Below are 115,343 nucleotides of genomic sequence, written 5' to 3'. Positions count from 1 at the left end.
GCTGACAGATGGTGTATGTTTTGAAGAAGTGCTGCACACATTAAAATACGACTAAATTGATACAAAGGAGTTTTTACTATGACGATTCTTTATAAAGTTCACAATAATCTTTACGTCAATCTGACCAACAAATGTCCCTGTTCCTGCACCTTCTGTCTGAGGCAGACCATGGATCATGTGGGCGAATCCGATTCCCTGTGGCTGACACGTGAACCGGAATACGAAGAAATTATCGCCGATTTCGCTAATTTCAACGTTGATGCCTTTGATGAACTGGTCTTCTGCGGCTTCGGCGAACCGACAGAACGCATCGATATTCTGCTCCAAGTTGCCCGATACTTTAAGGAAACCTACCATAAACCAATCCGTATCAACACCAACGGACTCGGCAACCTTGTCAACTGCAGAGACATTGCACCGGATTTTAAAGGGCTGATCGACACCGTTTCCATCAGCTTAAATACTCCTAATGCAGACCGTTACCACGAACTGGTCCGCAGCCGTTTCGGTGATCAGTCTTTCCAGGCCATGCTGGATTTCGCCAAAGAATGCACCCGGTATGTTCCTCACGTTGTGATGACAACAGTCGACACAACCCTCAGCAAAGAAGAAGAGTCGCAGTGTCAGGCTATTTGTGATCAACTCGGCGTCACTTACCGTATCCGTCCATGGGAAAGCTAGGATTCTTCTTTCCACGCACTCCCGCAGGTTAAAAATCTACCTCTAAAATTTCAAAACAGGATTCAAATGAGAATATACCGATATGCCGGTCTTTGAAGATCTCATTTTGAATCCTGTTTTCATTTTTTAATACTCAAATGACTGTGCTACTTCTCTTTGCTGTTTTTGCTGCCTGCAAAAAGCCACCAGAGGACAACAACGATGATCACGATGACAATAATCCAGATGATCCAGGTCCATACCGACATTCCTGCGGCCGCATCCATTGCCTGATCCATCTCTGTATCTATTTCGGGTGCCTGACTGTTCAGCTCCTGTGCACCCTCTGTGTAACTGACAGTTGCAAAAGGCATCACATAATCATCCGGAAGATTGCCGGCCATCTTATAGCCATCCCCCAACTGTGCCTCAAAAGTATACACTGCCGAAGCATCCTCATGCTTTGGTATATAAGAATTGCCCCCAAGATTATCACTAACACATACCCATGTAACAGGGACTTCCACTTCCTCACCCGTTGTCATCGTTGCTGTCAGTGTCGATGGCAGTTTCTGCGTCACATCTGTAATGGCTGAACCATAGGCCACCTCATATTTGCCAATCGATGTGTACTTTCCATTTTCTCCGTAATTATTAAAAGAAGAAATCTCTCCTTTTCCGGCTGTTTCCGCCGCTGATACAACACCTGTCATCAAAACCGCCATTAAACATACCAGAATCCATTTTGCACATTGTTTTACATTTTTCATGTTCTAATCACCTTTCTGTCTCTCAAAACTCGCCTGCAGGTCTCAGTACAAAATTCGAGTCTGATTTATAGACATAGCCATCGAATTCCTATTTACCTGCTGCTGTATGTTTATGAGCATTATGTCCAAACACCTCGCAAAATATGTACTTTCATATGTCAATCGTGACATTGCACAAGAATTATGTCGTCACTTTGTGCAAAATTAAAGGAATATTTTTTCGATCTTTGGCAACACTTATACATATCACCTATGATAAAATACAAACATAGCAAAAGACAATTTCTTAATCCCTTTTTTAAATATATACCTTCCCCTTACAGGCAGCCGAAAGGCTGCCAATTTTTTTATTCTTTTCTAATGATTTTCACTTGGTACCTGTTTTTCATTCAAATACCGAAGAATACCGACAGAAATTGCCCATGCAGTTTTTTCCTGATACGCCTCCGTACAAAGTAGAACTTCCTCTTCCGGATTACTTAAAAATCCGCATTCACAGATCACCGTCGGCACCCTTTCTTTTCTCAGAATATAATAGTCTTCATTGGCTTTTTCCTGTCTTGTATTCTCCGAATTCTGAAATTCTATCAAAGATTGCTGGATCGCCGATGCAAGCCTGTGGCTTTCCTCTGAGGGTTTATAATAAAAGACCTGGGCCCCCTTATACTTTTCCTCTGTGAAACTGTTTTGATGAATACTGACAGCCAGCAGGCACCCCTGTTCATTCATCAGTGCCACTCTCTTTCTCATATCCTCTTTTTTGTCTTCAGGCGGTTCACCATCATATAAAACTTCATCATTCTCCCGTGTCATCCGTACATGAATCCCCTGAAGCTCCAGCATATCCCTCAGTTTTTGTGCAATCACCAGATTAATTTTCTTTTCCTGTGTACCACCGACACCAATTTTGCCGGCATCAAAAAACCCATGTCCACTGTCAATGACAACAAAGGAGGAGTTTTCCATTGTCGGCTTTATCCTATGATAAAAAACAGTACTTATCCCCTCCATCCGTTCTCCCTGACCACTTTGACGGATCAGAACACTGTAAACCATTCCGATCGCCAGACACCACAATATGCCTGTCAGCACTCGTTTCATAAAAAAAGAACCCTGCCTGCATCTATCATCTCTTTGAAGACAATATATGCAAACAGGATTCCTGTTATCCCATTAGCCGGACACCTGCACTCCTCATGCCGTGTCCAAAACATTTACTGAAGATAAGACTGTATTGTATCCCAGATTTCTGATCCGCTCTCGAAGCCGATCTTCCACTCTGCAACACCCGCCAGATCAAACTCCTTGATCATCTTCATCTCTTCTTCTACGGCTGTAGCATCCTGAAGCCAGATTTCGTAGAAGTTGCCATCCTTCTCAGAGGTATAACTGCCGTAATTCAGACCCATATCCTCCACAAACTGCGGTATCACATTATGATCCGTCAAATACCCCAAAGCCTCCGCCATTCCGCATGCAAAGGAACTGACATTTCCATCGGCAGTTGTACACCAGACTCTGGTATAGAACGGAATACCATTGATCACCTTCGACTTGTCCACAACATTCAACGTATCTGTGATACCCTTGCGAACAAAGTTCAGAGAAGCGACAGGCCCCGGTGTATCTGAACCTGCAGGTGTCTCATCATATCCCATGATCACTACATAATCTGCCACAATCCCCTGTTCCCTGCGGTTATAATAATAGGTGTACTCCGGCACATAATTATCTACCGACAAGATGATATTGTTCGCACGGCAGGCGATAGACAATTCTCTGATGAACTCAATATAATCATCCGCGCCTTCCTGTGATATCAACTCAAAATCAATATTAATGCCATCAATACCGTACTTTGTCACATAACTAATCACTTCGCTGATCACTTTCTCACGTTTGGATGTATAAGCCAAAACCTGATCGGTCTTCTCAGAATCAAAATATCGTGTCCCGTCATCTGAAGGAAACTCATTGGAGAACAATGCCCACACTTCAATGTCCTTCGCATGACAGGTATCCACATAATCTTTGGAAGCAATCGATGTCACAGAGCCCTCTGTATCTGCAAACGAGAACCATGTAGGTGACAATGTATTGATGCCTGATGCAGAACTCAGCACGCTTGACAAACTGCTGTTGGCCGCTGTACTCATCACTTGATGCCATCCAAGATTGATCTTGTAATCTTTGTGGATGCTGGTATATTCCGGTGCCTCAAAAGCCGGTGCCTCAGGCGTCTCTATCTGGGTCTCCTGCAGTGCCTTGTTGGACACCCATCCTACAAATCCATCTTCTGTCACCACATTGCTCCAGTCATCGTAAGCCTCGAGCAGTACCATCTTCTCCCCCTTATTGGCCTGCCTGAGCACTTCACTCTTCACACCGCCTTTATAGCGAACCGCTGTGTCCTTCTTCAGCGTCACCGTCTGCTGCTCTTCCCATTTTGTGTTCATCACAACGCGGTTTGGTTCTGTATATTCTGCATAATCCATCTGAGTGTGTGCTTTCACAAATTCAGCCGCAACATAATAACTGCCATTGTAAGTCCGCACAATCATGTAACCTTCATCAGCATCGCTGCTGCCATCCCAGGTCTTCACTGTATAACTCTGCTGATCCGGTGTCACCTTCATCACTTCTGTCGGTGTCGTAAATAAAAACAGCTTTTCGTTGTCATCCCAGTAAAAACGGGTATTAATGCTTTCTGTCACCAAAGCCATGCTTAAATAAACTCTGCCGTCAATTGCTGCTGCTTTGTCTTCCTTTAGTACTTCATGATTCAGCGTAACAGCATATTCGTTCTCAGCAAGGCCCATCTCAGAAGCATAGTCAAGCACCTCTTCTGTCGGTTTGTACCTGCCTGCAAGCAGACTCCACGCCACTCCGCCGCCTACACCTATAATAAGCAGCATCACAATTACAATCGGTAATACTTTCTTCATTGGTTCCTCCTTTGCAGCCGGAGCATCTGTCAACTGTTGTCTTTCGTTGACTGCATACTCAGCCTAGATTCTGACCATAAAATCGCACCGGCAGCGGCTAAGCCGACCGCCATTATCAGATACATCATCTGATAGATACGCATTCTTTCCTGATCACTGTCATAATCATGGATCTCAATATCCGCCATATGATAATAGGCTTTATATTCACTAAGATCCATGTTCTCTTCTTCTGCCAATCGTGCGGTAATTTCATCCTTCTTCACAAGCTGACCTGTCAGTGTATAGTTCTTCAAAACCTTCTCCTCCAGTGTACTGTCCTCAGCCAGTGCACCTTTATCCTTCGCAGGTATATCCGTGAGTACATAATGATTCCCGATTGATCCCATATAGCAATAAGAACATACCGTCCCATTCCCATTCACCTTATAGTAACCCGTAAAAGTAAGCTCAATGCCTTCAATCTTCACATAAGGTGATGTGCTCTCTGCAATCTCTTCCAACACCTCTGCTGTTGCCTGATCGGCATCCATTCTGTGCACGAGCCATGGATTTCTATAAAACAGTATACTTCCGACAGTGACGATGATCAGTACTCCTGAGATTATCCAGAATACAATCGCTCTCCTTCGGAGCCTGTACCCTGTCATATCATCTGTAATTACTTCCATCCAAACAGTCTCCTATTCACATTGTGTAGCTGTACAGAGCTGGCTTCCCAAAAACGACTCTATACAATTTCCATATACTTATCTTCTGATTATACTACATAGTACCCAATCCATCAACATTTCCACCCTTAAAAAACACTAAAAGCGGTATTTTCTTCCATTTTTGCATAAAAAACGGTTGCTTTCATCCATCATCCTCCACTTTTGCGGAAAGATTCCGTAAAAATGTCTTCTGTTCTCCATTTCATGCCGCGCGCTATGTGATATGTTATATTGGCACCTGCATCCTTGTAATGATACTCTCCATCAGACATATAATAATGATAACAGTACCAAATACATCCATCAATCATCATCAGTCCGCAGAAAACATCCCCCATTGACAACATGTCAATACCTTCGACACGGCTGCTTTCTCCGGGTTAAAATCCAACGTTATTTCCTCTTTACAGCCAATTAAATAATGGCTATAATGAAGATACTTGCAGAAAAAACTTCATATGGTTTATGGTTTTATTTTGCATGGAAAGGAGTGATAACATGAAATTAGAACGCATCAGTGAGAACCAGATACGATGTACACTGACACGCAGCGATCTGGCTGAACGCGAACTCAAGCTCAGTGAACTTGCCTATGGTTCCGAGAAAGCCAAAGCACTTTTTCGTGAAATGATGGTTCAGGCATCTGATGAACTCGGTTTTGAAGCAGAGAACATCCCTTTAATCATAGAAGCTGTCCCTATTTCCAATGAATGTATTATGTTGATCATCACAAAGGTGGATGATCCAGAAGAACTGGATACCCGTTTCTCCAGATTCACACCATCCTCAGATGATTCGGATGAGGTGTCTGATTCGGATGAGATCATTTACAGCGGTACAGACGAGATTCTTGACATCTTTAAGCGCCTCAGCAATGATATCCTGGCAAAGACAGCTGAAATGCACAGTACAGACAATACGGCCGACTCAGATATTCAGGATGATTCCAACACCCCTGATACGGAAGCGAATGCAGATTCCCAGCAGATTATTTTACGTATTTATGAATTCAATTCTCTGAATGACGTCTCCCGTCTGAGCGAACAGCTTCCTGAGAATTTCGACTGCGGCAATACACTGTATAAGAACCCGGTAAATAGTCATTACTATCTTGTTCTCTCCAGCGAAGGAATCCCACGCACCATCTTTGGGGGCATCTGCCAGCTTGCTTCAGAGTTCGGTTCTGTTCAGAAAGCAAATGCCAATACATTGTATTATTTTGATGAACATTATGAAACTATTATCCGCGAGAATGCTTTGCAGATTCTTCGCAGTTTATAACCCATGCGGCAAAAAACTTATTGCGTGAATCCTATATATTAGCAAAAGTTCATCGCACATGTATAAAACAAATAAAAAAGGTTACTATATTGCTATAGTAACCTTTTCCTCATGTTTCATAATAAACCGGATATACCGGCCAACAGGATTATTCCTGAGAAATAGCTTCTGTAGGGCAAGCGCCTGCGCAAGAACCACAGTCTAAGCATGCATTAGCGTCGATAACGTATTTGCCATCACCTTCGCTGATTGCGCCAACTGGACATTCACCAGCACATGTACCACAAGAAACACAAGCGTCTGAAATAACGTATGCCATAATAGTATACCTCCTAATAATGATAAATATTAATTTTCGTACGACTCTATTCTATAACAAATTGGCGTCGAATACAAGGGCAATCTTGTATAAATGAAGAAAATTCATTATTTATTGAGAAAAAATTCACATTTACAGACAGCGTCAAAAATTTCAAATGAAGTTTGGTTGCAAAATTAAATAAAGTATATTATAATACGAGAAGATGCGTTTTTCGCACAATACGAAAGGAGTGATATTATGGCAGCAGCTGTAGTAACTAAAGATACTTTAATCGGAGATCTTCTCCGCATTGATGCCAATGTAGCACCTATTCTTTTAGGTATTGGCATGCACTGTCTTGGCTGTCCTTCTTCTCAGGGTGAGACAATTGAAGAAGCAGCTTTCGTTCATGGCATTAATCCACAGGAATTAGTTGACAAGATTAACGAATTTCTTGCAGCTAACAACTAATCCTGCATAATCATTCAGGTATACATAGAGCTGCAGCGGCTATTTAGATAGCAACGCTGCAGCTCTATGTATTTAATATTTGAACTTTCTTTTAAATAGTCTTTTTCTGCGTCTTGGCAGTTTCGCCGCGCTATAAGACGGTACTTTGGCCGCCGCCACTTCCTGACTGTTTCTTTGTCGTCCGCGAATTGCTTCATCAAGGAGCTTATAATACCGTTCTGACTGTCTTTCTTGACGTTCTTCCATCTTACCGATTTCCTGCATCACAATATCTGTCACCTGGGATGCCATCACGTCTTCAAGACGCTCATTATTTTTCACCAGTGCTTCTGTTACAATCCCGTCCATAATGTATTTAAAATGTTTCATTTTATCTGCCGGAGAAACTCTTTTTATACCCTTTTCTCCTGCTGCTTCAGGCCTATCCTTATCCGATACCGCCGGCATCCGGTCTGTCTGCTGCGGCTTCTTTTCAGTTTTTCCTTCATCCTTCTTTTCCTCCGGTACCATCTGTTTTGGCGGCGCCATTGGTTCTTTTTCGCAATCTTCAGCAAGCTGCCCTGCATTTGCCGCTGCCAGCTCTTCTTCTGTCATATGCTCGTCCTCACTCCCTGTCTTACCAAAGGGAGCATCTTCATTCAATGTAGAAATAATCAGCCGAATAGCCTTCAGCTGAAAGCCTTTCTCTTTCAGATCGCGAATATTTTCAAAAAGCTGTATTTCCTTATCCGTATAATATCTGTGTCCAAGTTCATTTCTCGGAATTTGAATGGCCAGTTCTTCTTCCCAATACCTCAGGACATGGGGTTCTACATTGATCATTCTGGCCGCATCCGATATGATATATCTCGTCTCTGCCATTGGCTACCTCCATCAATTTCCTCTCATCTCGTCTCCTTATCTGGTGTAGAAATTGCAGTTGGATGCCTGTTGATTCCATTATAGCAAAGTTCACGCATTAAGCAAATTTTCCCCCTCCAAACATTTTTGCCAGTTCTGACAAAAAAGACCTTTTATCCATGGATTGAAAGGAATAAAAGGTCTCTATCTGTCTGATTCTCTTTTTTAATGCGAAAGAATGCATGTGTTTACTTTTCTTTATTGGCAAACTTCGTGTAATTCGGCAGCCATACAAGTTCTACGGTACCAATCGGACCATTACGCTGCTTGGCAATAATCACTTCGGAAATATTCTTCTTGTCCGTATCCTTATTATAATAATCATCACGGTAAAGGAACATTACCACGTCCGCATCCTGCTCGATGGCCCCGGATTCTCGAAGATCCGACAGCATCGGACGATGATCCGGCCTTGTCTCACAGGCACGGCTGAGCTGTGACAGGGCAATTACCGGTGCATTGATCTCACGGGCCAGTGCCTTTAAAGAACGGGAAATTTCAGAAATTTCCTGCTGTCTGGACTCCTGCTTCCTGCTGCCTCCGGTCATCAGCTGCAGATAGTCAATGATAACAAGGCCCAGATCATTCTCAAGCTTATATTTTCGGCATTTTGAACGCAGCTCTGTGATCGATATACCCGGCGTATCATCGATAATAAGAGGTGCTGTGCTGATAACACCGGCACTTTCAATTAACTTCTCCCAATCCGCCGGTTGAAGCGTGCCTGTTCTCATGGACTGGGAATCTACTTTGGATTCCATGGAAAGGATACGGTTGACCAACTGATCCTTTGACATTTCCAAACTGAAGATGGCCGTCGGTACATGATTGCGTACACACATGTACTGAGCCAGGTTCAATACAAAAGCCGTCTTACCCATAGACGGTCTGGCCGCGATCAGGATCAGATCCGAAGGCTGCAGACCGGATGTCTTGTAATCCAGATCATAAAATCCTGTCGCCAGCCCGGTAACCGTTCCTTTGTGACGGGCCGCCGCCTCGATTTTGTCTATAACCGACAATACCACATCCTTGATCGGCACATATTCATCCGTACTCTTCTTCTGGAGCACATCAAAGATACGCTTCTCTGTGGTATTCATAATCTCATCCAGAGATTCCCTGTGCTGATAACACGTGTTGGCAATCTCCTCATTGACACGAATCAGTCTTCGCAGTGTTGCATCATCACTGACGGTCTGGGCGTAATGCCGGACATTGGCCGATGTCGGCACACTGCTGACCAGTTCGCTGATAAACTCTATACTGGAAAATTCCTCAGGAACATCTTTCATCTTCAGACGTTCCTGGAGCGTCAGCACATCTACAGGTTTCCCCTCATTGTAAAGTTCAACCATGGCATCAAAAAGAATGCCGTACTGACGCTGGTAAAAATCATCTCCTGTGATCATCTCAGAAGCTGCCACAACGGCATCCGCATCCATGATCATAGAACCTATGACCGCTTTTTCCGCATCAATACTGTGGGGCAGAATTCGCTTTATAATCGCCTCATCCATATCCTGTGCCTCCTGTCCGCAAGTTTATTACAGGCCGCATCAAGAATTGACTCGGCCTGTAATAAATGGTTTATATCTTATCTGTTGGAATTGTTCTCTAAGCTTCTGTTACTTTGACAGTCAGCTCTGCTGTAACCTTTGGATGTACTTTATAAGGTACTTTGTAAACACCAAGTGAACGCACAGGCTCTGCCAGCTGCAGCTTCTTCTTGTCAATCTCAATATTCAGCTGGCTCTTGTAGGCAGCTGCAATTTCCTTGGAAGAAACGGACCCAAATGTCTTGCCGCCTTCACCTGTCTTGATTGTAACTGTCACGGATTTCTCCTTGATATCTTCTGCAAAGGCCTTGGCTGCTTCCAGAAGTTCTTTGGCAACCTTTTCCTCATTGGCTTTCTGAAGCTTCAGATCATTGATATTCTTGGCTGTTGCTTCAATTCCCAGTTTCTTAGGAAGAATAAAGTTGCGTGCATAACCATCATTCACATTAACTGTATCACCTTTTTTGCCAAGGGTTTTAACATCCTGAATTAAAATAATTTTCATTTTAGATTTCTCCTTCCATTTTCATTGATTTGACAACGGATTTCACCTTTGCCTCAGCTTCTTCCACTGTCATATCCTTCAGCTGTGTACCGGCCATGGTACTGTGGCCGCCGCCGCCAAGCCGCTCCATAACAAGCTGGACATTCATGCTGTCATAGGATCTTGCACTGACATAAATAACACCTTTCACAACGGTAAAGACAAATGATGCCTCCACACCTGTGATATTGAGCAGTTCATTGGCTACCTGGGCACCGACAACTGTCGGGCTCTCAAGGCCTTCTGACGGGCATTCAGCATAGGCATAAACACCCTCCACCGATGCATTCTTCACAGCTTCCGCCCGGGCCTTATACGTCTGCATATCATCTCTGAGTTTCAGACGGACACGGGTGATATCTGCACCGCTCTTCTTGAGAAAAGCAGCCGCTTCAAAGGTTCTGACACCTGTTTTACTGATAAAATTGTTCGTATCGATCATTAATCCGGCATACATAGCATCTGCCTCTTCCGGACGCAGCTTCACCGAATCTGTAATATACTGCAAAATCTCGGCAACCATCTCACATGCTGATGATGCATACGGCTCAATATAAGAAAGCACCGGATTCTCGATGGAATTTCCGCTCTGACGATGATGATCGATAACAACGATCGTTTTCGTCAGGTTCAAAAGTTCCGGTCCTTCCGTCCTCTCACTGGTGTTCACATCAACAACAACCATGGCCGTATTCATATTGACAATGCCTCTTGCTGTCTCCGATGTAACAAACATATCACTGTCATACTCCGGATTGTCCATAAAATGATCGATCACCGGACGTACCGATGTGGTAATATCATTGATGACGATAAATGCCTTCTTGTTCAGGCTTCGGGCCGCTCTGTAGACACCGATTGCCGCACCAAAACTATCCAGGTCACCGATCTTATGACCCATAATAGCCACCTGTTCCTTGCCCTCAATGACCTGTCTCAGGGCATGGGCCTTTACACGCGCACGGACACGCGTAGACTTCTCCACCTGCTTCGTCTTGCCGCCATAATAAGAAATCTTGTCTTTCTCCTTGACAACCGCCTGGTCACCGCCTCGTCCAAGAGCCAGATCAATGGCATGACGAGCCCAGTCCAGCGCCTGCGCATAACTGGCTGCATTAACACCCAGACCAATACACAGTGTTACACTCATCTCATTGCCGATATTAATCTCTCTGACTTCATCCAGCAATGCGAACTTGGAACTCTGAAGCACTGGCAGATATTTCTGACGGATGACAAACATATACTTGTCCTTCTCCATCTTATTCACAATGGCATCATAGTTCTGCATATACTTGGTGATCTTTCGCTCTACCAGTGCCGACAGAAGGGAACGTCTGACTTCCTCTGTACTGTTCAATGCCTCTTCATAGTTATCTACCAATATAATACCGCAGATGAGCTTCTGATTCTGGATCTCCTTCCTGGACATCTGTATCTCTGTCTCATCGAACAGATAAAATGCAAATAACTGATAGGCCTCCGGCTGCATCTCTACAACCTTATTCTCCATCGCAAAGTCATCAATGCACACCTTCATGATCTCAGCCTTGTAGTAGCGCTCTTTATAGCGAATATGGGCATACTTCTTCTCTTCCTCATCATCCGGAAGCATCTCCTGCTTGATATCCGGAATCAATGTACTGATATTCTTCATATCAATAAATTCACCCATTATCTCTTTCATACAGGAGTTCGCCCATAAAAGCTTCCCTGTCTCATCCAGAATGGCATAAGGAATCTCAAGATCATGAATCAGATTATGCTGGACCTGTGCAAATTCGATGGCAAAATTCACCAACTCATCCACAATAGACGGCTTTAAATAAAAATAAATCACGATGGCCGCTGCCACATATAAAACAAAACAGGCAGTCATCAGAAGACCTGCACGGTAATCCACCAGATACATCAGCACTGTTGCCACCAGCAGCAGTGCACTCAATAGTACCGGCCAGCGCATGTACATATTCAGCCGTCCTTTAAGTTTGACCTTCTTATTCATACGATAACCTCTTAAAAACACTATGAAATTTGCTTAGAGGTGGGAAAACACTCCCATCTGTTACTATGTGCTGAAGAATTCCGCTAAAAGGCAGAATCCCACTTATACGCTCTAGTATATCATTTTCCACCCTTTCAGTAAAGCATTATTCCACCCAGCCAACCTTTCTGCATGAGATAATCACTCAAAATCCCCACAAACCACCAAAACTGTGGTATACTTCAAATATGTACCACTGCACGGGCTGGCAGCGAAAGCGGCCTGTGTTAAATCATTTATTTTGCATATCCATCAAAGGCTGTGGATTGATGCAATTTTACCTTATACCAAGAAAGGAAGAATTTTATGAACACAGCAATTTTCTTTGCAGATGGCTTCGAAGAAATCGAAGGTTTGACAGTTGTAGACATGTTTAGAAGAGCCGGTATCCCGATTCAGACAGTCTCCATTTCAGACTCTCTGACCGTTACCGGCTCCCACGATATCAAAGTTCAGGCAGACTGCCTGCTTGCTGATTTTGATTTTAATACTGTAGAAATGCTGATTTTGCCTGGCGGCATGCCAGGTACCACAAACCTCAGCAAATGTGAACCGCTTTGCGATGCCCTTATGCAGTTCAGCCGTCAGGGCCGTTATCTCGCTGCTATCTGTGCAGCGCCAAGCATTCTCGGCAGCCTCGGCATCTTAAACGGACGTGTTGCCACATGCTACCCTGGCTTCGAAAAGAAACTCTTTGGTGCCTATATCACCACTGATCCCGTTGCCAAAGACGGTCATGTCATTACAAGCCGCGGCATGGGTACAGCCATCGAATTTGCCTCCACATTAATCGGCATTATTCAGGATCCTGAGTCAGCGGATAAGATCAAAGCATCTATTCTTTATTCCTCTGACGCTCCTCAAATTCTTTAATCTTTTTCTCAACCTTGTAGATATTCCGGCATTCCGGATATCTTGCAAGGAACATATTCTTGAAGGCGAAGAACGAAGACACTTCATATAATTCGCCTTCTGCGCGCAGCGCAGGCTCTTTTCGTTCAATGAGATCCTGCATGAAACTGTCTTTCTTCAATGCCGCATATTTCTTCATAAATTCAATGGTTACCGGCAGTCTGCGAAGTCTCGTCACATAATCCGGATGTGCCGCTTTCTCGGCATCATATTTCTTCTTTTCATTCGAATTTTCATCATTCAAGGCTTCCTCAAGTGCTTCATTAATATAGATCACTTTCAGTTCATCATGGATCATCATCTTCGGTTCCATAACTTCCAGTTCTGTCAAATCCATATCCTGTCCATTATTCTCCAAGCTTGTCATTGCCACATACCTCCATCTTCCTTACTCTGTCACATTCATCTGTCTCTATTATAATCTAAGCCTGCGCTTTTGCAAAGCAATAGACCGTATAAACCTGAAAATCCCCGCCAAAATATACCGATATCTGCGGTTTTGCACGCTGTCTGCACAATCCAAACAGGCGGCCCGCATATGCAGACCGCCCGATTTATTACTTTTAAATACCTTCTCTTATGAATTTCACTTTAATACCTTATGTACTTCAATCGACGCTTTGTAATAACCCCTTATTATGCGCCAACGAAACAGAATACACAAAGGATAACCAGATATAATACACACCATCCGATTGTCTTGCTCATGATCTTACCATCAGAACCAGGAAGGTTGATAGCTGCAACACCAAGAGCGATACTCTGTGGAGAAATCATCTTACCGGCTGTAGCACCTGCGCCATTTGCAGCCACTAACCAGATTTCGTTGATACCTAACTGCTGTGCAACAGACTGCTGTAATGTTGCGAACATAACGCTGGCAGATGTAGCGGAACCTGTAACGAAGCATCCGATACCACCGATCAGTGGAGCGATTGCGATATAAGCATTGCCCAATAATGATGAAAGAGCATTTGCCAGATCCATAACCATACCTGCATAACCCATAACCTTAGCAATGGAGATAATGAAGATAACAGTCAGCATTGCTTTCCAGTAACCCTTAAAAGTCTTGCCAAGCTCTGCGCCCATGTCGCTGATGCTTGCGCCCTGAACAGCTGTACCAATAATCGTTGCAATGATCATCAGGATACCAGGTGTGTTGATCCATGATAAACCAACCTTGGCACCGCCTTCGCCGCAATAAATAACAAATGATGACTTAAACTGTCCCAGGAACTGATTGATCGGAGGAACAAGTTTGGATGTACCTAACAGGAAAATAACAACTAAGATGTAAGGAAGCCATGCTTTAACCATGCTCATCTGAGGCTTATCAGAGGAAGCTGCTGCTTCTTCTTTGGACTCAAGCATATATTCTTCCGGAATATTCGTGTGTTTTCTACCCATAACGATTGTACAAACGAGGCAAACCAGAGAACCGATAACTACGCAAAGCTCAGGACCTACGAATGTGGCTACAAGATAGAAAGGAATAACAAATGATAATGCAGATACAAGTGTAATACCTACAACACCCTTTAATGCCTTTGTACCACCGCAAAGAAGGATGATAACAAATGGAGAAACAACACAAAGAGGAATCAGCAGACGGGCTGTCGGTTCTGAAAGCATCTGAGCAAACACACTTGCATCGGCTGCACCTGTAATGGTTGTAGGGAATGCAGTATTCGCTGCTGACAGAGTAGGTGTACCAATGGCACCAAACTCAGGAGATGCAGCATTACCAATCAGACAGATAACACAAGCTGTAACCGGATTAAATCCAAGTGCAACTAACATCGCTGCAGGAATAGCTACGGCTGTACCGAAACCTGCGATACCTTCCATGAAGTTGGAGAAGCCCCAGCCGATAACAAGAGCAGCTACACGTTTATCATTGGATACAGATGCCAGCATTGCTTTGATGACATCCATCGCACCTGTTCTTAAACTCATGTTATACAGGAACATGGCACCAACGATAATAACACAAATCGGCCATACCGCTGAAACAACACCTTCTAAAGTACCTGTGATCGCTTCCGGAACTGTCATGTGATAAACAGCAACACCTTCAACGATTGCAATAACCAAACCAATACCACATGATTTGTAACCGGCCATCTTCAGACCAGCCATAGAAATAATAAGCCAGGCAATAGGAATAATAGCAAGAATAATTTCTAGTAACATAAAATCTTCCTTTCTCTCATCAGACTCCAACTGGTCAACCAGTCAGGTGATAAAAATGGTCTTATTCCATCTTACGCATTTCTTGAGTTCTGCAGGCTACCATCCCTGCCAGACTCTGTGTCAATGAAATAAGACTTGTCGTCCTTAACCCTACCACAGATTAAAAACATTCGCCCCTTGCCAACCGCTAGCTTGAAGGCAGGGACTATTCGATTTGTCTAGATTATATAACTTTTATATTCAGATGTCTACACTTTTATTTAATGTATACAATATCTTTATAATTTTTTTGTCTATTTTTTCACATTTTCAACATAGAATATCCTTGATTTTTGACATAATCCGTATATGATTATGTAGCATTTCCACTGGTATTTGTGTATATATTGTTATTTTATGTTTATTTTTCTGCCACTTATTCCTTTTTTTGATAATTATATAACGCTCGAATATAAAAAAACAGAGAGTTTTCTAAAGAATCTATTAAAAATCCTACTGAAAAACTCTCTGTTTTTTATTTATTTGTAACTGTTCAGAGCCAAGCAAAATTTCAGAAAACAGGTATAAAATGCTTGCATTTTTAAAACTGTTTTTTAAATTTTATTTGGCGGATACGCCACACCGACAAAATGCGTAGCATTTTGGAGGTTAGCTCTGAACAATTACATTTATTTATAGAAAAATATCTGGCAAATTAGCCCATGCTCTTAGCTGCAAAATATGTTGTACCATATTTTTCGGAAGCTTCTGCTTTTGCTTTCTCAAGATCTTCAATTGTCAGTGCATCAAGTGCTTTAACAACAGCTTCATGATCCAGTGGTGCAAGACCAAGCATTTCACGTGCTTCTGCAGATGTAGCAACTTCGTTGCCGTAAGCTTCAACAGCTCTTGCAGCACGTTCAACGAGCATCAGGTTGTTGGCAAGGATCTTCTTGCCTTCTTTATCGTAACCATAGACAACGTTATCTTCCATACCTACACGTATGTGGCATCCGTTAGCCAGTGCAGAGAACATAACCGGCAGATGACCTTTACCGATACCGAAACCGGAAACTGTAACTTCCTTAGGAAGATTGCCTTCTGCCTGAAGACGCTGGATGTATGCAAGCATATCCTGAACATCAGCTGGTGTAGCTGCAAGACCGCCTACAACACCAAGACAAAGCTGGAAGTGCAGAGGTGCTTTTACGATACCTTTCTTCCAGTATACACCTACGGCACGGATCATACCCATATCGAATACTTCGAATTCAGGTTTGATATTTCTTTCCTGATACAGATTACCAAGAGTTGTCAGGAATGTTGGAGAGTTGCTGAAGATACCGCCCGGGATTCCCCAGTTGAATGTACCTGCATCGAATGTACCCATTTCGATACCAGGAACATTTGCATGATGCAGCATACGAACTGCGTTGCCGTAAGGTGAGTCATCAGATACACGGTTATCACCTGAAGATGTGCAGTTGATGATAACATCGCAGTCTGGGTAGTTCTTACGGATCAGTTTGATTGTTTCGTAGAATTTAACAGGATCCATAACACCTGCACCGTTGTCATCACGCATATGCAGATGAACGATAGCTGCACCTGCTTTCCAGCACTCATAGGCTGTTTTTGCGATTTCTTCCGGTGTTTCAGGAACATCGTAACCGTGAGGTGTGATAGCACCTGTTAAGGCTGCTGTAATAATTGTCTTTGCCATAATATAATACTTCCTTTCGTGAAAATAATAAAATACTTTGTCATAATTGTACAGCTCTGCTTCCAAAATGCGCTGCATTTCGTTCAATTACATTGTATTGATATTTCTTCGCATTTTCAAGTCCATTTCCGAAAGTCATTATGCCTGCTTTGGCGGGCATTATGTGAAAAAAGCATAACAGCAATCCATTATAAATTCCTCAAAAACAGCGCTTCATATGATATGATTGTATCATATGATGTTGGGGTCAAAAGGTATTTTGCCCCTTTGATAGCAGATTGCTACGTGCTTTGCACTCTCGCAATCCTCATCATATGATAACCATTAAACTTCAACTATTTTTAATCACAGCCTATCATCGGGCATGACTCGTTTTACTTTATCAAGAAACAGTCAGAGCTATTGAACAATTCATACACAGGTGCTTCAGTGCTGGCCAGTACTTAGGTCCTGTCCTTTAGGACCTTATGTACTGCTGCCAAACACTGGCAGTGCGAACGTGCCTGTGCTGAATTGTTCAATAGCTATGACGTCTGATTGTGTCATGCCCGTCAATACATCAGGAGGAAATTTCATGAACTTATATGATACCCATACAATGAAGCGCGGCGCAATCCTTGTGGATGTCTGCGGTTACACCGGCGAAGAAGATTTTTATGCCATGCACAAAATTATCGATGAAGTCATCAAACCGGAGGATTCCGGCTTCAGCGTGGATTCCATGTGTATCGGCGGCTATTTTAATAAAGACGGTATTCTTGTCCGTACCAGCAGTGAAAGCCCTTATGACGGCCTGAGTTTTTTCTACGAGCCGAACAAAATGTCCGAAGAAGATGTCAAAAAAATTGAAAACTGGGTGGATACTGTCGTTAAAGAACTTCATGCCCGTCTCCCTCGATAACCATTTTTGAGTTTACTCCCAAAGTCATCATGCCAAATCACGCATGATGGTTATGCACATTTTGCATAGACTTGGGTTTATCAATTATTTCACAGTCTTTTATTTATATGTTAAGATGAAGAGGACGAAAGCTGTCAAGGCTCGAAGCCTTACAGTCTATAAGTAATATTTGGTGAAAACAAATAAAAATATAATTTTAATTTTTGAAAAACAGGAAGGAGACTCATAAGATGGAAATCGAAAGAGGAAAAGTCAGAACAAGAGAAGAAATCATGGCTTGTTTCAAGGATGGTCAGACAATCGCCATTGGTGGTCAGGCCGGCGCTTACATGCCTTGGGATCTTCTTGATATGCTTGAAGAAAGCGGTGTTAAGCACCTTACAATCTGCTCTATTGATGCCTGCAACCCAGGTTTCGCAATCGGCCGTCTGATTGAAAATGGCCAGGTTGACAAAATGATCACAACTCATATCGGTACAAACCCTGTTGCTCAGAAGTTGCTTGCAGAAGGCAAACTGGAAATTGAATTCTTCCCAATGGGCAGTTTCATTGAAAAGATGCGTGACGGTGGTGCCGGTATCGGTGGATTTCTTACCAAAACAGGTCTTGGCACAGATATGGAAAAAGGCAAACAGATCGTTACAACATCTGATGGCGAACGTTATATTCTTGAAGAAGCCATCCATGCAGATGTAGCACTTACAAGATGCCGTCGTGCCGATCCTCTCGGCAACCTTGCTTACCACGGAACAGGTACAGCTTCACACCCTGTTATGGCAACATGTGCAGATATCTCCATCGTACAGTGCGACCTGTACTGCGACTTAAACGAAATTTCTCCTGATGATGTAAAGGTACCTGCTATGTACGTTGATATGCTTTACACAGACAGCCATGAACAGAACCATATTATTGGTCGAATCAAGAGAAATCAGTTGGAGGGTATGTAAGATGGATAACAGAAGATTTATTGCCAGAAGAGCTGCTCAGTATTTTAATGAAGGTGACACTGTTAATCTTGGTATCGGTATTCCAAGTGCCTGCAGTGATTATGTAGATCCGACAATCGCTTTCCAGACAGAAAATGGTATGATCGGTGTCGGTCCTGTTGCTAAGAAACTTGCTATCTGCGATACTTACCAGAACGCAGGCGGCATCAACTTCGTACCAGTTATGGGTGCTTCCGCATTCGATACAGCTTATTCTTTCGCTGTTATCAGAAGCGGTCGTATGGCTGCCACTGTTCTCGGCGCCCTTCAGGTTGCTGAAAACGGTGATATCGCCAACTGGGCAAGCCCTGGCCGTGCATTCGGCATGGGCGGTGCTATGGACCTTTGCAACGGTGCAAGAAAAGTTATTGTTGCCATGGAACTCACAACCAAAAAAGGCGAACCAAAGATCTTAAAGAGATGTACTTATCCTTTAACAGCTCAGGGTTGTGTGAACCACATCGTTACAGAGCAGTGTGTCATCGACGTGACACCAGAAGGTCTGAAGCTTGTTGAAATCCGTGCTGGCAAAACACCTGAAGACATTCAGGCACAGGTTGAGCCAACACTGATCATCGCTGACGATCTCAAAATTATGGACGAAGAATAAAAATCAAAAGGTTTGCTTGAAGTTTTCGAACACTGATCGATACCAAAACTTTTATAAAACGCGCGTCTTACGCCGCGAAATGTTTTATAAAAGTTTTGGCACGATTCAGTATAATCAGAAAATCTCAAGCAAACCTTTTTTATCCTTAGAAAACGTAAGCAGAATTCTTCTTGCACTATTATTTTTCAACGCTATTATAAATTAAATTCTTTCAGCAACTGTTCCTGATATTCTCTGTCCGCAGCCGCTTTAACAATATCTTCACTGCGGTTTTCTTTTGACAGCATAATAATTAATTGATTAATACGCATTAAAGTTTCTTCTCTTCCTTCTTGCCTGCCATCTTCTATCATCTCTTCAATCGCTTTACACATATCGAACTGTTCAGCTCCTTTCTCCAGCCGAATTGGCACATGATTGATTGCTTCTATGACTCTGGCTGCTTCTACTTCCATATTCATTCTTGGATTATGACTAATAAAAGCCGCCAATTTATCTTTATCATTCGAATATTTAATGCAGCCCATCACTTCTCTCAGACTAGAATGAAATTTTTTCAGTTCATCATCCGCTAAACTTCTTGGGTCAATCAAATAAATCGGATAATCTCCGACTAGCCGTCGTACAGTTGGATTTGTAATCTCCATCATATCCATCAATGATCTCGGTCCATCCCATTCATCTGCATTAAAAAAGAGTACCAATGTAATAACCGGAATCAATTTATCATTTTTATGAAAACCAGATATAAACTCCGCACCAGTTGCATTTTTATGTTCTGCCTTACCTTTTTGACTACGATGTACATCAGCAATTCTGCTTACTTGTCTCACATACTGTAAAGCATCATACAACATATTTCTAACTGGCATCGCATAATTCACATCTGTCTGATTCTCAATACCCAAAAGAACATATGCCGTCTCTCCATCTTCCATGATTGCTGCAGATTTCAAATGATCGCGGTATTTCTGAATAATTTCTTTTTTAGTACTTTGCCTATCTTGTGTATCATTCTCATTAAAAAGTATTGCAATCTCCGTCGGATCCAACTCCCTTAACTGATCTGGTTGAATCATTTGAGCACCATCATACATAAAGTAATTGAAAGCATCTGCAAATACTTCATTTTTTCTTATGTAAGCCTTCATAATTGCATCTATCGCGCCTATATAAATTCTCCTTCCCCCTCAGACAATTTAGAGCCATGCAAATCAACTCCCGCTTACGTTAAATTTATAGTATCATTATATAAAGAAGAAAACAATAGCCGCTTCGGTCAGTTTTTATCAAAATAAGCTGATATTGAACAATTGTCTTTGAAAACGTTTCGCATTATTTAAATGCGTGTTTTCAAAGACAATTGGATCAACTCAGCTTATTTGAAAACTTTGGCCGAAGCGGCTAATTGTTTTATTCGTCTTTTTCGGAAAATGCCCGGTCTGCAGCCGTACGTACCATTTCATCCCATGATGTGAAGCGTGTACTTTCTCTGACAAACCCATCAAACACTTCCTCATTATAAACCATTATATCGGATTTCCAGTTGGTAAATACCGCACTGGAAGACTGGAAATCTCTAAAAGCTTCAAAATTCGTCTCCGCCTGCATGAATTCATCAGTAAAAATCATTTCCAGCAACTTCTTATCATCTGGAGACATTGGAACATACGCAAATGCCATTTTACTGATTCTCCGGATTCTCGTAGAACTCTTTTGCTTTCTGTTCTACATATGCACGCCACTTCGGATGGTCAGCTTCCATGCTAGGACGAATAATATTTTCGATACAGCCTGGAATTTCACCATCAACAACCTGGCCTGTCTTAACTGTCAGGTAAAGACCTGTTTCTCCTGGAGGGCATCCTGGGATCCACATACCTTTATCTGCAAATCTCTTTGTACAGTTACCATGAAGGATGATCTTATCCTTTGGCTTATCCGGAATAGTATTTCTAGGACCTACAACGATTGTCTTATCAGAATTTTCTTCATAGATACCAAGTGCCTTAAGCGTTTCCATGTTCAGTGCAAGCAGAGCCTGGCAGCTTGAGCATGCGCCCTCGCAGCGGATATCGTATTCTGGCCAACGATCAGCCATGTTGCCAAGGTATGGAATCCACATCTTCCTGTAAACGTCTTTAACCTGTTCACCAACAACTTCAATCTTATCACGATTTGTTGTACCAAGACCAGCTTCATCAGCTGCTCTGAAGTAGTCAACCTGGTTTGTATCGATACCTACAACATCACATGCGATAAGGTCAAGAGCAACTGGATCGTAACTGCCCATGATGATACCTACTTCCAGAGGAGTTGGTGTATGTGGGCTGTAACCGGATGCTACATTGATAGCGTCTACGATGTTGATATCAGGACGTACTGCCCACCAAACATCCATCATAGCCATTGTCAGGTTCTGCTGATGCATCTGGGAATGTACCTGATCCTGTACAGTACCTTTGATGTTCTTTAATGCACAGCTGAATACCATGGAAGCATGTGCTTTCATGATAGGCAGGTTAATGATATGATCTGCTTCCAACAGTAAACGAGGGATTTTACATCTCTTGATGTTGGATTTGTAACCTCTTACAGCCACATTAACAAGGTCTTTTTCAGCCTTGATATCGTAAAGTTCAACACCTTCTTCTCTTGCTACATCAGCCTGACCGGATACTTCGAAACATTCCATTGTATCACAGCCGATAGCTGCTGATTCTGCAACAATGATTCTTGAAGGCTGAGCTTTCTTAACTTCGCGGATAACTGCACGAAGTGTTTCAGGGCTTGTACATACAGCTGTATCCGGACCTTCTGCATGACCTGCATTTGGTTTCAGGATAACTGTTTCGCCTCTTTTAATCATGTTTGTAACGCCGCCAAGAAGATCGAATACCTTAGTGACACTTTCCTGGACGGTAGGTTCTTTCGCAATGGCTACAACTGCTTTTTTATCTTTTGCCATTAGTTAATTCCTCCCATTCATTTTATATGTATAATTAATTTTTATTATACTCCAACTCATTTAAAATTGAATTTTAGTAAGTACCGTATTTGTAAACACGATCCGGTACATCATTCATATCATCTTTGTCGATGAATGCAACCATACGCACCTTGCTGCCATCACCCATATACCAGCGGGATGGGAATGCACAGATGACACATCTCTTACCTAAAACTTTATCTTCCTCCTGTATTGACTTGCCATTATTATTATAGTTTCTCACACCGCATTTGCAATGCATTTTATTATATTTCGACAAAATGTTGATATCTTTTTCGAATTATGATATGGTTTAGTTATGAATTTTACATCAACATTCTGACGTTCGCTTAATTATATCAGCATTTTTGCTGATAGATTTATGGTAAAGGCATCACTTTTTGAAAGGAGCACTTTTGTTTATGGATATTAATCGACTTAACGAATTCATCACACTGGCCACGCTGCTGAACTACAGCAAAGCTGCCAACCAGCTTTATCTGACACAGCCTGCTCTCAGCCGTCATATTCATGACCTGGAACAAACGCTAGGAACTCAGCTTTTTATCCGGGATACACACAACGTGCATCTCACATCCGTCGGCGAAATCTTTCTCAAAGAAGCTCAGGAAATCATCCAGCGTTACAATCATGCCCTTGATCTGATCAAAGAAGTTTCTTCAACCTCCACCGGAGAACTGAAAATCGGTTTCCTTGGAACAGCTTCCCAGTCTTTCCTGTCGGATTTTGTCATGGGGTTCACCGCCAGCCATCCACAGATCAAGCTCTCTATGACCAGTGATGCCCTGGATATTCTTGTTAAACAGCTCAATGACGGTCTCACTGATCTCGCTTTCGTCACCCATGTAGATAAGAATTACCTCATCGGTCTTGAAAGTAAAACGATCATGAAAAGTCCGTTGCTCGCAGTGATGCATCCAACGCACGCTCTGGCTAACCGTGACTCACTTTCTATCAAAGATCTGTCCGGGTTCCCAATGATCAATTTCTCACCTCAGGCGAATCCGATCACCAGTGACTTTAATAAGCAGATTTTCAAGAAAGCCGGTGCCCAACTCAATATTGTACGAGAAATCCCCAATATTGAAACCGCTGCTTTCTGCGCCAGCATCAACGAAGGGGTCTTTATCATGCCTGAGTATCTGCTCTCTTCTATTGGCTCTCTCAGAACAGTTCCTCTGACAGATTCTTTTGCTTATGTTACACTCAATCTTATCTGGAAAAAGAAAAATCCAAATATCTCCATTCCTGTATTTGTTGACAGTTTCTCAACTTATATACAAAACAGAAATCCTAATCTGGCTCCTGCGGATTAATCAGGGGGAGGGTTGGAGCAATTGCTTAGTGCAGTTGCTCCTTTTTTAATGTTTGTAACAATCAAGTAAACTAATATGTCGTATTCTGTATAGTATAACTTGCTTCAAGGTGAGTATAACAATTTTACCCTTCAAATGGAAATTCTATCTATAAAAAAGCGTTATGTAAAAAAAACATAACAATATTTCATGTTTTCACTGCTTTTTGGCATAGCATTTTTCACAATTTTCCCGTGCCAACTTTCATGCAGAAAGTGAAAGAACGATTATTCGTCTTTTGCATAAACCTGTTTGGAAACGACATTTCCCATCAAAGACGGACTATTGTATAATACACTTAAGCGAACAGCGAATAAAAAAACGCAAACATTAAATTAATTTTTAAAGAATGTATGTAAAACACAGGAGGTATTATTTATGTGCGACAATAAGCCAATGGCACCTTACGCCAAACTGCCGGAACTCGAAGAATACAAAGAATGGTTCAAAGACTTTGCTGACCTTTACCGTGAAGATGGTATCCTTCAGGTAACATGGAAGACAAACGATGGCCCTATGCACCACAGCGGTATGTCCCATCGTGCAATCGGTCAGTTAGTAAGAGTTCTTTCTCTTGACTTCAAGAACGAAATCATCATCTTCACTCATATCGGTGACAACTGGATGACAGAATCTGACCCTAACGGTTGGGAAACATATTCTGAACTTCCTACACAGCGTTTCCAGCATCAGTACTTTGATGATACAAACCTGATCAAGAACATGGTATTCGATCTTGATGTTCCTACAATCGGTGCTGTACCTGGTCCTGGTTTCCACTGGGATTCCGCTTTCTTAAGTGATGTGACTATCTGTACAGAAGATACTGTTATGGAAGTTCCACATGCCCAGGGCGGTCTGGTACCTGGTGATGCTATGGGTCTTATGTGCCAGCATTACTTTGGAACCAAACGTGGTAACTACTACATGATGACAACAAGACAGTTCACAGCTAAAGACATGCTTGATCATGGTATGGTAAGCGAAGTTGTTCCTAAGGGCAAAGCTGTTGAACGTGCATGGGAAATCGCCCGCATGTGGAAACTCATGTCCTACGAAAACCGTACAATCATGTCCAACCTGGCTAAACGTCCTCTGAAGAAACTCCTTGTTGAGGATCTGAAGCTTCACACAGTCAGCGAACAGTATGGTTCTCTTCTTCGTATAGCTGCCGGTGATCTTGGTGACGAACATTCCGCACAGCAGGATGAAAAATACATCAGCCGTGTTAACGATTATCGTTACGCAACAACCGATATGCAGGAACCAATGACAGCTGAACATTGGGCTGGCATGGCTAACAGAGCAGCAGACTGGTTCAAGAAGGTTGAAGCAGGCGAAATCGAAAACCCATTCGATACAAGCAAGCCAGTAAAACCTTATCGTCCAGCTCCAGCTAAGAAATTAAATAAATAATAACAGCAATCGGTATTGATGACCGATTTCACCTCAAAGGCGGTCTTCCTTGACAGAAGATCGCCTTTTTATACAATTATCAGGAGGTATGATTATGTGTAACAATAAACCAATGGCACCTTACGCCAAACTGCCGGAACTCGAAGAATACAAAGAATGGTTCAAAGATTTTGCAGATCTGTACCGTGAAGATGGTATTCTTCAGGTAACATGGAAGACAAACGATGGCCCTATGCACCACAGCGGTATGTCCCATCGTGCCATCAACCAGTTAGTAAGAGTTCTTTCTCTTGACTTCAAGAACGAAATCATCATCTTCACTCATATCGGCGACAGCTGGATGGTAGAATCTGATCCTAACGGTTGGGAAACATATTCTGAACTTCCTACACAGCGTTTCCAGCATCAGTACTTTGATGATACAAACCTGATCAAGAACATGGTATTCGACCTTGATGTTCCTACAATCGGCGCTGTACCTGGGCCTGGTTTCCACTGGGATTCCGCTTTCTTAAGCGATGTGACTATCTGTACAGAAGATACTGTTATGGAAGTTCCTCACGCTCAGGGTGGTCTGGTACCTGGTGATGCTATGGGTCTTATGTGCCAGCATTACTTCGGAACAAAACGTGGTAACTACTACATGATGACAACAAGACAGTTCACAGCTAAAGACATGCTTGATCATGGTATGGTCAGTGAAGTTGTTCCTAAGGGCAAAGCTGTTGAACGTGCATGGGAAATCGCCCGCATGTGGAAACTCATGTCCTACGAAAACCGTACAATCATGTCCAACCTGGCTAAACGTCCTCTGAAGAAACTCCTTGTTGAGGATCTGAAGCTTCACACAGTCAGCGAACAGTATGGTTCCCTTCTTCGTGTGGCTGCAGGTGACCTCGGTGACGAACATTCCGCTCAGCAGGATGAGAAATACATCAGCCGTGTGGCAGATTATCGTTATGCCACAACAGATATGCAGGAACCAATGACAGCTGAGCACTGGGCAGGCATGGCCGACAGAGCTGCTGAATGGTTCAAAAAAGTCGAAGCAGGCGAAATCGAAAATCCATATGTGATCAAACCGGTTAAGCCATATCGTCCGGCTCCGGCCCAAAAACTGAATAAATAAAAAATAGAGTGCACTAGGTAATCTATGGCGCGCGTCCGCACGTCTCATCTTATCGAGTGCACTCTTTCTACTTAACATAAGTGCTTTTCATCGCTGTTATTTTTGAATACTTTTCGCTTTTGAAAGTTCTTCGGGAAATTCTGCCGCCACGGTTCTGAGCATTGCTTTCGCATTCATATCAAAGGCTTCTCTCGGCCATGCGCCATCTGCCGCTTTCTTCCAGAAAACTTCTTCCATTTCAAGTATCTGTTCTTCTGTTGTCGGACAGGATGCCAGGATACGGATAATCTCATCTTTTGTTGCCGCAAGGCCTTTCTCCATATACTTCCAATAGCGTTCGTCCGGAATCACAAGTCCCCGGTGCGGCATATAAAGCTGCTTCGGATCTGCCTCTCTGGTACGGCGCAGACTGTCCACTGTCTTCTTATAGCTAATCAGGAATGCCGGTACATATCCCCCTTCAAAATCCCCTTCCAGACCGATCGTCTCAGATGAGATCATCACCTCATCATTGATCAGGAAGGATACCGAGCACTGTGTATGCCCAATCGTCTCGATCACCTCCACTACAAACTCACCCAACGCAATCCGGTCGCCATCTTCAAGCGGCTTATCCGCATATAACAGCTCCCCTTTGTAATCGTCACTCTTCCATTCATGATGTGATTCTTCCGCTGCTGTCTTCGACATATGAAACATCATCTGCTTTGCTTTTGTCTTTTCAAAAATATGACATGCGTATTCTGCTGCATATGCTTTAATCTCCGGCCATGCCTGTCTGACATAAGGCAGTGCAGCCACATGATCGTAATGGGAATGTGTCAGAAAAACGGCCCGCAGCGGCTGCGTACCTAATATTTCTTTCACACGCTGAACAACGGTTTCACCATAGTAGGCCATCCCAGGGTCAAATAGTATCGCTTCCTGCTCTCCCTGAACCAGAAAACAGGTTCCCTTAATATCTTCGTCAATATAGTAAACTTTCACCTTTTTCTCCTTTATCATTATTTTCTGATCTCTTTCAGGTTCGAATGTCTTTCGCCGATTATCCCGGCATTCACTGGTACTATTATAGCATCGCCGCACCACTCTCGCCAATTCATAATATCCTCATCATTATACCAAATCCTCATAATTACCGGATCTACATATTACTATGCCTAGAAGGATAAGGAAAGCCGCAGAATCAAATTTCTTCAATTCTGCGGCTTTCTGTACGTGCATTGACTACACGGCTATCGTCATTTTATTTTTTTATCTTACTGAATAGCTTTCTTTTCCTTTACAGCTACGATCAGGATACCACCGATAACAGCGATAACAGCAAATACCATGTAAGGTACTGTATAACCGCTTGTCATTGAGCGCAGTACAGCAAGTACAAAGAATGAGCAGGATCTTATGATACCATTGATCATGTTCATGCAGGCATAAGATACGTTAAAGTCTTTACGACCAAATGCCTGAGCTGCCAGGGATGGAAGGAAGTTACCGTTACCGCCGATAGCACCGCCGAGCATGAAAAGTCCAATGTACATGCAAGGTGTTGGAGGTGCGATCAAAAATGCGATACCAACAAAATACCAGATACCGAACAGCAGGCAAGCTTTCTGTGTACCGAGCTTCTGGTCAACAATACCCCATGCCCATGAACCGATCATACCGATAACAGCTGCGATCGTCAGCATGGACAGAGCGCCTGTTAATTCGTAACCTCTTGCAGCCATGAAATAACCAACTAACTGAGACATGATACCTACAGTTGCAAGACCAAAGCAGCCTGCGCCAAGACCAAAAATCCAGACATATTTGTTCTTTAAAGCGCCTGCATAGGAAACTTTCTCCATTTCCTTAACGCCTTCTTCTTCTGCCTTGATGATAGCAGCGATTTCAGGGTCATTATCAGGATAGCATCCAGCTTCTTCAGGTGTACCTTTAACCAAGAGACCAAGAAGAACAGCCAGAACAATAATCGCAATACCAAGAATAGATAAAGCACCAGAAATCTGGAAACGGCCTGAAAGACCTGTCAAAATCCAGTTGATCAGGGCACTTGCAAGGTTCATACCAATTGTCGTGATACCCATAACGATACCTTTTTTGGTAGGGAACCAGTTTGCGCAGATAGCGAAACCACAGTTGCATGCAAATGCATTAATAAATGTAACAATACAAACAAGTGCAACAGCATACATTGCAATGTTAACGGCATTACCGTAAGCGATCATACTGATACCAGCAAGTACCATTGTGATAATAGTTGTCTTTTTCAGACCGGCTTTTTCAATAAATGCAGCCCACAATACACATGCGAACAATGCGATAATGGAAGCCGGTGTAGAAATTGATAACAGGACATCCTGGTTCCAGCCATGGAATGCTGCCATCATAGGTACGATTGTGTTCAGACCGTCAACTGTAATACCTGTCATAAAGAACAGCATTACGATTTCAAAACCGATAACAGTCCAGCCTTTTGTACCAAAATTATAACTTACTTTGTTAAGATCGACGTTCTTTTTGTTTTCACTCATGATCTTAAATCCTCTCCTTCATGCATAATCGTGCAAAAAATAACTTTGTTGCAAAATAGCGGTTAAAAATAAATTCTCCCTTGCGCGCTTTTTCGGAATCATTTAATCTTGAGATTATTTTAACAAACTATAGCAAATAATGGAAATGCACTTTATGTTTTGCTTTTATAACAAAAGGTTATAACAAATTATACATTTTATTCTTTTTTTAGATAACCGTGCCAACTTTTCACAGAGTGCATAGGCCTATACCAAATCATTTTCATGATTTTGCCATAGAATATTGGCGTTACCCCTTTTTTTAGATTATACTTAATAGTAGCTCATTAGAGACAATATCATACTATTTAAGGAGGATTTACAATGAATTACGTCAATACAGTAACAGGTCCTGTGGCTGCTTCTGAACTTGGCCGTACACTGATGCATGAACATTTCTTATTCGGTTTCTGTGGTTTCCAGGGTGATGCCACACTCGGTGGTTTTAAAGAAGAAGAATACACAAGAGACTGTCTGAAAGCGGTTGATGATGCACGCGCATATGGTATCAATACAATTGTTGACGCAACCACCAACGAATGTGGTCGTAACGTACGTTTTCTGAAAAAGATTTCTGATATGACAGGCATGAACATCATCTGTTCTACCGGTTATTACTTCCAGGCTGAGAGTGCTTATGCTTACTGGAATTTCAGAAGAGGCTTCGCTAACATTGAAGAAGAAATCTACGAAATGATGGTTACTGAGCTTACAAAAGGAATCGAAGGCACAGATATCAAAGCCGGCGTCATCAAACTGGCCAGCAGCTTCAATGAAATCACACCTACAGAGGAAATCTTCTTCAAAGCCGCTGCACGTGCTCAGAAGGAAACAGGATGCGTTATCATTACCCACACACAGCTCGGTACAATGGGACCAGAACAGGCGCAGCTCTTAATTGCTAACGGTGCTGATCCGTCCAAGATCGCCATCGGTCATATGTGCGGCAGCACGGATGTTGACTACCACGAGGCCGTTCTGAAGCAGGGTGTTTACGTCAACCTGGATCGTTTCGGTCTTGAAGGCGAACTTTTCCATACACCGACAGATGAACAGCGTATGGATCTGATTAAAACGCTTTCTGACAAAGGCTACGGCAACAAGATCCTTCTCGGCCACGACTCTGTCAATGTCAACCTCGGCCGTGGTCTGATCATGACACCATTTATGCAGGAAGCTATGAAATGGGCCAATATCACAGATATCGGTGCCAGAGTTCTTCCTGGTCTTGCAAAACGCGGCATGACAGAAGAACAGATCGATGCGCTTCTTGCAGCTAACCCAATGACTATCTTCGGCTAGCCTATTAATAAGGAAGGCAAGAATGAATACACACGCTTACACACCGATGCATATACAGAATCTGATTAACCGTACGGCTATGGAAGCGAATATTCTGCCCCTGAATTGCTACACGATTATTATAACGATTATTTACAGGAGATTTTTCATGAGTCACAAAACTGTTATTTGTTTTGCTATCTGGACCAGCTTCTGGTCTGCGCTTTTTAATCACTTTTACACTGTTTACTTCGGTTCATTCGGCGTGCCCTGGATCATGTTTGTCTGCATGGCTATTTACTTCGGTATGGGCGGCGCACCAAAGCAGGTGCCGGGTATGATTCTTTCCGCATTTTGCGGTCTGGCATGGGGTCAGTTCGACTTTATCCTCATCAACTTCTTCGGCAGCACATGTCATATGTCAGCTGAAATGGCAAGCTTTGTGGCCATCCTCGTTGGTACAGCCATCACCATGTACATCCACATCAAACTGCTGGGTGCAACACCGCTTGGCTTTATGCCGTTTATCTTTGCCGGTGTCTGCCTGACCTTCTCTCAGGGCGGCAGCAACGTTGCAGGTCTCGCTTTCACATTGTTTGTCGGCATTATTCTGGCAATGATCTGTGGCCTGGGCTTAACCTACTGCACCAAGAAATTTGATACCCCTCAGATCACAAAATAATTTTTTGTACAAGCGCAAAGCGCCGCAAACGACTCTTTGCGCGCTTAAAGTAAAAATATCCCCGATGATTTGTATCGCTTCATCTCGAAGTCTTCACAAATAACCTGGGATATTTTTTTATTTATTCTTTTATTTTAATTTTTACCCATTAGTAAGCAGCGACTGTATCTTCATCCACATCCTCTTTTTTCTTTTCTTTCATGGCAAAGATCATGCAACCACCCACAACTGCGATAATGCCAAAAACAGTGTATGGTGCAGAATAACCATTTGACATAGAATGTAACACGGCCAGAACGGCATAAGAACAGGATCTGACAATACCACTAATCATATTCATGCATGAAAAGGAAACAGAAAAATCTTTACGTCCAAAAGCCTGTGCAGCCAGTACAGGGCCAAACTGTCCATTTCCACCAATAGACGCGCCCAGCATGATCAAACCAACATACATACCGATTTTTAACGGCGAAATCAGCAGAATAATACCTGCCAGATACCAGATACCAAAAATCAGACAAGTCTTCTGTGGTCCAAGTTTCTGGTCAACCGCGCCCCAGATCCATGCACCTGCAATACCGATCACGGCAGCAATTGTCAACATCGTCAATGCACTGCTGGCATCATAGCCTCTGACTTCCTGGAAGAAGGATAAAAGCTGTGACATAATACCCACTGTTGCAAGACCGAAGAAGCCATTGCCAATACCATACATCCATACATACTTATTCTTAATTGCATCTTTATAAGAGAACTGGCTGCCAATTTCTGCAGGCATTTCTTCGTTCTTTAACATCTCTGCAACGGCAGGATCATTATCAGGATAACAGCCATCTTCTTCTGGTGTTCCCTTCACAAACAGCGCTACAAGACCTGCCAGGACAAATAACACGATACCAAGCACCGTCAGGGCACCTGTAATTTCAAATACATTAGAAAGACCTGTCAGCACCCAGTTGATAATCGCGCTGGCCAGATTCATCCCAATCGTTGCGATACCATTCGCAATACCAGACTTTGTCGGAAACCAATTCGCAACAATCGCAAAACCACAGTTACATGCAAAAGCATTAATAAATGTGACTACACATACAAGGCTGATCGCATACATCACCACGTTGACCGAATTACCATAGGCAATCAAACTGATACCTGCAAGTACCATCGTAATCAGCGTGACACGCTTTAAGCCGCCTTTCTCAATAAATGCAGCCCACATAACACAGGCAAATAATGCTACAATTGATGCTGGTGTAGAAATGGAAAGCAATACATCCGAACTCCAGTTGTGGTAAGCTGCCATCTTCGGAACGATGGTATTGAGACCATCCACCGTAATACCTGTCATAAAGAATAACATCACAATTTCAAAGCCGATAATCCGCCAACCTTTTAAGCCGAAATTATACCCAGATGTTTTCTTAGCACTTGTCGTTTTCATTTCACTCATGATTTATTTTTCTCCTTTGTATCTTACTGAATACAATTTTATCAGAACAATATGCATAAGTGAAATGCATAAATAAGCACAGATTTATGTCAAATAGTTATAAGTTTTCACAGTTTAGACACAGAATTTTCATACTTTTTTGTCTTATTCCTTTTTTTCATTCATCACATCGACGAAATTCTCTATTTTTTGCATTTTTGGCACGCATTTATCACAAACATTCATAACATCCTTTTGTGGTCATCTGTTTTTGTTATAAAGCGTGATTTGCTTATACAAAAAAAGAAGCTGCTCTTTGAATATTTTTTCAAAGAACAGCCATTAATGGATGCTTTTTACAAAATTAAATTGGATTGGATTTAGCCACAGATGGCTCCCATATCAGCCACAATTGCTTCACCGTTAATCATACCGGACATATCCGATGCCAAAAACAGTACCAGGGCTGCCACTTCATCTACAGTTCCGAGCCTTCTCTGAGGAATCGTCTTCAACACATGATCTCTGAATTTTTCATTTTCAAATTCAGCTTTATTAATCTCCGTCACCACATAGCCCGGGCAAACAGCGTTTGTCTGGATACCGTAACGACTCCATTCAAGAGCCATGGTCTTCGTCAGATTGATCACACCGGCTTTGGAGGCACCGTAGAGTGAAAGCGCGCTTGTGCCTTTTAAGCCGCCAACAGAAGCAATATTGATGATCTTTCCGCCCTTTTCGGATGCCTTCATCACAGCTGCCGCTGCCTTGGAGGCAAACAAAACACTTCTGAGATTCGTCTCCATAACCATGTCGTAATCTTCCACGTCCAGATCAAGAATCTTTTTCGTAATCGCGACACCGGCACAATTAATCAGAATATCCACGCCACCAAAAGTCTCCGCTGCACCTGCAATCAGGGCATCGATCTCATCAATATTTCTTACATCGGTACGAATACCCTTACCATGACCGCCCGCAGAAGTAATCGCCTCTGCAACAGCAGTACATTCATCCTCATGTCTTCCGGCCACAACCACATTGGCGCCGCACTGACCAAAAGCCAGCGCAATTGCTTTACCGATACCCTTTGTACCGCCGGTAACAACCGCCGTCTTGCCAGCCATATCGTAGGATGCCATCTTCACAGGCCCATTCATATTCAACATACCAAAACCTCCTCAAATCCAATCAATATTCTTCATTAAAAGAGAGAACAAACGCAAAAAGGGAAGCAACTGTGAGACAGGCAAAATCTGTATCGCATTGTTCCCCTTTAGATAACGAACAGATGATTTTCGAAATTCACAGCCTCTATAACTGAACGAAAAAATGCCTCCGATTTCGAAATCATCTGTACTTTATTAGAATTTATGATGCAGTTTAAGGATATCGATCAGCATCTTATCTCTGTACTGAGCGATTTCTGCATTTGTATGGCCCACTTCATCTGGAAGGTTCTTCATGATCTCATCCATTTCCTTCTGAGCCTTTGTACCGTAATCGGCAGGAATTGTATCCCATGCAGCGATATCTGCACAGAGGTTAAAGCCACCTGCCAGCATATCCATCATACCTTTAAGACCATCTTTGTTGCCTAACTGCATGATCATGTTATGGCCAAAGATTGCCCATCTGATAGCAGGGCCAAATGTCAGAGCCTTATCAGCTTCTTCTACTGTACAAACACCTCTTTCAACAAGGTCAACCATTTCACGGAATACAGCAAGCTGCAGTCTGTTGCAGATGTAACCTGGGCAGTCTTTCTTCAGAACGATTGCCTCTTTACCAAGAGATTCATAGAATTCTTTTGCAAGTTCAACATTTGCTTCGTCTGTCTTTTCTGTCTTTGTGATTTCTACGAGTGGGATAAGGTGTGGTGGGTTGTAAGGATGACCGCCAACACATCTTTCAGGATGTACAGCATGTTCTGTAATCTGTCCAAGAGGAAGACCTGATGCAGATGTAGCTACAATTGCATCAACCGGCGCATACTTTTCGATTTCAGCAAGCATGCTGTGTTTGATCGGAAGTCTTTCAGGACCGGATTCCTGAATAAACTGAGCATCCTTTACAGCTTCTTCCATGCTTGTTGTAAACTGGATTCTTGCAAGAACCGCATCCTTGTCTTCAATTGCACCGTTTTCAGCAAGGAATTCAAGGTTGCTTACGATTGTCTTCTTATCGTTTGCAAGGCAATCATCATTAATATCATAAAGTTTTACGTTCAGACCCTTCATTGCGAAGAGAACAGCCCAGCTACCGCCGATTACACCGCCGCCGATACCGGCAACATTCTTAATATCTGCTACTTTCATTATTCACACCTCTGTAAAAAAGTTCATTTAAAAGTTTCTTTATTAAGCCGCCCAAAGCTGGCATCATAAAATGTCAGCTCTGAACGATTCTACATTTATTTTTATCTTACAGTAATTCAAATACTGCTGCTGCGCCCATACCGCCGCCGATACACATTGTAACAAGAGCTGTTGTTTTCTTGTTATCCTGAAGGTAATCAAGTGCTTTACATGTAAGGAATGCACCTGTAGCGCCCATTGGATGACCAAGAGCCATAGCGCCGCCGTAAGGATTAACCTTTTCAGGATCCATTTTCAGAACTTTGATACATGGAATAGCCTGAGCAGCGAAAGCTTCGTTCAGTTCGATGACATCCATATCATCAATTGTCTTGCCGGCACGTTTCAGAGCCTTTGGTACAGCATAGATTGGTCCAAGACCCATCATTGTAGCATCACAGCCTGCAACACCGAAGGATACCATCTTTGCAATTGGTTTGATACCAAGTTCTTTTGCTTTGTCAGCAGCCATTAATACAACGAATGCTGCAGCATCAGATGTCTGTGAAGAAGTAGCAGCTGTAACTGTACCGCCTTCTTCAGCTGGGATGAAGCAAGGTTTAAGACCTGCAAGTGTCTCCATTGTTGTTGTTGGACGGATACCTTCGTCTTCTGTAACAACTTTTTCGTTGCCATCCTTGTCAACAACAGTTACAGGGATGATAGATGGAGCAAGTTTGCCTTCCTTCTGAGCTTTTGCAGCTTTCATGTTGGATTCGTAAGCCATACGGTCCATTTCTTCTCTTGTTACGCCGTAGTTCTTAACGATGTTTTCAGCTGTCATACCCATGCCCATGTAAGCACCCGGCGCATGCTCATTTAACCATGCATCCTGGAATTCTACAGGATATGGTGCGTATGTATCTGTCATACTTTCAACACCACCGGCTACGATAACATCACCCTGACCGCAAGCGATTGCATTGGCACCTGTTGCGATAGCCTGAAGACCTGAAGAACAGAAACGGTTAATTGTATGACCTGCTACGCATTCCGGCAGTTCTGCTCTTGCGCAAACACTCTTAGCAATATTCATAGATGTTGTACCGTGCTGTACTGCACAACCCATGATAACATCTTCGATTTCAGAACGATCTAACTGAGGCACTTTGTCCAGTACACCCTTTAAAACCTGTGCGGAATATTCGATTGGGTGAGTACCTGCGAAAGAACCTTTTCTTGATTTACAAACTGCTGAACGACCATATGCAACAATAACAACTTCTCTGCTCATTTTGCAAAACCTCCTAATAATCTTTATGAAATCATTCGTGATATCTGTTGAAACGATATCTTGTTTTCCGTATTTCTTTTCATAGTTAGCATACCACATTTTTTTTTGACACTGAAATAACCCTTTTCGGCACGTTTATACAAAAACTGAATAACCATAAATATGGTAGAAACGGGCTTTTGGCACGAAGTGTCTTTTTTCGATTATACGGAGATTTCGACATAATTTCCACCTAATCGAAAAAAGGCACCCGATTCATTACTGAACCGGATGCCCGAATTTCAATTAGTCTGTAATGTATACCAATGTGAGCTAATTACCTTTATTTCCTGTACTTTCAGCCATCCCCATTCAAATATACACCATTTTTACACCACACCCAGAAATGAAATTTTATTCAATGTGCTTACATCTATTTCCTGTTTTTCATGGTTATAATAAGCAGTCATTTCTTTTTCACTATGTCCAACATAAGGTTGTATTGTTTCGTATGGCACACCATTCTTTTTACAACGAGTAACAAAAGTATGCCGGAAACAATGTGGCGAAAATGGTTTCAAAATAAATGGTTCTCGTCCTTCAATTTTTGCAAGTTCTTCTTCCTGCAAATTTGCTTTCACTATCACAGATTTTATTGTTCGATTTACATCACCATAACGAATAGGCATGCCTTTTTGTGTAGTAAAAACCATATCATCAAAAGGGGCTTCTTCTTTCCATTGAGATGCATATAACATCCGATTTCTCAACTGCTTTTTATGCACCCTTTTTAATATTGCCTCTGTCTCTGGTAATAACGGAATTTCTCTATCACTTGTTTCTGTTTTTGGTGATGTAAAAAAGAAATGGCATGGCTCATCATCATTTACTCTTGAATAATGCAACGTTCGTTGTATATGCATTTTCTTTCTCTGAAAGTCGATGTCTCCCCATTTCAACCCAAGTACTTCTCCAATCCTTCCTCCAAATGACAGTGCTGCACAAAAAATATCATAATGTGAGTATTCTTTTGCAACCTCCAAGAACATCTCCTGTTCTTGCTCTGTCAAAAATCTGGGTTCATATGTAACCTTCCGAGGCATCACAACCGCATCACATGGATTAATAACTATATAACCGTTTCCAATCGCCTTCTTGAACATTTCACTCAGCAGATATTTTAAAGTTCGAATTGTGCCATATGAGAATCCATTTTCATCCATCTCATTAACAAGTTGTTGGACGTGAATTGCTCTTATATCCTGCAATTTCATCATACTGATACGATTCTTTTTACATGGAGAAAAAGTCTGTCTAATCCTATACACCGTCGTATCTTTTACTTTATCAACCTTATATAATTGCAAAAATTCCTCAAACCATTCTAAAAGTATTATACTTCCTCCCAGTGAGTTTATGCCTTGCTGAGATTCATACTTTGCTTTTTCCAGTTTACGACGTAATTCCTTTAAATCTCTTCCATAAAATGTCTGTCGTTTTTTGTAGCAATCTACAAAACGAGCCATATAATTCCCATCTGCCCTTTGTGATATGCCATTGCCCAGTTCTCTTCCGTTCAAATCCTTTCCCATTTATAATCATCCTTTCTTACATTTACGTAAGAATGGAATCAGCATTTGATTATATTATATCACAGCTTTACTCCATTTTTATAGTTAAATGCCTGAAATTGAATCTAAATATTTTTCTAATAATCGTCTGTTAGCATATAGACGATTTCCTTTTCGCACCACATACGGACATTTCGGGTGATTCAATTCATCTCGTACCGCATTTTCTCCCCATCCAGTATATGCCATCATTTCCGAAACATTTAAAAGAGCTTTTTCACATAATTTTATATTTTGCATCCATTCACTCTTCCTTCCATTTATCAGCAAAATAGCATGTATTATACTTCTATCTTATATACATCGTTTTAGCCTTACTCGAATGGCACTTCCTCTTCATCGCTAATTTTCAAAAATTCATTTCCTGTCGCACGATATTTCAAATCATCAAAATCTATATATTCATTTCCTGCCAATTCAAAAGTTTTATATTCCCCATTTACTTTATAATGATAGATATATGTAGTAATTCTCCTAAGGAGCTGCTTAATAGTATCTTTGCTTTGATTTTCTATGCTAACCATACTTCCATATATGTCCTCTGGTGAAAATATACTAGTAATATGAACTTCATTCCATAACGAAAAACAATTACTGTACCTGCAATGGATTTGCGCTCTATAACCTTGCGTAATTGTAAGTAATAATTCAAAAGGTAATGAATTTTGTTTTAACTCATCCATGAATAAATAGGGCTCACCACAATACCCGTCAAATCCTCCAACACCCTTATTGGCATAATCACTAAAAAAATAAACCAAGTCATCTCCATATTTTTGACATAAACTTATATAAGAATATGATTTACCAGAACCCGCATCACCACAATGCCAAAATACTTTTACATTCCGTATAGGCGGTGTCTCTCTATATCTTTTGGCAAAATAGCATTTTTTTATAAGACTTTCTTCACGCCGAAGTTTTATATCTTCTGCCATTATTTGATTTGGCGTCTTTCCTTCTTCTATTAGCAACTCAATAGTAGCAAGCACTTCATTCGTATTAGAAAATGTAAATCGTTTTTTACCTTCTATATTTCCATAAGAAGTATACGCTAAAATTTGCTCCCCTTTTTCATCGAATGGCGGTTCCTTCCTTATATAACTCAACACTTGTGCCTTATTTCCTTTGGTGGGCTCCAAATGAGCAACCGGGTAAGCTTTCTTCACCTTTGTAAACCTGCATGCGCCAGAATCCTCTAAAATCATATGCACATGAGGTAATCCACTGGCCGATATACAATATGCCCACCATCCTTTACGGAGTGGATTATCACCAATCCATTCCTGCTTAAGCTTTTGCACGATATCCTCCGGTGAGCCATCATAACCATGCTGTTCTGGATTAGGAAAAACCGCAAACCATGACCTACTGACTGTATCTGCCATCTCCCACTCTCCTTTGTAACATTTCTTTAAATCGTTACGCTTTCAATCCCTTGCAAATTGATTATTGTAACAGTAACATAGGGTTGGGTAATACTAAGCCAACCCTATTGCGGAAGGCTTGTGGCTCCGCCACCGCCTTCCGCATCTGGTTGTTATCGTGTTAAAGCTTCAACACATATTGACTTCATTCTTTCTTCGTTTCTTATTACAGGAATTTTAATAAATCGCAATTCTGAGCCTTGCCACAGCATAACCCCTTCGCCAGTATGAAATTGTCTGTCTCCAACCTTTTCTATTAATTCCTTTGGCATAAGCATAGAATATATACTCTCTAAAGCTGCACCTACTATGATAATTATGCCAAAATTTAGCCTTGAACCGGTTGGGAAGCAGGAAGCATCTGGTCTCTGACAGGCTATTACCAGTCTCACAGCAAGAGAACGCCCGAGCATAAGAATTTCCGAAACCTTATGCATGACTGCCTCTGCTCGCTTTTTCTCTGAGCCCATCAATGCCAACATATTGGCCATATATTCATCCCACACAAGGGTTATAAAATGTCTTGAGAAATCTTCACCACATTGCCGCTTATGCATAATCTCGTAGACTTCCTCAATTGCTTCTAATGTTTTATCATACGGAAAATATCGAGGGCATTTTCTTAAATGAGAAAAATTATCATCTTGTTTAAAGTCAGCGAAATACAATACCGATTTTTCTCCGCCATGTAAACATATCCGTGCCAAATACTGATTTGTAAGATAGCTCTTACCGCTGCCACTAATTCCGCAGATAAGAGTATGCGAATTGTTCCTTGTCGTTGCATCTGCATAAATCGGCACCCTTTCCCCATATCCATACCAGGCATCATAATCATAGCCAATCAACAAATCATTAGAAGATATCATCATACAATATTCCTCGTTCCTTTGGTTTTCTATTTTGAGCAGACTCAAAGTATATACGATTACCTTTATCTTTCTTCCGACCGCCATATGTTATTTCACCTAGTATATGTATGTTCATGATATCGCATATAGCTTCCGTTGATTCTTTCCATAGCTCCATAGATATAGTTGTGTAAAATTCTCTTTTGGTTACACCAGAACTTTTTTCCTTTTTCTTATGCACTAAAATTGGCATCTGATTGTTTTTTACATTTCGCTTATCACCAAATACAATCTGCAAATCTGCCTCATCCTTTACAGCCGCAGCATATCCCAACAATTGAATTATCGCTATTACAAAGATAATTGGAATGATAATCATTATAAAAGTCATGCAATGATTAAACACAGATTGCAAGGCACTGTATACGTGAAAGCTTTCCATAAATCTTTTAAACATACGTTCAAAAACATACATTCCTATTGCCAGACATACCCAGATTACATTTAATAGTGGATAATTACATAGTTGTTCCACACCAAGCACAACTCGATACCATTGCCGTTTTCTGTTATATCGCTGCTCGTTATACCGTCTAACTTCTCTATCTTCCATCTTTCTTCCTTCTTTACAGTATCGGGATGCGATACATCCCGATACCTTTCAATCAGCTTATCTTAAATGTATTTCGAAATCTTCCGAAACAATTTTAAATTCAGAATCAGTGTATGCTGGTACAGTGCTGCAATCATTTTTTCCATTGCTTCTTCCGATTCAATGCAAAACCGTCCTTTTTCATCATACTCTCCATACTGCTCATCTTGTAAGAAATCGAAGTAATCCAAATCACTGATGATAGGATTAATTTCCTCATTAACAAACGCTTTCAGCTCTGCCGCAATTTCCTCAGGTAAGCCTTTCATAGAACTGTTAAGCAGCATAAGCTGTTTCTTTATATAAGCACTATCTTCTATATGCTCAAAACTTACACAGTCCTCTAAAATTTTAACAGATGCTACAACGTCAATTGAATTTGCCTTTTTATTTGTCTTTAATGAATTTTCCATTTTAAAATTTCCTTTCTTTGATTCTATAAGTTTTCCATTTTGCGTATTTTTCTCGATTCATAGGGAATTGTGTTTCCCTATGAATCTTTCTTTTTAGCACAGTAGACTACACTTTCTGTACTGACTCGACCTTGCCCCGCATATTGAATACCAGCTCGATTGTATCATTTGGCTTACAGTCCGCTTGAATGCCATTCTTCAAAAAAAATTTATCAGCACGTATTCCAACTGTGTTTTCATCCTTGTAGCCACAGTACAAGTTCGTCCCATTTATGGTCTCGCCATTGTTATTAGTAAAATTCACTTGACTAATGCCCAGTACCTTAACCTGCATATATAAACCTCCTTTCCGGCGGCTCTCGATATCAGAGCTGCCTATACTCGGTTGCGCTTCCGATGGTTATATTATATATTATGCCTCATATATTCTCAAATCGAATTATTATATATTGTTAGTATTTTTCATTCTTTTTTAGTACATTTTCTACTTTAATTTATTGTTTTATTCCTTTTTATACGTTATAATAACATTATCAATCGAATTTTTTAATAGAGGAGGTACTTCTTATGAACAAACAACCAAACCAACCATCTGGCCGATTAACAGATGACCAACTACTGCAAATCGGGAACAGAATTTACACACTTCGAAAAGATGCACATCAAACTCAAGAAGAGCTAGCCAATGAACTCGGCTTTTCTCAAGCAAACACTATTTCCAAATTAGAGAATGGTCAGGGCATCACCCTAGACAAAATAATCCAAATTGCAAACTATTACCATGTTTCATATGAACGTCTCATTGATGGAACCGGACATTCATATGTTTTAGATATCCTAACAAAATATATCAATTTTGAATCTTTCCACTATTCCAACCCAGACATTGATTCAAATACACATACACTTCCAATTATCGAAATCAATACAAAGCTATATGAGACTCTCAAAAAAATTGCACTTGCACAATCTATTAAAGATTTGCCGTCCAAATTAAAAGAAGAATGGATTAACCAAATAAAAGAAGAATTTATGAATCCATCAATAGAAACTGAGAAAACCGACTGTTCTTCATTCATTATTGTGGATAAATCCATTCTTGAAAAAGATGATTGCCAAAACAACAATATCATTCTTAAACTTATAGAAGCTTGCGAGTCTTCTTCTAATTAGACAAACTCGCCTTATGCTCTAATCCTTTTATCACACAGCTGTTTTCTTGATATCTAACCTATATAATAAGCCGATATATAAAAACGCTCTGCCTAATCCCAGACGCTTCAATATATCGGCTCATTTTATCTATCTTTCTGTATTATCTTTTCATATAAGCAAACATTCCTTGCTTGAATCCTCTCGGCAAGCTGTCCGAAGAAAACTAAAAATTCCTGATACCTCTTCGGTATGGCATCATACCGCTCCGCATTAATACCATTTATTGCCTTTCCAGTTTTCATGCAAATCGGAATCAGCGAATCTTGATTAACAAATGAATAGAGACAATTTTCTTCCAAAAATGTCTCCCAATCCTTAAATTCCTTCAACCAAGATACTGTCTCCTGTGCAATTGCTCTGTGCTGTTCCGTAAAAATTGATTCTAAATACGTTACATCTTTCCATTTATAAAAAGCATATATTTTAATCAGTAAAGTATCAACTGTATCCCATTTCCCTCTATTGCTTCTGGCCGTATTAAATGACAGCCATCTTTTGTTTCCCGTTAAATAAGAATTGCCTGGTATACGCATATAGTTTCCAAACATCATATAACTTCTCAAAAACTTTCTTACTGGCTCATCCATTGCTTTCCATATAATGTCGCTATGTTTCAGACAATACTCAATCCATTCACCTTCTGGTGCTACAGGAATTCCCGTTTTTGCTACATAATCAAACAACTGATAAAACTCTAAATAATTTTTATTTTCTTGCAGCCGCTTATTTTCATGAACTTTTTCCCAAAGGCATCCCAGATAAAGTTTAATTGGATATAATGCTGATGTCAGCGTATCTCCTTTAAAACGCATTCCACCTTTCCTAATTTCATACTTCACGCTGCTCCTATACTGAGGTAAAATATTATCCATTCTCCATATGTTACTCAGCAATACATACATGGTCACACATAACAGGCTGGCATCACAATCAACATATTGATATTCTATTGATGCTTCACTTCTATATTCCAGAAAACGTTTAAAATAATTATCTTCATCATTTAATTTCATACCATCAAATATACTCAAGGCATCATACTTCAAAATAAAATCGGTAGAGTTCAATAATTCTTTTGCTTTATTTACCTTTTCGCTTACTGTTTCGGCATACCGTATTGCATCTATTCTCTCTTTAAAATTATCCAAACTATTTCTCCATTCATTTTCATTGTAAAATATGGACATCTCATATGCTCTTTTCCGATTAATTTGCATATATAGATGTCCATATTCCAAGTTTTTGACTAATTTAACTGTTATACTGAGCAGTCTTCTATTCTACAACTCTGTAGCTTTCCAGCATCTTTATAACCGCCTCTTCTTCTGCTTCACTAAAGCTTTCTCCCGGTGCTGCTTCTGCTATAAGGGAAATAATTCCTGAATAATCATACCCAAACTCCACACAATACTGGCTTCTAACAGAATCATGGGTTCCTAACTCAGATTCTGGTATGACAGCATAACATACGGTGCCATCTACATCTGTAAAATCCGAATCAGATTTCATATTCAACTGACCTGTCACTTTTAATTTTGCCACTACAAAGTTCCCTAAATATGAGTAATCAGTTGCCTGCACATACGATGGCACAAAACTTGAATCTCCAACTTTTGTTGCCTCAACTCTAAGCATAATTGTCGAGCCATCACTCAACAAATTTTCTCTTTTAAAGCCAGACATATGTGTATATGTAACCGTCACGCCTCTGCTGCTGGTAACAACCGCAGTTTCGCCATTCTCATCAACATTCGTTGTCAAGTCCCATGCTGACGGAAAGTCAAAAGCAAACTTAGGATAGGTAACCAACATAACATCTTCAAATCGAGTTTCATAAGTGTTATTCAAGGTCAAATCATCCTCATCTATACTAGCCATTGAAGATGCCTCACTTTCTATTTCTTCACTTTCAATCGTTTCTGTTTCCGCACTACTTTCCGTATCTGTATCCACTGTCGGCAACACTTCACTTCCAACATCACTTATCGGCGTTTGCTCTGACTCTTCTTGATTTTCATTCATTCGCTCATCAAAAACAACTGAATATCCTGTTCCGTCATTTTTAACCCTTCGCATAATATTCTCAGAATAGCAATATATCCAATCCCCCACCGTATATACTCCAATAGTACTCTCATTCTTTGTAAGCTCTACTGTAAATAATTCCTGTTGTTCTGTTCCGTCCGTTTTTATCTTCCATAAAGTAGCTTTATCTTCACCGGAATGATAATAATATATCCATCCATCTTTAACATTGTATTTATAAACACCATTTGTCATCACATTTTGCCTATCAGTTCCATCTACCCTCATTTTCATGAGGCCTACACCCTCATCCCTATCACTCTCTTCATAATATATCCACCCATCATCCACTACTACATACTGAATACGTCTTTCATCAATTTCCTGTTCATCCGTACCATCTAACTTTCTTCTATAAACATGATATACTTTTTGTGCATCTTCCTCCTGCCAATACATATATCCATCAGAAATATTAAATACATACCCTTTTGTTTCAACAGCATTAATCCTTTTTTTATCTGAGCCATTTCCTTCACAACTTAAAACATAATCTCTATCATAATATATTTTATCTCCTATTACATAAACCTCATTTGCATATGTATCTGATACCAATCTTTGAATACCTGTTCCATCCTTTTTTATTTTATACAAACCAGCTGTTCCCGTTTCATTATTTTTTCCTGAAAAATATACCCAATCGCCTCTGACATTAATATACCAAAGATATTGATATAAATTTGGTTTCTCTTCGCCTATGGAATAGAGCATTGTTTTTTCTGAACCGTCCAATTTGCTCTTATACAAACCACCTTTAAATTCATAATAAATCCACTTTCCGTCAGATGCCACTAACCCTCTCTGTTGTAAATTGCCATCTGTATTTCCCAGACTTTCTCCATGATTCTTCATGATTCCCGAGCATCCATTCAACAGCAATACTAATAAAGACACTATAATCAAATACAATACTTTTTTTCTTTTCATTCCTATATACCTCATATAATAAAACCCCTTATTGCTTCCAAGTATGACAAATTCCCCCAAGCAAACCTTTATCTCACTCAAGGGAATTTTATACAATTTACTGTTTTGAAATATTAAATATACAACTCTCCTGTCCGCTTCCTTTCATGATAGCATCATCCGCATATAAAACAGCTGATATATCCTGTTTAGTAACTGACATATATTTTTCAGGCTCATTAACCCAATCACCTGCTTTTAAAGTAACAAGCAGACCATCTGGTACAAATTCACCTTCCACTTCATAGCTTCCCGGCTGGCTCCATTTATTTGTTTTGTACGGTGTGTAACTATATGTCCCCTTAAGATTATTTCCATCAACTTCCGTAATTTCAAGAACAGCCACACCATTACCACCACCCTTTATATATGTGCCTTTCCATTCTCCCTGTAACTCCGCAGAATCAAAGGTTAACACCGGGTCAATCTGATAGCAATTCCATGCACCATTTTCATAGACATACTCTGCATTGATAGCAACATTAAATGTCACATTTGATTTAATTAATTTTGCGCTGCACTGAATAGTTTGTTCTGTTCCCTTAGACTTAGATTGTTGACTATCAACAGAAAAATCTTCTACCTCATCTTTTGAAATCGTAACTTTCTGGATAGCGCCAGAAACGCCATACTTTATTTCTGGATTTTGAATGTCATCAAGAATACTGTCAGCACTGACGTCTAAAGCTTTTCCATCTTTTACCTCAGCACGAAGAGAATCCTTTGCATAAAGATTTTTCACCTTCCATGCTCTATCAAATTCGTAGTCAGCAATCAGCGTTCCTTCTACAGTTTCCACTTCACCATCCAATTGCACAGCTAGAGTCACCTGAGATGTTTTCTTCTCCAAATCTGTATCCTCACTCTGAATAGATACTTTGGAAACTTCACTAGCTATAATCTCCCACGCTTCACCATCCACCGTTACAGTCTGTCCTGCCAGATTGTTCGAAATTGTATTTTCATCCACGCCTTTTAACGGTCGTACGACCCATTTTTCTGAGTCATCTACTGTATAATTATCCAGCGTCCATCCCGCCTTATCATACAAATAATAATCCAACACTACTCCTTTTTCATATGAGATATCATCTTTCTCAGTTGTCACAGTACACCATACTCTGTCTGTCTTCTGTTTCTTATCTGTATCTCTCTTATCAATGACAAGACTACTTATGTTTTCTCCATCTGCTAAAAAAGCCTTATCAGAAAAAGTTTCCAAATCATTCTGCACTTGTTCTTCCTTCGCTACACTGGCACCGCAGCCAACAAATACAACTAATGACAATATCAGTGTTATTAAAATAACCCAATTTCTTTTCAAAACTTATCCCCCTCGTATAATTCCTATCTTAAAGCCTTTTTATTTACAAACGTTCTGCATGTTACTTTTCCGCAAAATCTACAAGTATAATAGACATTGTATGTTGTCTTCACACCCGGTATATATTGTTCTGCTGTACCTGTTACCTTTCCATCTCTATTTCTAATATTATTTTCAACCCGTACAGAAACATTTTCCCTAGAAAGGACTTCTCTATTTGTTTCTTTTAAAGCAAATGGTTTTTTACAGATTGGACAATTTTTATCCTTGAAAACCACAAAATAAAGCATTGCAAACGATGCAAGGCAACAAAGTATTTCTGCTCCAACCGCAGTTCCCCTTGAATATTCTCCGCTAATTATACCAAAGATATTAATAATCGGTGACAATACAATAACCCATTTTAAAAATTTCCTCGTATTCATTTTTTATCCTTTCCAAATGCCACTTCTGCCAAATTAAACAGAAGCTATGTTTTTTGTAACAGTCTTTGTCCCTTTATGACCACACTTGTTGCATCGGTACAATTCCAATACAACCTGTCCTTTTCCCGGAATATGTTGTTCACATGTACCCCACATATTTCCTGAAGCATCTCTGATCCTGTTCTCAACGACCATTGATATATCCTCTTCTCGCAATACCTTCTCGCCCACATAATTGAAACAGTCCCATTTTCCACATGACGGGCATCGTCTTGTCCATGCATGATATGCTCTCACGCCAACTAAAACCGCACCAATAATACATATCAATACAGCCAATATCTTATACTGAAATAGTTCAATCAACAGCTGCCCTATCACCATTACACCAAAAAACAGCCCCAGCCAATATGCAATAAACTTTCTATATGACTTTTCCAAGAAAAGCAGCAATATCGAAGTACCATACAATACAAGTGCAAAAAAAGGAAAATTATTCAAGGCAATATCAAAATATCCTAAACCTTTTATTAATGGACTTAAAATTATTTCCAAAAAGGCACCTAATGGATAAAACATCTGCGAAATGATTAAAAACGAAAATGGAATCACAATTAAAACGAGCTGCATAATTGCTTCTATCTTTGCAGCAATTGAACGTATTCCCGTATGTGCCTTACCATAATTTATACATATCAGAAACATTGAATATATCATTGTAAGTAAAAAACAATTTCCCAGTATTCCACCACTACTCTCCTGATACATGTCTACTAAACTTTCATCCAAAGTTCCTCTGTATCCACCTAATACTATAAAACGGATATAAGTCCCTAATATCATTATTACAGAACTCACATACCCAACAGCTATTACAATATAAGGCGCCTTTTCACTTCTGACGTTTTTTAATAAATTAAACTGTCCCTCCTTTTCCATTTTTGATTTACTCCCACATAACTTTCATAAACATTGGATAACACTCCCTAACAATAGTCACACATTGCGCAAAAATATTAAATGCTTCTGCCCCAACTGATGCATCATCTATTTTCATTGAAAAATCATATGCAATATCTACATTATTGCCATTACTCAAAACAAATTTTAAGTATCTATATGTATCATTACATTCATTAATTACTTTTAGTATCTTATCCTCCTTATCTTCCGCTACATGATTAATAAACCCAAACACTCGAACAATTACATCATTATCATTATCAGAAGAAATAAAATGAACATCAACATCTGGCCCATTTTCAATATCAAATCCGACTATAACATCCGATATGTCATCATCTTCGTTAATAGAACAATACAAGCCTTTTTCTTCCATCTCCTGCTTAATCAAATTAGTTGCCTTGAAAATCATATCTCACTCTCCTATCGTATTTGATAACCATAAATCAATTTACCATTAATAAAAATAGCATTTCAAATTCCAATAAATTTGAAATCAACCCCATCACCTACTTTTTGCCTTAATACATCGGTTACAAACTCATTTCACGATTACCCGAATTTAACACTATTCTATCATTTTGCATTACATTTTGCAATACGTATTGCATTGCATATTTGTTTATCAAATTGCAATATGATATTCTCATAGGAGGTATTGCATATGGCATTTCAATTGAAACCTAATCGTAAAGAAACGGAAAATAAGACAATCCGCTTCCCGGTTCATCTGATTGATAAAATAGAAGCTGCTATCCAAAATCAAGACGTGACTTTTTCCAGTTTCGTCATTCAAGCTTGTGAATATGCTTTAGATAACATGGAAACAGATACACTAATTCCACACACTAAATAAACAGTAAACAAAAATAGCGCAGCAATGGTTAACCACTGTCTGCGCTATTCTTCTCTTAATTTCAATTCAATAATTAAATGCTGTATTCCATTCTTCGTATACGATTTACACCATTTCAGTCCGCTTTTTTGCCAAAATTTACACCATCTCGGATTTTTACACCATTTTTTACACCATTTTCCTAAGAAAACTTAAGTAATGATAAGAACTTATAAAAAATCCATACATGCAAAAAAGCCTTTAAATACGGGCATTTCCAGTACTTAAAGGCTTTCTTGTTTATCTCACATATGTGCTTTAATAATTAGTCTGTGATATATGGCATTAAAGCGATATGTCTAGCTCTCTTGATAGCTGTTGTAAGCTTTCTCTGATGCTTAGCACAGTTGCCTGTGATTCTTCTAGGAAGAATTTTACCTCTTTCAGAGATATATCTCTTTAATTTGTTTGTATCTTTGTAATCGATAACTGCGTTCTTATCTACACAGTATACACATACTTTCTTTCTTCTGCGCATAGGTCTTCTCTTCATCTGAGTGCCTCTGCCTTCTTCTTTATTGTATGGCATATCAAAACCTCCTTCTCAAATTCAAATCTTTCTGTTATGCTCTGATAACAGATCATGTCCTATTCTAGCTGAATGGCAATTCTTCATCAATGCCATCCGGAATGTTCATAAAACCATCCGATGGTGCCTGACTTGGCACAGGTCTTCCGGACTGCTGATAACCACCGCCATAATTGTTATTGGCTGCAAAATCACTGCTGTTGCGATCACTTGCTGCTTTGCTCTCGGCAAATTCCTGTTCTTCAACAACAATATCTGTTGTATAAACACGCACACCGTCTTTGTTGGTGTAACTGCCTGTCTGAATTCTGCCTGTGATCACAATGCGGATGCCCTTGTGAAAATACTTTTCTGCGAACTCTGCCTGACGGCCAAAAGCTACACAGTTGATAAAATCGGCATCCGGATCACCGTCACGCTTAAATGTACGGTTCACTGCCAGTGAGTAGCGGGCAACTGCTGTAGAGCGTTCACCCTGTGAATATCTGATCTCCGGATCTCTGGTTAATCTTCCCATCAAAATAACTTTATTCATTTAGACTTACCCCTTTTCTAATTAAGCGTCCTGTCTAATGCATAAGTATCTGATTACATTCTCCATAATACGGACACGCTGTTCAACTTCGTTTGGACAGTTTGAATCGGATTCGAAAGTGATGAAGTAGTAGAAACCTTCTTTCATCTTCTGAATTTCGTAAGCAAGTCTCTTCTTGCCCCATTCGTCAACGTTAGTAACAACGCCACCAAAACGAGCGATAACTTCCTTGATCTTCTCGATGCTTGCTGCTCTTTCTTCATCTTCGATCTTTGTAGTAAGAACTACTGCTAATTCGTATTTGTTCATGCTAGTGCACCTCCTTCTGGACTTCACGGCCCTCCCATTGCGGAGAGCAAGGAATTAATATATAACATATCACAGTTACCCAGTTTACCATAAAAAAAAGTGCAAAGCAAGCACTTTTTTTCATATTATGGTATAAAATTTTCGTAACTATTCAGAGCTAACCTCCAAAATGCTACGCATTTCGTCACCTATCGGGTAATCTTAATTTCTTCCCCATTTCTCTCCAGTCTCCGAATGTTCTTCTCCACCAGCTTCCGCGCCATCATCACCTGATGCTCACAGCCGCAGCACTTTAATCTGAAATCCGCACCACTTCGAAGCACTTCCCAGTCAAAACTGCCGCAGGGATGCTTCTTCTTCAGCCGTACAATGTCGCCTGTTAAAATCTCCATTATGTGCCTCCTTGTATAGTTGTATCATCCACGCTATTTGCAAAGTATATGCCAAAATCTACTCACTTGTCGCCCTTTAAGTATAACGGGGATTTCCTCCGATGACAAGTTGATTTCTTTATAACCCATTATTCCCCTCTATACATTTCCAATAATATATGCTACATTGTAACTGTTTAGGTCAATTATTCCTAAATTTACAAATCGATACCCTTTTGATAGCAATATGTGAACATTTAGAAAAACATTAACTACTAAAGTACACTTGGATGAACATGAAAATTATCATATTCAAAGCAGGTGCATTCAGCATGGCTGGTTCTTAGGTGGTGTCCTTTACCACCTTATGTACCGCTGCCAATGCTGCGCAGCGCAAGTGTACCTGCTTGAATTGATAATTTTCATGTTCTCTAAAACTTTGGAGGAATTTACAATGCAGCATTCACTTAATCAGGTGCGCATGATTGCCACTGACATGGACGGCACTCTGCTGAACAGTCAGGACCAGATGCCCCGTGATTTTTTTGATATACTCGATCAAATTCACAAACTCGGAATTCTTTTTGTCATTGCCAGCGGGCGGCCATACCCAACCCTTGCCATGCAGTTTGAAAGCTGCATGGACAAGCTTGTTTTTATGGCTGAAAACGGCGGATGTCTCGTCAACGGCGATCATCTGGTTCATCAGGACATTCTTGATACAGACGCCCTTTCTTATCTTCTCGGGCGCTGCCGTCAGGTTCCCGGCGCCATTCCGATTCTCTCCGGTTTCAAAACGGCCTATCTCTTCGATCAGACATCGGATGATGCCCGCAAAGAAATAGGCCGTTACTATAAGAAAGTTCAGTATATCCATGATATCTCTGAAATTGATGCCCCAGTAAGCAAAGTGACTGTCTGTGACTTCAAAGGTGCCGAAAGCAATTCATTTCCGGCCCTGTCTGATGTCCGTGCACCTTTTAAAGCTACTCTGGCCGGATACATGTGGACAGACCTCAGTCTTGCCGCCACAAACAAAGGCCGCGGACTCACTGCACTTCAAAAAAAATATGATATTTCACCGGATGAAACCATGGTTTTCGGAGACTATCTCAATGATTATGAAATGATGAAACAGGGCTATTTCAGCTACGCTATGGCCAATGCTCACCCTGATTTAAAAGCCATCAGCAACTTTGAGACATTGTCAAATGATGAAGATGGTGTACTGTACATCATTCGTCAGCTCATTCACAGCAGACAATAAACGGCGAAGATTTCGATAATTAAAGAACCCACTTCTCAATGGCCGCAGCAACACCATCCTCATCATTCGACAGGGTAACATCATCTGCCATGGCCTTAATCTCTTCATCGGCATTTCCCATAGCCACTGCCAGGCCTGCTGCCTCAAACATGGTTCTGTCATTCATCGTGTCCCCACAAACCATGATCTGTTCCGGCATGATTCCAAGTTTCCCGGCCAATTTCAGCAGACTATGACCTTTATTGGCTGTCGCAGCAGTGATTTCCACATTAAAACTATTGCCGAATACCACACTGAGCTCCGGGTCATTATGCATTTCATCAAACAATTGCTGTCTCAAGATCATATCATCAAAAGAGGCCAGCATTTTCTCTATATTAAACTTACCCGAGTAAACCCGTTCTCTCAAATCATCCACCGGTATTCTGGAAACCTTAATATACTCCTTGAACCAATCCGGGAAGTTTTTATAGTCATGAAATGCTCTGTTATAGCTTTTTCTGTCAGCATAGGACTTTCCATCATGATAAAACTCAATCAGCGCATCTATCTGAATTAATTTATCAATGACTCTGCATGCCGTCTTATAAGGTATAAAATCCGCATAGATAATACTGTCCTCCCACAAATCAACAACCGCTCCGCCATTGGAAGTCAACGCATAACGCACCCCCGGAATCGAAGTAAAACTCTCCGGCAAACCGGTCTTTTGCCGTCCAGTGGCAGGCATGACAATCACGCCCTTTTTAATTGCTTCCGCAATCGCTTCCCTTGTTCTTTCTGTTATGACCTTCTCTGAATTAAATGTGGTACCATCCAAATCCAAAGCTATAAGCTTAATTTCTTTCTTCATCGCCTGCTCCATTTCATATTCTCAAACTAACTTCCACTAACTGCTCTTATATATGATTATTGTTTTTCTTACCTTCTACTGATCCTTAAAACGAGACGAAACACACTTTGGGTGTTTCACTCGTTATCCGCGTAAATTAAAAAAAGAATGTGCCAAAGCACATTCTAGCGCCGAGCGCGGTCGCTTGCGACAATCTACATCTTTGCGCGAGTGTGCATCACAGGCGCGTTAGTGCCTTTTTATGTAACAGGGGTGTGCCCCAGCTTTGCTGGGCACGCTCCTATTACATAAAAAAGACTTGATATTCATCAAGTCTTTGAGTTGCGGGGGCCGGATTTGAACCAACAACCTTCGGGTTATGAGCCCGACGAGCTACCGGATTGCTCTACCCCGCGATATTCTGTTACGACTTATCTGTCCCATAAGTCGTCCATAAGTCGTAAATTATTATATCGCGGTTATAGAGTATTGTCAACCGTTTTTTATAACTTTTTTAATATTTTTTTAAAAGTCATCCTTATAAAGCATTTATCTCCCATCCATTACAGCATCCTTAGAATATTCATCATACATTCTATATTCTCTTTGCCGATTTTGTCTTCGATTTCTTTCTGCGCTCTCTGCCAGGCTGACATTGCTTCCTCGATCAAATTAGATTCCTTATGATATGGCATCCTACTGAATCTTCGCTGTCACAAAACCGTACTGTGCATCCCCGTATTCCCAATTAATGGTAACTTCGTACACATAACCCGGTTCTACATCTTTGATAACAAATTTCCCCTCATCATTCTTTTCCACAGTCACACCTTCCGCTGATGCGTCATAATCATCATCAGCCCCGGCCGGGTACTGATCTGCACTCCAGCGACGGACGGTCACCTTCTCCGGCACCAGATTACAGCTGACGGTAAAATCTGTCTTGCCGTCATCCATGGCCATCTTCTCAAGATCCTCCCACTGCATCACAGCCAAACCGCATGCAGTCACTGTGTTATCTTCAGAACTGTCTGTTTCAGAATCGCCTAACGGCGCTGTCCATGTATAATTCGCCGGTCCGCTCATCAATGACATGGTCTGTCCAAGAGATGAACTGTACACCACACCGGCTGAAGGAACCTCACTTGTATCCGATTCCGCAAATACCATATCAATCACATCCTGATACTGCTTCAATTCATCTTCCGACCCCTCACCGGTAACCACCATCTTGCTGACTCCCGGATACTGTCCCGGATAACTCTGCAGCATAATGCCATCACCGTAGACATCCACATAGTCTGCCGCTTTCAGAATTTCTGGGGAAATCTTCTTGCCGGATTCATCTGTCAGATCTGATGGAATCTCTACTGTGAAAACATTTCCATTGTCCCGATCTGCCAGAAGCCATGTACCGTTCTTTCCAGCCAGAAGAATACAATGCTGTACTGCTGAATTCTCTTCACCACTTCCATCACCTGTTTCTGACGGATTGCCTGTAGTCTGGCTCTCTGTCTGAGCGTCCGACTGACCATTTGCTGTTTGCGCATTCTGTCCTCCTGCCTTCTGTCCGCATCCCACAATCAATGCTGAAGTCAAACATACCGCCATTAAAATACCTGTTAATTTCTTCATCAATATAAACCTCCTGCATATCTAGTTCCAGTGTCTTTCTGCATCAGCTCACTCTGCCTCAAATGAACTGCATCTGTTTCAAAGACATCTGTACATTTTTGTTGTGACAATAGATATACGTACACCTTCCTGCTTTTTATGGGGAATCGGATAAAATTTTTCACGAAAATCATGAATCTCTTCCGGATATCCTATTTTTTCTTCAGATTCTGTTTCTGATTGAGTTTACAGCAATCCGGAACCCCGCCGTCCTGCTTTCCTGCAAAGCGACAGTCTTCCTGATCCGATTAGTTATTCTGATTCTTCAATGTATGATACAGCTCTGCATGAGCCAATTCCATATACGGTGTTGTATAGAGAATATTGACAATATTAAATGTAATGGCACCCAGAATAAACCAGCCGATAAATGACAGATCCAGTACAAAGGCATCCATCTTGTTGCCATCCATCATACGCTTGCTCTCTGCAAAGGCATCCTGACGGCTCATATCCGGATTCTCTGCAAGAAGGTATGGAATCATCATGTACTCATATCCCTTGATGATGCCCGGAATAATAAAGAGCAGTGTCCACAAAAATGTAAACAAATCTTTCATGAACATCACGGCTCCAATATGTCCATATCCATTCTTGAATGCATATAAAATGTCACTCCATTCTGCATTGCCATATCTGCAGTCTACAAAGACTTTTCGGCATCCGACTTCCAACGGATTCCACAGAAAAATATTCAATATAACATTGAACAGCAACGCAATGGCAATCACACCTGCGATGCCAATAAGCATTGCAACAATAAATGCCAGATTCCTACTGAATAAATCTGTTACATCGATATCCACATCATTACTCTTTGCTGCTCCTCTTGCTGAATTGTAACCTGATCCGATCAAAAAGGATAAAATCAATCCGACTACAACAACCTTCAGATAATTGGCCTTCAGCAGTACTCTGGCATTACACTTCAATCTCTGTCTGTTCCACATAATTATGCCCCCTCATCTTCTTTTTCTCTCACTGCAACACATATTGCATACAAATTTATGATAACACATACCACCTGTAAAAGCCATAATTCTATCGACATGTTCTCTATGATTTTATCGACACCTTTACAATTTTGGCTGCATAAGTCAACGGATCCCGCTCTTTATAGTCAAAAAGCAAAGCCTCCGGACCGCCGATGCGGTATCCGGCCTTTGCAGTCTCTGCAATATCCATCACAAAACCTTCCATATGGGTCATTCGCTTCATCTGACGCAGCGTACAGCCGGAATAAGACGGCAGATACTGCCTTGTCAGTGTCTCATCCCTGTAAAAATCTTCGCAGAAAGGACGATATAGTATCTCCTGTGCCCACTCCGGACGGGATTTCAGATTCTCTCTGGCATAAAGGTCATAGAGCATGGTAAACTTGAGAATTTCAGAAACTTCGGATTCTCTTGCCGCAAGCTTATCAAGCTTGCTATTTTCCGCTCCGCTTTCTGCCTGCACATCTGCTGCAGTTTCGCATTCCTGACATGGATAGACACGACTTTCCGCTCCCAGATGCCGCTGCTGCACAAATCTAAGCAGAATATCGTAGCGCTGCATCCGCCCATGCTGCACTTTGCCAAATCCGGTCGCCTCATAAAATTCCGCCAGATCTTCAAAAAAGTCAAAGGGTTCTTGATAAAAATGCATCAGATAGGTTACGGACAGATCAAACTGATGGCTGTTGTAATAGACTTCCACCATCTCCTCAACACCCTTGAGCTTCAAAATGTCAGCATAACTCATCCAGTCAGTCTTAAGTACTTCATAGGGTGCTTTCCTCCGGTAAACGATGCCGTATTGTTCTGCCATCACATGCATCCTGGAACCCTTCAGCACTTTCAAAAAGCCCAGCTGTAACTGTTCCGGCCGCATTCTGTACACATCATTAAAGGACTGCTTAAAGCGGTGATAATCCTCATATGGAAGACCGGCGATGAGATCCAGATGCTGATGGATATTGTGACCTGCATTCACCCTGTCAACAGCTCTGGCCAATCGATCCAGACGCATGGTTCGTGACACTTCCTGAATCGTAGCATCATTGGTGGACTGGACACCGATCTCCAACTGAATCAGTCCCGGCCGCATATCCGACAAAATTTCCAGCTCCTCATCATCCAAAAGATCCGCACCAATCTCAAAATGAAAATTGGTGATTCCTTTATCATGGGCCTTAATATAGCGCCAGATAGCCATGGCATGCTTTTTGTTGCAGTTAAAGGTACGGTCCACGAACTTCACCTGGGGCACCTCATGATTAATAAAAAACTGCAGTTCTTTTTCCACAAGGGACATATCCCTCAGCCGCACTTTCTTATCTACCGAAGACAGGCAGTAGCTGCAGGAAAAGGGACATCCTCTGCTGGTCTCATAATAAATGATCTTATTCTTGAAATCCTCCATCTCCTCATAGACGAAAGGCACTTTGTTCAGATCCATTACTTCACGCCACCCATTATCCACCAACAGTCCGCCTTCCCGGTAAATAATCCCCCGGATATCCTGAAGCTTTCCACTGCCGCCGATATAATACTGCATCAGCTCATGGAAACTTTCTTCTCCCTCACCGCGAAGGATCCCGGTCACACCGTGATTTCGCTGCAGGCATTCTGCGGCATCATAAGACACTTCCGGACCGCCAAACCATATCGGCATCTCCGGCCTTAACTGATGTAGAAGCTCTGCCAGCTCCTCCACCATACCCATGTTCCATATATAACAGGAAAAAGCCACCATATCTGCCTGTTCCTTATAAAGATCCGCCAGTATATCTTCCGTATACTGGTTGATCGTATATTCTTTGATCTGAATCTGTTCTTTATATTCATTCGAAAAAGCCCGGAGACTGTAAATCGCCAGGTTGGCATGAATATACTTGGCATTGATCGCTGCCAGTACAATCTTCATTCTTTATTTCCCTCAATTTCTATTTGTTTCTTTTTCACGTATCTGTATATTTTCCACGGTAAATATCGTCTCTTGCAGACACAAAACTGTTTCTTACAGATACTTTATTATTATAGGCATCCCATATTGAATGTGCAACACTTTCTTTGCCATTGATTTTTCAGAAATAAGACAGGCCCTTGTCTGATATTAAAAAAATAGCCTGCAATCCGGAAATCTATCCACCCTGTTGTCAACTAGACAAAGACTGGTCATTTCCGACTGCATGCTATTTTTTACACACTGCTTTTTATAAGTTCGGACGAATCTGTTTTGGTTTGTATCCGGCATCTTCCAGTGCCTGGATGATTTCTTTCTTATGTTCTGTACCGAAGGCTTCCAGTGTAATCTTCAGCTCTACAGCTGCCGTTCTGTTGGTACTGAAGAACTGGTTATGGTCCAGTTTGATCACATTGCCGCGCTTGTCGGCGATTACCTGTGATACGCGCACCAGTTCACCCGGCTTATCCGGAAGAAGTACAGAGATCGTGAAGATTCTGTCTCTGGCGATCAGACCGTTCTGAACAACGGAGGACATGGTAATGACATCCATATTGCCGCCGCTTAAGATAGAGACAACCTTCTTTCCCTTCACATCCAGATGCTTCAGTGCTGCCACTGTCAGCAGTCCTGAATTTTCAACAACCATCTTGTGATTCTCTACCATATCAAGGAAGGCCACAACAAGCTCTTCATCATCCACCGTGATAATGCCGTCCAGATTCTGCTGGATATATGGAAAGATCTTGGTACCCGGTGTCTGAACCGCTGTACCATCTGCAATGGTATTCACCGGTGATACGGTTGTCACGCGTCCATTCTCAAGGGACGCCTTCATACATGCTGCGCCGGAAGGTTCAACACCGATGACCTTGATATTGTTCTTCAGCATCTTGGCCAGTGTGGACACACCTGTAGCAAGACCACCGCCGCCAATCGGTACAAGGATATAATCTACCAGAGGCAAATCCTGGATCACTTCCATAGCGATGGTTCCCTGACCGGTTGCCACACGCAGATCATCAAAAGGATGAATAAATGTGTAGCCATTCTTAGCAGCAAGCTCATAAGCCTTCTCGCATGCCTGGTCGTACACATCACCATACAGAACAACTTCTGCACCGTAAGCTTTAGTACGCTCTACTTTGATCAGCGGAGTCGTCGTCGGCATGACGATGACAGCCTTTACGCCATAACACTGTGCCGCATATGCAACACCCTGAGCATGATTACCTGCAGATGCTGTGATCAGACCTCTCTGTCTCTCCTCATCTGTCAGTGTACCGATTGTATAATATGCACCTCTTAACTTGTAAGCGCCTGTCAGCTGCATATTCTCCGGCTTAAAATAAACCTTGTTGCCTGTATGATCACTGAAATACTTGCTGTAGATCAGTCTTGTCTCCTGAGTTACCTTCTTCACCGCTTCGCAGGCTGCTTCAAATGCCGGCAAAGTAAGCATACCCTTCTCAGCCTCCGTGATTTCGCGGGATTTGATCTTATTAATCTTCTCTTCTAATGTCAATTCATCAGTCTCTGCTGTATTCTGTTTCTTCTTATTGTCGTCTGCCATAATGCTTCTCCTGATTTAATTCTTCAAGTCACAAACGCAATGGGTCTGCTCTCCCATTGGGATCTAAAATGTTGTACGGTTTATAATTATACAAAACATTCCAGGAGAAATCAACAAAAAATATCTTAATGCATCTTCGGACAATCAAAATGCTTTCGTCGTCATTCTCTGTTATCCAGATACCACTGAATCGTCCGCTTCAACCCATCCTCAAACTTTGTCTCCGGCAACCATCCCAACTCCCGATGGATTTTGGAAGGATCAATGGCGTAACGCAGATCATGCCCCTTACGGTCTTCCACAAAGATAATCAAGTTTTCCGGTTTCCCAAGCTCATGACAGATCAATCTCACGATATCGATGTTTCGCATCTCATTGTGACCGCCGATATTGTAGATCTCTCCGACACGCCCCTTATGCAAAATCAGATCAATCGCCCTGCAGTGATCGTCCACATAGAGCCAGTCACGGACATTTAATCCCTGACCAAAAACAGGCAGAGGCTCATCCGTCAGGGCTTTGAAGATCATCCGGGGAATCAGCTTCTCCTGATGCTGATAAGGGCCGTAATTATTGGAGCATCGACTGATAGTCACAGGCAGACCATAGGTCCGATGATAGGCCCTCACCAGAAGATCCGCCGCTGCTTTGGAACTGCTGTAGGGCGAGCTTGTCTTTAACGGTGTCTCCTCCGTAAAAAGAAGTTCCGGCCGATCCAAGGGCAGATCACCATATACTTCATCTGTAGAAATCTGGTGAAACCGGCGGATACCGTACCTTCTGCATGCATCCATCAACACAGAAGTCCCTACGATGTTCGTCGTCAAAAAAATCTCCGGACTCTCAATAGAACGATCCACATGTGATTCAGCTGCAAAATTCACCACTATATCAGGCCTTTCATCTTCAAAAAGCCTCTCAATGCCATCCCGATCACAGATATCAAGATGGCAAAATCTGAAATTCGGACGATCCATCATCGGCTGCAGGGCTGCTATATTCCCCGCATAGGTGAGCTTGTCCACACAGATCACCCTGTCTTCAGGATAATGCTTCATCCAATAAAAAATAAAATTACTGCCAATAAAACCGGCACCGCCGGTAACTAATAAAGTCATTGATTTTTCCTAACATCTTCTAATTTTTTATCAGTATAGCATATTCCCCTGTCCTTTTCCACCGTTCCTGCTTAATTCAAAATGAGCCGTTGAACACATGCATCTTCGTTGTGCGGATAAAGATGTATACTCATTCAGTCCCCTCCAAATCATAATCTGTGAAAGAAAAATTCTTTAGCAGATTAAAATAATCTGCTAAAAAGGCGTCTGTTTAAGCTTAAATTCAGGAAATTTTTGGAAGTGTCCCTATAGTTGACCTCTTAAAATCTGAGGTTCATCGGATTCAGAATGTTTAGAATAGATAGAATTCAGAATATTGCGCTTGGTATCCATGTCCGGGTGTACATACCGATTTAAAGTAATATTGACATTGGCATGCCCCAGAATCTCACTGACGCTTTTGGCATCGGCACCGCTGTTAATGCAGTTTGTAGCAAATGTATGCCGAAGTGCATGAAAATGTGTAGACTCAATACCGGCTTTTTTTAGAATGGATTGAAATTTGTATTGATAGGTTCGCGGATCCATGGGCGTATTTGGATTTAAAAAATAAATCCCTTTACAGGGACTATCATTATAAGAAAGAATTATGTTGTACAGAAATTCCGGAATAGGTATTTCACGAATAGAATGAACTGTTTTAGGCGGACCTTCGAATAGAATAGTTTTGCTTCTGCTCTCTGTATTCGTACAGTCAAGCCGTTGAACAGTTCTTTTAATATGTAAAATCCTGTTTTGAAAATCAATATCTTCCCATTTTAAAGCACATATTTCACCAAGACGCAGTCCCATAAAAAGACAGATAAGAATGCCGGCTTTATAAATATCAATGTCATTTGACAGATACTCAACCAGTTTCTGCTGTTCATATATATTGAGGGTGCCGATTGGTTTTGAAACAGTTTTGGTTATGACTGGCACCAAATGCATTTTGACCGTGCCATAGTACTGATTGCCATAATCCAAAATACGATTAAACACACAATAAATGCTCTGATAAAGACTGGACGACAGATCTTTCGGCAAAACAGACGCAATCATCTCTGAACGAAGTTCCTCTGTCCGTATATCTCCAAAGGATTTTTTGATGTACTTCTCATAAATGCCCGCATATTTACGGTAGGTGGAGTATTTACGATGATCCGCAACATAAGACAGCCATTGCTGCGATAAATCCTCAATAGTCATAGACAGGTGATTTACATCCGTTTCATTTGGATCCGCCTGCAAAATAACCGTAGCTACTTTAAATTTCATCAGCTTTTGTTTGACACCTTTGTAAGTACGGCTGTATACAGAACGGTATTTTTTGTGCCCGTCTGATGAACAAATCATATATCTGCCTTCCCATCTTCCGTCGCTTCGCTTTCTAATGTTTTCTCCACGTCTTGACAATTGTTAATCCTCCCTCCAAAGCTGACCATTTTTCTGACCACTAAAAGCATAAATATATTTTAAAATGCCAACTTTCTATCAATAACGGCATCAAAAAAGTGGCTTCCGATATCCATATGATATCGGTTAAGCCACTTTTTATCAGCCCCTGTACTAAATAACCATCTATGAGATGCCTTAGAGCATCGAACGTACACCATGCGTAGCATTTTGGAGGTTATCTCTGAACAGTTACTTCAATTTAATTAGTCCAGTTCGGCATAAAACTCAACCACTGCATTGTATTGTTCCGGATCCTCGATGACGTTCAGAATGACTTCGTCTTCTTCACAGGATTCATCAGCGATTGCCTTCATGAACAGCATGCGTTCCGGGTCGCTGCTGATGCTGTCACCTTCGATTTCACTGAGCAGCACGAATTTCTCAGTGTCCATATCGAATTCATCCAGAATGGCAAATTCTACTTCGCTGCCGTCTTCCATCTCAAGTGTCACTGTATCAAATTCGTCCATTTCTTCGTTTTCTTCGATTCCCATTTATTCTCCTTTATTCAGGACTTCCCCGCTGCCTCCGCCTTTTCAGAGACAGCGAATCCAATCCATTTGTTAAATTATAATGAAGCTTCCAGAGTTTTTCTGATCGCTTTGATAAATTCTTCGCTATTGGCAACTGTTACATCTTTCATGGTTGTAATCAACGCCAGGTCTTTGGTCATTGTACCATTCTCAATCGTATCGATGGTTGCTTTCTCCAACTTATCTGCAAATAACTGAAGTTCCGGGATGTTATCCAATTCACCACGTTTTCTCAGGGCACCTGTCCATGCAAAGATGGTTGCTACGGAGTTGGTGGATGTCTCTTCACCCTTCAGATATTTGTAGTAATGTCTCTGAACGGTACCATGGGCAGCTTCATATTCATATGTGCCGTCCGGTGCAACCAGTACAGATGTCATCATCGCCAGAGAACCGAAAGCTGTGGCTACCATATCACTCATAACGTCGCCATCATAGTTCTTGCAGGCCCAGATATAACCGCCTTCTGAACGAATCACGCGGGCTACAGCGTCATCAATCAATGTGTAGAAGTACTCAATACCTGCTGCATCGAATTTCTCTTTATACTCTGCATCAAAGATTTCCTGGAAAATATCCTTAAATGTGTGATCATATTTCTTGGAAATTGTATCCTTTGTGGCAAACCAGAGATCCTGATGTGTATCCAGTGCATAGTTGAAGCATGCTTTTGCAAAGCTTTCGATAGATGCACAGATGTTGTGCTGACCCTGAATGATGCCAGGTCCTTCAAACTGATGAATAAGTTCACGTGTCTCTTCACCGTTTTCGTTGGTGTAAACCAGTTCTGCCTTGCCTGCTGCAGGGATCTTCATCTCTGTTGCTTTGTAAACATCACCGTATGCATGTCTTGCAATCGTGATTGGTTTCTTCCATGTTCTGACTGTCGGTTCAATGCCTTTGACAACAATCGGTGCACGGAAAACTGTACCGTCAAGGATTGCACGGATCGTGCCGTTCGGGCTCTTCCACATTTCCTTCAGATTGTACTCTTTCACACGGGCTGCATTTGGAGTGATTGTTGCACATTTGACAGCCACACCGTATTTCTTCGTTGCCATAGCAGAATCAATGGTTACCTGGTCGTTGGTCTGATCTCTGTATTCCAGGCCCAGATCATAATATTCTGTCTTCAGATCAATAAATGGAAGAAGCAGTTCATCTTTGATCATCTTCCAGAGAATTCTTGTCATCTCATCGCCGTCCATCTCGACCAGCGGTGTTGTCATTTTAATCTTATCCATCGTCATATCCTCCCGTAAAAATCTTTAGGACTCTTTATAATAGTTAATCAGGCAGCCTGCAAGGATGATCTTGCGCTCATCGTCTGTCAGTTCGCCCATTTTCAGAGTGATTGGCTTCATTTCTTTACCCACAACATAAGCAGGGATATCTGTCAGCTTATCCTGGATCGCCTTTCTGATGCCTGGGATAAAGATATAATCATCGTTGGCAAACGGCAGTTCATCTTCCGGATAAAGGAATGGCAGCATGCCCCAGTTGATCAGGTTGGAACGATAACGTTTTGTTGCATAGCCTTTGGCAATATTGGCCCATCCGCCAAGGACTTTCTGACATGAAGCAGCCTGTTCACGGGCGGAACCGTCACCAGGTTTAACCGCGTAGATCGTACTTCCTACAGCTGTCTTCTTCGCATCCATATCAGGGAATGCTTTCTTGATGTCCTCAATCACTGCTTTGATTTCATCTGAAAGCTCTGTACCGCCGGAACATGGGCATCCGCCGGCCTCTCTTGCCTCTTCAAGGGCACGGACAGCTTTGGCACGTCCCACATAAGCAGGATCCTTTCTGGATAATGTAAACTCAGCCAGTCCAAGAGGATTGGATCTGAAGGAAGACGTCTCACCGGAAGGGATCAACTCATCTGTTGTTGTCACAGGGTCATGGATCTCTGATACGACTTTGATGATCAGGTCATCTGTCAGTGCTGTCATCTTCGGCCAGTCTTTGATGTTCGGACCGAACTGGATCTCTACTTCAGGATGTGCTGTACCCTTGCTGTCGTAAACTCTGTTGTCATAAATTGTCTTATCAAAATGATACTTCGGATTTTTGTATTCAATGTCTGCCAGATCTGTTGCAGGTGTCAGGAAGCCTTTGTTGGCTGCTGTTGCTGCAATAGAACGTGCATCCATCAATGCTACGGATGCTACCTGACCGTTCTGGAGCTTGGAGCCTTCACGGTTCGGGAAGTTACGTGTTGTATGACGGATACTGAAAGCATTGTTGGCAGGTGTATCTCCGGCACCAAAGCAAGGACCGCAGAAAGCTGTTTTGAGAACAGCACCTGTCTCAAGGAGTTCTGCTGCTACACCATTTCTGATGAGTTCCATGTAGATTGGTGTACTTGCAGGATAAACGCTCATTGTAAACTTGTCGGAACCGATGCTGCGGCCTTTCATAATGTCTGCCGCATCACAGATGTTCTCGAAACCGCCGCCGGCACAGCCTGCAATAATACCCTGATCACAGTATAACTTGCCATCAATGATCTTGTCCTTCAATGTGTAATCTACAGCGCCATCGAAGCTGACTGCTGCACGTTTTGCTACATCATCAAGGATATCTTCCAGATTGGCATTCAGTTCTTCAATCGTATATGTATTGCTTGGATGGAAAGGCATTGCGATCATTGGTTTAATGGTGCTGAGATCAACAACAACCATACCGTCGTAATAAGCAACCTTTCCAGGATTCAGTTCCTTGTAATCTTCCGGTCTGTTATGAAGGGCATAGAACTCTTCGATCTTGTCATCGGTACGCCAAATGGAGGACAGACAGGTTGTCTCTGTTGTCATAACGTCGATACCGATACGGAAATCAGCACTCAGGTTGGAGATACCAGGGCCTACGAATTCCATCACCTTGTTGTTCACATAACCGTTGGCAAATACTTCACCGATAATAGCCAGTGCCACGTCCTGAGGACCCACACCCTTCATCGGTTCACCTGTCAGATAAATACCTACAACGCCAGGCATATTGATATCATAGGTTCTGCACAGAAGCTGTTTTGCCAGCTCGCCGCCGCCTTCGCCGATGGCCATTGTACCAAGGGCACCGTAACGTGTATGGCTGTCAGATCCCAGGATCATGCCGCCGCATGTTGCCAGCATTTCACGGGCAAACTGATGGATAACAGCCTGATGAGGCGGTACATAAATGCCGCCGTATTTCTGGGCACAGGTAAGGCCAAACATATGATCATCTTCATTGATCGTACCGCCAACGGCACAAAGGCTGTTGTGGCAGTTTGTCAGTACATAAGGGATCGGGAACTTCTCAAGTCCGCTTGCTCTTGCTGTCTGAATGATACCGACAAAAGTGATGTCATGGGATGTCATCTTGTCAAACTTTATCTTCAGCTGCTCTTTTGAATCAGAAGTGTTATGAGCCTGCAAAATATTGTAAGCCATGGTCTGTGCCGCTGCATCTTTCTTCTCCGGCACATATCCGAGTTTTGAATTGAGGACTGCAACACTATCAGCAGTATCTTCAACAATTTCCTGACCATTTAAAAGCCAGGCACCGTTTTGAAGTAATGTAATCATAGAACCTCCTGTCTTTGCTTTGCAAGATTATTCAAAGCAATTTGCATCAATATCTGCTCAAATTTAGTTTATTATACACTTAAATCCGGTTATCTTGCAACTGTTCCAATGTATTTTTGCAAAATCTTTTAACTGTGATTATTACACATCGTGTATCACTATAAAACAACTGAATAGTTTTTCCTGCACCTGCACATATTATGAACATCATTATTGGTTTACATATGGTAAAGAAAATGATTTTCTACTCCCAGATGTAGATTCAATATTTTTGGAGGTGTACACATGGCTATTCTAAATGTGATTCTTCTGTCCCTTGGCTCTCTGATCGCTCTTTTTATCCTGACCAAGCTCATGGGCTACCGGCAGATGTCTGAAATGAGCATGTTTGATTATATCAACGGCATTACCATCGGCTCCATTGCCGCCGAAATGGCAACTTCTCTTGAAAAAGACTGGTGGCTGCCCCTGACCGCCATGATTGTCTATGCCCTGGCTGCTATTGTTCTTTCTTATATTTCTGTCAAATCCATGGCCGCCCGCCGTGTGATCTCCGGCAAGCCGCTGATTCTGATGGATCATGATACAATCTATGAAAAAAATCTGCTGAAGGGCAAGATTGATCTGTCGGAAATGCTGCTTCAATGCCGGGTCAACGGCTATTTTAATCTGTCGGATCTGCAGACCATCATTCTGGAACCCAACGGCCGTATGAGTTTTCTCCCGAAATCAGAAAAGCGCCCTGTAATCCCGGAGGATCTGACACTGGCACCTGAGCAGGAATTTCTGGTAGCCAATGTTATCATTGACGGCCATATTATGGAGAAAAATCTGCAGCATGCCGGCAAGGATACCCAGTGGCTGAATAAACAGATGCAGATCCGGAACATCTCCAATCTCGGAGATATCCTGCTGGCTACCTGTGATCTGAACAATCAGGTGACTTTTTATCGGAAAACCCATCAGGAAATGACAAGAGATATTCTCGATTAACGGCGGCGTGATTGCTTTTTTCTTCTATTTAAGCTATACTGAAAGGAGCAATTATTATCGGAAAGGATGACTTATGCAAAAGAAAAATATATTGATCAGTGTGATTGACGGTCAAGGCGGCGGTATCGGACGCCAGTACATTTCGTCCCTTACTTCTGTCCTGCCAAAGGATCTGCCTGTCACCATCCGCGCATTGGGAACCAATTCTCTGGCCACCTCCAATATGCTCAAAGGCGGCGCCAACGACGGAGCAACAGGTGAGAACGCCATTATCCTCAATGCAGAACGCTCAGATATCATCGTGGGTGTTGTAGCGATTGTTGTTGCCAATTCCATTCTCGGCGAACTGACACCTGCCATGGCTCAGGCCATCGGTGCCAGCAGTGCACGTCGAATCCTAATACCTTTCGACAGCTGCAATACACGCATTGCCATGCTGACCAACGGGCCGCTTCAGGCCTTTATTGATCAGGCCGTCCGCATGACGACGGACTATATCAGCGAGTTATTATAATCGCCGGAACGCATTTCTGCACAACAGATCAGATTTCCGGATTAAAACCCGCCGACTATTTCTATTTATACTAATACTAAGGAGATTTTTGAAATGGAGAATACGAACGAGAAATCCATCGGACAGCAGCTCCAGGAAGAACTGACATGGAAGTTTCCTGCTGTTGCCATGGATGCACCTGAACGCATCAAAGAAGCTTATGATTTTTGTGAGCCTTACAAGGCATTTTTGTCTGAAGCCAAGACAGAGCGCGAATGTGTCGCTAAAGCTGAAGGCATGTTGAAAGAAGCCGGATACAAAGAATTCGACCCGAAGGCTTCCTACCAACCGGGCGATAAGGTTTATTTCAACAACCGGGGCAAATCCATCATCGCCTCTACTTTCGGTACTGCACCTTTAGATGAAGGTATCCGTCTGAATGCTGCTCATATCGATGCACCGAGACTGGATCTGAAACCGACACCGATCTATGAGAAGAATGATATTGCTTATTTCAAGACACACTACTATGGCGGCATCCGCAAGTATCAGTGGGCAACTATTCCTCTTTCTCTTCACGGTGTGATTTACAAGAAGAACGGCGAGGCTGTTACAGTGAATATCGGTGAAGATCCTGCCGATCCTGTTTTCTATATCAGCGACCTGCTGCCGCATCTGTCCGCAAGACAGAATCAGCGTTCTCTGGCAGAAGGCCTCAAAGGTGAAGAACTGAATATCCTGATCGGTTCCATCCCATATCCTGAGAAAGGCTTGAAAGATCCTGTCAAGTTGAAGGTTCTTACCATTCTGAATGAGAAATACGGCATTGTTGAAGCAGATTTCTACCGTGCTGAACTGGAAGTCGTCGCTGCTGGTCCTGCCCGTGATGTCGGTTTCGACCGAAGCCTGATCGCATCCGCAGCCCACGATGACCGTGTATGTGCTTACCCGGCACTCCGTGCAGAATTAGACACACTGCATCCTACATATACAACCGTTACGATTCTTACAGATAAGGAAGAAATCGGTTCCGTGGGCAATACAGGTCTTCACTCCGATTATGTCCGCCATTATCTGGAATATCTGGCTGAAAACGCCGGCATTTCCTACAAAGATATGATCCAAAACGCACTGTGTCTGTCTTCTGACGTCAGCGCTGCTTTCGATCCGACATTCCCTGATGTCTATGAACCGGGCAACTCCTGCTACCTGGGCAAAGGCTGTGTTCTGACCAAATACACAGGTGCGAGAGGCAAAAGCGGCTCCAGTGACGCCAGCGCAGAAACCATGTCCAAAGTCATCGGCATCATGGAAGCCCACAACGTTTACTGGCAGGCCGGCGAACTTGGCAAAGTCGATGAAGGCGGCGGCGGTACTGTTGCACAGTTCATCGCAGGTATGAACATCGATGTTGTCGATCTGGGCGTACCGGTTATATCCATGCATGCACCAATGGAAATCGTATCCAAGATGGACGTCTACGAAGCCTACAACGCATTCGTGGCATTCTATAAGTAAAATTGTTTGTGAATACTCAATAGTCCTTGAAGGGAATAAAAATAATCGTCCACAGGCAGAAGCACCTGCCCGTGGACGATTATTTTTATTCCCTGGCTATTCTTTTATCCGGCATGTGAGAAAGATAACCGGATACTGCCCCTGCAGAGTTTTGTACATATCATTCTCCAAAATTGATGATATTGATTCGGTTTATCTGCTCTCGGATGCTTTAGGGCTGAAAAGGAAGTAACGGTCTTTGTTGGCATCCGGTTCTTCCTGCTCCAGCCATTTCTTGAAGTCGCCGTCTGCATAGTATTTGATTTCTCTGTAACGACAGTCTTCTGCCAGAACCTTCATGGTTGTATGAAGGACGTTGCCGTTGACAATGACCTTGTCACGACGGCCGTCTTCCTGATATTTATCCGGCATTAATGACGGGTCAAGGACTGTGATATGCTCGCCGTCTTCTTCGATACCCACAACAGCGATAAAGTGCCCGCCATGTGAGAATACACCGATATAATCTTCTTCCGGTCTGTCCCCTGCAGAGCATGCAACGGCCATATAGCCTTTCTTCAGATGCGCTCTCAGAAGCTCAGGATCATCTGTGATCACAAGATCCAGGTCAAAGCGTTCTGCAATATACGGTCCAAGGACGGTTAAGTCTGTGCCCGGACTGTGGTTGGCATTGACATTGATGGAAAGTTCCAGACAGTCGATCAATGGGAATTCCCTGCCTGTCATATTCTCAACAACCATACATGAAGCGCAGAGGCCACAGCCCGCATCTCTGACGGTTGTATCTGAACGTCCCAGTTCAGGAAGATCTGTCAGTGTCGGATATGGAACATGGGGGTAGTTTGTCTGATTATAGTATCTCATTTTATTATTCACCTCTTCCCCATTATATCATATCTTTTTTCTTTACAAAATATGATTTTAAAGTTATCATATTAGTCATAAGGATTTTGCCCACAGGCATTTCTTCCTGATGCTTGCAGATTGGATTCATATAGATCAGATGCATGCAGATGCTGATGTTTGTCCGGGCAGTACATATACAGGAAGGAGGATTTATATGCAGGAAGGTGAAGCAAGGCGCGAACAGCTTCTGCAGATGCTGAGGGACAGCACAGCTCCTATCTCGGGAAGTGCCCTGGCCCGTTCACTTGGTGTCAGCCGTCAGGTTATTGTTCAGGATATTGCGCTGCTGCGTGCAGTGAATAAGGATATTCTCGCCACAACGAAGGGATATGTTCTGTACAGTCAGCAGACGGAAGCCTGTCACCGGATTTACTGTGTCAACCACAGCGATGATGCCATTGCAGATGAATTGAATACCATTGTTGACAACGGCGGCAAGGTGCTTGATGTCATCATTGAACATGAGATTTACGGGCAAATCACAGCCAATCTCATTCTGGAGAACCGTCGGGATGTGGCAGAATTCTGTGACCGTTTGAAGCATTCCAATGCCAAACCGCTGAATATCATCGCAGGCGGCACCCATTATCACACAGTTGAAGCCCGATCCGAAGTCATGTTGGACAATATCGAACGTGCACTTCGTGAAAAAGGTTACCTTGTTCGCGCATAAGGTCAACCTTTTTATTTGGCAATTCCTGACAAGACATATGTGTATACAGGGAGTTTTTCTATGTCAACAATTAAGAAGTTTTTAAATTTGATTTTTATTGACGGGCTGAGCGGCATGGCCCTCGGCCTGTTTTCCACACTGATCATCGGTACGATTTTGAAACAGATTGCCGATCTGATCGGCGGAGATTTCGGCTATTATCTCGGTGTTTTCGCCGTTATAGCCCAGCGTCTCACCGGCGCCGGCATTGGTATCGGTGTTGCCTACAAGTATAAGTCCTCAACTTATGTTACACTATCAGCTGCCGCTGCAGGTATGATCGGTGCCTATGCAACTGCTATTATCTCCGGTTCCATTCTCTCCGATGGTGCCCTTGTCTACAGCGGTCCCGGTGATCCGCTCTCCGCTTTTATCGCAGCTCTTGCCGGCATTGCCATCGGTTCCCTGCCTGCAGGCAAAACGAAGCTGGATCTTCTGATCACACCGGCAGTAACGATCATCACCGGCGGTGCTGCAGGTATCATTGTAGGGCCTCCGGTTTCTGCCATCATGACAAAGCTTGGTGATGTCATTAACTGGGGCACCGTTCAGCAGCCGCTGATCATGGGAGTCGTCGTTTCCGTCATCATGGGTATGGTACTGACACTGCCGATCAGTTCTGCTGCTCTTGGCATCATTCTCGGCCTGACCGGCCCGGCAGCCGGTGCTGCAACCATCGGCTGCTGCTGCCAGATGGTGGGGTTTGCCGTTGCCAGCTTCAGGGAAAACGGCGTCGGCGGCCTTCTGGCCCAGGGTATCGGCACTTCCATGCTGCAGGTTCCGAATATTGTCAGACATCCACAGATCTGGATCCCTGAGATTCTCTCATCTGCCATCCTCGGGCCTATCGCCATCAGCAAATGGATTGGTATGACCAACAATGCCACCGGAAGCGGCATGGGCACCTCCGGTCTGGTTGGACAGATCATGACATGGCAGACAATGACCGTCTCAGAAAATCCTGTTTCCGTTCTGATCAAGATCCTTCTGTTCCATTTTATCCTGCCGGCCATTGTCACCCTTGTCTTCTCAGAAGCCATGCGCAAACACAATATGATCAAAAAAGGCGATATGGAATTGTCTATTTAAGAGGGCTGGCATAATAAAAAGTGTGCATCCCTGTCTATCTATAAAGAATCCAAAACTATGAGAAACCCGCTACGCGAGTTTCTCAAGTTTCTATTTGCTTTCATGCAGTATGTCAGCAATTTTTAGTAGAATTCGTTTTTGCTCGTCTGTGCACGCTTCATATTTTCTTGACATCTCTTCATCCATAGTCTGGCTTTCTGTAGATTCGCCTACCAGATAACTGAGGGAGACCTGCAAAACTGCTGCCAGTTCGCATGCAAGAGACAGACTGATATTGCGTACATGATTGTTCTCTATTTTGCTTATATAACTGATATCCACATCTACAGCTTCTGCCAGCTGTTCCTGTGTCATCTGATTTTTCTTTCTCAGATCTTTGATCCTTTTGCCAATGCATCCTTTCATACATTTTCCGCCTTTTGACTATAATACAATTATTATATGACTTTAGTCCACGTTTTATAATTGACTATAATCCAAGTTGTGTATGAATATATTACAATATCAAGATGCAATATCATACATATGGGTTCACATCGGATATACAGCACCCACTCTGAAGTATACAAAGAGGCCGGTTACGGATGAGATGTATCCAGAACACTGGGTAAATCTCATCCGTAACCGGCCTTTTGTCATCAAATCACTTACATAATCAAATAAATAGCTGCCGCTGAAATCATAATCTGAATAATCGCAAATCTGAAGACAGCCTGTGTATTAGACCATCCCATTACCTTACGGACATGGTCGTGCAGCGGTGTTCTGGTGTTCACGAGAATCTTGATTTTCAGGAATCTCAACAGAGAAACTTTCAGAAGGCCAAGACCACCGTCCAGGATCAGCACAATGGCTACCGGAATATAGATAAACGGACTGCCTGTCTTCAATGCTGCAATGCTGATAAAAAAGCCCATGGCTCTGGAACCGGCATCACCCATCATCAGTTTGCTCGGAGTGGCATTAAACCAGAGATAAGCCAGAATACAAATCACAAAAAGCAGGATCGTATGTGAGAATACAGGATCTGTGCCCTTGATCTGATCGACCATATATAAACTGATCAGCGTAATGATCGTCAGTGTACCTGACAGACCATCAACACCATCACTACAGTTTGTGACGTTGATGGACACCCATACAAGCACAACTGTCAGGATGCCGAAGATCACCGGCGGAATCGTGATACTGCCGCCGAAAATCGCAAAGTCTACAACGCTGCTGTTGAAATTCAGAAATGTAACCGCTACCATGACTGCAATTGCAAAATCCAGAAGCCCTTTCTTAAGTTCTCCCCATGGTGCTCTGGAACAGTCATCCAGAAATCCTGTCATCATGGCTGCAGCCAACAAAACAAGATAAATGATGATCTCTGTATTCAGTTCACAAAACAGTACAACAGCTGCAATAAATACAAGAATAAATATAAATCCGGCACCTCTTGGTTTACCTGCGGACAATGCGCCGTTGACAGCGAATTCTCTTCCCTGATCCTTCGGCAGTCTGTCATTGCACCTGGCAAGCAGCAGACAGGTCATAACAAAAGCAAATACCAGGCCGGCCAGTGCCATTATATTCGCCGGCACGCCGGTTAACAACATGTTTATCATTAGCTCTTTCCTCTCTCTCGTTTGAAATTTCTAACCAAATAATGCACCAATCGCTCCAAATAAACCTGCGCCCGCAGCGCCCATAATAATGCCTGCAAGGAGCACACCACACATAATAGCTGTCACGCTGGACTTAAAGTCCATATCCAGAAGACTGGCTGCCAAAGTCCCCGTCCAGGCACCGGTTCCCGGCAACGGAATGCCTACAAACAGAAGCAGTGCCACAAAAAGTCCCCGGCCTGCCTTGGCCTGAAGCTTCTTGCCGCCCTTCTCGCCTTTCTCAAGACAAAAACTGAAAAATCTGCCGATAACAGGCTTATCTGATCCCCAGATCAATATCCTTCTGGCAAACAAAAAGATAAATGGCACCGGCAGCATATTGCCGATGATGGCCGTTATATAAGCCGGAAGGAACGGAAGCCCTACTCCCGTGGCATAAAGAATGGAGCCGCGGAGTTCAATCAGCGGCACCATAGAAATAAAAAACACAATTATATAATTCATCATTCTCCTGCACCTCTGCATCTCAATATTCCAGGATATGGGACAATCCCCATCTCTTATACGAATATTGCTATTCTACCACAAATATGCAGGAAATCAAACCTTTTTAATGAAAGAACCTTTTTAAAAAGCCATTTTCTACTTAAATTCAGGAAATTTTCTCTGGCAACTAGCTGACGACATTCTGAGGTCTTCCTTCATCAAAGGCCTGAATATTGGCAGCCAGAATAGATACCAGTCTCTGACGGGTCTCCAGCCCCTTCCATCCCATATGCGGTGTCAGGATAATATTTGGCATATCGTAAAGCGGATTGTCCTGTACCGGAGGCTCTGTCTCCTGAACATCCAGGCCTGCACCGGCGATCCTGCCTTCCTGCAGTGCCTCAATCAGCGCCGGCTCATCAATCAGGGCGCCGCGGCTTGTATTGATAATATACGCCGTCGTTTTCATCATAGCAATGGTCTCTTTATTGATCATATGTCTTGTCTGCGGCGTCAATGGACAATGCAGACTGATATAATCACTCTGTTTCAGCAGTTCTTCAAAAGAAACAAACTTTAGATTATCTTCATCCGGTCTTGGTGTCCTTGCATAAGCCAGCACCTTCATGCCAAGTGCCTGAGCCACTTTGATCACCTCACGGCCAATGTTTCCTGCTCCGATAACCCCCAGGATCTTGCCGTTGACTTCCACATGACTGACCTGCATGCACTTTGTAAAATTGCTTCTATCGCCCCTTGCCAGCATTGCCTGCTGGATCTGCATAGAAGAACTGAGATTCAAAATCATCATGATGGCCGTATGCGCCACACGTTCTGTGCTGTACGCCGGAATATTGCATACGGCAATCCCTCTGGCTCTGGCCGCTTCAATGTCAATATTGTTATATCCCGTTCCCGCTTCACAGATCAACTGGACAGAATCCGGAAAACGTGCAATGATATCGCCGCAAACCGGCATCTCCTTCGTCACCACAACATCCATCCCCTGAACACGCTCAAGGATCTGATCCGGTTCCGTGGAGGCATACTCCTTCACCTGAGATGACAAAACCGACAGATCCAGCTTGCCGTCATAATTCATACGCTCAGAATTCAAAACAACCGTCTTTAACCCCATAAAAATACCCCTTTCTGTAAATTCAGATAGTGCAAAACGCTTCCATAGTCCCCGAAAACATCTAAAACGCTCCTGGAAGTCTTTTTACCTATATTTTAGCAGATTCCATCTGTGTTTGCCATAAAAAAAGCAGCTCTCTCACGCATACGGAGCCTTTTCTCATCCGAAGCCACGGCGGCTCAGAGAACAGAAAGCGGCCGCTCTATTGAACGCCATGGCTGAGGATGTATTCTTTCCATGGTTCAAGCTGGTCTGCCTGCAGATGAACACCGTCAAATGTAGAGTCAGCTTTTAATGCACCATTCTCATCATCCAGGACTTCATTGTAGTCCAGATAGAAGATGGTTTTGTTGTCTGCCAGTTTTTTGAGCCATTTGTTTCGGGCGTTGATTTCTTTGTTGTTGATGACAGTCCCTTCCGCATCTTTTAACGCTGAGACATGGATAATAGATTCTACGAAAATCAGGGCATCAGGCTGTAATTCCCGGATACGCTCTACGACCTTCTTAAACTGCTGGTAATAGGTTTCAGCAGTTCCCGTTCCCAGTTCATTGACCCCCAGCATAATATAGACTTTGCCAAACTGATGCTTCTGAAGCTCTTCATCGATGGTAATATTCTCATCGTCCGGCACGACATCCATGATATCCCAGATGTTGGTTCCGGTCTTGACATAATAGGTGGCATTGTCCCAGCCAGCGTACATTTTCAATGTGTCTGTTCTGGAATCACCGATAAACACCGCATCATCCAGATAACTCTGATCCACATCCACAAAAGGACCGCCTTTCTGAGCCACCTGCTGCTCTTTGGTTCCCTGAGCATCCACTTTCATCAGCGTCTGCTGTCTCATCGCTTTCTGTGTCCATTCTTCGAGGACGTCCGCCCCCTTGGCTTTTCCCATATAATTTTCATAGGCTTCTATCACACGCTGACCGCCAAAATAGGGACCGCCGATGAGGCAGCAGATGATCAAAAGCATTGTCATCGGATATTTTTTCACCCAACTGATAAAACTACTCATCTTCTGCACCTCCTAAAATCTGAAATATAAAAACGGATTGCTGGCTGCCGTCTGCATTTTATAAACACATAAAAGGAATAAAATGAGCAGGATCACAACCGTGATCAGTCTGTTCTTGTTCTCACGGTATTTTGTATAAGGCCATGATACTGAAAAGACAACTGCCAGAACCAGATACAGACCATACTGATGAACTGTCTGGAAAAACAGATCCAGGTTCATCGTCCACTGGCTCATATCCCCCAGATGGCCGAACATCTGCATGAGATAAGCTTTGAGGGCCGTCAGGTTATCCGATGCAAAAATCACCCATCCTGTCACAACTGCCGGAAATGTAAAACACCAGCCGATAACCGGACATTTTTCAAAGAATTTCAATAGGAACAGCTTTTCAATCGCCAGCAGGGCAAAATAATACAGCCCCCACAAGACAAAATTCCATCCTGCACCATGCCACAGTCCTGTCAGTGACCAGACAACAAACATATTAAACAGCATGCGGAGTTTTCCGTGTCGGCTGCCTCCCAGAGGAATATAAACATAGTTTTTAAACCAGCTGCTGAGCGTCATATGCCAACGACGCCAGAAATCTGTCACGGATGTGGCCATGTAAGGATGACGGAAGTTTCGCGGAATACGAAAGCCCAACATCTCTCCAAGGCCCATAGCCATCATGGAATACCCCTGAAAGTCAAAATAAATCTGAAATGTATAGGCCAGTGCCCCAAGCCATGCCATAGGAACGGACGCCGAACTGACACCGGCTGTCTGTACCTGATTCCACAGTGTACCAAATGTATTGGCCAGAAGCATCTTCAGACTCAGACCGATAATAAATGTCTTGATGCCATTTTCCATATGGTGCCAGCTCAGAACACGTTTTTTTAATTGTGCAGCCACATCGTGATACAGCACAATCGGACCTGCGATCAGCTGAGGAAACATGCACAAAAACGCTCCCAGATCAATAAAACGTTTCTCCGGCTTCACCTGTCCTCTGTAGACATCAATAACATATGCTGCAATCTGGAATGTATAAAAGCTGATACCAAGAGGCAGTGCTACTTTCGGCACCGTCACCTGAGGCAGCTGAATGCTGCTGCCTCTGTCCGTCAGCCAGACTGCCAGATGATTCCAGTTGGCTGCAAAAAAGTCCATATATTTGAAGACAAACAGCATCCCGAAACCGTACAGGAGAAGAAGGATCAGACATACTCTCTGACATTCTCGGCTTTTGTCTTCTGCATAACGGGTCAGTCCATAGTGCAGCACCAGTGACACAAGTATCAGCCAGAAAAACTTTCGTTCCCCGTAGGCATAAAAAAACAGGCTTCCCAGAAACAGTATCAGGTTGCCATATTTTTCAGGAACTGTATAATAAATCAGCAAAAAAATCGGCATAAACAGAAATATGAATTCTATACTGCAAAATAACATGGTCTTACAAATCCTTTCTGTAACTGTTATTTCAAGCCGGGCACATGCACGACTTTATCAGCATTGACTATCATACCACTGAATACGCCGAAAAAAAACCTTTTTTTACGCTATTTTTGATTTACTCTTCAAATTTGCCAAGAAATTCCTTCATTCGAGGGTTCTTGGAATTAAACACATCTTCCGGTTTGCCTTCCTCAACAATTATACCCTTATCCATAAAAACAACATAATCCGACACATTTTTTGCAAAATTCATCTCATGAGTAACAATGACCATTGTCATCTTTTCCGCTGCCAGATCTTTGATGATTTTCAGGATTTCTCCTGTCAGCTCCGGATCCAGCGCCGAAGTCGGTTCATCAAAGAAGAGGATCTTCGGTTTCATCGCCAACGCTCTTGCAATGGAGACTCGCTGCTGCTGTCCGCCGGACAACTGATACGGATAGGCCTTCTCCCTGTCTTCCAGCCCCATTTTCCTCAGAAGCTCTCTCGCTTCTGCATAAACCTCCGCCTTCCCGCGTTTCTGCACCCTCATCGGCGCATCAGTGATATTCTTCAATACAGAATAATGTGGGAACAGATTGAAATTCTGAAAAACAAGTCCATAATAATTATGGATTTTCTTCAGATCCGCCGCCTTGGCATAGACCGCATGACCATCCCTACTAACAGCTGCCGCATCACCAAGATAAATGATCTCTCCATCATCAATTGTTTCAAGCATTGTAGCACATCTGAGCATCGTGGACTTTCCGGAACCGGAGGGCCCGATGATACTCAGGACTTCTCCTTCATCCACATGAATGGATATATCCTTCAGGACTTCCTGCCCATCGAAGCTTTTCTTAATATGGTTCATTTCCAGTAAACGCATGGGCTCTCCTCCTATCTGTAATAACTCAGTCTCTTCTCAAGATATTCAAAAAATACGGCAACAACCAGATTAAATACGTAATAAAAAATACCTGCCACAATAAACGGTACCACCGAGGACTGTGAAGCCACCAGCTGTTTTGTCACAGTAAATACCTCTGCCACCGCCAGTGTAAAGGCTAAAGAGGTATCCTTGACCAGAGTAATGGTCTCATTGGCTACCGGCGGAATAATACGCTTAATCACCTGCGGCATCACAATATGTACAAAGGTCTGTGTTTTGCTGTATCCCAACAATCTGGCTGCCTCATACTGTCCAACCGGAATAGCCGCAATACCGGATCTGTAGATTTCAGCAAAATATGCTGCATAATTCAATGCAAAACCGATCAAAACGGCTTTCAGACGATAGGAGGGTGTGATCTGCATGCCAAAAATAAAAAATGGTCCGAAATAAACCACAAGTAACTGCAGCATCAGCGGCGTCCCTCGCATAACCGAAATATAAAATTTGGCAATCAGTGACAGCACACGGCTTTTTGACATTCGCACCAGAGCGAGACCAAGTCCAAGGATCAGCGATGTGACCAATGTCACAAAAAAGATTTCCATCGTAATACCCATACTGTTAAACAGCTGTTGGACAATCTGCATGACAGTCATTCTCATTTCCTCCTTATATAAGAGCAAAAGAGCTGCAACAAAATCCGTTGATTAATTTTGCAGCAGCTAAGGTGCTCTATTCAATTCTTATTCATTGTCACTGATGCAGATATTGGCTGTATTGATTGATGGATACTTCGCTGCAATCTTATCTACAGTGCCATCTTTCTCCATTTCAACTAATGTGGACCATACCTGATCTCTCAGTTCATCATTGCCTTTCTTGAAGGCGATACTATACTGTTCCTGTGAGATCACATCATCAAGGATCACGATATTGTCATTCTGTGCCTGTTTTGTCAGTGCAACACCTTCATCCATGGCAACTGCATCTGCGGAACCTGCTTCAAGCTCCATCAGTGCACTCTCATAATCCGGTACCTGTGTCAGGCTTCCGAAAGAATCTGCCAAAGCTTTGATATCTGTATTCTCTTCATCCTGAAGTGCTGCCAGTGCTGAAGAATCTGCCTGAACAAGTACGTTCTTGCCTGCAAGATCAGCTGCCTTTGTAATACCGCTGTTCTTGTTGACTGCAAATACCTGTGTATTGTTGATATAAGCAGGTGTCCATGTATAATCATCTTCACGGCCATTCAGCGTAAAGCCGTTCCAGATACAATCAATAGCACCTGAATTCAATTCCATATTCTTGGCATCCCAGTCGATCGGAGTCTTCACAAGTTCCCAACCATTTCTGTCACAGACTTCCTGTGCCAGATCCAGGTCAAAACCGACATACTCGCCATTCTCCTGATAACCATATGGCGGGAAGCTGGCATCAAAACCAACAGTAAATGTTTTCTTTTCACCGTCTGTTGTCTGTGTTCCGGCTGCCTCTGTACCTGCGGTTTCTGTTCCGGCTGCTTCCGTGCCTGCCGCTACACTTCCTGTTGTTGACTTTGCACCTGTATCACTGCTGCCGCAGCCTGTTAATAAACATCCCATGGCTAATACTGCAGCCATGCATAAAGCTAAACCCTTTTTCATAAATGCCTCCATCTTACGTTTTCACGATTCACTCTCTTTACTCTACTAACGTGCTATCATGATAACATACAGATATGTTTTTGTCAAGAAAAGCAAAACGCATTTCTACCCGTTCTGAAAAAAGCACCAATTGTCTTTTCAATCAATTTCAAAATACATTGCTGATGAAGATTTCCAGACCTATACCTATCAGAATCACACCTCCCAATATCTGGGCTTTGCCTGCCAGCTTTGTTCCGAATTTACGTCCAATGATAAGACCTGCAATACAGATAACAAATGTGACGGCTGCAATAATCAGCGAACAGACCAGGGCCATCAGCCAGTCATATTCAGCAATGGTAAATCCTACGGACAGTGCGTCAATGGATGTGGCTATCCCCTGAACCATCAATGCCCAGAATCCGACACCTGTTTCCTCTTCCTCACTGTCCCCGGGGCAGACACTCTCATAGATCATATGCCCACCGATATACCCCAGCAGAATGAGTGCGATCCAAGGAATGAATTTTTCAAAAGACAAAAAATATTCCACGATCGTATGGACACATATCCACCCAATCATCGGCATCACTGCCTGAAATCCACCGAAAGTCCCGGCAATCCCCAACATCTTCCCTTTTTTCATATGCGGTTCATTCAAACCATTCGCCATAGACACTGAAAATGCATCCATCGCAAGTCCTACACCAAGCAAAATACTATTGACCACAAAAACCAAACTCCAACTCATACTAACCTCCCAATTTTTCTCTCTCAATCAATCCTATGACAACATAAAAAAAGTATAGCCCATCGACTATACCTGTCATTCATTCTGTATTCACACAAGACGCACGTATAGCCTGTCAGTTATACATGAGTCTCGCTATTTAAAACAAGCCAGGCCAACGGCCAGTATGTTGACTTGTTACGCAGAAAAACCACTCCTGCTACTCCCTCATCTCTTATAAAACAAAAAAACACAATCCTGCCCTTGAACATTCGAATTCGGCAGGACTCTTGCATATATATCGATTCTAACTTCTTTCTGTTTGAGCGCGAGACGGTGCACGACATCCGGTGGATGTCGGTTCTGCACCGACCGGAGCAGAGCGGAGACCTCGAACCGTTCGATTCCGGCAGGACTCGTTTATATACAAAAGGTATCCTTTTAGGATACCTTTTGTATATAAAAAGAGCGCGAGACGGGACTCGAACCCGCGACCCCGACCTTGGCAAGGTCGTGCTCCACCAACTGAGCCACTCGCGCATAATAAATAAAATATTCATTTCAAAGCAGGTGATGGGAATCGAACCCACGTATTCAGCTTGGAAGGCTGATGTTCTACCATTGAACTACACCTGCGTGCCCAGAACCGGAATCGAACCAGTGACACGAGGATTTTCAGTCCTCTGCTCTACCGACTGAGCTATCTGGGCTTACCGTCGCTCGTTTGCACCAGCGACGCTATTAATCTTACCTCATAGTGAACGATTTGTCAACAGTTTTTTTGAATTTTTTTCAATCTTCCTCAATCTTTTTCACCAGAGTTTCCATCATCCTGTAATTTTCTAATGCTATTCAGTGTTCTGGTTCTCAAATGAAAGCAAGGCTTCCTGCATTTCAAAACCTCCAAAAGCTCTTCACGGGTCATGTCATCCAGCGTAATAGTCAAATCCATCAATCCGCTTTCTATGGAAACACCCACAGATACCTTCGGCATCCGTCGGATACTGAGTCGTTTAAAACGCTCTGTACTGTTGACTTCCCCCAAAACCATCAATGCTTCAATTCCCTGATCCAGAACCTTCCAGCTCTTATTATCTCTTACCTTAACCAACTGTCAGCTTCTACCAGGCTGCTACAGCGCCGCCGGCTCTTGGTTCTGTTGCTCCGGTCAGTATGCCATTCTCATCTCTGAAGATCAACTGTCCCCGGCCAAAATCCATGCTGTCTGTGGCCACCGTCACATGATGTCCTCTGGCTTTTAATCGACCTGCCATATCCATCGGAAAGCCCTGTTCAATCTCAATATTCATATCACCTGTCCACTGCCATCTCGGGGCATCCAGCGCCTCCTGGGGATTCATATGAAAATCTATGAGATTCATCATCACCTGTACATGCCCCTGAGGCTGCATAAAACCGCCCATGACACCAAAAGGGCCGATGGCTTTGCCATTTCTGGTCAGAAATCCCGGGATAATGGTATGATAGGTTTTCTTATGCGGACCGACACAATTGGCACTTTCCGGGTCCATATAAAAATTGAATCCTCTATTCTGAAGTGCAATGCCTGTTTTCGGCACTACAATCCCTGAACCGAAATTGCAGTAATTAGACTGAATAAAACTGACCATATTGCCTGCGCCGTCCGCTGTACACAGATAAATCGTACCGCCGCTGGCAGGATTCCCGTACTGCGGTTTGGCTGCACGCTGACCAATATTGGCCGCACGGTAAGCAGCATAGACCTTCGACAGCATTTGCTCCGTCGTTACTTTCATACTTCGGGGATCTGCAATATACTGCTGCCCATCCGAATAGGCCAGTTTCATGGCCTCCAACTGCCTGTGAACCACTTCTTCACTGTCATGGCCGGCCGCAAACTGCATACATTCCATGATATTCAAAGCCATCAGTGCAACAATGCCGTGACCGTTCGGCGGTATTTCCCACACATCATAACCTCTGTAGGAAGTGCTCACTGGCTGTACCCATTCGGCCTCATAGGCTGCCAGATCCCCTTTTCGCAAATAACCGCCGGTTGTCCTTGAATAGCTGTCTATTTCATCCGCCAGGCGGCCTCTGTACAGGCTCTCGCAATCCGTTGCCGCCAATTCCCTGAATGTCTCCGCATGGGCTTTGGATGACCAGATCTCTCCGGCCCGGGGTGTATGACCATCCGGGGCAAAGACTTTCCTCCATTCCTCAAACAATTTAGGTGAAAGGCTTTCTTCATAATTATCCCATGCCTGACGCCACATTTTGGAGATCACCGGCGTCACCACATAGCCTTCCTCCGCATAGCGAATCGCCGGTTCAAAGATTTGCTCCCAGGATAATGTCCCGAACCGGTCGTGCAGTTTCTTCCATCCGGAAACAGCTCCCGGGACTGTCACAGGTTCCCAGCCGAACTTCGGCATCTGTTCATAGCCTTTATCCATCAACGCCTCTCTCGTCAGCAAAGCCGGCGAAAAACCGCTGGCATTAAGTCCATAAAGCTTCCCGTCCATCCAGACCTGCGCAAAAGCATCACTGCCGAAGCCATTGGATGTTGGCTCCAGCACGATCATACAGGACGCCGTGGCCAACGCCGCATCCACCGCATTGCCTCCGGCCTTGATAATATCCAGTCCGGCCTGGGCTGCCAGCGACTGAGATGTACAGACCATGCCCTTTCGCCCGTAGATCACCTCCCGCCTTGATGGGTACTTATAGTTCAAAACATCATAACAGAAATTCACGAAAATCCATCCTTTCGTTTCACGGTAATTGTACCTTCTCAGTCTTTTAAAGCCATCAAAAATGCTTTATATTCTGCAATTACCTGTGAATCAAACTAACACAATTATCAAACTATGCCCAAAATTCCTCTGCATATAGTCCCATTATACCGTCCATATACTGTTCTGACAACAAATGAATTCGTAAAAAAAGAACACCGTACATGCAATCAATACACTATCATGTACCGATATCAATGTAAGCGATGTTCTTAAAGTTTTTGTAACTGTTCAGAGCCAACCTCCAAAATGCTACGCATTTTATACCTGTTTTTTGAAATTTTGCTTGGCTCTGAACAGTTACAAATTTTCTATATAATATCCAGCACTGACTTCATCAGTAATCTTGTATATGGATGTTCTGCTTTCTCATACATTTCCCTGCCTCCCGGCAATTCCTCCACTAACTGGCCATCATGCAGGACACAGACCCGATCACAGATACCGCCTACCAGTGCAAGATCATGGGAAATAAAAAGCATTGCCATCCCCATCTCTTTTTTCAGTGAAAATAAAAGCTGCATAATTTGTGCCTGAATCGACACATCCAATGCACTTGTCACTTCATCGCAAATAAGTAGCTTCGGTGATCGAATAATCGCACGCCCAATAGCTGCCCTCTGGCACTCTCCACCACTCAGCTCTCTGCATTTCTTTTGATAGTAAGATGCGGATAGTCCCACAAGATGCATGGTCTCCAACACCTTCTCTTTTAACTTTTTCTGATCTGAAGCTAATCCTCGACCGTAATATCGAATACCTTCTGCAATACCTTCTCCTACACACATATTAGGCGGGAAAGACTGCCAGGGATTCTGAAATACCACCTGTATATCCCTATACAAATCATGCCGTTCCTTTTTTGACATGTCTGCCAATTCTTTTTCATTAGACATCAAATGGATACTTCCTTCATACCCTGTCAGAAAATTTCCTATCAATGAGCCAATTGTACTTTTACCACTGCCGCTCTCTCCAATCAAGCCAAGGCACTCCCCTTCATCAATATCAAAAGAAACATTCAATACAGCCTTTTTCTGTCCACAATTTTCTCTATAACTATAACTGAGATTTCTAATTTCTGCTATTTTCATATCTCCTATGCCCTTTACGCCATCAATGCCCAATGTGTCTCAGAATACCAGACTTTGTTCTTCCAACCTTTCATCTGCGGTGTTTCCTGATATTGCGGAAGAAGGCCATTCATGGTCGGAATCGCACGAATCAATTCTCTGGTATATGGATGCTGTGGATTTTTCAACAATTCTGTCTTTTTGCCCCATTCTACCAGGTGGCCATGATGCATCACGCCGACTTTATCCGCCATATATGCGACAACTCCCATATTATGCGTCACCATCAGCATTGTCATATGCAATTTTTGACGCATATCCAATATCATATCCAATGTTTGCTTCTGTACAACCACATCTAAGGCACTCGTAGGCTCATCAGCCAGCAAAAACGCCGGTTCATTAACAACAGCCAACGCAATCGCCACCCGCTGCGCCATGCCGCCGCTTAATTCAAAAGGATATTTTGAAAGAATGGTTTCCGGCTCCCTGAATCCAAGCATTCCAAGCAGGCTTTTTGCTGTCTGCTCTGCCTCCCGCACATTGACTTTCCTATGTACATTCATAGCCTCGTAAAACTGACGATGAATGGTCTGAGTGGGATCAAAAGAACTCTCCGGCTGCTGAAAAACCATAGCAATACGAGAGCCTCTCAGCTCCCGGTATTGTTTTTTGTTCAGTTGACACAAATTGACCCCCTGAAAAACAATATTTCCTTTAGTAATATGTCCTTCTTCACCCAAAAGGCCCATGATACTGCGCACCAGAGTACTTTTCCCACTGCCGCTCTCTCCTACAATCATCACAATTTCTTCCTGAGCAACCTGAAGATCGACATCATGCAGTATTTCTTTTTCTCCGTAATTCACATAAAGCTGTTCAACTGAAAGCATATGTTTTACTCCGCAATATCCAATGTATTCGTAATCAGATAATACTCAGATGGATTCACATCCACACCCGTTACTTTATTGTTATAAACAATAAGCAGCTGCTGGCTGGCAATAAAAGCATCCGGACAATCATCTACAACCTTCTGAGTCAGATCTTTGACGATTGCATCTCTTTCAGATGTATCAAAGGTAGTTTCCAGTTTCTGTGCATCCGCATCTACATCTGAATTACTGTAATGGCCATAATTATCAGTGCCATCTGATACAAACAACATATTGATCAGATACTGGGCATTACCTGTTGGCGCAAGGGCATAACTCAAAGCTGCAATATCAAAGTTTCCAGCCTGAAGTACATCATCCAGTACATCATAAGTCTCAATACTTAACTTAATTCCAATTGCTTCCAGCTCCGGCTGCAGCATATCTGTCATTTGCAGTAAACCTGTGTTGTAGCTGTATGTAACCAGTTTTAATTCCAGAGGTTTTTCCGGTGTGTAACCTGCAGCTTCTACCAGTGCTTTGGCTGCTTCTGTATCGTACTTATCAACAGAAAGATTAATGCCATCCGTACCGCCATAGCTCAATGTATCCGGATAAATGCCATAGGATGGTTTTGCATATCCTGCAAATACAACATCTGCATAGCCCTCACGATCAATACACATACTGATGGCTTTACGAATATTCACATCCTTCAATGCTTCTGATTCAAGATTGAACTGAAGAAACTGGGATCTTGTTGATGTTGCCGCACCAATTGTATAGGTATCTGTATCAGTGAAAAGTGAAGCACTTGCTGCCGGCAGCTGTGCAATCATATCAATTTCTCCATTCTGAAGTGCCATATTTAACGCATCTACATCATCCATAATTTTCAGTTCAATATGATCAATTGCCGGTTCTCCGCCCCAGTAATTGCTGTTTTTGTCCATCTTTACTTCTGTCATAGCTGTGAAAGCAGTCGCCACGTAAGGTCCTGTACATGATGCCCCAAGTTCAGGATCAATCTCACTTTCCGCGTCATAAACACCAAACATCGGATCACAAAGATCATTCAAAATTGTAGGATTCGCTTCTGGTGTATGAATCGTCAATATCTGGCCGTCAGCCTCCATGGAATCAATTTTCAGTGTACTGGCCGCCCGGGTATTATTGCTATAGGTTCTTTCAAAACACTTCTTTACAACTTCTGCAGTAACGGCATTGCCATTGGAAAATGTGATGCCATCCTTCAAGGTGAATACCCATGTTGTATCATCCGTATTCTCATAGCTGTCAACCAGCCATGGCTGAGGTGCCAGATTATCATCTAATCTGAACAAGTTCTCACTGATACCATAAATGGACATAATCCATCCATCCCAGTTGTTCGCAGGATCCAGACTCTCTGCGCCGAAAAATCCTGTTGTTGCACCGGCTTTCAGTGTTTTCTCACCATCACCTTCAGAAACAGCACTCTCAGCTGCTGTTTCTGACGCACTTGTCTCCACCGCCTTTGTTTCATTGTTCCCACCATTACTGCCGCAGGCCACAAGGCTAAACACCATTGCTGCTGTCACAGCAATCGTTAATAATTTCTTTTTCATTTGATTACTCCTTGTTCTTTTTTATATAAATTTAAAATGTTACCCTTTTATTACCCTTCATCAATCACATCACGAAGTGCATCTCCCAATAAATTGAATATAACAACTGTAACCAACAGCGCCAGCCCCGGAAATACAATACACCATGGCGCCTGTTGGATAAATGTTTTCGCCTCGCTCATGGTGGCTCCCCACTCCGCTGTTGGTCTGGACGGCCCCAGCCCAAGAAACGATAAACCGGCCATACTCAGTATAAAACTGCTGACATCCAGAGCAGCCGTCACAATAAGCGGTGAAACCATATTCGGCAGTATATATTTAAAAATAATTGCCGTCGGTCCTGCACCGCATATTTTTGCTGCCCTTATATACTCAGAATCTCTGATTGACAACACCAGGCTTCGGGACAGTTTTGCATAAGTGATCCAATAAACAGCCCCCAGCGCCAGCACACTGTTTTTTAAGCCTGTTCCCAGCATTCCGGCTACTGCAACTGCCAGAATAAAATTCGGAAAAGCCTGAAAAACCAATGTAATCTTCATTAATATCCGATCCACAATACCACCGGCATATGCTGCTGTAACACCAACTGCCGTTCCGATAATAAATACAGCAAGAACGGCAAGAACAGCCGCATAAAGGGATGTCGCTGCGCCATAAAGAATTCTGCAGGCAACACACCTTCCCAGATTATCTGTCCCAAAGATATACTCTCTGCAGGGTGCCAAAAAAGCCTGACGCACATTGGTACGAAATGGTTCATGAATCAAATGCCCCCGCACGATCCATGCGCCCAGCAAAAGGCCTGCACAAAGTACCATCAGAATTATCAGTCTGAACTTAATCATTTTTTTCTTTTTCATTTCTGTCTCCTCCTGCCTGTCCTTGGATCCAGCAAAGGATACAGAAATTCAATCAGATAATTGATACTCAGATAAATAACTGCCATCCAGACAACATAACTCTGTATCACCGGATAGTCTCTGGCTGTAATCGCATCTACTGCCAATTTGCCGACTCCCGGCCATGAAAAAATACTCTCCACAATTGTTGTACCACCAAGCATACTGCCAAAAGATATCCCGATCAAAGTCACTAATGGGCCTCTGCAATTACGCAGTACGTGTCCAAATAAAATCTGCCGTTCAGACATACCTCTTGCCCTGAGGCCATCTATATAGGATCCCTGCATTTCTTTTCTGATAATGGCTCGCACCTGACGTATATACCAGGCTGACAAGGTCAATGCCAACGTCAAAACCGGCATAACAAGTCCTTTCAGACTAAGACTTCCGATCACCGGAAATAATTTTATCTTTAAAGACAAAAAATACATCAGTAAAAGTGCCAGAAAAAAAGACGGAAGCGAAGCAAATAGATAAGTCACCATCTGGATCAGGCGATCTGCTTTGCCGCCTGCATACCACGCACACCAAGTACCTAAAGGAATAGAAAGCAGCATTGTAACCCCAAGTGCTGTCACTGTCAGAATAAGTGTTCCTGGAATCTTTGCTGTCATTTCACTTAATACCGGCCGATTGGACTTATAAGAAGTGCCCATATCACCCTTGCATAAGTCCATCAGCCAATCACCATACTGAACAATCATCGGTCGGTCAAGTCCCAGCTCATGCCGGGTGGACTGCAGCGCTTCCTCACTGGCTTTTACCCCCTGATTATTCAATAGTATCTGTGCCGGATCTCCCGGAGACAGATAAGACAGGAGAAACGATAAAAATGTAATGCCTATGATCAACAGACAAAAGCCTCCCGCCTTTTTTATCAAAAATTTCATAAATTTGCCAAAACCTTTCTCCTCTATCTATACCATCGCAGCCTGAAGTCTCAGCCGCTCTGTCTGCTGTACCGGTGCTTTAGTACACGCAACCATAAACATCGGTGTAGAACCATTATTCACTTTTTCAGCCTCGCACCAGACACGCTGCCACACCTTTTCATCCAGCTGTATCTGTATACCATTTAATTGTTTAAGAATCTGACGATCCCATTCCGGACGCTGAATGTGACTAAGCGGCACCTGACGTGCAATTGCCTCCATTGCTTCAATGTCCGTACACGTATAGTCATCATGCATTCCAAGACTGCTGACCTTATTGCGATCCGCCTCATATGCAGCTCTTTTCTCTTCATCAAATAAATGATGATACCAATTGGCATCAAAATTCAAAAGAACGCCGCCAGGCTTCAAAACACGCATCCATTCATAGTATGCCCTATCCGGATGTTCCAGATTCCATGTTACATTTCGACTGACAATCATATCAAATGTATTATCAGCGAACCGAAGCGCCTGTGCATCCATCTGATACCATTCGATTTTATCTGCCAGGATGCCGGCATTATTCTTTGCTTTTTTCAGCATTTCTTCTGTATAATCAATAGCTGTCACCTGATAGCCGGCTCTTGATAAGATAATTGAAAAAAAACCTGGTCCTGTTCCTATATCCAGAATTCTTATCCCTTTTCTTTCCACTTTTGGCATATGTTCTTCAATGACCGACAACCAGACCGGCCATTTTTCACCTGCCAGTTCTTCAAGATTCACCTGTGAATAGCCTTCTGCACGATTTGTCCAATACTTTTCAATATTCTTTAATAATTCATCCTTCTTCATCGACTTCCCCTTCAATTACGCCTCTACATAAAATTAAAGTATCTGTTCAGAGCTAACCTCCAAAATGCTACGCATTTTATACCTGCTTTTTGAAATTTTGCTTGGCTCTGAACAGTTACATATTAAATAATGTTGTATTTACAAACGTAAAAAGCTCCTGTCCAAAAGGACAGGAGCTTCATACTCCACTATCATACACTGCCTGTGCATATATCTGTTAAAATAAATATACTGGTAACTGAATAATTATTCGTATGCGTACTTCATATACGCCAATTCATATAAATATATTACTTGAAATCATATGCTGTGTCAATACATTTATATCTTATGACTATACATCAAATGCATAAGCCTATGTTATTTCGCTGTTTCTTCTGTCTGCTGAGCTTCTGATCCGGATTCCAGAACCGTCTCCAATGCCTCCGCAGGCTCCTCGCCTTTAACCGGCACCTCAATCTCAATAGAATCCAACATTTCTGACAGTTTCCTGCTGGCACACTCTGTAAGTTCTTCTCTGCTGCTTTCAGAGCTTTCTGACTCGGTCTCCGTCTCTGCTGCTTTCGTCTCCTGGATACTCTCAGTCTCCTTAACGGTTTCGCTTTCCTCTATTGCTGCTGTCTCTTTAAGCTCCTTGCTTTCCTCAAACCACTGTACTTCAAAAAGCAATGCATCACCATTAGCCAGCTCCACCAGATACTGGTTATGATACTTAACACTCTTTCCTCCGTCAAGTTCTTCTGTTGTAGGCTGACAAATGGCTTTGTAAGCTTTCGTTCCGATTGTCGTCTCCTGTGCCGAATGATTAAAGATCTGATCCATCACTGTCGCGATGTCCTCATTCTTGATCTTCATGGCTGCAAAGAAAACAGGTTTCGAAGAAAATGTCTGTCCTTTCAAACCAATTTCATCATAATCTCCTGTACGGTTATACTCAAACGCTGTATCATCATAGATCACACTGTAACCAAGACTGCTCTCAAATACTTTCTTGTTCTGATTACTGCTCTCTGTAACTTTATCCGATTCCACGCTTTCACGTACAGTTTCCGGATTTGTCTCCTTCTCAGATTCTATCTCTGTCTGTATCTCTGTATCGGATGCCTTCTCTGTCTCCCCGCCGGTATACTTCTTCTCACACCCTGTCAATGCCAGGAGCATTACCAACAGTGCAAAGAACATGGTTATGGTATGTCTTCCCATGATATACTCCTCCTATATATCTTCACTTCAAACGCGTATGCGTCTATCTGTGTATCGAATATACAGCAGATTCTTAAAATCGTCAAGTATTTGACAGCAATACAGACTCATTTTTAGAGTAATTTAAGAATTGCATCTTCCTTTACACAGCAATACCTTCTAATAATCGCTGCTGCCCTCTGACTCAGTTGTGTCTGATGTTCCATCCATCATTGTAACCTTCACTCTGAAAATACGGTAAAGAGATTCATCGATACGGTCTTCGGAAATCTTACCGTTCTTAACCGCCTTCAAAACACCATCATAAGCCTCTTCAAAGTTCTCAGGCTCAAGCAGCAAATCTGCACCTGCCTGAATAGCCTTCACAGCAGCATCAGAAGCACTGTAATTCTTCACAATATTGGCATCATTCAGATAATCCGTCATGACAACACCTTTGAAACCAAGAGCTTTGCGAAGTACTTCACTGATCATCTTCTCTGATAAAGAAGACGGCGTGTCATCTCCGATGACATTCGGAACAGAAACATGTCCAACTATAACAAAATCCAATCCCTGCTCAATTGCATTGATGTACGGCAGGAACTCTTTCTTCTTCAGTTCATCCAGTGAACTATTGATTAGAGGGAATCCTGACATATTGGATGAAGCTGCACCATATCCCGGGAAATACTTCATTGCTGCATGCACATCCTGCTCTTCAATACCTCGAAGTACTTCAAGTGCCATATCTGAAACGGTCTGGGCTTCTGTACCAAAAGTACGTGTTCCCATACCATAGCTATTGCCTGATAAGACATCTGCCACCGGTGCCAGATCAAGGTTCAGGCCATATTCTGACATCATCGTTCCGATGGCTTTGCCTGCCTCATAAGCATTGGTACTGTCGTCCTTACGTCCGACTTCTGACATGGACGGTGCCCCGCTATGTACATAACTGCTGAAATCAGACGTATCGTCACTCTCATCACCGTCACTATAAGAATCTTCATAGTATTCATCCAGACTGTCATTGTTGCCCAGAACAGAATCATTGCCGCCTTCTTCTGCTGCTGCAATGAATAACGGTAACCCAGAAATCTCCTCACTGTAAGACTGCAGTTTCTCTGTCATGGTCTTCAACTGGCTGGATGAGTCAATATTGTCCTTTGTGATGACCAGGCCGCCTACCTGATAATCCTGTAATGCCTGATACGTTGTATCTCCCGCATACTGAACCGTATCAACACCTGTCAGCGATTCCGGTGATACAACAAACAGCTGGGCCACTTTCTGTTCCAGAGACATCTTGCCAATCAGCGCCTGAATCTGTTCACTGTCACCGCCGGAATTGCCCTTGAATGCCTGCCATGAATCACCGCCGTCAGCACTGTAACTGATGGTCGTCTCATTCGTACCAAGATTCTCATTGATAACAGAGCATACATAAACGATTTCATTCTCACTGATCATCTCCAGATGATTCTCTCCATTCAGATCAAACCATACGTCTGTTGCACATTTGTTCCATGTCTGACAGCCGTCCTCTGTCTTATAAGCCTCAAAAAATGCGCTGTCCGTTCCTTCTCCAAGGGATTTCAGCAGATAGCCATGATTCTCATCATAGAAAATCACACTGACATAATTGTCACTGCCTTCTTCATAAAACGGATTGGCAAACTTAACCCTAAAATCTCTGCCCTCATAAGTGATTGTCTCCATCTGCTTATTCAGCTTCAATAATTCACCATCATATTCCTGATCGGCAACCTCTTCCGACGTTTGTTCCTCTGAAGTATCAGAATTTCCTGACAAGCTTTCCTTCAGATCCGACAATGCTGTCTTCGGACTGCTGCTGTCTGTTCCAGTACTTCCTTTGACCACCATCAGGCCAAGTACAGCAATCAGAATAATCAGGATCGTTGTTGTCACCGCAACGAGCTTTTTCATTCCTCTCTTCCTCCTGTCATATTACTCAGATACGCCAGGCGTACCTGCAAAACTCAATATACAAAATAATACCATAATCCTTACAGGAAAAACAGCTGAATTTTACAAAAAACTAAAAAACGCCTGAAAATTTCATTACAAAATCAATAACATGACATAAACCACAACGCTTGCAGAGGCTGCTACGGTAAACAAACTTCCCCCTTTAAATGCAACAATAACCGCTGCAATAACGCCGGCCGCAGCCGCAGGAATGCAGTCTACTGCAAAAAATACTGCCGGGAATGTCATGGCTGCCAGTACGGCATAAGGAATATAGGCAAGAAAAGATCTCACAAAACGGTTTGTAATTTTCTTTCTGAATACAACCAGCGGCAATACCCGCACCAGATATGTCACCGCAAACATGATCAAAAGATATATCCAGTAATTATGCTGCATGTTCTGCCTCCTCCTCTTCTTCTGAAACCGGGTAAAGCAATGCACCTACAGCAGAGGCCGCCACCGCACAGATAATAATTGAAAAACCATCCGTAATAAATGAAAATGCAGGAACAAAATGAATGATGCAGCTCATCAGAATAGCAACACAGGCAACAACCAGGATCGGATGTTCTTTTCTCATTGCCGGAACAATAATCGCCAGGAACATCCCATAAATCATAATGCCCAGCGCATTGCTGATCATCATCGGAAGAATATTGCCGCAAATGGCACCGGCAAGTGTCCCGCCGCTCCATCCGATATAGGGTAAAACCGCCAGTCCTGTCATATACGCCGGTGTAACTGTTTTGTTTCTGCTCATGGCCACCGCAAATATCTCATCGGTATTGCAATGCCCCAGGATCAGCTGCTGCCAGCGCTTAAATGTCGGATCCAGTTTCTGTGAAAGCGAAATTCCCATCAGCGCATAACGCATATTGATCACCAGTTCCGTAATGGCCATCTCAATATAAGAACCTGAAGCTGCTATGATACCAATTCCCGCAAACTGACCTGATGAAGTCAGATTTGTCAGGGAGATCAGCACGGCCTGCCACCAACTGATTCCCGAGGCCACCGCCGTGATCCCAAAAGAAAAGGAGACCGAAAAATAGCCGATCGCAATGGCAATGCCATCTCTCAGTCCTCTATTAAAAGCCAATAAATTCATATGTATAATCCTCTTTCCCTAATTTAGTCATGCGCTTATTCCATTTTTTGACATTTTTCCGGCAACAGAAAGCCCGGTCTGACAGAGTTAATAAACATTAACTGTATTGAGGGGGTGTCAGGCCGGGCAGTGAATAATTCATCACGTGCTGATATTATCTTAACTGTTTTTACAAATTTGCATAATTCCCAAAAAATTCATGAATAGCCTTGGTCAGACTCGGCTGGGACAGGTAAAGTACCTTGGCAGCCTCATTGATACTGCCTTTTTCCACAATGGCAATGACATATTTTAACTGCTGTAAAGTCATGACTTCCTCTATTCCTCTTCGGCTTTGCCATCCACATAATATTCAGATGCTTTTCGTGATACATAAATCGTTGTCACAAGGTCTGTCACGCCGCTGAAAATAAATGCAATGCCTACAAGACGCATCAGCCACGCTGCCGTTGAAAAAGGGTTCAAAATAACAATCAGACCAATAAACACATTAATAGCTGCTGTTATGGCAATGCGTATCCATGTACCAAAGCCCATGCGTTTCAGATCAAACGCATGCTGTAATTTCAAAATGCCGCTGAGGACAACGCCGATACCAAGAACCACCGGCAAAATGGACACCACCAGTTCTGATTTTACACATATAAAAATACCTACAAAGACGATCACCAGACCTTTGATCAAATCATTATTTCCCGCTGCCAGTTCTTTTCTCATAAAATAACTGACTAAGAAAAAGGCGCCGATTACGATGACGAAAATACCGATCACATTGGCAATTGTCACAAGCGTCAGTTCAGGCATCAACAGCAGGACAAGTCCGCAGATCAATAACGTAACTGCACCGCCCACTTCCTGCAGCTTCCAGCTTTTCAACATTTCTATCACTCCCCGTATTATCTACTTCAGGCCCTTTGGACTACTAATCTTTATTCACCTCAGGCCATACTCCGTCTGCTAATCCTTTCTCGGATATTCCAGCTCATACTCATCAAACATCTTCGACTTATTTCTAAGCTCCAGACCTCTCACGATCAGCTGCCTGATCAGGTCATAAATCACTGCAAAGACAGGCACGCCGATCAACATACCTACAAATCCAAAGAGTCCGCCGAAAAACAGAATAGAAAAAAGCACCCAGATACCCGATAATCCGGTACTGCTTCCCAGAATCTTCGGTCCGATGATATTGCCGTCCACCTGCTGCAGAATCACAATAAAAATCACAAATATCAGACAGGACATCGGGCTGACTGTCAACAGGATAATGGCCGATGGTATCGCACCGATATAAGGTCCGAAAAACGGAATAATATTGGTCACACCGACGATCACGCTAATCAGAATCGCATACGGCAGCCCCAGGACCATCATTCCCGCATAGCATATAACGCCGATAATGGCTGAATCCAGCAATTTGCCGCCAATAAATCCGGAAAAAACTCTGTCCGCAAAACGGATCTCTTCTACAATCTTGTTCGCCCACCGTTCTTTGAACAAACTGTATAAAATCAGTTTTCCCTGTTTTTTGAACTTTTTGCGTCCGCTCAAAAGATAAACAGCAACAACCAGACCAATAAACAGATTCATAAAAATCCCGGCTGCATTGATCATGCTGTCCGACAATCCTGTCAGGATCATATTCATATAAGGAAGAATGCTGTCCTTCAGCCAGCCTGAAATGGACTCTGTTCCCGCATCAGACAGCTGCATAATATAATTCTGAATGATCTCATTGCCTTCAAACAAACGATCCACCATACTGCTGATACTGTCCACCATCTGCGGCAGCGACCGTGCCATTCTGGATATGCTCACAGCCAGCTGCGGCAGAAGCATCGCCAATACCGCATAAATAATCACCAGGCCTGTCACAACACTGCCAACCACACTGGCAGTCCCAATGAGCTGCTGCCTCTTCGGATGCCAGTGTTTCTCAAGAAATCGCTCATACGTATTGCAAATCGGCTTTAAAATATAGGCAATACCTGCACCATAGATAAAAGGCATCAGAATATCCAAAACTTTCTTTGTCCCGCTTCTCAGTGCTTCCAGCCGGAACAATATAAAAAAGAACAGAATACTCAATGCCGCTGTACAGAACACAGCTAATATCATCGCCAGATATTTCTTGAATTCTTCTTTCAAATTATCTCTTCTTTCTTCATAATCTGCAGACCTGAAAATACAGCCCCCGCAGACTTACAAATGCATCCACTGTATCTGACGTATCTCCACGCCGCTGGATCTTGCATACAGCAATGCGTCCTTCGTACCACTTGGTCCCTTGCTGTCATCATCATAGACGATGATCATCCGCTCACTGGCATCCACCATATAGCAGTCCCTCAGAATATAATCCGCCGCTTCATCTGCACCATCCGATACAACCGTTACATGATCCGCCGATGCCTCAATTGCACGCAGCCTGTCACCATAATCATTCTTCAGGCAGCTGTTATAATTCGCAAAGGGCTTTGCAAGCTCCAGAGTAATTTCAGGGTTCCTCTTCTTTCTATCCAGTACAATTTCTGCCGCCCATGTGTCAACGCCTTCGGCACCTCCGGTAATAAAATAACTAAAACCGTCTGCCACAGCCTTATCAATCTCCTCTTCCAGGGCTGCCTTCAAACGGACACATGCAGGGTCTGACTCATTCTCCTTCCAAGGAAAATATAAAGGCCTGTGACCCGAAAAAGCACATCTCTTTAACATATTCAAAACCTCTCTTCATTGGTTCAGTATATATTAACCGAAAGAATTGCGCAATACCCATCTCGAAAAAACAGTTCCAAATGGACATAAAAAAGAGCCATCCGACGTTTGATCAATCATCAGATGGCCCTTTACTGGTGTTCTTCTGTACAGTACATTGGACTATACCCCTTTCTTCAGTTTCGATTTAAATAATTAAAATAAACTTTCTGGTGGTCCATACCTCCTTCTCTCAGTTTAGACAGTTGAAACAAAACTACTTAGAATTTTGGAATCAGTCCCTTCTGCTCTTATAAGAGCTATTTGTTAACTTGTTCTGTATCTTTGTTTTTATGCCTTAATTATATCATTTATTTTCTATTTGTCAATATATTTTCATAATATTTTTCTGTTTTCTGACATTTTTTGAGTTGAATTCAACGACAATACATTATAAGGAGCTTATCCGGAAGAAAGGCATTTAATATGCCCTCCCAAACAAGCTCCTTTGTTATTTAGAATCTTCTCCAGCGTTCTTCTCTGTATTTTCCCTGCTGTTCTACCTGATCCAGATAATCCAGCATGGACGGAATATCTTCGTTCAGCGTTCCCTTAAGGATAACATAGTTGGAAGCATGATTGGATCTGAAAACTGTCCCATCGGAATCCACATTCTGAAGGAATAATTTCATCTCCTCTACCACATCTTCCGGATTCAAAAGCTCCAGCTCTCCTGAAACAATCCTGGAATAGATTGGTGCCTCCCGATCCATCATCAGCGTCAGAAAGCCCACATAATCCGGTTTAATTGCACTGATTAGAGTGGCGGAGGCAACTGCATGTTCACGCAGTCTCTGGCGACCGCCAAGACCTGAAATCAATGTTGCTGAACAGAGAATACCGCAGCTTTTCAGTTTTTGTCCCGCTTCGATCATCTGCTCTCTTGTCACGCCTTTTTTCACATCTTTTAATACCTGAGGATCTCCGGATTCAATTCCCATATAGACCATATCCAGTCCCGCTTCTTTTAAGCACTTCAGTTCATTTTCGGATTTATGAAGAATATCCTGTGTTGTTCCGTAAGCCGTTACACGCTCCAGATTTGGAAACTTCTTCCATATGTAATTCAGAATCTGAACAAGTATATCTGTTTTTACGATCAAGGCGTCGCCATCGGCCAGGAAAATCCTTCGGATATGCCCGCCGTACAGCATCGCCGCCTCATCAAAATCCGCCAGCACATCCTCTATAGGTCTGACCTTAAATTTCTTATCCTTGTACATGGTGCAAAACGTGCATGTATTATGTGCACATCCGACAGTTACCTGTACAATCAGACTGCGTGCTTCACTTGGTGGTCTGTAAACGGTTCCTTCATATTGCATGATATACCCTCCTGATAATTCTTTGTTTTAAAAATAGTTCGCATGCGTATTATTAACCAACAGTATATCCTTAATCGCAAAAATAATCAATAGTTTAATACAAAAAACGCCATGGATCTGATTGCTCAGATACATGGCGTTCATACTGTCATGGATGGAGGTGGATTCGAACCACCGAAGCGTGTCGCAGCAGATTTACAGTCTGTCCCCTTTGGCCACTCGGGAATCCATCCATAGATCATTTCTGACCGCTATCCATCATAACATACTTAATATTAAAATTCAACCCCAAAATAAAATTTATCCGATATCCTTAAGAATCACAGCAGATGTCTTCGGTATTGCGACCATCAAATAACCATCCGTTACCACATAAATATCTGGCACCTTTGTAAATGATGCTGACGAGCTCATCAGCTGCTGCTCCATACGGCTTCCATCAGTCACGCCAATCTGCCATACAGGTATCGCCACGTTCACTGTATCCTGTGTATTATTGACGATCACGGTATAGCGTTCCTTCTCATCGAAGCGGCCATAAGCCAGTATTCCCCATGCTGTATAAAGCATTTTATAGGAACCTGTACGAAGCGCAGTGCTGTTTCTATGTATCCGAATGGCTTCTTTGTGAAAAAGGAGCATCTGTTTATCTTCATGTCCCCATGGATAAGTTCTTCTGTTATCCGGATCTGTCCAACCACAGACACCGACCTCATCACCATAGTAAACCGTCGGTGCCCCCGGCCAGGTCATCTGCATAATAACAGCTTCTCTCATCACTGCCTCGTTGATGCCTTCTTCTGCGGCCTCTGTACCTTTGCTCTGAATCCTTCCCACCTGTCCGTTGGTTCTTGTAAGAAATCTCGAATGGTCATGATTGGACAATTCATTCATGGCCACATACAATGACTCATACTCAAACCGGGACATATGATGGCTCATAGCACCCTCAAAAGTCTCCGGATTACACAGCAAATCCTCTCTGCGCTCATCACTGTGTTTTTCAACTCCTGTCAGAAACCATGTGATCGGCTCCATAAAAGCTTCATAATTCATAACTGTATCCCATTCATCACCTTCCAACCAGGATGCCGGATCTGTATAATTTTCCGCAAGAATCAGTGCCTCCGGGTTTGCATCCTTTACTGCTTTTCGGAAACGTTTCCAGAAAGCATGATTATACTCCGGTGAATAACCGAGATCTGCCGCTACGTCCAACCGCCATCCATCTGTATTGTAAGGCGGCGATACCCATTTCTGTCCGATCCGAAGAATATAATCACACAGGCTTTCAGAGTCTTCATAATTCAGCTTCGGCAGTGTATCATGTCCCCACCAGCCATCATAATCCTTATTATACGGCCAATTTTCTGAAAAGAACTTGAAAAAACTGCGATACGGACTCTTCTCATCCACATAAGCTCCCGGTTCATAGTCTTCCTGACCCTCATAGATCTGCTCTCTATCCATCCACTTATTGAAGGAACCGCAATGGTTAAAAACACCGTCCAGGATAACTTTCATACCCCTTCGATGAACTTCTTCTACAAATTGTATAAAAAATTCATTGCTGGCTTCCAGATTTTTTTTATTCGTAACACGGCGGATATAGCGGCCGGCATGACGATTGTCCATGTCCCCCTCAACCAGAACATCCCCCTCATCATCAACAATTCTGCCAAAGTGAGGATCCACATAATCATAATCCTGAATATCATATTTGTGATTGGATGGTGAAACAAAAATCGGATTCAGATACAGAACTTCGACTCCCAGATCCTGCAGATAATCCAGCTTATCCATAATCCCCTGCAGATCACCGCCATAAAAATGACAGACATCCATGTTGTGCGGATAAGCCCCCCAGTCCTTTTCCTGCTCCGAATGCAGCTTCACATAGCTGTACTCATGATCCAATACATCATTGGATGGATCTCCATTGCAGAAACGGTCTGTAAAAATCTGATAAAAAACCGCCCCCTTTGCCCAGTCAGGCGTCTTAAAATCCGGATAAAATTTGAAATTATAATAATCCTGTGCCCTGTCCATGGTACTGCGCTTATTGTAAACAGCCGTTATCCTTTCTTCACTCGTTCCGATTCCGGCAATTTCAAAATAATAATTCGTCCCGCACTCCGGATAATGAAGTACCGTCTCATAATAGTCGAAATTTCTCTCTGAAAAAGACTTATGCATCTTAGCCCTCACACAGTCCGTCACAACCATTACCGAAGCCGCATTGTCCTTCGCCGTCCGAAATCGCAGTCTGACACTGCATCCGGCAGCCTCTGCACCATCCGCTGTATATAACCGATAAAAAGGCGTCCCATCCGCAAAAAACGCCTGTCTGTTCAAAAAATTGTTCATGCAATTACCTCTGTCATAAAAATATCTTTGCGAAAAGTCTCCTTGATTCCTGAAAACAAAAACAAATCGCCGATTTGTTTTTGTTTATCCATGAATAATGAACTTTTCGCGATTAAGTCATCGTATCTGTTCAAAAATTGCATCTATGTTGCCTTATATTTATCGACAATTTCATTTAACTTTGAACAGTCACAAAATTATTTCTATTGTATAGTAAATTCGATAGATTTTCAACCTTCTACTACATTGTATACACGTAATCCATGAAAATATGTATACTCTAACAGCCGATATGTTTTATTAATTACTTCATATCCTTTGGTCACCCCTATTATTTTTACTCTCCGTCAATCCCTCTTTTCTCCTTTGCTATCGTCCTTTTTTCTTTATCAAAAAATTCTATCTAAAAATAAATAAAATGCGGCTTCAGATTACTTAAGAAAACGAACTATCCAAGGCCCTGTTCATCACAAGTGCTTCAACGTCAGCCGGTACTTAGGCAGTGTCCTTTACTGCCTTATGTACCGCTGCTAGACGTTGGCAACGCGAGTGTGCTTGTGGTGAACAGGGCCTTGGATAGTTCGTTACCAAAATACTCCTGAGCCGCATTTCACATATTTTTAGAACGCCTCTTTTTTGACAAAGAAAAAAGGACAGCTTCCGTTGCTGTCCTTTTGGAGAAGGTATTTTTGTTTATGGGGTGAAACAAAAACTTTATAATGTATTGGGGGGTTTACGTGTATTATAATACCATGCCACCGTCCGAAAGTGTTCACAAAGTTTTATTGTTTCAGAAATCCTTTTTATGCAAGTTACATAAAGCGCAATTTTTCATCTTCTGTTCCTTCTGGAAAAATTGCCTCAAATTCTTCTCTTGTAATCTTTTCCTTTTCGATCAGCATGTCGGCACATGCGTGAAGTTCTTCCATATGCTCTGTAATAATACGTCTTGCTTCCTGATGGCATCCGTCAACGATACGTTTCACTTCCTGATCAATGACAGCTGCAACGCCTTCACCATACGGCTTGGAATGACCGATATCTCTGCCGATGAAAACTTCATCACTTCCGCTTGTATAGTTAATCAGACCAACGGCATCCGACATACCGTACTCTGTCACCATAGCACGGGCTGTCTCTGTGGCAGTCTTGATATCCTGTGAAGCGCCGGTCGTGATGTCATCAAAGATCAACTCTTCGGCAACACGTCCGCCCAGGGATACAACGATATCCTGCATCATTTTCCCCTTGGTATTGAACATATTGTCTCTTTCAGGCAGCGGCATTGTGTATCCTGCGGCACCGATTCCCGTCGGAATAATGGATACAGAATAAACCGGTCCAACATCCGGAAGTAAATGGAACAATAAGGCATGACCGGACTCGTGATAAGCGGTGATCTTCTTCTCCTTGTCAGAGATGACACGGCTCTTCTTTTCAGCACCGATACCAACCTTCACAAAGGCACGGCGGATATCATCCTGAACAATATAGGCGCGGCTCTGTTTTGCCGCATAAATAGCTGCTTCATTCATCAGGTTTTCAAGATCAGCACCTGTAAAGCCTGCTGTTGTACGGGCGATCTGATCCAGATCTACATCATCTCCAAGCGGCTTGCCCTTGGCATGAACCTCAAGGATTTCACGACGTCCCTGAATATCAGGACGTCCGACACCGACTTTACGGTCGAAACGGCCCGGACGAAGAATCGCCGGGTCCAGAATGTCCACACGATTTGTTGCTGCCATGACAATGATGCCCTCATTGACACCAAAACCATCCATTTCAACAAGGAGCTGGTTCAATGTCTGCTCACGTTCATCATGACCACCGCCAAGACCCGTACCACGCTTTCTTGCAACCGCATCGATCTCATCGATAAAGACGATACACGGTGCATTCTTCTTGGCATTCTCAAAAAGGTCGCGCACTCGTGAAGCACCGACACCGACAAACATTTCCACAAAGTCTGAACCTGAGATACTGAAGAAAGGCACACCGGCTTCGCCAGCCACTGCCTTGGCCAGCAATGTCTTACCTGTTCCCGGAGGTCCCACAAGGATCACGCCCTTCGGTATACGGGCACCGACTTTTGTATACTTCTCAGGAGATTTAAGGAAATCAACAATCTCCTGGAGATCTTCCTTCTCTTCCTGAAGACCGGCAACATCACGGAATGTCACCTTGCGGTCACCCTCTTTGCTCATCTTCGCATGGCTCTTGCCGAAGTCTGTCATCTTACTTCCGCCGCCGCTCTGCTGACTGTTGATAAATGAGAACAAAAACCACAGGAAGATACCTCCCAGTACTAATAATGCACCGTTATTGTAAAACCATCCTTCACGGTTAATGACATCTGTCTCCTTATAATTCATATAATTCACGGATTCCAGCCAGTCCTTGACCTGGTTGACATCGGTCACATAAAAGCTGTCTTCCTTGCCGTCTTTCCATTCCACAGAGATCATACCTGTCGGTGTCTCCTTATTCGGTGAAATGACAACATCCTCAATTTGACTCACTTTATTCTGTATATCCTGCTGGAATTCGCTGTATGTGTAATCACTGGCTGCCAGCAGATTCCATCCCTCACTGACAATGATACCGATGAATACACAGACAAGAACAATGACCCACAGGCCAATTCCTCTTTTCTTATTATTCAATGCTACACTCCTCCTGTCACTTAGTGACTTATCATTTGATTTTGATAAAAATTATCAAACATTATGAAAAAGGGATGCTAACCGCAAATGCGCAGCAACCCTCTTCAGCTTCTGTCTTATTACTTAGTTTCTGTTATTCAGTAAATTCAACAACTCCGATAAACGGAAGATTTCTGTACTTCTGCGCATAGTCAAGACCATAGCCTACAACAAATTCATCAGGAATGTTGAATCCGGAATAATCAACCTTCACATCTGCTGTCCGGCGCTCCGGCTTGTCTAACAGAGTACAGATCTTGATGCTGTTTGGCTTTCTCTTATAGAGGATCTCTACCAGGTAATGCAGTGTATTGCCTGAGTCAATGATATCTTCAACAATCAGGACATCCTTACCGTCCAAAGGCTCATCCAGATCCTTCACGATACGAACCGCACCTGAAGATGTCGTACCATTGCCATAACTGGATACAGACATAAAATCAAGAGATACAGGCACACTGATTCTCTTGGCCAGTTCACATGTGAAGAAAACACCACCCTTTAATACGCAGATCATATGAATGCTCTTGCCTTCATAATCCTTGCTGATCTGTTCACCCAGCTCCTGGATCTTCTTGTCAACTTCTGCTTCCGGCAGTAAAACTTTAATCTTCTCTTTCATTCTTCAATCTCCTTCAGTTCTGCTGATAAAATCAGCTTTGTCTCTCCGGTAATCTTATAATATTCGCTCAAACGGCCTATGTCCGGTATCCACAGGACATGACTGCCGTCTGTCAACATGTTCAAATTCTCCCGATCCGACTGCGGTACCTTATCATCCATAAAAATTCTGCGAAGAGCTTTCTTATGTCCGCCGCCGATCATCATATAATCGCCCGGGCGGCGCTGCCGCAGGACCAGTCCATTTTTTATTCTATCATAATCAAACCATTTCGTATACATTTTTTTGGGAATTTGCAGATTTTTCTCCACAGGAAAAATTTTAAGACAAAGTTCTCTTTTACTGCCTGTCAAAATATATTTCCCCGGCTCATCCAGCTTTATTTCAGGACATTCATCTGCCAGAATGCCGTCCGCTGTATGTGTCTGATTCCTGAAAATGTTCACAGTTGTATATGTGCGTTTTGCACACAGCTGATAAGGCAGATCCACCTGCCTTCCCACCTGCCCCTCAAACAATTCCCTGAACATTTCAATATGAACTGCCTGGATGTCCTTCAGTCCGCCGGCCAGCCGGTTCATCACCTGCCGCAAAAGTTCCCGCTGAATAGCAATATCCTGATTGATAAATACGGCTGCATCGATTTCCAATACCGTATAATCATCCGCTGATACCTGCCGAATCATGGTTCTTCCAATGGCTGCTGCCTGTTTTTCTATATAACGACAGATATCCGCTGCTATAGCGGCAGTCTCCGCAATATGGGACACCGCCGCCGGATTGATATGTTCAGTGACATAAGGAAGAATATCCAGCCTGATCCGGTTTCTGGTATACTCTGTTTCAAAATTCGTTGCATCATTTCGATAAGCGATCTGATGTTTTTTCAGATATTCCTCAATATCACTGCGGCTGATCTTCAGCAGCGGTCTCACGATCACATCTCTCACCGCCGGTATGCCTGCCATTCCTTTCAGTCCACTGCCCCTGAACAGATTCAGCAGCACAGTCTCCGCCTGATCATCCATATGATGCGCCACTGCAATCTTTGATGCCTGCTTCTGCTGCCGCACCTGTTCAAAGCATTCATATCTGAACAGCCTGCCGGCTTCCTCCTCAGACAAATGCTGTGCCTGTGCCATTTCCCTAATGTCTGTCTGAAAGCACTCACAGGGCACATGAAGTGTCTGACATAACTGTATCACAAAATCTCTGTCCCGATCTGCCGCTTCCCCACGCAGGCCGTGATGGATATGGACGGCTGTCAGCTTTAAGTCCATGGACATCTGCAGGTTTTTGAGTACCGACAGCAGGCAGACCGAATCCGCACCGCCTGAAACGCCGACAATCACCGAATCACCCTGACAGATCATTTCCGATTTCTTTATAGTGTCATATACTTTTCTGACCAGCTCATCCATTTTCCTCACCTGCTTCCTTTATTCTCCTTCTGAGTATAACACAGACCGTCAAGCCCCGCTATAATTTTCAGGTTTTCTGTAAAGTCCGCAGACCAGCACTGTCATATCATCCTCTGCTTCATAGTGACTGCATGCCATGGCATGGTTGAGAACCGCATTGGCCAGCTCCTGAGGATTAACAGCTGTACAGTTTCTCAAAAATTCTGCCATCTTTTCTTCATTCTGATCATCTCCCTTTCCAAGACTGCCGAGGGTTCCATCACTCATCATAATGAGCATATCCCCATTTTTCATATCGGCCGTCAGCACTTCGCTTTCCGGTTCCGGCAGCACCCCCGGCGGCAGGGCATCGGATGTCAGTTTTTTTACCTCCTCCCCGTTTTTGATAAACGAAGCGGCAGCACCCATTTTCACCAATTCACACCTGCCTGTAAAAAGGTCCAGGGTCGCCAGATCCAGTGTTGAATACGTATGCGGTTCACTCCCCGACAGCACAACCGAATGGATCAGCCGAATGGCAGACTGGCGGTTAAAGCCGGTTGTAAGCAGCTGTTCCAGCAGACTGATAATTCTGTTGCTCTCCTTTTCCGCCTTTTCACCGCTTCCCATACCATCAGACAACGACAGAACCGTTTGTCCGCTTTCCATATGCATTACCGTAAAACTATCCCCGGAAACAGTTTCCCCCATCCGGACCATTCTTGCATCCCCCACGATAGTCCGGTAACGGACATCTTCTTCAAAGGACAACATTTCCCATCGTTGTCCGATCACCGGAGGCGTCCCAGCCCGGGGCAGATACCGCCGGCCATAGACCCTTCCGATGATATCTGCCGCCTCCTGTGCTGTTTTCTGAATATTTTTCGGTGTCTTTGCCTCTATATAAACGCATTTCCGACCATTTTGACGGCTCGACGCTGCGATTCTGCGCACATTGATCCTCTGCCCGGTCATCCGATGCACCACCTGCTTTTCAGGGGCTCCCTGCCTGACCGGTTCATCACTGATCTGCTTCGAAAAATCCCCAATAACATCCGCCACCTCACCAAACTGCCCCGCCAATGCCAGTCTGCTCTCCGCCAGACGGTTCTGCCAGGACAAATTTGTCTGGGCCAGTCCCATCATTCTGCGAGCCTCTGCCAGAAAATTGTCCGATCGGACACAGCGCTGCCTGAATCGTTCCGGAAGATCTTTTTTCTTCATATCAACACGCTCCCCGCATAATTTCAATATCTCATAGGCCGATTCACAACTATCTTCAAAAACATTTTCCCAACAATAACTGCACCGGCTGCAGTCTTTGCAGACCTGCTCCGTGACCGCATTAAAAATATCCTGCATTTCCTGGTCACTTAGTGTTCCCCGGGGACTTGTATCCACTTCAAAGGACTGGGACAGCTTCCGAAAGGACTCCGAAAATGCATGAAGCTGATTTTTGGTGATCATCGCTTCTTCTTTCATGGACATACGCTCCTTTCTTCCGACAGGGTGCCGCCCCTTCAGAAAGGCGATCCCCCCTACAGATAACCAATAGATTCCCAGTGCTGCCGCAAGTTCCAAAGCAGATTTCGGAAGCTCCGACATCATATGCTGCTGCCAGCCTTCTCCGTAAGCCAGACCATACCCTATCCCCGCTGTCAGCATTGTCAGCGTCATCAGCCCGCACATCACCACAGGCGTCAGCAATCCGGGCCGCACCTTTCGCAAAACCGCAGCCATCATCATCACTGTTGTTATCAGTCCTGTATATCTTATAAAAGCAGTCATCGGTAGTGCATAGGCCATCCCTGTCAGGGAAGCCACTGACAACAGTATTTTCCCTGGGATCAACGCGTATGCCGCACAGAAAAACGCAACACCCGCAGGGTTTCTGTCGTGCCAGACAAACATATTGATGAAAGCACTAAGTACGATCACCAATAAATCTTTCATGTCAAGCTTTTTCATGCACATGCCTCCTGATTTTTGTACAGATTCCGGCCTCCCGGCCTTCCCGAATCTGTTACAGGCATTATATGGAAAAATCCTGCAATTACGATTCCAATTCTCTGACAGTACCTCCCTTCAAATGTTTTTTCGAGGGGTTTTTAAGGAGCTCAGGTCCGCCATTGACTATAAAGCTTTAAAGTGTTACCATGTAACTATTAATGATGTGTAACTGTTCAGAGCCAAGCAAAATTTCAAAAAACAGGTTTAGAATGCCTGCATTTTTAAGACTGTTTTTGAAATTTTATTTGGCGGTTAGCTCTAAACAGTTACAATGATATTTAATTTTAGAAAGTGTATAAAATGATGGAAAATTTTTCTTTGAAGTATGGTAAAAATGAAGTCGCCATCGCCATAGATGGCGCCCGCAGCGTTCAGACGCTGACTGAGAATCCTATGAATACAATTGAAGATATTCATGCTGCCTTTCTGAAGGCAATCACTGAGGACACCATTGAATCCCCTGCCCTCAAACAGCTTGTAGCATCTGATGACAAGATAACAATTATCATCAGCGATATGACCCGTTTCTGGATGCATCAGGATATCATCTGTGAGGAACTGGTTCGTTATCTGAATGAAGCCATCGGTATTCCTTTTGAACACATAGTCATCCTGATCGGCCTCGGTACCCATCACAAAAATACACCTGCCGACCAGAAAGTTCTGACAGGTGCTTATGTCTATGATCATGTTGCCGCTGTTGTGGACCACGACTGTGATGCCCCGGATCTTGTGGATATCGGCACAACCTCTTATGGAACCAGAGTCCTGATCAATCCGCTGGCCGTCGGCCGCAAGGTCATCTGCATCGGCGGCACTGTTCATCATCTCATGGCCGGTTACGGCGGCGGCAGAAAGAGTATCGTTCCCGGTATTGCCGGCCGTGAAACTATCCGGCACAACCATGCCATGGCCCTGGATCCTCACTGCGAGCAAAGCGATCCGAGAGTCGGTCCCGGCAAATTCAACAATAACCCGATCAATGAAGACATGCGTGAAGCAGGTGCACTGCTTCATCCAGTCTTCGGCATCAATATTGTTGTCAACTCCGCTTCCAGACACAGCGGTCTTTTCTGCGGTGACTTCGATGCCGCATGGCGGGAAAGCTGCAAGTATGTCCAGCAATGTTACGGTCTTCCGATCAAAGATCAGGCAGATGTTGTCTTCGTCAGCTGCGGCGGCTTTCCAAAGGATCTGAACTTCTATCAAGGCTCTAAGAGTCTCTTTAATGCCGTTCGTGCCGTCAAACCCGGCGGAACACTTGTCATGCTGGCTGAATGCAGCGAAGGCGCCGGTGCCAAAGATTTCTTTGACTGGCTGACACCGCTGAGAGAGGGCCATCTTGATCAGAGTCTTCGTGAAGCCTTTACAATCGCCGGGTATATTTTCTATGCTGCCTGTGAAAATATCCGCAAAGCCAATATTCTTCTGCTGGCCGGTCCTAAGCTGGATGCCCAGATCGTCAATGATATGGGCATCAGAAAATATGACCGCATGGAAGACATCATGGCTGATATTGATATCAAAGACAAAGATGTTTACATCATCCCTTTCGGTGGCAGTGTCATGCCTCAGACGGAAGCCGATTATTCCCGCTTCAGCGAAGAAATTTAATGATTATTCATCGTCATCCCAGCCCGCAAAGCCCCTGATCAGATGCACGATACCAAGTACAATTGCCCTCAAAACGGCAAATATAATAAACAAAAACATAAATCCGGCCAGGCCGCTCACAATGTCTTCCATTTCCATGTTGCCAGTGTGAGTGATGCCCTGGCCGATTTCTATTGCAAATGTCACAACGACCATCACTGTAAATACATAAATCCACGCAATGATCAATACATGATGTTTGCTGAGGGCCTTAAACAACGGATAAATAACCAGCAGCAATGCCATGCCGATGATACCGATCACAATAAAATGCAGCTCCTTATCCGACAAAATGTTCTCGCATGAATCATTCCATGTCATAATCGCATCATGGATGATCGCCATCTTTTCCACAAGATAATACAATAAACCTGTCATAATTCTCATCCTCCCTTATGTATATTCAGATAAAACGCACAAAACCGCTGCAGCACCTTAAAAGATGCCCTCGCAGCGGTTATTATCACTTCTTCTTAAAAATAATCTCATTCTCATGAACCAATCCCAGCTTATCCCTTGCCAGATCCTCGATGTAAGCATCTGTCTTCTGATAGGCTGCTTTCTCTTCGATTGCCTTCTGGTTCTCTTCTTCATCTTCAATCTGCTTCTGAAGGTTCTGCTCTATCAATGCGTATTGTTTGGATTTTTGAGTGTTCTGCCAAGTAAAGAAGCCGAACATGCAGCACATCATCACAACGATCACCGTAATTACTTTCATACTGCCTCTGTGCTTCAATCTTCGTCTTCTTCCGGCTCGCTTATTCGCCGCCATCATGATCCCCCTGTCTTCTGTATCGTAGCTTTCTGACTTTTATTGTACGCCTTGAGACTGCAGATTTCAATAATTTTGCTGCATTCTTCATAAAAGTTTTAAAGATTTGAAATGTTTTTCTCACAGGTCTCAGAATCCATGACATGCCTCTGATAAAAAATGAAGACAGAAAACTTCTGTAAAGGAGCATTCCCAGCCCCATTCCGCATACGATATAGTTGCGCACAGCCCCACTGTTGCAGTGATAGATCATGCTGTAGATTGCGGCTGCCGCCGCGATCCAGAAAACGATCTCCTCCGCTGCCATCGCCCATTGCCTGTGACGGACAAATATTCTCAAGAGTCTCATGCAGTCATAGGCCAGCAGAAGGATGCCTCCCAAAAAAACAGCATAAAAAAACAGTCTTCCCTGAAACAATACATCCTGACTCACCGTTACTTAAACAATCGTCCCAGAAAATTGCCTGCCTGACGTGCACTGCTGTTTGTCTCAGAATACGTCAGGCTGTCCACTCTGCCGTCAACACCGGTTTCTCCTTTTTCCAGAGACAGATGGTTCATATGCAGTTCTGAGCCTTTGATCAACAGAAGGCCTGCTGACGTCTCCAATATGATCTCTCCGGGATCATATGCAATCACATCGGACACACCTGCCACCTGTAGCGAGGACCGGTTCTGCAATGTTATTCTGTGGGGTTTGATCACTTGCTGTTCATCCATATACATCGACTCACCGCCGGATATTCACTGTCTCTCCTATTATATGAGACAACCCGCGGCTTTATGACACGCTGTGCCTCAACAGTTAACATTCCAGTGCTTTTGTACATCAGGCGTTACAGATATCTGAACAGTTCCTTTGCATCCTCCTTGCGGGTTGTCTCCTGAACATCCAGAACTTCTACCTTCACATTTCGTGTACCGAAACCGATCTCAATGACATCCCCGGCCTTCACTTCCGAACCGGCCTTGGCTGTCTTGCCATTGATCATCACACGGCCTGCGTCACAGGCCTCATTGGCCACCGTACGTCTCTTGATCAGACGGGATACTTTTAAATATTTATCAAGTCTCATATTCTTCTCCTTATATGCGAAAAGGATTCCCTTATAACATATCTGCAATGCATTCATATGCCGGCCGGGAATCCTTTTGATCTTATGATGATTAGGCGTTAATGATATCCTTTAATGCCTTACCTGCTTTGAATTTAGGCGCTTTAGAAGCAGCAATCTTCATTGTCTCGCCTGTCTGAGGATTTCTTCCTTCTCTTTCAGGTCTTTCAGACACTTCGAATGTACCGAAACCAACTAACTGAACTTTTTCACCTTTTACAAGCTCATCTGTAACAACATCTACAAATGCTTTTAAAGCCTTTTCAGCATCATTTTTCTTCATGCCTGTTTTCTCAGCCATAGCTGCAACTAATTCTGCTTTATTCATCTATTATTCCTCCTCAATTATCGTCAGTGCATATCTTCTCTGTCTGTCAGCTGCTCTCCTGCAAACCTGCGAAAAACCTTGTATTTACCGCATTTCAGACATGCACTTCAATGTTGACAAATCTATTTATATACGTTTCCTGCCCTTTTGTCAAGGCTTTTTCTGTTTATCCGACAGTCTTTTCACAAACTTCATAAATATCGGTCCTTAACTGCTGCAAAACAGGGATCTGACTGCGTACTGCATCCGCCTTTGCGAAGTCTACTGCAGCCATCAGCATGCCCGGGCCCTCGCCCAGTTCCTCCATGATCGTTCCCCATGGATCAACTGCAATGGAATGTCCCCATCCGTTATAAGAACCTGCCAGATCACCTGCCGCTGCACATCCGAGGACATACATCTCCTGATCCAGTGCACGTGCACGCATCAGGAGCTCCCAATGGGCCGGTCCTGTTGTTCTGTTAAAGGAGGCAGGCAATACAACGGCTTTGACCCCCCGCTGCTGCATCAGACGGAACTGTTCAGGGAAACGCACATCATAACAGATCGCGATGCCGATCGGACCGAATTCAGTCTCTGCAACACATATTTCATTGCCGGCAGTAATGACACTTGATTCATTGTAATACTGACCGCCCTCCACATCAATATCGAACATATGCATCTTGCGGTATTTACCGATCTGTTTGCCTTCCCTGTCAAAAATCCAGCATGTACTGTAAATATGTCCATCTTCACTTTCCGGTATACTTCCGGCTGCCAGATAGACATGATTTTTCTGTGCAGCCTCTGCCATAGACTGCCATGCCTCTCCGCCTTCCGGCTGAGCGGCTGATAAAATCGCCTTTTTGTTATATGGGCAAATAAACATCTCCGGCAGAACAACCATGTCGGCTTTCGCCTTCACAGCCTCTGCGATCACACGCTCTGCATTTCTGAGATTCTTGCGCCAATCTTTATGTACTGTTGTCTGACATAATGCTATTTTCATTTTTTTAACCATCCTCAATTTTTATAAGTTCTCTCTTTAATTCTTCAGACTCTCTCTATTGTCCGTTCTTATCTTCACCACGGTTCATCTTATTCTTCAGATACTGCCAGCCTTCCTGATACTTAAATGATCTGGCTGATGGATTTCGCAGCATCATATGCAGCTGTCTAGGATGCATCTTTGCACGTGTCCTCATCTTCATAGCCTCGATTTTGCCGCGCATCCGACGCATTTCGCTCTGAATATCTTCAAGTGTCTCTCCTGCACCTGAAGCTTCCACAGCTGTACGGAATTTTTCGACACTCTCTGAATTCTCCAGCCGCTTACGAAGAACATCCATATGACCTGCAATTTCTGACATTCTTTCTTCTGTAAGGAGCGCCATTTTCTGCTTCTGTTCGTCCCATCGGACTTCCAGTCCATCCTTCGTACTTTCAAGTGAATCATTCACCACAGCTTCAAGTACTTCAACTCGTTTCTGCATGCGCTGAACTTCTTCTTTAGCCCTCTCTGCCTGAACAAGCACTTCTTTCAGATCAATGGCTGTTCTGAAGGATGATGCAAAATCAAATGTAAATACAACCGTGATGCCCCAAGTTGTATAGTACAGCACCTTATCATTGATCATCATCACCATGTGTTCAACCGGAGGCTGAATCACTTCCACCATGGCAAGGGTAAAAAAGCCCCACAGAATCGTCGCTTCAAGACAGATCCTGCCCCGGAAATTGAACTTCTTCTCCGTATAATCCCAATAGCGAACCCCGAAAAGATTCTCCATCACGGTTCCGGTTATGTACTCAAGCACTGTTGCTCCGATAGCCCCTACAATATACATAAGCAGATAATTGCCCCTCACCGGTATCGTAAGGAAAAGCATCAAAACGGCACCTGAACCATATAGCGGAATATAAGGTCCTGTCATAAATCCACGATTGACCCATCTGTGTTCATGAACTGAAACATATACCGATTCAAAACACCACCCAAAAAAACAATAGATGAAGAAAAATGCCAGCCACTGTGTCATCGAATAGGTATACACCTGCATCCCTCCTTATTTTAGTGTCTGCTTTAATAATACCGTATGGTGACGTTTTTGCCAAGCTTTTCTGCTGCTTCTTTGAGCTGTTCCACCAGGTTATGACGGACGCTGACATCGAAGAGCAGGGTTTCATGAGCTGTGTTGTTGGCTTTGCCCACAAATAAATTCAGGTCTGTGCATTCTTCTGATATGATCTTGGCCAGCCTCGACGCACCATTGTCTTCATCCAACTGCAGGAAAATATCAAAGTCAACATCGTCTTTGGCCAATTCACGCAAAAGGTAAAGGGTTCTGTTCATGGTCAGAACACCTTCTGTAACAAGATCAATGCCTTTGATATTGGATGTGGGCGGTACTTCCGGTGTACCGTCATAGTTGTTGGTCACCGGCTGCTTCAGGTATCTGGAAGCAATGCTTGCCGTTGTTCCGCCAGAGACGATGTGTTTGCCCGGACTTGTAATAAAATCAAGCATGATCCGCTCATCATCATCCATATCCTTCGGCGGTCCCGTAAAAATATTGACAACTTTTCGCTCAATGACTCTGGCTACCGCCACTGTTGTGTCATCCCCGGGTTTCTGCATATACAGGTCGTCGCAAGCCTGGGACAGCATTGCCGCCAGACGCTTGGCCGAAAGTGTATCCCTGGTGCATTTCACGGTGTAGTCCGCCATGCTTTCCCACGTCCAGCCGAAATTCAGCAGTTCTCCAACACCGGCGTAGATCACGCCGTCGCTCATCAGGACAAAGCAATCTTTCAATTTAACCTGAAAACGGTATTCTCTGATCTTCTTGCCTTCAATCTCCCTGACTGTATAGGGAATATCCATCAATTTGCCGTCCCGGACAAAAATACATCCCGGATTGTCATATTCCACCAGATAGGCTTCTCCGTTATGAAAGATCTGAAGAATACTGAAGGTGGAATAAGCCACCTGACGCACCTGACAGATCGGCAGTGTTCTGGCTATGGTTTCAACCCCCTGTTCAATAGGCGCACCTTTCTGGAACATGGTCCGAAGAATCTTCGATGTCAATGTTGCCAGGATATTGGCCTTCACACCACTTCCCATACCATCTGCCAGAATCACCACATCCGAATCTTCCGTCTTAAGGATCTCTACCTTGTCCCCGCACAGCTCCTCATGTATCTTATTCAGACTTTTCCAGCATGTTTCAACACTTACTTCCATTCTATCTTCCTCCGACGACTATCAGTCTGATCTGCTTCCTTCATCATAGAATCTCTCAACTGTGTCAAAATCACCTTCGTCTCAGCGGTTGTCTCACCAAGCAATCCGGCAATTTCCTGAGCTACCGTCATCTGCTTGTCAATAACCTGCTGCGCAATATCCACCGTATCCATCCGCATCTGAAGCTGACGTTCCATCTCCACTTCCTCATCGGTAATATCCTGGAAAATAGCCAGCATGGCATCCATTTCATCAATATAGATAATATTCTCCAACAGAACAAGTCCCAGACCACTGAGATGGATCTTCTTGCGCTTGATGGACAGATGATCATCCAATACCTGTTCAAAATCGGAAGCATCCATAATCTCAAAGATCATCTTATTGACAGCCTCTGATTTGTTAATACCAAAAACATCTTCTGCCCGCTTATTAAACTCAATGATCTGGAAAGCCGAATCTACTATCAGGACAATTTCCGGTGTTGCTTCCAGCACCACATTGGACATGGAACGCGCCTTCTCATACACATGCGGGAGACACATCTCCTGCTCCGCCTTACCCTGAAAAACTGCAATAGCTTTGTCCCGGCATGTCGGATAACCGCAGGCACCGCAGTTCAGCTCCTGTGTCTTGTTATATTTGCCGGTTGCCTTGAGAATCCGTGTGATCTGTTCCTCTGTCGGCATTTCATCCTGAATTCTCTCCGATCTGAAATGCTTGCTGATATCAATATTTCCTGCCAGCTGAGGATACGCCGGATCCTGTTTTTCAACCTGTTCCTCGATCACCATGGTTGCCTTGTACTTGGAAATATGTAATTTGTTCACGGCCGGGCCTTTCACGCAGCCACCCTCACACATATTGGCCTCAATAAAGCAGCCCTCAATCAACCCTTTCTTCATGTCTTCAAAGACTTCACGGCAATCCTCAATACCGTCTACAAAAATCTTCTTATACGAATCCACCTTTTTCTTCGCCAGAACAGATGAAATGACACCGCTGGTCACCGGATACAGGCGGTTGACCTTCGGATCCGGATTGGCCGGCTGCTTCTCTTCACATTTTCTGATGGAGATATCACGCTCCTGCAGCCATGATTCAACCTCTTCAAAATTCAGAACTGCATCCACAAAACCTGTTGTCCGGTCATCCCCTTCCGCTTCCTGCTTCTTGGCAATACATGGACCGATAAATACAACCTTCACATCCGGTCCGTACATGGCTTTGATCTGCTTTCCGTGAGCGACCATCGGAGATACAACCGGAGCCATATCCTCCACCAGCTCAGGATAATACTTCTCCACCAGCTCATTGACACTTGGACAGCAGGTGGAAATGATGTTCTTCATCTGTCCTGCTTCCAGAAGCTTTGTATAGGCCTCTGTCACATAGGCTGCCCCCTCTGCTGTCTCCCGAACCTCGGAAAATCCCAGTTTTAGAAGGGCATCTACCACCTGTCCCGGTTTCTCGTAATCCAAAATGCCCAGATACGCCGGTGCCAGAGAGACAACCGTCTTCTTTTCCTCCGCGATGAATGCCCTGACTCTGTCTAAATCGCTGACAAAGGTCTTGGCATTCTGCGGACAGACTTCCAGACATGTGCCGCAAAGGACACAATGATCATCCATAATCGTTGCCTGAGCATCTCTGACCTTAATCGCCTTGACAGAACAGG

Annotated in this window: 115 protein-coding genes and 5 tRNA genes (2 of these 120 cut by a window edge); 22 read left to right on the top strand and 98 right to left on the bottom strand. The window is 43.0% G+C overall.

Annotated features, from left to right (window positions below; all coding sequences use genetic code 11):
* Both HED67_RS04835 and HED67_RS04830 read left to right on the top strand, forming a co-directional pair.
* A protein-coding gene (locus HED67_RS04835) for a pyridoxamine kinase (protein WP_221717686.1) crosses the window boundary here: on the top strand, positions 1-55 show its 3' end. 788 nt of this gene lie to the left of the window's left edge; the window shows 55 of its 843 coding nt (coding positions 789-843); the start codon falls outside the window, past its left edge; it ends in the stop codon at positions 53-55.
* A 23-nt stretch (positions 56-78) separates the two neighbouring features.
* Positions 79-681, top strand: coding sequence for a TIGR04100 family radical SAM protein (locus HED67_RS04830; protein WP_221717685.1), 603 nt, complete (start codon positions 79-81; stop codon positions 679-681).
* 146 nt (positions 682-827) lie between these two features.
* Here HED67_RS04830 and HED67_RS04825 read toward each other — a convergent pair whose 3' ends face one another.
* The 4 genes from HED67_RS04825 to HED67_RS04810 form a co-directional block, all read right to left on the bottom strand.
* Positions 828-1,430 carry an Ig-like domain-containing protein gene (locus HED67_RS04825; protein ID WP_178441377.1) on the bottom strand — a complete coding sequence of 201 codons (603 nt, stop codon included), beginning with the start codon at positions 1,428-1,430 and terminating at the stop codon, positions 828-830.
* A gap of 357 nt (positions 1,431-1,787) precedes the next feature.
* Positions 1,788-2,531, bottom strand: coding sequence for an N-acetylmuramoyl-L-alanine amidase (locus tag HED67_RS04820; RefSeq protein ID WP_178441378.1), 744 nt, complete (start codon positions 2,529-2,531; stop codon positions 1,788-1,790).
* 113 nt (positions 2,532-2,644) lie between these two features.
* Positions 2,645-4,375 (bottom strand): glycosyl hydrolase family 18 protein, encoded by a 1,731-nt coding sequence (locus tag HED67_RS04815; protein ID WP_221717684.1) that lies wholly within the window; start codon positions 4,373-4,375, stop codon positions 2,645-2,647.
* Positions 4,376-4,404: 29 nt separating this feature from the next.
* Entirely contained in the window at positions 4,405-5,046 is a 642-nt protein-coding gene (locus HED67_RS04810) for a hypothetical protein (RefSeq protein WP_221717683.1), read from the bottom strand.
* A 540-nt stretch (positions 5,047-5,586) separates the two neighbouring features.
* Between HED67_RS04810 and HED67_RS04805 the strand changes: the two genes are divergently transcribed.
* On the top strand, positions 5,587-6,369 hold the full coding sequence (locus HED67_RS04805; protein ID WP_221717682.1) for an adaptor protein MecA: 783 nt from the start codon (positions 5,587-5,589) through the stop codon (positions 6,367-6,369).
* Positions 6,370-6,517: 148 nt separating this feature from the next.
* Here the strand turns inward: HED67_RS04805 and HED67_RS04800 are convergent, their stop codons facing one another.
* On the bottom strand, positions 6,518-6,688 hold the full coding sequence (locus tag HED67_RS04800; protein WP_015513869.1) for a DUF362 domain-containing protein: 171 nt from the start codon (positions 6,686-6,688) through the stop codon (positions 6,518-6,520).
* A 240-nt stretch (positions 6,689-6,928) separates the two neighbouring features.
* Here HED67_RS04800 and HED67_RS04795 point away from each other — a divergent pair, with 240 nt between their 5' ends.
* Positions 6,929-7,141 carry a DUF1858 domain-containing protein gene (locus HED67_RS04795; protein ID WP_015513868.1) on the top strand — a complete coding sequence of 71 codons (213 nt, stop codon included), beginning with the start codon at positions 6,929-6,931 and terminating at the stop codon, positions 7,139-7,141.
* Between the two features lie 72 nt (positions 7,142-7,213).
* On the opposite strand, the gene HED67_RS04790 is transcribed toward HED67_RS04795, so the two are convergent.
* The 4 genes from HED67_RS04790 to HED67_RS04775 form a co-directional block, all read right to left on the bottom strand.
* A complete protein-coding gene (locus HED67_RS04790; RefSeq protein ID WP_215631687.1) occupies positions 7,214-8,002 on the bottom strand; it encodes a MerR family transcriptional regulator in 789 nt (262 codons plus the stop codon).
* Between the two features lie 227 nt (positions 8,003-8,229).
* The gene (gene dnaB / locus HED67_RS04785) at positions 8,230-9,561 is read right to left on the bottom strand and encodes a replicative DNA helicase (RefSeq protein WP_178441383.1); all 1,332 of its coding nucleotides are present in this window, start codon (positions 9,559-9,561) and stop codon (positions 8,230-8,232) included.
* 97 nt (positions 9,562-9,658) lie between these two features.
* Positions 9,659-10,105 (bottom strand): 50S ribosomal protein L9, encoded by a 447-nt coding sequence (rplI, locus tag HED67_RS04780; RefSeq protein ID WP_178441384.1) that lies wholly within the window; start codon positions 10,103-10,105, stop codon positions 9,659-9,661.
* 1 nt (position 10,106) lies between these two features.
* Positions 10,107-12,149, bottom strand: coding sequence for a DHH family phosphoesterase (locus tag HED67_RS04775; RefSeq protein ID WP_221717681.1), 2,043 nt, complete (start codon positions 12,147-12,149; stop codon positions 10,107-10,109).
* 345 nt (positions 12,150-12,494) lie between these two features.
* Here HED67_RS04775 and HED67_RS04770 point away from each other — a divergent pair, with 345 nt between their 5' ends.
* A complete protein-coding gene (locus tag HED67_RS04770; RefSeq protein ID WP_015513863.1) occupies positions 12,495-13,061 on the top strand; it encodes a DJ-1 family glyoxalase III in 567 nt (188 codons plus the stop codon).
* On the opposite strand, the gene HED67_RS04765 is transcribed toward HED67_RS04770, so the two are convergent.
* From HED67_RS04765 to HED67_RS04755, 3 genes are all read right to left on the bottom strand, one after another.
* Positions 13,024-13,467 (bottom strand): hypothetical protein, encoded by a 444-nt coding sequence (locus HED67_RS04765; RefSeq protein ID WP_015513862.1) that lies wholly within the window; start codon positions 13,465-13,467, stop codon positions 13,024-13,026. The two genes, HED67_RS04770 and HED67_RS04765, sit on opposite strands and share 38 nt — an antisense overlap.
* Before the next feature lie 269 nt (positions 13,468-13,736).
* Positions 13,737-15,296, bottom strand: coding sequence for an L-lactate permease (locus tag HED67_RS04760; RefSeq protein ID WP_117540417.1), 1,560 nt, complete (start codon positions 15,294-15,296; stop codon positions 13,737-13,739).
* Between the two features lie 694 nt (positions 15,297-15,990).
* Positions 15,991-16,998, bottom strand: a complete 1,008-nt coding sequence (locus HED67_RS04755) for a beta-keto acid cleavage family enzyme (RefSeq protein WP_117540482.1) — start codon at positions 16,996-16,998, stop codon at positions 15,991-15,993.
* Positions 16,999-17,572: 574 nt separating this feature from the next.
* Here HED67_RS04755 and HED67_RS04750 point away from each other — a divergent pair.
* The 3 genes from HED67_RS04750 (at position 17,573) to HED67_RS04740 (ending at position 19,498) form a co-directional block, all read left to right on the top strand.
* A complete protein-coding gene (locus HED67_RS04750) occupies positions 17,573-17,899 on the top strand; it encodes a hypothetical protein (protein ID WP_015513858.1) in 327 nt (108 codons plus the stop codon).
* A gap of 230 nt (positions 17,900-18,129) precedes the next feature.
* Positions 18,130-18,849 (top strand): CoA transferase subunit A, encoded by a 720-nt coding sequence (locus tag HED67_RS04745; protein WP_178441389.1) that lies wholly within the window; start codon positions 18,130-18,132, stop codon positions 18,847-18,849.
* Position 18,850: 1 nt separating this feature from the next.
* Positions 18,851-19,498, top strand: coding sequence for a CoA-transferase (locus HED67_RS04740; protein WP_015513856.1), 648 nt, complete (start codon positions 18,851-18,853; stop codon positions 19,496-19,498).
* Positions 19,499-19,692: 194 nt separating this feature from the next.
* On the opposite strand, the gene HED67_RS04735 is transcribed toward HED67_RS04740, so the two are convergent.
* From HED67_RS04735 to HED67_RS04720, 4 genes are all read right to left on the bottom strand, one after another.
* The gene (locus HED67_RS04735) at positions 19,693-20,649 is read right to left on the bottom strand and encodes an Rpn family recombination-promoting nuclease/putative transposase (RefSeq protein WP_221717680.1); all 957 of its coding nucleotides are present in this window, start codon (positions 20,647-20,649) and stop codon (positions 19,693-19,695) included.
* Between the two features lie 262 nt (positions 20,650-20,911).
* Positions 20,912-21,181, bottom strand: coding sequence for a hypothetical protein (locus tag HED67_RS04730; protein WP_015513854.1), 270 nt, complete (start codon positions 21,179-21,181; stop codon positions 20,912-20,914).
* A 1-nt stretch (position 21,182) separates the two neighbouring features.
* Complete coding sequence (locus HED67_RS04725; protein ID WP_117540425.1) at positions 21,183-22,466, bottom strand: DUF362 domain-containing protein; 1,284 nt, start codon at positions 22,464-22,466, stop codon at positions 21,183-21,185.
* Positions 22,467-22,539: 73 nt separating this feature from the next.
* On the bottom strand, positions 22,540-22,767 hold the full coding sequence (locus HED67_RS04720) for a hypothetical protein (protein ID WP_246612105.1): 228 nt from the start codon (positions 22,765-22,767) through the stop codon (positions 22,540-22,542).
* Positions 22,768-22,909: 142 nt separating this feature from the next.
* Here HED67_RS04720 and HED67_RS04715 point away from each other — a divergent pair, with 142 nt between their 5' ends.
* The 3 genes from HED67_RS04715 to HED67_RS04705 all read left to right on the top strand — a co-directional run bounded on the left by HED67_RS04715 (position 22,910) and on the right by HED67_RS04705 (position 26,408).
* The gene (locus HED67_RS04715; RefSeq protein ID WP_117528936.1) at positions 22,910-23,824 is read left to right on the top strand and encodes a LysR family transcriptional regulator; all 915 of its coding nucleotides are present in this window, start codon (positions 22,910-22,912) and stop codon (positions 23,822-23,824) included.
* A gap of 417 nt (positions 23,825-24,241) precedes the next feature.
* Positions 24,242-25,279, top strand: coding sequence for an enoyl-CoA hydratase/isomerase family protein (locus HED67_RS04710; RefSeq protein ID WP_117540427.1), 1,038 nt, complete (start codon positions 24,242-24,244; stop codon positions 25,277-25,279).
* A 94-nt stretch (positions 25,280-25,373) separates the two neighbouring features.
* Positions 25,374-26,408 (top strand): enoyl-CoA hydratase/isomerase family protein, encoded by a 1,035-nt coding sequence (locus HED67_RS04705; RefSeq protein WP_221717679.1) that lies wholly within the window; start codon positions 25,374-25,376, stop codon positions 26,406-26,408.
* 96 nt (positions 26,409-26,504) lie between these two features.
* Here HED67_RS04705 and HED67_RS04700 read toward each other — a convergent pair whose 3' ends face one another.
* Positions 26,505-27,413 (bottom strand): MBL fold metallo-hydrolase, encoded by a 909-nt coding sequence (locus tag HED67_RS04700; protein WP_221717678.1) that lies wholly within the window; start codon positions 27,411-27,413, stop codon positions 26,505-26,507.
* 254 nt (positions 27,414-27,667) lie between these two features.
* Entirely contained in the window at positions 27,668-28,942 is a 1,275-nt protein-coding gene (locus HED67_RS04695) for an MFS transporter (protein ID WP_221717677.1), read from the bottom strand.
* A 363-nt stretch (positions 28,943-29,305) separates the two neighbouring features.
* Here HED67_RS04695 and HED67_RS04690 point away from each other — a divergent pair, with 363 nt between their 5' ends.
* Complete coding sequence (locus HED67_RS04690) at positions 29,306-30,283, top strand: phosphotriesterase family protein (RefSeq protein ID WP_178439077.1); 978 nt, start codon at positions 29,306-29,308, stop codon at positions 30,281-30,283.
* A 22-nt stretch (positions 30,284-30,305) separates the two neighbouring features.
* Positions 30,306-30,944, top strand: a complete 639-nt coding sequence (locus HED67_RS04685; protein ID WP_242993910.1) for a DUF1097 domain-containing protein — start codon at positions 30,306-30,308, stop codon at positions 30,942-30,944.
* A 148-nt stretch (positions 30,945-31,092) separates the two neighbouring features.
* Here HED67_RS04685 and HED67_RS04680 read toward each other — a convergent pair whose 3' ends face one another.
* The 11 genes from HED67_RS04680 to HED67_RS04630 form a co-directional block, all read right to left on the bottom strand.
* Positions 31,093-32,394: an MFS transporter gene (locus tag HED67_RS04680; protein WP_178439080.1), complete on the bottom strand. Its 1,302-nt coding sequence runs from the start codon at positions 32,392-32,394 to the stop codon at positions 31,093-31,095.
* A 359-nt stretch (positions 32,395-32,753) separates the two neighbouring features.
* Positions 32,754-33,542 (bottom strand): SDR family NAD(P)-dependent oxidoreductase, encoded by a 789-nt coding sequence (locus HED67_RS04675; RefSeq protein ID WP_215632546.1) that lies wholly within the window; start codon positions 33,540-33,542, stop codon positions 32,754-32,756.
* 195 nt (positions 33,543-33,737) lie between these two features.
* Entirely contained in the window at positions 33,738-34,691 is a 954-nt protein-coding gene (locus tag HED67_RS04670; RefSeq protein ID WP_015513842.1) for a 3-hydroxyacyl-CoA dehydrogenase family protein, read from the bottom strand.
* A 106-nt stretch (positions 34,692-34,797) separates the two neighbouring features.
* A complete protein-coding gene (locus HED67_RS04665; RefSeq protein ID WP_015513841.1) occupies positions 34,798-35,964 on the bottom strand; it encodes a thiolase family protein in 1,167 nt (388 codons plus the stop codon).
* 368 nt (positions 35,965-36,332) lie between these two features.
* Complete coding sequence (locus HED67_RS04660) at positions 36,333-37,535, bottom strand: tyrosine-type recombinase/integrase (protein WP_221717676.1); 1,203 nt, start codon at positions 37,533-37,535, stop codon at positions 36,333-36,335.
* An 84-nt stretch (positions 37,536-37,619) separates the two neighbouring features.
* Complete coding sequence (locus tag HED67_RS04655) at positions 37,620-37,814, bottom strand: excisionase (RefSeq protein ID WP_221717675.1); 195 nt, start codon at positions 37,812-37,814, stop codon at positions 37,620-37,622.
* Positions 37,815-37,888: 74 nt separating this feature from the next.
* A complete protein-coding gene (locus HED67_RS04650) occupies positions 37,889-38,962 on the bottom strand; it encodes a hypothetical protein (protein WP_221717674.1) in 1,074 nt (357 codons plus the stop codon).
* A gap of 152 nt (positions 38,963-39,114) precedes the next feature.
* Entirely contained in the window at positions 39,115-39,873 is a 759-nt protein-coding gene (locus tag HED67_RS04645) for a hypothetical protein (protein ID WP_246612104.1), read from the bottom strand.
* On the bottom strand, positions 39,857-40,465 hold the full coding sequence (locus HED67_RS04640) for a hypothetical protein (RefSeq protein ID WP_221717673.1): 609 nt from the start codon (positions 40,463-40,465) through the stop codon (positions 39,857-39,859). The genes HED67_RS04645 and HED67_RS04640 overlap by 17 nt, the downstream gene beginning before the upstream one ends.
* 62 nt (positions 40,466-40,527) lie before the next feature.
* Positions 40,528-40,917 carry a hypothetical protein gene (locus HED67_RS04635; RefSeq protein ID WP_221717672.1) on the bottom strand — a complete coding sequence of 130 codons (390 nt, stop codon included), beginning with the start codon at positions 40,915-40,917 and terminating at the stop codon, positions 40,528-40,530.
* A 106-nt stretch (positions 40,918-41,023) separates the two neighbouring features.
* Positions 41,024-41,251 (bottom strand): hypothetical protein, encoded by a 228-nt coding sequence (locus HED67_RS04630; protein ID WP_221717671.1) that lies wholly within the window; start codon positions 41,249-41,251, stop codon positions 41,024-41,026.
* A 233-nt stretch (positions 41,252-41,484) separates the two neighbouring features.
* Between HED67_RS04630 and HED67_RS04625 the strand changes: the two genes are divergently transcribed.
* Positions 41,485-42,090: a helix-turn-helix domain-containing protein gene (locus tag HED67_RS04625; protein ID WP_221717670.1), complete on the top strand. Its 606-nt coding sequence runs from the start codon at positions 41,485-41,487 to the stop codon at positions 42,088-42,090.
* A gap of 125 nt (positions 42,091-42,215) precedes the next feature.
* Here the strand turns inward: HED67_RS04625 and HED67_RS04620 are convergent, their stop codons facing one another.
* The 6 genes from HED67_RS04620 to HED67_RS04595 form a co-directional block, all read right to left on the bottom strand.
* Positions 42,216-43,280, bottom strand: a complete 1,065-nt coding sequence (locus HED67_RS04620; protein WP_221717669.1) for a hypothetical protein — start codon at positions 43,278-43,280, stop codon at positions 42,216-42,218.
* A gap of 127 nt (positions 43,281-43,407) precedes the next feature.
* Positions 43,408-45,147: a DUF5050 domain-containing protein gene (locus tag HED67_RS04615; protein ID WP_221717668.1), complete on the bottom strand. Its 1,740-nt coding sequence runs from the start codon at positions 45,145-45,147 to the stop codon at positions 43,408-43,410.
* Between the two features lie 97 nt (positions 45,148-45,244).
* The gene (locus tag HED67_RS04610; protein WP_221717667.1) at positions 45,245-46,420 is read right to left on the bottom strand and encodes a hypothetical protein; all 1,176 of its coding nucleotides are present in this window, start codon (positions 46,418-46,420) and stop codon (positions 45,245-45,247) included.
* A 113-nt stretch (positions 46,421-46,533) separates the two neighbouring features.
* Entirely contained in the window at positions 46,534-46,935 is a 402-nt protein-coding gene (locus tag HED67_RS04605; protein WP_221717666.1) for a hypothetical protein, read from the bottom strand.
* A 33-nt stretch (positions 46,936-46,968) separates the two neighbouring features.
* Positions 46,969-47,874: a hypothetical protein gene (locus HED67_RS04600; protein WP_221717665.1), complete on the bottom strand. Its 906-nt coding sequence runs from the start codon at positions 47,872-47,874 to the stop codon at positions 46,969-46,971.
* A gap of 7 nt (positions 47,875-47,881) precedes the next feature.
* Positions 47,882-48,310 (bottom strand): YbjN domain-containing protein, encoded by a 429-nt coding sequence (locus HED67_RS04595; protein WP_221717664.1) that lies wholly within the window; start codon positions 48,308-48,310, stop codon positions 47,882-47,884.
* A 252-nt stretch (positions 48,311-48,562) separates the two neighbouring features.
* On the opposite strand from HED67_RS04595, the gene HED67_RS04590 reads away from it, so the two are divergent.
* Positions 48,563-48,754 (top strand): YlcI/YnfO family protein, encoded by a 192-nt coding sequence (locus HED67_RS04590; RefSeq protein ID WP_221717663.1) that lies wholly within the window; start codon positions 48,563-48,565, stop codon positions 48,752-48,754.
* A gap of 304 nt (positions 48,755-49,058) precedes the next feature.
* Here HED67_RS04590 and rpsR read toward each other — a convergent pair whose 3' ends face one another.
* The 4 genes from rpsR to HED67_RS04570 all read right to left on the bottom strand — a co-directional run bounded on the left by rpsR (position 49,059) and on the right by HED67_RS04570 (position 50,558).
* A complete protein-coding gene (rpsR, locus tag HED67_RS04585; RefSeq protein WP_015513840.1) occupies positions 49,059-49,322 on the bottom strand; it encodes a 30S ribosomal protein S18 in 264 nt (87 codons plus the stop codon).
* A gap of 64 nt (positions 49,323-49,386) precedes the next feature.
* Positions 49,387-49,857: a single-stranded DNA-binding protein gene (locus HED67_RS04580; RefSeq protein WP_178439090.1), complete on the bottom strand. Its 471-nt coding sequence runs from the start codon at positions 49,855-49,857 to the stop codon at positions 49,387-49,389.
* A gap of 21 nt (positions 49,858-49,878) precedes the next feature.
* Positions 49,879-50,166 (bottom strand): 30S ribosomal protein S6, encoded by a 288-nt coding sequence (gene rpsF, locus HED67_RS04575; protein WP_015513838.1) that lies wholly within the window; start codon positions 50,164-50,166, stop codon positions 49,879-49,881.
* A 188-nt stretch (positions 50,167-50,354) separates the two neighbouring features.
* Positions 50,355-50,558 (bottom strand): DUF951 domain-containing protein, encoded by a 204-nt coding sequence (locus HED67_RS04570; protein ID WP_178439093.1) that lies wholly within the window; start codon positions 50,556-50,558, stop codon positions 50,355-50,357.
* A gap of 433 nt (positions 50,559-50,991) precedes the next feature.
* On the opposite strand from HED67_RS04570, the gene HED67_RS04565 reads away from it, so the two are divergent.
* Positions 50,992-51,804 carry a Cof-type HAD-IIB family hydrolase gene (locus HED67_RS04565; RefSeq protein WP_221717662.1) on the top strand — a complete coding sequence of 271 codons (813 nt, stop codon included), beginning with the start codon at positions 50,992-50,994 and terminating at the stop codon, positions 51,802-51,804.
* Positions 51,805-51,823: 19 nt separating this feature from the next.
* On the opposite strand, the gene HED67_RS04560 is transcribed toward HED67_RS04565, so the two are convergent.
* The 12 genes from HED67_RS04560 to HED67_RS04510 form a co-directional block, all read right to left on the bottom strand.
* Entirely contained in the window at positions 51,824-52,657 is an 834-nt protein-coding gene (locus HED67_RS04560; protein ID WP_178439099.1) for a Cof-type HAD-IIB family hydrolase, read from the bottom strand.
* Between the two features lie 321 nt (positions 52,658-52,978).
* Positions 52,979-53,052 (bottom strand) — tRNA-Met (locus HED67_RS04555).
* A gap of 147 nt (positions 53,053-53,199) precedes the next feature.
* Complete coding sequence (locus tag HED67_RS17200) at positions 53,200-53,331, bottom strand: hypothetical protein (protein ID WP_260702697.1); 132 nt, start codon at positions 53,329-53,331, stop codon at positions 53,200-53,202.
* 1 nt (position 53,332) lies between these two features.
* Positions 53,333-54,271, bottom strand: a complete 939-nt coding sequence (locus HED67_RS04550) for a hypothetical protein (RefSeq protein ID WP_221717661.1) — start codon at positions 54,269-54,271, stop codon at positions 53,333-53,335.
* Positions 54,272-54,558: 287 nt separating this feature from the next.
* Entirely contained in the window at positions 54,559-55,260 is a 702-nt protein-coding gene (locus HED67_RS04545; protein WP_221717660.1) for a DUF975 family protein, read from the bottom strand.
* A 106-nt stretch (positions 55,261-55,366) separates the two neighbouring features.
* Positions 55,367-57,217, bottom strand: a complete 1,851-nt coding sequence (locus HED67_RS04540; RefSeq protein WP_221717659.1) for a B12-binding domain-containing radical SAM protein — start codon at positions 57,215-57,217, stop codon at positions 55,367-55,369.
* Positions 57,218-57,506: 289 nt separating this feature from the next.
* Positions 57,507-58,718 carry a threonine ammonia-lyase gene (ilvA, locus tag HED67_RS04535; protein WP_178439285.1) on the bottom strand — a complete coding sequence of 404 codons (1,212 nt, stop codon included), beginning with the start codon at positions 58,716-58,718 and terminating at the stop codon, positions 57,507-57,509.
* 272 nt (positions 58,719-58,990) lie between these two features.
* Positions 58,991-59,947 (bottom strand): dTDP-glucose 4,6-dehydratase, encoded by a 957-nt coding sequence (gene rfbB, locus HED67_RS04530; RefSeq protein ID WP_221717658.1) that lies wholly within the window; start codon positions 59,945-59,947, stop codon positions 58,991-58,993.
* Positions 59,948-60,193: 246 nt separating this feature from the next.
* Positions 60,194-61,342: a site-specific integrase gene (locus HED67_RS04525; RefSeq protein ID WP_221717657.1), complete on the bottom strand. Its 1,149-nt coding sequence runs from the start codon at positions 61,340-61,342 to the stop codon at positions 60,194-60,196.
* Positions 61,343-61,587: 245 nt separating this feature from the next.
* Entirely contained in the window at positions 61,588-61,878 is a 291-nt protein-coding gene (locus HED67_RS04520) for a DUF1292 domain-containing protein (protein ID WP_221717656.1), read from the bottom strand.
* Positions 61,879-61,952: 74 nt separating this feature from the next.
* Positions 61,953-63,161, bottom strand: a complete 1,209-nt coding sequence (locus HED67_RS04515) for an NADP-dependent isocitrate dehydrogenase (protein ID WP_178439120.1) — start codon at positions 63,159-63,161, stop codon at positions 61,953-61,955.
* A 24-nt stretch (positions 63,162-63,185) separates the two neighbouring features.
* Positions 63,186-65,489 (bottom strand): hydratase, encoded by a 2,304-nt coding sequence (locus HED67_RS04510; RefSeq protein ID WP_178439123.1) that lies wholly within the window; start codon positions 65,487-65,489, stop codon positions 63,186-63,188.
* A gap of 285 nt (positions 65,490-65,774) precedes the next feature.
* Between HED67_RS04510 and HED67_RS04505 the strand changes: the two genes are divergently transcribed.
* The 3 genes from HED67_RS04505 (at position 65,775) to HED67_RS04495 (ending at position 68,493) form a co-directional block, all read left to right on the top strand.
* Positions 65,775-66,482, top strand: coding sequence for a DUF421 domain-containing protein (locus tag HED67_RS04505; protein WP_221717655.1), 708 nt, complete (start codon positions 65,775-65,777; stop codon positions 66,480-66,482).
* 73 nt (positions 66,483-66,555) lie between these two features.
* Complete coding sequence (locus HED67_RS04500) at positions 66,556-66,996, top strand: DUF3842 family protein (protein WP_221717654.1); 441 nt, start codon at positions 66,556-66,558, stop codon at positions 66,994-66,996.
* A 93-nt stretch (positions 66,997-67,089) separates the two neighbouring features.
* Complete coding sequence (locus HED67_RS04495) at positions 67,090-68,493, top strand: aminopeptidase (RefSeq protein WP_178439133.1); 1,404 nt, start codon at positions 67,090-67,092, stop codon at positions 68,491-68,493.
* Between the two features lie 192 nt (positions 68,494-68,685).
* Here the strand turns inward: HED67_RS04495 and HED67_RS04490 are convergent, their stop codons facing one another.
* A complete protein-coding gene (locus HED67_RS04490) occupies positions 68,686-69,357 on the bottom strand; it encodes a cysteine peptidase family C39 domain-containing protein (protein ID WP_015513514.1) in 672 nt (223 codons plus the stop codon).
* A gap of 196 nt (positions 69,358-69,553) precedes the next feature.
* On the opposite strand from HED67_RS04490, the gene HED67_RS04485 reads away from it, so the two are divergent.
* Both HED67_RS04485 and HED67_RS04480 read left to right on the top strand, forming a co-directional pair.
* Entirely contained in the window at positions 69,554-70,072 is a 519-nt protein-coding gene (locus HED67_RS04485; protein ID WP_246612103.1) for a transcription repressor NadR, read from the top strand.
* Positions 70,073-70,132: 60 nt separating this feature from the next.
* Positions 70,133-71,200: a PTS transporter subunit IIC gene (locus HED67_RS04480; RefSeq protein ID WP_178439139.1), complete on the top strand. Its 1,068-nt coding sequence runs from the start codon at positions 70,133-70,135 to the stop codon at positions 71,198-71,200.
* 90 nt (positions 71,201-71,290) lie between these two features.
* Here HED67_RS04480 and HED67_RS04475 read toward each other — a convergent pair whose 3' ends face one another.
* From HED67_RS04475 to HED67_RS04300, 36 genes are all read right to left on the bottom strand, one after another.
* Positions 71,291-71,605, bottom strand: a complete 315-nt coding sequence (locus HED67_RS04475) for a helix-turn-helix domain-containing protein (RefSeq protein WP_178439142.1) — start codon at positions 71,603-71,605, stop codon at positions 71,291-71,293.
* Positions 71,606-71,847: 242 nt separating this feature from the next.
* The gene (locus HED67_RS04470) at positions 71,848-72,810 is read right to left on the bottom strand and encodes an MraY family glycosyltransferase (protein WP_178439145.1); all 963 of its coding nucleotides are present in this window, start codon (positions 72,808-72,810) and stop codon (positions 71,848-71,850) included.
* Between the two features lie 30 nt (positions 72,811-72,840).
* Complete coding sequence (locus HED67_RS04465) at positions 72,841-73,317, bottom strand: COG2426 family protein (protein ID WP_178439148.1); 477 nt, start codon at positions 73,315-73,317, stop codon at positions 72,841-72,843.
* Positions 73,318-73,483: 166 nt separating this feature from the next.
* A complete protein-coding gene (locus HED67_RS04460) occupies positions 73,484-74,434 on the bottom strand; it encodes an NAD(P)-dependent oxidoreductase (protein WP_221717652.1) in 951 nt (316 codons plus the stop codon).
* A gap of 202 nt (positions 74,435-74,636) precedes the next feature.
* On the bottom strand, positions 74,637-75,458 hold the full coding sequence (locus HED67_RS04455) for a GDSL-type esterase/lipase family protein (protein ID WP_221717651.1): 822 nt from the start codon (positions 75,456-75,458) through the stop codon (positions 74,637-74,639).
* Positions 75,459-75,470: 12 nt separating this feature from the next.
* Positions 75,471-76,895 (bottom strand): MBOAT family O-acyltransferase, encoded by a 1,425-nt coding sequence (locus HED67_RS04450; RefSeq protein WP_221717650.1) that lies wholly within the window; start codon positions 76,893-76,895, stop codon positions 75,471-75,473.
* Between the two features lie 121 nt (positions 76,896-77,016).
* Positions 77,017-77,772 carry an amino acid ABC transporter ATP-binding protein gene (locus HED67_RS04445; RefSeq protein WP_178439158.1) on the bottom strand — a complete coding sequence of 252 codons (756 nt, stop codon included), beginning with the start codon at positions 77,770-77,772 and terminating at the stop codon, positions 77,017-77,019.
* 11 nt (positions 77,773-77,783) lie between these two features.
* Positions 77,784-78,434, bottom strand: coding sequence for an amino acid ABC transporter permease (locus tag HED67_RS04440; RefSeq protein ID WP_178439162.1), 651 nt, complete (start codon positions 78,432-78,434; stop codon positions 77,784-77,786).
* Between the two features lie 87 nt (positions 78,435-78,521).
* Positions 78,522-79,421: an amino acid ABC transporter substrate-binding protein gene (locus HED67_RS04435; RefSeq protein WP_221717649.1), complete on the bottom strand. Its 900-nt coding sequence runs from the start codon at positions 79,419-79,421 to the stop codon at positions 78,522-78,524.
* A gap of 148 nt (positions 79,422-79,569) precedes the next feature.
* Complete coding sequence (locus tag HED67_RS04430) at positions 79,570-80,154, bottom strand: manganese efflux pump MntP (protein WP_221717648.1); 585 nt, start codon at positions 80,152-80,154, stop codon at positions 79,570-79,572.
* A 446-nt stretch (positions 80,155-80,600) separates the two neighbouring features.
* Positions 80,601-80,673, bottom strand: a tRNA-Gly gene (locus HED67_RS04425).
* A gap of 25 nt (positions 80,674-80,698) precedes the next feature.
* Positions 80,699-80,769: transfer RNA gene (locus HED67_RS04420), tRNA-Gly, on the bottom strand.
* A gap of 1 nt (position 80,770) precedes the next feature.
* Positions 80,771-80,843: transfer RNA gene (locus HED67_RS04415), tRNA-Phe, on the bottom strand.
* Positions 80,844-80,935: 92 nt separating this feature from the next.
* Positions 80,936-81,244 (bottom strand): SNF2 helicase associated domain-containing protein, encoded by a 309-nt coding sequence (locus HED67_RS04410; RefSeq protein ID WP_221717647.1) that lies wholly within the window; start codon positions 81,242-81,244, stop codon positions 80,936-80,938.
* Between the two features lie 10 nt (positions 81,245-81,254).
* Positions 81,255-82,871: a gamma-glutamyltransferase family protein gene (locus tag HED67_RS04405; protein ID WP_221717646.1), complete on the bottom strand. Its 1,617-nt coding sequence runs from the start codon at positions 82,869-82,871 to the stop codon at positions 81,255-81,257.
* Between the two features lie 350 nt (positions 82,872-83,221).
* Complete coding sequence (locus tag HED67_RS04400) at positions 83,222-84,004, bottom strand: ABC transporter ATP-binding protein (RefSeq protein WP_215632520.1); 783 nt, start codon at positions 84,002-84,004, stop codon at positions 83,222-83,224.
* Positions 84,005-84,018: 14 nt separating this feature from the next.
* A complete protein-coding gene (locus HED67_RS04395) occupies positions 84,019-84,876 on the bottom strand; it encodes an ABC transporter ATP-binding protein (protein ID WP_221717645.1) in 858 nt (285 codons plus the stop codon).
* A gap of 5 nt (positions 84,877-84,881) precedes the next feature.
* Positions 84,882-86,465, bottom strand: coding sequence for an ABC transporter substrate-binding protein (locus tag HED67_RS04390; protein WP_178439181.1), 1,584 nt, complete (start codon positions 86,463-86,465; stop codon positions 84,882-84,884).
* Between the two features lie 50 nt (positions 86,466-86,515).
* A complete protein-coding gene (locus HED67_RS04385; RefSeq protein ID WP_221717644.1) occupies positions 86,516-87,328 on the bottom strand; it encodes an ABC transporter permease in 813 nt (270 codons plus the stop codon).
* Positions 87,325-88,260 carry a nickel ABC transporter permease gene (gene nikB / locus HED67_RS04380; protein WP_178439184.1) on the bottom strand — a complete coding sequence of 312 codons (936 nt, stop codon included), beginning with the start codon at positions 88,258-88,260 and terminating at the stop codon, positions 87,325-87,327. Before nikB ends, HED67_RS04385 begins: the two co-directional genes overlap by 4 nt.
* Positions 88,261-88,287: 27 nt before the next feature.
* Entirely contained in the window at positions 88,288-89,100 is an 813-nt protein-coding gene (locus tag HED67_RS04375; RefSeq protein ID WP_221717643.1) for a class I SAM-dependent methyltransferase, read from the bottom strand.
* 360 nt (positions 89,101-89,460) lie between these two features.
* Entirely contained in the window at positions 89,461-90,303 is an 843-nt protein-coding gene (locus HED67_RS04370; protein WP_178439190.1) for a hypothetical protein, read from the bottom strand.
* Between the two features lie 159 nt (positions 90,304-90,462).
* A complete protein-coding gene (locus tag HED67_RS04365; protein ID WP_221717642.1) occupies positions 90,463-92,232 on the bottom strand; it encodes a glycoside hydrolase family 3 N-terminal domain-containing protein in 1,770 nt (589 codons plus the stop codon).
* Between the two features lie 135 nt (positions 92,233-92,367).
* Entirely contained in the window at positions 92,368-92,673 is a 306-nt protein-coding gene (locus HED67_RS04360; RefSeq protein ID WP_178439195.1) for an AzlD domain-containing protein, read from the bottom strand.
* Positions 92,663-93,385, bottom strand: a complete 723-nt coding sequence (locus HED67_RS04355; protein ID WP_178439198.1) for an AzlC family ABC transporter permease — start codon at positions 93,383-93,385, stop codon at positions 92,663-92,665. Before HED67_RS04355 ends, HED67_RS04360 begins: the two co-directional genes overlap by 11 nt.
* Before the next feature lie 169 nt (positions 93,386-93,554).
* Entirely contained in the window at positions 93,555-93,695 is a 141-nt protein-coding gene (locus HED67_RS04350; protein ID WP_330656530.1) for a LysR family transcriptional regulator, read from the bottom strand.
* 8 nt (positions 93,696-93,703) lie between these two features.
* Entirely contained in the window at positions 93,704-94,264 is a 561-nt protein-coding gene (locus tag HED67_RS04345) for an HdeD family acid-resistance protein (RefSeq protein ID WP_221717641.1), read from the bottom strand.
* A gap of 78 nt (positions 94,265-94,342) precedes the next feature.
* Positions 94,343-95,533 carry an AI-2E family transporter gene (locus HED67_RS04340; protein ID WP_221717640.1) on the bottom strand — a complete coding sequence of 397 codons (1,191 nt, stop codon included), beginning with the start codon at positions 95,531-95,533 and terminating at the stop codon, positions 94,343-94,345.
* 54 nt (positions 95,534-95,587) lie between these two features.
* Complete coding sequence (locus HED67_RS04335) at positions 95,588-96,100, bottom strand: SLOG family protein (RefSeq protein ID WP_178439207.1); 513 nt, start codon at positions 96,098-96,100, stop codon at positions 95,588-95,590.
* Between the two features lie 494 nt (positions 96,101-96,594).
* Positions 96,595-97,464, bottom strand: a complete 870-nt coding sequence (locus tag HED67_RS04330; RefSeq protein WP_221717639.1) for a radical SAM protein — start codon at positions 97,462-97,464, stop codon at positions 96,595-96,597.
* 151 nt (positions 97,465-97,615) lie between these two features.
* A tRNA-Tyr gene (locus tag HED67_RS04325) sits at positions 97,616-97,697 on the bottom strand.
* 67 nt (positions 97,698-97,764) lie between these two features.
* Complete coding sequence (locus HED67_RS04320; protein WP_221717638.1) at positions 97,765-99,831, bottom strand: glycoside hydrolase family 13 protein; 2,067 nt, start codon at positions 99,829-99,831, stop codon at positions 97,765-97,767.
* 812 nt (positions 99,832-100,643) lie between these two features.
* On the bottom strand, positions 100,644-102,497 hold the full coding sequence (gene ftsH, locus HED67_RS04315) for an ATP-dependent zinc metalloprotease FtsH (protein WP_221717637.1): 1,854 nt from the start codon (positions 102,495-102,497) through the stop codon (positions 100,644-100,646).
* Between the two features lie 133 nt (positions 102,498-102,630).
* Positions 102,631-103,158 carry a hypoxanthine phosphoribosyltransferase gene (gene hpt / locus HED67_RS04310; protein ID WP_215632509.1) on the bottom strand — a complete coding sequence of 176 codons (528 nt, stop codon included), beginning with the start codon at positions 103,156-103,158 and terminating at the stop codon, positions 102,631-102,633.
* Entirely contained in the window at positions 103,155-104,579 is a 1,425-nt protein-coding gene (gene tilS / locus HED67_RS04305; RefSeq protein WP_221717636.1) for a tRNA lysidine(34) synthetase TilS, read from the bottom strand. Before tilS ends, hpt begins: the two co-directional genes overlap by 4 nt.
* Before the next feature lie 48 nt (positions 104,580-104,627).
* The gene (locus HED67_RS04300; RefSeq protein ID WP_221717635.1) at positions 104,628-106,526 is read right to left on the bottom strand and encodes a SpoIIE family protein phosphatase; all 1,899 of its coding nucleotides are present in this window, start codon (positions 106,524-106,526) and stop codon (positions 104,628-104,630) included.
* Between the two features lie 342 nt (positions 106,527-106,868).
* Here HED67_RS04300 and HED67_RS04295 point away from each other — a divergent pair, with 342 nt between their 5' ends.
* Positions 106,869-108,182: a nickel-dependent lactate racemase family protein gene (locus HED67_RS04295; protein WP_246612101.1), complete on the top strand. Its 1,314-nt coding sequence runs from the start codon at positions 106,869-106,871 to the stop codon at positions 108,180-108,182.
* Between the two features lie 3 nt (positions 108,183-108,185).
* Here HED67_RS04295 and HED67_RS04290 read toward each other — a convergent pair whose 3' ends face one another.
* The 10 genes from HED67_RS04290 to HED67_RS04245 form a co-directional block, all read right to left on the bottom strand.
* Positions 108,186-108,599: a hypothetical protein gene (locus HED67_RS04290; RefSeq protein ID WP_215632507.1), complete on the bottom strand. Its 414-nt coding sequence runs from the start codon at positions 108,597-108,599 to the stop codon at positions 108,186-108,188.
* A gap of 85 nt (positions 108,600-108,684) precedes the next feature.
* Positions 108,685-108,993, bottom strand: coding sequence for an FtsB family cell division protein (locus HED67_RS04285; protein ID WP_221717634.1), 309 nt, complete (start codon positions 108,991-108,993; stop codon positions 108,685-108,687).
* Positions 108,980-109,411, bottom strand: a complete 432-nt coding sequence (gene yabQ, locus HED67_RS04280) for a spore cortex biosynthesis protein YabQ (protein ID WP_221717633.1) — start codon at positions 109,409-109,411, stop codon at positions 108,980-108,982. The genes HED67_RS04285 and yabQ overlap by 14 nt, the downstream gene beginning before the upstream one ends.
* Before the next feature lie 17 nt (positions 109,412-109,428).
* Positions 109,429-109,713 (bottom strand): sporulation protein YabP, encoded by a 285-nt coding sequence (yabP, locus tag HED67_RS04275; RefSeq protein WP_178439237.1) that lies wholly within the window; start codon positions 109,711-109,713, stop codon positions 109,429-109,431.
* A 116-nt stretch (positions 109,714-109,829) separates the two neighbouring features.
* Entirely contained in the window at positions 109,830-110,069 is a 240-nt protein-coding gene (locus HED67_RS04270) for an RNA-binding S4 domain-containing protein (RefSeq protein ID WP_221717632.1), read from the bottom strand.
* Positions 110,070-110,160: 91 nt separating this feature from the next.
* Complete coding sequence (locus tag HED67_RS04265; RefSeq protein ID WP_178439243.1) at positions 110,161-110,436, bottom strand: HU family DNA-binding protein; 276 nt, start codon at positions 110,434-110,436, stop codon at positions 110,161-110,163.
* A gap of 166 nt (positions 110,437-110,602) precedes the next feature.
* Positions 110,603-111,427, bottom strand: coding sequence for a carbon-nitrogen hydrolase family protein (locus HED67_RS04260; RefSeq protein ID WP_178439245.1), 825 nt, complete (start codon positions 111,425-111,427; stop codon positions 110,603-110,605).
* Between the two features lie 55 nt (positions 111,428-111,482).
* Entirely contained in the window at positions 111,483-112,472 is a 990-nt protein-coding gene (locus HED67_RS04255) for a putative ABC transporter permease (protein WP_221717631.1), read from the bottom strand.
* 29 nt (positions 112,473-112,501) lie between these two features.
* The gene (locus HED67_RS04250) at positions 112,502-113,665 is read right to left on the bottom strand and encodes a SpoIIE family protein phosphatase (protein ID WP_221717630.1); all 1,164 of its coding nucleotides are present in this window, start codon (positions 113,663-113,665) and stop codon (positions 112,502-112,504) included.
* Positions 113,656-115,343, bottom strand: the 3' portion of a protein-coding gene (locus tag HED67_RS04245; protein ID WP_221717629.1) for a [Fe-Fe] hydrogenase large subunit C-terminal domain-containing protein. Its footprint extends 58 nt past the window's final position; the window shows 1,688 of its 1,746 coding nt (coding positions 59-1,746); its start codon lies off the right edge, out of view; the stop codon is at positions 113,656-113,658. Before HED67_RS04245 ends, HED67_RS04250 begins: the two co-directional genes overlap by 10 nt.

Source organism: Pseudocoprococcus catus (genome assembly GCF_019734885.1).
GTDB classification, from domain to species: Bacteria; Bacillota; Clostridia; order Lachnospirales; family Lachnospiraceae; genus Coprococcus_A; species Coprococcus_A catus.
Note: the sequence above shows the minus strand (reverse complement) of the source record. Positions and strands in the feature narration are given on the sequence as shown.

Excerpts from the sequence above, each read along its gene's own strand:
- HED67_RS04350 (WP_330656530.1), bottom strand. The coding sequence starts at position 93,695 with ATGACTTTACAGCAGTTAAAATATGTCATTGCCATTGTGGAAAAAGGC.
- HED67_RS04755 (WP_117540482.1), bottom strand. The coding sequence starts at position 16,998 with ATGGCAAAGACAATTATTACAGCAGCCTTAACAGGTGCTATCACACCT.
- HED67_RS04445 (WP_178439158.1), bottom strand. The coding sequence starts at position 77,772 with ATGCGTTTACTGGAAATGAACCATATTAAGAAAAGCTTCGATGGGCAG.
- HED67_RS04725 (WP_117540425.1), bottom strand. The coding sequence starts at position 22,466 with ATGGCAAAAGATAAAAAAGCAGTTGTAGCCATTGCGAAAGAACCTACC.
- HED67_RS04770 (WP_015513863.1), top strand. The coding sequence starts at position 12,495 with ATGAACACAGCAATTTTCTTTGCAGATGGCTTCGAAGAAATCGAAGGT.
- HED67_RS04805 (WP_221717682.1), top strand. The coding sequence starts at position 5,587 with ATGAAATTAGAACGCATCAGTGAGAACCAGATACGATGTACACTGACA.
- HED67_RS04515 (WP_178439120.1), bottom strand. The coding sequence starts at position 63,161 with ATGGATAAGATTAAAATGACAACACCGCTGGTCGAGATGGACGGCGAT.
- HED67_RS04560 (WP_178439099.1), bottom strand. The coding sequence starts at position 52,657 with ATGAAGAAAGAAATTAAGCTTATAGCTTTGGATTTGGATGGTACCACA.
- HED67_RS04685 (WP_242993910.1), top strand. The coding sequence starts at position 30,306 with ATGAATACACACGCTTACACACCGATGCATATACAGAATCTGATTAAC.
- HED67_RS04645 (WP_246612104.1), bottom strand. The coding sequence starts at position 39,873 with ATGATGATATCTTCTAATGATTTGTTGATTGGCTATGATTATGATGCC.
- HED67_RS04480 (WP_178439139.1), top strand. The coding sequence starts at position 70,133 with ATGTCAACAATTAAGAAGTTTTTAAATTTGATTTTTATTGACGGGCTG.
- HED67_RS04250 (WP_221717630.1), bottom strand. The coding sequence starts at position 113,665 with ATGGAAGTAAGTGTTGAAACATGCTGGAAAAGTCTGAATAAGATACAT.
- HED67_RS04650 (WP_221717674.1), bottom strand. The coding sequence starts at position 38,962 with ATGGCAGATACAGTCAGTAGGTCATGGTTTGCGGTTTTTCCTAATCCA.
- HED67_RS04570 (WP_178439093.1), bottom strand. The coding sequence starts at position 50,558 with ATGGAGATTTTAACAGGCGACATTGTACGGCTGAAGAAGAAGCATCCC.
- HED67_RS04450 (WP_221717650.1), bottom strand. The coding sequence starts at position 76,895 with ATGTTATTTTGCAGTATAGAATTCATATTTCTGTTTATGCCGATTTTT.
- HED67_RS04390 (WP_178439181.1), bottom strand. The coding sequence starts at position 86,465 with ATGAAAAAGAAATTATTAACGATTGCTGTGACAGCAGCAATGGTGTTT.
- HED67_RS04640 (WP_221717673.1), bottom strand. The coding sequence starts at position 40,465 with ATGGAAGATAGAGAAGTTAGACGGTATAACGAGCAGCGATATAACAGA.
- HED67_RS04375 (WP_221717643.1), bottom strand. The coding sequence starts at position 89,100 with ATGAAGAAGGATGAATTATTAAAGAATATTGAAAAGTATTGGACAAAT.
- HED67_RS04500 (WP_221717654.1), top strand. The coding sequence starts at position 66,556 with ATGCAAAAGAAAAATATATTGATCAGTGTGATTGACGGTCAAGGCGGC.
- HED67_RS04490 (WP_015513514.1), bottom strand. The coding sequence starts at position 69,357 with ATGAGATACTATAATCAGACAAACTACCCCCATGTTCCATATCCGACA.
- HED67_RS04740 (WP_015513856.1), top strand. The coding sequence starts at position 18,851 with ATGGATAACAGAAGATTTATTGCCAGAAGAGCTGCTCAGTATTTTAAT.
- HED67_RS04670 (WP_015513842.1), bottom strand. The coding sequence starts at position 34,691 with ATGAAAGTAGCAGATATTAAGAATGTTGCCGGTATCGGCGGCGGTGTA.
- rfbB (WP_221717658.1), bottom strand. The coding sequence starts at position 59,947 with ATGACTTTATTAGTTACCGGCGGTGCCGGTTTTATTGGCAGTAATTTT.
- HED67_RS04765 (WP_015513862.1), bottom strand. The coding sequence starts at position 13,467 with ATGACAAGCTTGGAGAATAATGGACAGGATATGGATTTGACAGAACTG.
- HED67_RS04730 (WP_015513854.1), bottom strand. The coding sequence starts at position 21,181 with ATGGCATTTGCGTATGTTCCAATGTCTCCAGATGATAAGAAGTTGCTG.
- HED67_RS04470 (WP_178439145.1), bottom strand. The coding sequence starts at position 72,810 with ATGATAAACATGTTGTTAACCGGCGTGCCGGCGAATATAATGGCACTG.
- HED67_RS04260 (WP_178439245.1), bottom strand. The coding sequence starts at position 111,427 with ATGAAAATAGCATTATGTCAGACAACAGTACATAAAGATTGGCGCAAG.
- rplI (WP_178441384.1), bottom strand. The coding sequence starts at position 10,105 with ATGAAAATTATTTTAATTCAGGATGTTAAAACCCTTGGCAAAAAAGGT.
- HED67_RS04745 (WP_178441389.1), top strand. The coding sequence starts at position 18,130 with ATGGAAATCGAAAGAGGAAAAGTCAGAACAAGAGAAGAAATCATGGCT.
- HED67_RS04715 (WP_117528936.1), top strand. The coding sequence starts at position 22,910 with ATGGATATTAATCGACTTAACGAATTCATCACACTGGCCACGCTGCTG.
- HED67_RS04660 (WP_221717676.1), bottom strand. The coding sequence starts at position 37,535 with ATGGGAAAGGATTTGAACGGAAGAGAACTGGGCAATGGCATATCACAA.
- HED67_RS04510 (WP_178439123.1), bottom strand. The coding sequence starts at position 65,489 with ATGATTACATTACTTCAAAACGGTGCCTGGCTTTTAAATGGTCAGGAA.
- tilS (WP_221717636.1), bottom strand. The coding sequence starts at position 104,579 with ATGGATGAGCTGGTCAGAAAAGTATATGACACTATAAAGAAATCGGAA.
- HED67_RS04630 (WP_221717671.1), bottom strand. The coding sequence starts at position 41,251 with ATGCAGGTTAAGGTACTGGGCATTAGTCAAGTGAATTTTACTAATAAC.
- HED67_RS04345 (WP_221717641.1), bottom strand. The coding sequence starts at position 94,264 with ATGTTGAAAAGCTGGAAGCTGCAGGAAGTGGGCGGTGCAGTTACGTTA.
- HED67_RS04580 (WP_178439090.1), bottom strand. The coding sequence starts at position 49,857 with ATGAATAAAGTTATTTTGATGGGAAGATTAACCAGAGATCCGGAGATC.
- HED67_RS04735 (WP_221717680.1), bottom strand. The coding sequence starts at position 20,649 with ATGAAGGCTTACATAAGAAAAAATGAAGTATTTGCAGATGCTTTCAAT.
- HED67_RS04270 (WP_221717632.1), bottom strand. The coding sequence starts at position 110,069 with ATGAGACTTGATAAATATTTAAAAGTATCCCGTCTGATCAAGAGACGT.
- HED67_RS04665 (WP_015513841.1), bottom strand. The coding sequence starts at position 35,964 with ATGAGCAGAGAAGTTGTTATTGTTGCATATGGTCGTTCAGCAGTTTGT.
- HED67_RS04370 (WP_178439190.1), bottom strand. The coding sequence starts at position 90,303 with ATGGGAAGACATACCATAACCATGTTCTTTGCACTGTTGGTAATGCTC.
- dnaB (WP_178441383.1), bottom strand. The coding sequence starts at position 9,561 with ATGGATGAGGCGATTATAAAGCGAATTCTGCCCCACAGTATTGATGCG.
- HED67_RS04520 (WP_221717656.1), bottom strand. The coding sequence starts at position 61,878 with ATGGGAATCGAAGAAAACGAAGAAATGGACGAATTTGATACAGTGACA.
- HED67_RS04290 (WP_215632507.1), bottom strand. The coding sequence starts at position 108,599 with ATGACAGGTTTATTGTATTATCTTGTGGAAAAGATGGCGATCATCCAT.
- HED67_RS04300 (WP_221717635.1), bottom strand. The coding sequence starts at position 106,526 with ATGAAAAAGCTTGACATGAAAGATTTATTGGTGATCGTACTTAGTGCT.
- HED67_RS04775 (WP_221717681.1), bottom strand. The coding sequence starts at position 12,149 with ATGAATAAGAAGGTCAAACTTAAAGGACGGCTGAATATGTACATGCGC.
- HED67_RS04705 (WP_221717679.1), top strand. The coding sequence starts at position 25,374 with ATGTGTAACAATAAACCAATGGCACCTTACGCCAAACTGCCGGAACTC.
- HED67_RS04800 (WP_015513869.1), bottom strand. The coding sequence starts at position 6,688 with ATGGCATACGTTATTTCAGACGCTTGTGTTTCTTGTGGTACATGTGCT.
- HED67_RS04545 (WP_221717660.1), bottom strand. The coding sequence starts at position 55,260 with ATGTGGAACAGACAGAGATTGAAGTGTAATGCCAGAGTACTGCTGAAG.
- HED67_RS04265 (WP_178439243.1), bottom strand. The coding sequence starts at position 110,436 with ATGAATAAAGCAGAATTAGTTGCAGCTATGGCTGAGAAAACAGGCATG.
- HED67_RS04295 (WP_246612101.1), top strand. The coding sequence starts at position 106,869 with ATGATGGAAAATTTTTCTTTGAAGTATGGTAAAAATGAAGTCGCCATC.
- HED67_RS04485 (WP_246612103.1), top strand. The coding sequence starts at position 69,554 with ATGCAGGAAGGTGAAGCAAGGCGCGAACAGCTTCTGCAGATGCTGAGG.
- HED67_RS04820 (WP_178441378.1), bottom strand. The coding sequence starts at position 2,531 with ATGAAACGAGTGCTGACAGGCATATTGTGGTGTCTGGCGATCGGAATG.
- yabP (WP_178439237.1), bottom strand. The coding sequence starts at position 109,713 with ATGGATGAACAGCAAGTGATCAAACCCCACAGAATAACATTGCAGAAC.
- HED67_RS04605 (WP_221717666.1), bottom strand. The coding sequence starts at position 46,935 with ATGAATACGAGGAAATTTTTAAAATGGGTTATTGTATTGTCACCGATT.
- HED67_RS04595 (WP_221717664.1), bottom strand. The coding sequence starts at position 48,310 with ATGATTTTCAAGGCAACTAATTTGATTAAGCAGGAGATGGAAGAAAAA.
- HED67_RS04590 (WP_221717663.1), top strand. The coding sequence starts at position 48,563 with ATGGCATTTCAATTGAAACCTAATCGTAAAGAAACGGAAAATAAGACA.
- HED67_RS04475 (WP_178439142.1), bottom strand. The coding sequence starts at position 71,605 with ATGAAAGGATGCATTGGCAAAAGGATCAAAGATCTGAGAAAGAAAAAT.
- HED67_RS04540 (WP_221717659.1), bottom strand. The coding sequence starts at position 57,217 with ATGAAGATTGTACTGGCAGCGATCAATGCCAAGTATATTCATGCCAAC.
- HED67_RS04440 (WP_178439162.1), bottom strand. The coding sequence starts at position 78,434 with ATGACTGTCATGCAGATTGTCCAACAGCTGTTTAACAGTATGGGTATT.
- HED67_RS04700 (WP_221717678.1), bottom strand. The coding sequence starts at position 27,413 with ATGATAAAGGAGAAAAAGGTGAAAGTTTACTATATTGACGAAGATATT.
- HED67_RS04285 (WP_221717634.1), bottom strand. The coding sequence starts at position 108,993 with ATGGCGGCGAATAAGCGAGCCGGAAGAAGACGAAGATTGAAGCACAGA.
- HED67_RS04815 (WP_221717684.1), bottom strand. The coding sequence starts at position 4,375 with ATGAAGAAAGTATTACCGATTGTAATTGTGATGCTGCTTATTATAGGT.
- HED67_RS04680 (WP_178439080.1), bottom strand. The coding sequence starts at position 32,394 with ATGAGTGAAATGAAAACGACAAGTGCTAAGAAAACATCTGGGTATAAT.
- HED67_RS04565 (WP_221717662.1), top strand. The coding sequence starts at position 50,992 with ATGCAGCATTCACTTAATCAGGTGCGCATGATTGCCACTGACATGGAC.
- ilvA (WP_178439285.1), bottom strand. The coding sequence starts at position 58,718 with ATGCTTACTTTGCCGGCATTTGAAGCAGCCTGCGAAGCGGTGAAGAAG.
- HED67_RS04690 (WP_178439077.1), top strand. The coding sequence starts at position 29,306 with ATGAATTACGTCAATACAGTAACAGGTCCTGTGGCTGCTTCTGAACTT.
- rpsR (WP_015513840.1), bottom strand. The coding sequence starts at position 49,322 with ATGCCATACAATAAAGAAGAAGGCAGAGGCACTCAGATGAAGAGAAGA.
- HED67_RS04320 (WP_221717638.1), bottom strand. The coding sequence starts at position 99,831 with ATGAACAATTTTTTGAACAGACAGGCGTTTTTTGCGGATGGGACGCCT.
- HED67_RS04385 (WP_221717644.1), bottom strand. The coding sequence starts at position 87,328 with ATGAAAAAGAAAAAAATGATTAAGTTCAGACTGATAATTCTGATGGTA.
- HED67_RS04430 (WP_221717648.1), bottom strand. The coding sequence starts at position 80,154 with ATGAGTTGGAGTTTGGTTTTTGTGGTCAATAGTATTTTGCTTGGTGTA.
- HED67_RS04625 (WP_221717670.1), top strand. The coding sequence starts at position 41,485 with ATGAACAAACAACCAAACCAACCATCTGGCCGATTAACAGATGACCAA.
- HED67_RS04460 (WP_221717652.1), bottom strand. The coding sequence starts at position 74,434 with ATGGGGTTAAAGACGGTTGTTTTGAATTCTGAGCGTATGAATTATGAC.
- HED67_RS04810 (WP_221717683.1), bottom strand. The coding sequence starts at position 5,046 with ATGGAAGTAATTACAGATGATATGACAGGGTACAGGCTCCGAAGGAGA.
- HED67_RS04505 (WP_221717655.1), top strand. The coding sequence starts at position 65,775 with ATGGCTATTCTAAATGTGATTCTTCTGTCCCTTGGCTCTCTGATCGCT.
- nikB (WP_178439184.1), bottom strand. The coding sequence starts at position 88,260 with ATGAAATTTTTGATAAAAAAGGCGGGAGGCTTTTGTCTGTTGATCATA.
- HED67_RS04495 (WP_178439133.1), top strand. The coding sequence starts at position 67,090 with ATGGAGAATACGAACGAGAAATCCATCGGACAGCAGCTCCAGGAAGAA.
- HED67_RS04790 (WP_215631687.1), bottom strand. The coding sequence starts at position 8,002 with ATGGCAGAGACGAGATATATCATATCGGATGCGGCCAGAATGATCAAT.
- HED67_RS04550 (WP_221717661.1), bottom strand. The coding sequence starts at position 54,271 with ATGAAGAAATTAACAGGTATTTTAATGGCGGTATGTTTGACTTCAGCA.
- HED67_RS04635 (WP_221717672.1), bottom strand. The coding sequence starts at position 40,917 with ATGGAAAATTCATTAAAGACAAATAAAAAGGCAAATTCAATTGACGTT.
- HED67_RS04455 (WP_221717651.1), bottom strand. The coding sequence starts at position 75,458 with ATGAGTAGTTTTATCAGTTGGGTGAAAAAATATCCGATGACAATGCTT.
- HED67_RS04830 (WP_221717685.1), top strand. The coding sequence starts at position 79 with ATGACGATTCTTTATAAAGTTCACAATAATCTTTACGTCAATCTGACC.
- HED67_RS04365 (WP_221717642.1), bottom strand. The coding sequence starts at position 92,232 with ATGAAAAAGCTCGTTGCGGTGACAACAACGATCCTGATTATTCTGATT.
- HED67_RS04395 (WP_221717645.1), bottom strand. The coding sequence starts at position 84,876 with ATGCTTTCAGTTGAACAGCTTTATGTGAATTACGGAGAAAAAGAAATA.
- HED67_RS17200 (WP_260702697.1), bottom strand. The coding sequence starts at position 53,331 with ATGCCATATCATAAGGAATCTAATTTGATCGAGGAAGCAATGTCAGCC.
- HED67_RS04335 (WP_178439207.1), bottom strand. The coding sequence starts at position 96,100 with ATGTTAAAGAGATGTGCTTTTTCGGGTCACAGGCCTTTATATTTTCCT.
- HED67_RS04825 (WP_178441377.1), bottom strand. The coding sequence starts at position 1,430 with ATGAAAAATGTAAAACAATGTGCAAAATGGATTCTGGTATGTTTAATG.
- hpt (WP_215632509.1), bottom strand. The coding sequence starts at position 103,158 with ATGAAAGAGAAGATTAAAGTTTTACTGCCGGAAGCAGAAGTTGACAAG.
- rpsF (WP_015513838.1), bottom strand. The coding sequence starts at position 50,166 with ATGAACAAATACGAATTAGCAGTAGTTCTTACTACAAAGATCGAAGAT.
- HED67_RS04675 (WP_215632546.1), bottom strand. The coding sequence starts at position 33,542 with ATGTTGAATATGAATGGGCCTGTGAAGATGGCATCCTACGATATGGCT.
- HED67_RS04750 (WP_015513858.1), top strand. The coding sequence starts at position 17,573 with ATGAACTTATATGATACCCATACAATGAAGCGCGGCGCAATCCTTGTG.
- HED67_RS04795 (WP_015513868.1), top strand. The coding sequence starts at position 6,929 with ATGGCAGCAGCTGTAGTAACTAAAGATACTTTAATCGGAGATCTTCTC.
- HED67_RS04615 (WP_221717668.1), bottom strand. The coding sequence starts at position 45,147 with ATGAAAAGAAAAAAAGTATTGTATTTGATTATAGTGTCTTTATTAGTA.
- HED67_RS04600 (WP_221717665.1), bottom strand. The coding sequence starts at position 47,874 with ATGGAAAAGGAGGGACAGTTTAATTTATTAAAAAACGTCAGAAGTGAA.
- HED67_RS04330 (WP_221717639.1), bottom strand. The coding sequence starts at position 97,464 with ATGCAATATGAAGGAACCGTTTACAGACCACCAAGTGAAGCACGCAGT.
- HED67_RS04400 (WP_215632520.1), bottom strand. The coding sequence starts at position 84,004 with ATGAAAATAGCAGAAATTAGAAATCTCAGTTATAGTTATAGAGAAAAT.
- HED67_RS04355 (WP_178439198.1), bottom strand. The coding sequence starts at position 93,385 with ATGAATTTATTGGCTTTTAATAGAGGACTGAGAGATGGCATTGCCATT.
- HED67_RS04695 (WP_221717677.1), bottom strand. The coding sequence starts at position 28,942 with ATGAGTGAAAACAAAAAGAACGTCGATCTTAACAAAGTAAGTTATAAT.
- HED67_RS04710 (WP_117540427.1), top strand. The coding sequence starts at position 24,242 with ATGTGCGACAATAAGCCAATGGCACCTTACGCCAAACTGCCGGAACTC.
- HED67_RS04760 (WP_117540417.1), bottom strand. The coding sequence starts at position 15,296 with ATGTTACTAGAAATTATTCTTGCTATTATTCCTATTGCCTGGCTTATT.
- HED67_RS04435 (WP_221717649.1), bottom strand. The coding sequence starts at position 79,421 with ATGAAAAAGGGTTTAGCTTTATGCATGGCTGCAGTATTAGCCATGGGA.
- HED67_RS04465 (WP_178439148.1), bottom strand. The coding sequence starts at position 73,317 with ATGATGAATTATATAATTGTGTTTTTTATTTCTATGGTGCCGCTGATT.
- HED67_RS04655 (WP_221717675.1), bottom strand. The coding sequence starts at position 37,814 with ATGCAAAATATAAAATTATGTGAAAAAGCTCTTTTAAATGTTTCGGAA.
- HED67_RS04360 (WP_178439195.1), bottom strand. The coding sequence starts at position 92,673 with ATGCAGCATAATTACTGGATATATCTTTTGATCATGTTTGCGGTGACA.